This is a genomic window from Pseudomonas sp. GL-B-26, assembly GCF_019947405.1.
In the GTDB taxonomy this organism is placed as follows: Bacteria; Pseudomonadota; Gammaproteobacteria; order Pseudomonadales; family Pseudomonadaceae; genus Aquipseudomonas.
Window position 1 is genome coordinate 1 of the sequence record NZ_JAGYGJ010000005.1, and the last position, 115,343, is coordinate 115,343.

The following is a 115,343-nucleotide window of genomic DNA, read 5'->3' on the forward strand; positions in this document are numbered from 1 at the left end:
TCTGCCCCGTCGGAAGGCCGAGCGCAGGTTCTGCGCAGTGGGCACCGCGGCAAGGATGCCGCGGTAGCCGCCCCCGGCCATGGATGGCCGATGGCGGCGGGCCCACGGAGCAGGACCGGAGCGAGGGTATGCCGAGCCTAGGCGAGGCACCGTACGTCAGGGGCAAGAGCGTTTGGTTACTTGGCGCTTTTCCAAGTGACTCGCTGTAAAAGCGAAACCAATAGAAGCCGTCACCGCAGAAATGGATATGTACTCCAACCAAAAAAACAGCTCGGCTAACCGGCCGCCAACCCCTTCCCCGCCCGCTCCAAATTGCGCCACAACCAAACAGGCAACACATCAGGATCAAGACTGTCGATCAGGTTCTTCAACGCCAACCCCAACTCCGTATCACCCTCAATCACCAAACGCCGGCGAAAGAACAACGTATCCGGATCCTCCTGACGACTCGCCAGCAATAAAAACTCGCGCCAGTTGCCACTGATAGTCACGTGCGCGTTGGCGCGTTCAGCAATTCGCAACCCTTGACGGGTCAGCGTCAAATACCAGGACAACCCCAAATCCGGAATCCGCAAACACAACCAACGCCCGCGCAGCACTTCAAATTCACCATCGCGCAACGGCTCGGCAAGGCAACGATTCAGCGCCTGCTGCAACGCCAGACGCTGCACCGCAAAAGGCACCCGGCGCACCAACGGCAACAACCGGTCAGCACCTTTCAACAACCACTTTTTACGATTCAACACAGTCCAACCTCCTCGACGCGCAACATCCCGGCCTGGCCATGCCAGTAACCGTTGCAACCGTCGACGAACAACGGCGGTGTCTCGCCCAGACGAACCCGTTGATAGGCAGCAATGACCTCGGCCATGCCCTGAGCGCGAGGGCTCAGACGCAACAGGTCGGCGCCACAGGCCACCAACCCGGTGTAATCCGCCAGCAGATTGGTCACCTCCGCCGACATCGTTTGAATGCCGTTAATGGTGAACAGCGCCTGCCCTTCCTGACTGGTCAGTGGCAGGCCGTCGGGGTAGTTGAGGCAGCAAAACCGGCAGTCATCCTTGGGCAAGTTTTCCGCCCGAGCGGTGAAGCAGCGTGCGGAATAGGCCAACGGCAAATGCCCATAAGCAAAGATCTCGACTTCCGGCACCTCACGGCCCAGTTCGCGCACCTGATCGAGCACATCGCCAATCAGCGCCGCCGAGCATTCCACCGGCGGCACCCAACGGGTCATCCCGCAGTCCAGCAGTTGCGCCAGCGTATGACCGTTGTACAAATTCAGCGCCGGGCCGCCCACGAACGGCAACTTGCGCTCGGCCAGAAACTGCACCGCGCCCATGTCGTTGGCCTCAACCAGCAATTGGCCGTTGTCGCAGAGCCGGCGCAGGCTGGACAGTTCGGAGGCCGCTTCGATCAGCGTCAGGCTGGAGATCACCAACTGTGCCGGGCTGCATTCCTGCAACTCGCGCCCCAGACCCAGCCATTGATCCAGTGAAAAGGCCCGGCGTTTCGAACACACGGTTTCCCCCAGATAAATCACATCCAGGGGCAAGGCCGACATCTCGGCGTAAAAGTTGCTGAGTTGCTCTTTGTCCCAATAAAACAGGACCGGTCCAAGGCTGAGCTTCATGTCGCCTCCCTCATTGCCATGATCGATGGTAAGCACCCAGGGTGGTCTGGCTGCCTTCGGACAAACCGGCCAGCACCCGACGCCATTCTTCCTTGACCCGAAAACTGCCCGGCGAGCCACGATGGGCATCCAGTGCCGCGCGCCAGACTCGGGTGACTTGTTCGACATAGGCCGGGCTGCGTTGCCGGCCTTCGATTTTTACTGCTTCAACGCCGATGGCCGTCAATTCCGGTAGCAAATCCAGGGTGTCGAGGCTGGTGGGTTCCTCCAGCGCATGGAAGCGTTTACCGCCGACCAGGAAACGGCCCTTGCACAGGGTCGGATAACCGGCGGGTTCGTCTGGGGTGTAACGGTCGATCAGCACTTCACTGAGCCGTGCGCTCAAGCCTTCGGCGTCTTCGCTCCAGCGCACCGCTTTGGCCGGCGAACAGACGCCACAGAGGTTCGGCGACTCGCCGGTGATGTAGGAAGACAGATGGCAACGCCCTTCGGCCATGATGCACAAGCTGCCGAAGCCAAACACTTCGATGGGCACCGGACTGCTCGCGGCGACCTGGCGCACTTGCGCCAACGACAACACCCGTGGCAGCACCGCGCGACGAATCCCGTAGCGTTGCGCATAAAACTCCAGCGCCGCGGCATGGGTTGCCGAGCCTTGGACCGACAGGTGCAACGCCAGCTGTGGATGCCGCTGGCTGGCGTAGTTGAGTACGCCGGGATCGGCGGCGATCAGCGCATCCACGCCGAAATCGGCGGCGCGATCGACCGCCCGCTGCCAACGTTCCCAGCCCTTGGGTTGCGGGTAGGTGTTGACCGCGACGTAGAGTTTGCGTTGATGCTGACGGATGTGAGCGACCGCCGCGTCGAACTGTTTGTCGTCCATGTTCAGCCCCGCGAAATGCCGGGCATTGGTGTCATCGCGAAAACCGACATAAACGGCATCGGCGCCTTGGCGCACCGCCGCTTTTAGCGCAGGCAGGTTCCCTGCCGGGCAGACCAGTTGCATGGGTAATCCTCATGGAAAAACGCGTCTCGACCCTCAATCGATGCCTGTGGCGCAGCGATCGAAAAAGGCGCTGCCAGTCTAGCGAGACCGGCAGCCAGAGCCTTGACGGCAATCAATTGCCATCAATGCATCAGGTCGGCGAAGGACAGGAACATCACGTTGTCGTGCTTGAGTACTTGCTGCTCGCACTCGATCACCGCCAGCCCGTCGGCCCAACACGCGGCGGTCAACATCGCCGAGCTTTGCTGAGGGTGCAGCTCCACGCTCAACTGGCCGTCAGCACCCGGCGTCAACCGTGCCCGCAGGTACTGCCGACGCTTGTTGCGCTGCAACCAGTCGAATCCGGCGGGCACGGCCATTGGCACCGGCAACACGTCTTTCACGCCTTGGGCCCTGAGCAGGAACGGACGCACCACCACCAACGCGGTAATCAGCGCCGCCGAAGGATTGCCCGGCATGCCGATCCACGGTTTGCCGGCCACTTCGCCGAAGGCCAGCGGTTTACCCGGCTGAATGGCCAGCCGCCAGAAATCCAGGCTGCCGAGTTCCTCGATGGCCTGTTTGAGGTGATCTTCCTCGCCGACCGAGACGCCACCGGAACTCAACAGCAGGTCGCACTCCGAAGACGCCAGGCTCAAGGCATGCCGGCTGGCGGCCAACTCATCGGCCATGACGCCATAGTCGTGCACCTCGACGCCCCAACCGCTCAACAACGCCGCGAGGCAGTAACGATTGCTGTTGTAAATCTGCCCGGGCGCCAATGGATCGCCCGGCTCACGCAGTTCATTGCCGCTGCTGAGCAAACACACCTGCAACGGGCGGTAGACCTCGACCCGCGCAATGCCAGCGCCGGCCAGCAAACCCACTTCTTGCGCACGCAGGCGTTTACCGGCCTGGAGCAAAAGATCTCCCCGGCGAACCTCCTCACCTTCCTTGCGCACGTGATCACCGGCGTTTACGGGCGGAAACCAGACGCGTTCGCCATCGATCCGACAGCGCTCCTGCGGCACCACCGTGTCGGCACCCGGCGGTAATGGCGCACCGGTAAAGATCTGCACCGTTTGCTGCGCGAGCAACGGCGAGCACGCCTGATCCCCCGCCGCAATTCGCCCGCCAATCAACAAACAGCCACCGTCCGGTGGCAGGTCAGCGACCCTGAGGGCGTAACCGTCCATGGCACTGTTGTCCCAGGCCGGCAGGTTGACAGGGGAATGAATGTCCGCCGCCAGCACCCGCCCCAAGGCTTGATCCAGTCCGATCTTTTGCGCCAGGGGCGGCGGCGGTGCCTGGTCCAGCAGACGACTGATGGCCTCGTCCACCGGCATCAGATTGCCGAGGTCGCACACCCGGCCGGTCATGAGCGTGTCTCGCAGGCGTCGATGACCCGCTGTGCTTGCGGTTTCAAATGCGGGGCGAAATTGCACGGGCCGGTGCGGCTGTCCAATTGTTCGAGCAGGATCTGGTTCCAGGCGGTTCGACACGCGCCCGGCGAACCCGGAACGCAGCACACCAGCACGCCGTTGCTCATGCCGGCCAATGCCCGTGACTGCAGACTGGACATGCCGATTTCCGCCAGGGACACCTGACGGAACAATTCACCGAAGCCTTCCACGTGTTTGTCCAGCAATGGCAAAACCGCTTGCGGAGTGTTGTCGCGCGCGGTGAAGCCGGTGCCGCCGGTCATCAGTATCACTTGAACCTGAGGGTCGGCGATCCAGTGGGAGACCTTGGCGCGGATCTGATAGATGTCGTCCTTGACCAGATCACGATCGATCAATACATGCCCGGCCGTTTGCAGCAAATCCGTCAGGGTCTGCCCCGAGGTGTCGGTGTCGAAGGTGCGCGTATCGCTGATGGTCAGCACGGCAATGTTCAAGGGTTCAAACGTGCGTTGCGCCAGATGGGCCATATCCAAGCCTTCCCGTGTATGAGGGTATGGGACAAAGCCTGAACCGGAATTCGCAGTGAGCCTATTCCTCCAAGGAGGTACCTCCACGGGGACATAAGCAGAATGTACAGGCCACACAAAACCTGTGGGAGCGGGCTTGCTCGCGAATGCGGTGTGTCAGGCAATATCAATGGTGACTGACACACCGCATTCGCGAGCAAGCCCGCTCCCACACTGTCCCCGATCGGTCTCAAGGCGCCAGTCGATTTCGCTGCCACACGCCATCGCGCAAACGGTAATCAAGACGATCATGCAAGCGGTCGGCACGCCCCTGCCAGAACTCCAGACGCTCAGGGTGCAGGCAGTAGCCGCCCCAATGCTCGGGCCGCGGCACGGTCTTGCCGGCAAAACGTTGGGTGGTTTGTAGCAACAGCGACTCAAGCTCGGCCCGATTGGCCAGCGGCCGGCTTTGCGGTGAAGCCCAGGCGCCCAGGCGACTGTCTTGTGAGCGGGAATCGAAGTATGCATCCGACAGCGTCGGGTCGAGCCTGGAGACCTGGCCTTCGATACGCACCTGACGCTCCAGCCCCGGCCAGAAAAAGGTCATGGCGGCATGCGGGTTAGCAGCCAGTTGCTGGCCTTTGTCGCTCTGGTAATTGCCGAAAAAGGTGAAGCCTTCATCGCTCAAGCCCTTGAGCAGCAGGACCCGGCAGTGCGGGCGCCCTTCACTGTCGACCGTCGCCAACATCATGCTGTTGGCTTCGACAGGCGCGCGTTCGGTGTCGCGGGCCAGCTGCATCCATTGCCGGAACATCGCCATCGGGTCGTCCAGTGCCGACTCGTCTTGCAGGCCAAACAGGGTGTAGTTGCGGCGCATCTGTGCCAGGGAAAGGGGCATGACGGTGATCTCCAAAAAGGTTCTGCCCAGTGTGCTATGCACTGCGTAAGACCACCTTGATCACCATCAACACTGAGCACACCCAGCCTTATTTGAGGCGCAGACGCCGAGCCAGTTTGTGCAGGTTGCTGGGATCGACTTCCAGAATCCGCGCGGCGCTGGCCCAGTTCTCCCCGGACAGGCTCAAGGCCTGGAGAATTTTCTTGCGCTGGTAATCGTCGACCGCTTCACCCAAGGGCTGGAACGGCTCATCAGCCATCACGTCCAGGGGACTTTCGACGACCGCGCCCTGCCCGCCCATGGCACTGTCGAGGTCCAGAATCTCGGGTTCCAGCGTCATGATCAGGGTGCGACTCGTGCCGCGACTGAGCTGCTTCAACGCGGCTCGGCTGATCACATGCTCCAGCTCGCGCACGTTGCCCGGCCAGCTGTAAGTCAGCAGCGCTCGCTCCGCCGCCGGCGACAGACGCAAGCCACGCAGGCCGAGCCGTGCCCGATTGAGTTCAAGGAAATGCCCGGCCAGCATCAATACATCATTACCCCGCTCGCGCAGCGGCGGGATCGGCACCGGGTACACCGAGAGCCGGTGATACAGATCGGCCCGAAACAGGCCGTCGCGGATGCTGTCCGGCAGGTGCCGGTTGGTCGCGGCGATGATTCGCACATCGACATGCAACGGCTTGTCGGCGCCGAGGCGCTGGATCTCGCCGTTCTGCAGGGTGCGCAGCAACTTCGCTTGCACGGCCAATGGCAATTCACCGACTTCATCGAGAAACAGCGTGCCACCGTTGGCGGCATCGAAACGTCCGGCACGGTCACTGGTGGCGCCGGAAAACGCGCCTTTGACATGGCCGAACAATTCACTCTCTGCCAGAGACTCCGGCAAGGCGGCACAGTTAACGTGTATCAGCGGCTTGTGGTGGCGCCTTGAAAGACGATGCAAGCGCCGGGCGAACAACTCTTTGCCGACGCCAGTCTCGCCCAACAGCAATACCGGCAGATCGGAGTCGGCCAGTACGTCCAGTTCATTGAGCAACTGATGCAGCACCTCGCTCTGCCCGAGGATCTCGCCCTCCTCGACGGGCATTCGCAAATCCTGGGGATCGCTGCGGGACAGACGCAAGCTGCGGTTTTCCTGCTCAAGCCGGGTGACTCGCACGGCGGCTTCGATCTGCAAGGTGCAGCGCTTGAGTTCTTCCCGCGCACGGCTGTCGAAGGTTCCGGCGTGCAGCGCATCGAGGGTGATCGCGCCCCAGATCCGCCCCTCCACATACAGGCTCACGCCCATGCAGTCATGCACCGGCAGCGGTTCGCCGACGTGATTGTCGAGCAAGCCGTCATAAGGATCCGGCAGGCGACTGTCGGGCTCGAACCAGGTGGGTTCGCGCGACGCCATGATCGCCGCCAGCCGCGGATGCTGGGCGATGACGAAGCGACGGCCCAACGCTTCATGCACCAGCCCCACCGTCGCAACCGGCCTCAGACTGTCGTCATCCAGACGCAGCAATCCCACGGCGCCACTGTTGAAGTACTCACGCAGGGTCTGGACCAATCGTTGCAACCGCACAGCATTGGGCAACTCGACAATCAGGTCGGCCGCCAGGCTTTCACGCAGCATGGTAGTTATTACCCTCTATGGTTGGATTCACCCTAAAGCGTCCGGGTGCCTATCACCACAACTAAAAAATAAGTCATATCTTTCAATACGTTAAATATGGCATGCCGGATGCAATGAGCCTGGGGAACCGTTGAAATCCAAACAAGGAACCCCCTGATGAGCCTGACCCTACTGGAACAAAGCCTCGGCCAACTGGCTTGCGACATTCCCGGCGCCACGCGGATTTTTCACACCTTCAAACTGGACTTCTGTTGTGGCGGGCATAAAAGCCTGCGTGAAGCGGCCGCTGGCAAAGACCTCGATCCGGTCCTGATCGCCGATGCACTGCACCAGCTGCAAGACACCGGCGAAACCCAACACGACTGGCGCAACGAACCGTCGGAGCTGTTGATCGCCCATCTTCTGGCGCGCTACCACGCCCGCCATCGCGAGCAACTGCCGGAACTGATCCGCCTGGCCCGTCGCGTCGAGCAGGTCCATGGTGCGCGCAGCAGCTGCCCCAACGGCCTGGCCGATCTGCTGACCGACATGCAACAAGAACTCGAAGGCCACATGCTCAAGGAAGAACAAGTGCTCTTCCCGATGCTGCAACAGGGCATCGGCCCTCAGGCCGCGCCGCCGATCCAGGTGCTGCGCTTTGAACATGATCAACATGGCGAAGCATTGGAGAGGCTGCTCGCGCTGACCAACAACATCACCCCGCCGGCCGATGCCTGTAACACCTGGCGTGCCCTGTATCGTGGGCTGCTGGAGTTTCGTGATGACCTGATGCAACACATCCATCTGGAAAACAACGTGTTGTTTGTTAATGCCTTGAACCGTCGTCATTGATTGATTGCCGCTCACACCCGACCCGCGCCAGCCCACCGGTTGACGCGGGTTTTGTCTGTCAGGGACGGCGGGCGATCAACCGTGCCAATAGAACATCGCCTTGGCCAGGATCACGATCAACACCATGTGCCCGAGGATGCTGCGGCGAATCCAGCTGGCGCGGGTCGTGGTCAGTCGTGCGCTTTTCAGCCAGTACGCCAGCAGGAAGTAATGGCCGATGATGCTCAGCGCCAGGACGATCTTCAGGCTCAGCAACGTGCCAAAACTGCTGGCCAGCGGCTGACTCAATACGCCCCGGTGCTGCCACGCCAGGCTGATGCCGGCGCCATACAACAGCAACACCACGCCATGCAGCACCTTGCGCGAGCGCACTGCAATCGCTTGATCTGCGGTCGTTTGCGCGGTATCCGCCAACTGCTGACGGGCGCGGTGCCAGATCACCACCTCGAAAAACAGCGTGCCGATGAAGGCAATCGCCGCCAGCAAGTGGGTGACCAGTAAAAAGGGATATAACACCGGCAGCCTCCATCAGTTCACGTGGTTAGCCCGGATGACCGTCCACCCGGGCCCGCAGCAGCATCGGCCCATAGCGCCAGGCGTACAGCGCAAACGCCAGCGCCCAACACAGGCCGGCCAGCCACAATGCAGGCAGGGGAAAGAACAGGATCAACACGACCCGGCTCAGACAGGCCAGGTTGAGCAGAATGAACGCCAGGGTCATGCCCGACGGCGGCTCCAGCGCGCGGCCGGTATGACCCAGGCTGACCCGTGCGATCATCGCCAACACCAGGCCACCCATGGCGCCGATCGTCAGGCAATGCACCGCCAGACTCGGGTTGATCGACACACCGAAATGCCACAGTGCCATTGCGAGACAGGCCACCGCCAACCAGGCATACGCCAGGTACAACGACCACAGCAACGGCACGTGCCAGAGGGCGCGATCATGCCAGCGAACCAGGCGTACCAGATGCCCGGCGGCCAACACGGCGAACAACAGGCCCACCACGAGATTGGGCTCAAGCGCAGGTCCGGCGGCATACAACAACGCCACAAGAGGAGAGCCAATCAGCAGCAGCCAATCCAGCCACGGCCAAGGAGTAACGCCTTCAACCTTGCCGAGGCCACGCTGGATGAAGAACGGAATGACGCGCCCGCCGATCAAGCCCATCATCGCCGCCACCAGCCAGAGGCCGGTCAGCACGCCTTGACGCTGCCAGCCTTCATGACTTTCGACCAGGCCGTACAGGGACAACCCGTCGGCCGCCGCTAACAACAGCAACACCACCGCAATCGGGTAGTTACGTTTCTGCCGCACCTTCCACAAGGTGAAACCCATGAGCGCGGCCACCGCCAGCGGGAACGCCAATTCCAGCACCGCAAGCACCGGCAACGGTGCATTGACCAGCCAGGCCACGCGCGCCAATAACCACAGCAACGCCAGCGCTGCCAGGGGTCGCCCGCTGAGGCCGGGGCGTCCGGTCCAGGTCTGCACCGCCGTCAACAGAAAACCCGCGATGATCGCCAAGCCGAATCCGAACAACAATTCGTGTCGATGCCAGCCCAGCCAGCCACCCGCCGGCTGCCAGCCGGAAAGCGCACCACTGAAGGCGGCCAGCCAAACTGGAATGGCCAGCACTGCCAGAAGGCAGCCGGCGAGGAAAAATGGCCGAAAGGCCAAACGTAACAGCGGCGCGATGGCCATCGCTTTACGGCGGTCGAGCACTTGCATAAAGCCACTCCTTTACCTTGCTGCTGACCTGACGCAAACCCGCACGCGTCGAAGTAAGTCCGGGGGCAATGATCGGGTATTGGCGATCAATTGCCTTTGTCGCAGATCAAGTGTGCAAGGGGCGTGCCCTTGCTCATTCGAACCCTGTGGTGAGGGGACTTGCCCCACAGGGGTGTCTGGATCAGGGTACAAATGACCATTTAATGGTTATTTAAACCCTAAACCTTGTGGTCGTTTTTACCCTCCTATCTGACAACCCCAATAAACAAAGGCCTCCAGGCATGGCCCGCGTCTTGCTCAAGCTTTCAGCATCAAAGAAACCTTGATCCTTCTCGATCCCCAGGAGTCGTCATGAAAAAAGTCATCCAGCCACTGGCCTGGTTTGTGGTGTTGACCTCGGTTCTGGCGTTGGCCAGCGGCGTCTCGCTGGGCCTCGTTTGACTTGATCGCCACCCCCTCCTCAATCCTCAGGATGAATTCTTATGGTGCTTCATCGCGTCCATCACCAGATTCTGCGCAGTCATCACTTGTTCGAGCCGTTGAACGAAGAACAGCTGGATGAATTGATGAGTACCAGCCACTTGCTGAGCATCGACAAGGGCGAACCGTTATTCCGCCAGGGCGAGCCGGCAGACTCGTTCTATTTCGTGATTGCCGGGGCGGTGAAAATCTACCGACTGACACCGGATGGGCAGGAGAAAGTGTTTGAGGTGATCGGCGACCGGCAAACCTTCGCCGAGGCGATGATGCTGATGGACACGCCGAACTATGTGGCCTCGGCCGAAGCGATCTGCCCGACTCAGCTCTATCGGTTATCCAACAACACCTACATGCGCCTGCTGCAGAGCAATAGCCGACTGACCTTTGCGCTGCTCGGCAAACTCTGCGTTCGCCTGCACCAACGGGTCAACGAAATCGAAACCCTGTCCCTGAAAAACGCCACCCACCGGGTCGTGCGTTATCTGCTGACGCAGCTGGTGCGCCAGCAAACCGTTGACAGCCAATTCGAACTGCCGATGGCCAAACAACTGATTGCCGGGCATCTGTCGATCCAGCCGGAAACCTTTTCGCGGATCATCCGTCGCCTGATCGATGAAAAAATCATCACCCAGGACGGCCGCCAGATCGCCATTCTCGATCGTCTGCGCCTGGAACAGTTCGAGTGAGTGCCATGCCCGTCTGTTTGTATTGCCAGCACGTAAACCCCGCAGAAGAAACCGAGTGCCGCCAATGCGGCATGCCCCTGCCGGCATTCGCCGCACAGGCGGGGGAACGCCGGCTGCGCCGATTCATGTGGTTCTGCATCGGCCTGACGATCTTCTGCGTGACGATGTTTTTCTGGTTGCCACGCAGCGTCTGATCCCCACACATACCCCCTGTAGCAGCTGCCGAGCCTGCGAGGCTGCGTTCGGCTGCGAAGCAGTCGTAAAACCATTCACCGCGGTGTATCAGTTAAACCGCGGGTTCAGGGTTTACGACTGCTGCGCAGCCGAACGCAGCCTCGCAGGCTCGGCAGCTGCTACAGACCGTGTTCATCACGGCTGGGTCAACTGGCGATACAACTGCGGCAAGCGCAGGGGTAATTGCTCGGGCTGGCGGATCAAGGTGTAGCCGTTGGCGCCGAACATGTAAGGCAGGTAATCCCCGGCCTCGCGATCAATCGTGATACAGAACGGCGTCAACCCCTGGCGCCGCGCCTCCAGCACCGCTTCGCGGGTGTCTTCAACACCGTAGCGCCCCTCATACAGATCCAGATCATTCGGTTTGCCATCCGTCAGCAGCAGCAACAGTTTGCTGCGGCGTTTGCTCTTGCCCAGTAATTGGGTGGCCTGGCGAATTGCGGCACCCATGCGCGTGTAATAACCCGGCTTGAGCCCTTGAATGCGACCGCGGGTGTTGTCGTCATAACGCTGGGTGAAGGACTTGAGTTCCTGCATGCGCACTTGATGACGACGCAGCGAGGAAAATCCATACAGGGCGAAATCATCACCGAGCACCGACAGGGTTTCGCCGAACAGCAACAGGCTGTCGCGGATCACATCAATCACCCGATGCTCATCGTTCAAGTGCGCGTCAGTGGACATCGACACATCGGCCAGCAACAGGCACGCCAGGTCGCGGCGCGTCTGCCGTTGTTCCATGAACAGACCGCGCTCCGCACACTGGCCATGCTCGCGTTCTACGTGAAAATCCAGCCAGGCCTGCATGTCCAGTTCAGACCCTTGGGGTTGCTGGCGCAGCCATTGACGGTCATTGCGCAGGTGCTCGAACTGGCGGCGCAGACGGTGCGCCGAGGCCTTCAGCCGTGGTGGCAGTGGCTGCGCCTCACAGTCGCGGGGCACCATCATTTGCAGATTGACGAAGCTGTCCTGCATCTGCTGTTTGCGGTAATCCCACTCCGGCAACTTGATGCCTTCGCCCAGGGGAATATCGTCGACATCGGCGGGCGGCAAATCCAGGTGCAGCTTGAGGCCGCCACCCTTGCGCAGACGGGTGCGCGACAGGCTCAACTCGTCCAGGTCCTCGGCGACTCTGGCGGCGTCCGGGTCTTCGCTGTCGTCTGACCAGCGATCGAGGTCGACGTGTTCGGTCCAGCTGAACAGGTTCTCCAGGCGCACGATTAACAACCCGCCGTCGCGGCTGCCTTCATCGATCCGCTTGGCACGTTTGCTCCCGCCTTTCTGCTCACCGGGCGGAGTCGTCAGCGACTCTTCCGACTCGTCACCGAGGTCGGCCGCCTGCGGGCTGGCGAGGTTTTGCGGCGGGTACAACCACAGCGGCAGCGGCCACGCCGCGCGTTCGCTGCGAGGGAAATGTTCGACACTGCCCGGCTCGCGTAGCGCCTGGCATAACGCTCGTTCCAAGGCCGCTTCACCGGGATTCAATGTTGCCGGATCCGGGCGTAGTTGCAGATGGGCATCGACCAAACGTTTGTACCGGGCACGCAACGCGGGATAGCGCCGCAACAGCTGTTGCGTCCAGCGTTGATTGTCCCGCCCCCAATGACGCATCTGCCCGGCCTGGGCCGCCAACAACGCGAGCCAACGATAGAGTTCCTCGTTCAGCGCGACTTCAGGAAACACCGCGAGGCTCGACGGTAGACGAAGGTTGGTCTCGTCGCACCACGCCAAGGGCACTTGCTTGCAGGTGCCGGCGATCTGCTGCAGCACGTTGCGCCGCAACAACAGATCGCGGTCGCTGGCGGCTTCCACGCCGACGCCATTGGCGCCACCCATGGCGCGAAACAACAACGCCAGCGGTCGCTGCTGGTGGATCAGTTCGACCCGGGCCTCGGGAAAGTCCGGGCTGGCGCGCCGGGTGATAAAGCGATGCCAGACGCTGCCGACCCACTCTTCCAGTTCGACGGTAAAGGCCATGGTTTTTTTCCTCTGAAAACCAATGTGAAACGGCCCGCTGTACCAGCCGGGCCGTCTTCCTTCAGGTTGTTATTGACTCACGAACGAACAGCGGAGGCGGCAGTCGCAGTGATCCCCACTGGCACCCGCCGCTTGAAGCTGGACAGGTAGCAGAGCAGCCCTGCGAAGAAACCGAGACCGGCGCCCAGACGAGCCCAGAACAGCACTTGCAGATGATCGACAGTGGCCATGAACGGTAACGCGACGCCATCCACTGGCCAGCGTTGCAGGTAGATCTGCACGACACCGGCAGCGGTGAGCAGCAGCGTGATCATTACCATCGACAGGGTCATCAACCAGAAACCCCAGATCTCGAGTTGCTGCGAACGCTCGTCCGCTGCTTCGCCGAGCCCGCGCAGTTTCGGCATGGCGTAGCTGATCAAGGTCATCACGATCATTGCGTAAGCACCGTAGAAGGCCAGGTGACCGTGAGCCGCCGTTAACTGCGAACCATGGGTGTAGTAGTTGACCGGTGCCAGGGTATGCAGGAAACCCCAGACGCCAGCGCCGAAGAAGGCGGTGACCGTGGTGCCCTTGGCCCACAGCGTGGCCGCGCGGTTCGGGTGGTCCCGCCGACGGTTCTTGACCATGCTGAAGGCGAATATCACCATCGCCAGGAAGGGTAGCGGCTCGAGTGCCGAGAAGATTGAACCGACCCACAACCAGACCTCAGGTGCACCGATCCAGAAGAAGTGGTGACCGGTACCGATGATCCCCGTTATCAGCGCCATGGCGATGATCACGTAAAGCCATTTCTCCACGACCTCCCGGTCCACACCGGTGATCTTGATCAGGACGAAGGCCAGCATCGAACCCATGATCAGTTCCCACACGCCTTCTACCCAAAGATGCACCACCCACCACCAGTAGAACTTGTCGCGGGCCAGGTTGCCGGGGTTATAGAAGGAGAACAGGAAGAACACCGCGAGCCCGATCAGCCCGGTCATCATGACCATGCTGACGGTGGTCTTGCGCCCTTTGAGCAAGGTCATGCCGATGTTGTAGAGAAAGCCCAGGCAGACCACCACAATGCCCATCTTGGAGATGGTCGGCTGCTCCAGGAACTCCCGACCCATGGTCGGCAACAGCTCGTTGTGGGTCAGCTTGGCCAGGCCGGCATAAGGCACCAGCAGGTAACCGAGGATCGTCAGCACGCCAGCGGCGGCGAATACCCAGAACAGGATGATCGCCAACTTCGGACTGTGCAGTTCGCGGTCAGCCTCTTCCGGAATCAGGTAGTAGGCAGCCCCCATGAAGCCGAACAATATCCAGACGATCAGCAGGTTGGTGTGCACCATCCGCGCCACGTTGAAGGGGATGATCGGGAACAGAAAGTCTCCGATCACGTATTGCAGGCCCATGATCAAACCGAACAGTATCTGACCGAGAAACAGGATCAGTGCAAACACGAAGTACGGTTTGGCCACGGCTTGCGAGGCGAATTTCAGATGCGGATTAGCAATGCTCATCGCTTAGCCCTCCTTGTTTGGCGGCCAGCCATTGGTGTTGATTTTCGAGCTCCATTTGAGGAACTCGGCGATGTCATCCACCTCCTGGTCACTCAACTTGAACTGAGGCATCGCGCGACGGCCCGGTACGCCCAGTGGCTGCATCTTCATCCAGGCGTGCAGGAAGGGTTTGAAACCCGCCTCTCCGCCGCGACGCTGGAACACGTTGCCCAGTTCAGGCGCGAAGTAGGCGCCCTCGCCCAGCAGCGTGTGGCAGCCGATGCAGTTGTTTTGCTCCCAGACCAACTTGCCGCGCTCGACTGATTCGGTTAACAGCGCTTCATTGCTGCGCTCTGGAAAGGTCTGTTCCGTGTGATAGGTCAAAGCCAGGAATATCAGGAAGAAGAAGATGCTTCCCCCGAAGTAAATATTCCTGGCCATGCCTTTGGTGAAGGTGTCTGACATGATCGCTTCCTCTTTGCTAGGCCCGTCCATCATAGGAAGCGAAGGGTTGAAACCTGCTTGATGGCGATCAAGAAAGTCAGATGGTTATGGTCGGGTATAGATCGTATGGCTGACGGAGATCCAATGTGGGAGCGGGCTTGCTCGCGAAGGCGGAGCGTCAGTCAACAGGGATGTTGAATGTGACGGCCCCTTCGCGAGCAAGCCCGCTCCCACATTGGAATCGCGGTGTTTTACGGGCTGTATTCCTTCAGCGGAATAACACCAATGTCAGGCCTACCACCGCCGCCAACACCAGCGCCCAGCTCAACATCAATCGCCGCCACAGTCTCGGCGCGTGGCGCATCTCCATGAAGCCATCGGTGATCAGCCACGCCTTGCCGACCGCCACCATCAAGATGGCAATCGACAGCAACCACGTCGCACCGGCCTGGGCCAGCACCACGGTGCAGACGCTTAACGTCGCGAGCGCGGCCCAACAGACGAGCAAAACCCTGGAAACAGTCATGAGAACCTCGTCAACTCAGCACATAGACCAGCGGAAACAGCATGACCCAGATCAGATCGACCATGTGCCAATACAACACGCCGGATTCAAACCCGCTGCGCGTGTTGGCGTCGTACAGGCCACGGCGACAGCGCTCGGCCAGCCATCCGAGAATGACCATGCCGAGCACTACGTGGAGAAAATGAAAACCGGTAAGGATCCAGTACAACGTGAAAAACGTGTTGTGCTCCATGCCCAGCCCCGAGGCCAGCAAGTGCCGGTATTCCGTGAGTTTCAGCACCACGTAGACACTGGCGGCGAGCAATGCCATCAGCAGGAAGACCGCGCCGTGGCGGGATCGTGAGCGCCTGACCTGCTCCTGCGCCAGCGCGGCGAACAGGCCCGCGGTGAGCAGGCTCAGGGTCATCGCCAAGCCGGTTGAGGTGTTCAGCAACAGACGGCTTTCACTGAACATCTGCGGCTTGAGCGCCTGGGTCACCGCGAACGCCAGGATCAGGATGGCGAACACCGACAACTCGGCGAGAATGAAAAACCACATCGCCAGATCGCCCGGCAAGTGACGGCGCGAGAAGCCCGTGGACTCAGCCGAAGTGGACATCAACCACGTCCATCAGCGCAGCAACGGTCAGCGGATCATCGCTCAGCGGCTCGGCCAGGCAGGCCATGCAGGCCTCACGCGGGGTCATGCCGGAGCGGATCATCCGCGCCGTGAAAATCAGCAGTCGCGTTGAGGCGACCTCCTCCAGATCATGTTGATCGAGCCGGCGCAGCGCCTGGCCCAGCCGCACCACTTGCGCCGCCAGCGCGTTGTCCACCTGAGCCTCCCGGGCAACGATGCGTTCCTCATCGGCCACCGGCGGATAGCCGAAGCGCATCGCGACGAAGCGTTGGCGGGTGCTGGGTTTCATGCCTTTAAGCAGGTTCTGGTAGCCGGGGTTGTAAGACACCACGAGCATGAATGACGGCGGCGCCTTCAGCACTTCGCCGGTGCGTTCCAGGAATAACTCCCGACGATCATCGGCCAGCGGATGCAGTACGACCACGGTGTCCTGGCGCGCCTCGACCACTTCGTCGAGGTAACAGATGCCGCCTTCACGCACCGCGCGAGTCAGCGGTCCGTCCTGCCACCAGGTGCCCTGGGCACCGATCAGGTGACGGCCGATCAGGTCGGCTGCGCTCAGATCGTCATGGCAAGCCACGGTGTACAGCGGCAGTTTCAGCCGATGGGCCATGTGCTGGACGAAACGGGTCTTGCCGCACCCTGTCGGGCCTTTGATCAGCACCGGCATGCCGTGTCGCCAGGCTTGTTCGAACAGCGCCTCCTCATTATTCAGCGGTTGGTAGAAGGGTTCGATCGGGTGTTCGCAAGACTGGATACGGTCCATGGGCTGCCTGTTCCAAAAGCGGATTCAAGGAACACGCTACGGGCCCCTGCGACAACCTGGCAAGTGAGATGGCCGGCAAACTTGATCGTCGTCAAGCGAACATTGGCCTGCTCGGGCATAGCCTTGCACGGCACTAAGAACCTGCGTTCTGCGCTGCCGTTTCAGCACATCGCAAAGGTCTTGCCTGAGGAGAAATGGAATGCTGATCAGCAATAGAAAAACGTTTGCCCTGACCCTGACCACGCTGTGTTCGGCACTGGCCCTGGCGGTGAGTCATGCCGCCAGCGCTGAAGAGCCCGCCGCCGCTGCGGCCAATCCGCCCATGGTCAAAACCGCCGGCGCTCCCGACATGAGCCAGGCCGAGTTCGACTCATCCAAGGAAATCTACTTCCAGCGCTGCGCCGGCTGCCACGGTGTTTTGCGCAAAGGGGCCACGGGCAAACCGCTGACACCGGACATTACCCAGAGCCGCGGGCAACCGTATCTGGAGGCCTTGATTACCTACGGCTCACCGGCGGGCATGCCGAACTGGGGGACGTCCAATGCGCTGACCAAGGATCAGATCACGGTCATGGCCAAGTTCATCCAGCACACGCCGCCGACGCCACCGGAATGGGGCATGGCCGAGACGCTGAAAACCTGGAAAGTGCTGGTCAAACCCGAGGATCGTCCGAAGAAGCAGCTGAGCAAACTCAACCTGCCGAACCTGTTTTCGGTGACGTTACGCGATGACGGCAAGATCGCCCTGATCGACGGTGACAGCAAGAAAATCGTCAAACTCATCGAGACCGGTTATGCCGTGCACATCTCGCGGATCTCTGCCTCAGGTCGCTACCTGCTGGTGATTGGTCGAGACGCGCGGATCGACATGATCGACCTGTGGCCGGTCGAGCCGACCAAGGTCGCCGAAGTCAAAGTGGGCATCGAGGCGCGCTCGGTCGAGACCTCCAAGTTCAAGGGCTACGAAGACAAATACACCATCGCCGGTTCTTACTGGCCGCCGCAATTCACCATCATGGATGGCGAAACCCTGGAACCGAAACAGATTGTTTCGACCCGCGGCATGACCGTCGACAAGCAGGAATATCACCCGGAACCCCGGGTCGCGGCGATCATCGCCTCCCACGAATGGCCGGAGTTCATCGTCAACGTCAAGGAAACCGGCAAGGTCATGCTGGTCAATTACCAGGACATCAAAAACCTCACCGTCACCTACATCGACGCAGCACCCTTCCTGCATGACGGCGGTTGGGACAGCACGCACCGCTACTTCATGACCGCCGCCAACAACTCCAACAAGGTTGCCGTGATCGACTCCAAGGAGCGCAAGTTGACCGCGCTGGTGGACGTCGGCAAAACCCCTCACCCGGGTCGCGGCGCCAACTTCAATCACCCGACCTACGGCCCGGTCTGGGCCACCAGTCATCTGGGTGATGACGGCATCTCGCTGATCGGCACCGACCCGACCAAACACCCGCAATACGCCTGGAAGCAGGTCGGCTCACTCAAAGGCCAGGGCGGCGGCTCGCTGTTTATCAAAACCCATCCCAAGTCTCGCCACCTGTACGTCGACACCACCCTCAACCCGGACGCCAAGCTCAGCCAATCGGTGGCGGTGTTCAACCTCGACAAACTCGACGCCGGCTACACCGTGCTGCCCATCGCTGAATACGCCGGCATCAAGCAAGGCGCCATGCGTGTCGTGCAACCGGAATACAACAAGGCTGGCGATGAAGTCTGGTTCTCCGTCTGGAGCGGCCAGGCAGACGAGTCGGCGCTGGTGGTGATCGACGACAAAACACTGAAGCTCAAGTCAGTCATCAAGGACAAACGACTGATCACACCCACCGGGAAGTTCAACGTCTACAACACCCAACACGACATCTATTGAGCTCCATCAATGCAAGGAAACACCATGAAAAATACTCTGTTCTCACTGTTCGCCCTGACCGCTGCGCTGAGTGTGCAGCCGGCCATGGCCCAAGACGCGCTGGAGCTGTTCAAGAGCAAACCCTGCGCAGCCTGCCACTCGATCGACACCAAGATTGTCGGCCCGGCGCTCAAGGATGTGGCGGCCAAGAACGCTGGCGTACCCGGGGCCGTGGACACCCTGGCCGGCCACATCAAGAACGGCACACAAGGCAATTGGGGCCCGATGCCCATGCCGGCCAACCCGGTGACTGAAGAAGAAGCAAAAATTCTCGCGACCTGGGTACTGACACTCAAATAACCGCCTGGAGGGCGCCATGATGGTTTATCGATACGCTGTGATTCTGGCGGCCCTCCTCCTCATTTGCGCAACCGCGGTTGCAGCGCCGGACGCCCAGCGTCAGGCGCAACTCGAACACCTGCTGACCCAGGACTGCGGCGCCTGCCATGGGCTGCACCTGACTGGCGGGCTGGGCCCGGAACTGACGCGCGCAGCGCTGGCCAGCAAATCACGGGACAGCCTGATTGCCACCGTCACCCAAGGCCGGCCTGGCACCGCGATGCCCGGTTGGGCCCCGTTGCTCAGCCCCGACGACATCCGTTGGCTGGTCGATCTTCTTCTCCAGGGATATCCCGCACCATGATCCGTTCAATCCTGCTGTCAGCGGCGACCGGGCTGTTGTTGTCCGCTTGCGTTCAGCCACCGTTGCGTGGCACCGGCGACTTGGGCGTGGTCGTGGAGCGCGCCACCGGTAGCGTGCAAATCATTGAAAGCGACACCCACACCGCGCTGGCCCGACTCGAGGGTTTCGGCGACCTTTCCCATGCCTCGGTGGTGTTCTCCCGTGACCAGCGCTACGCCTATGTATTCGGCCGCGACGGCGGGTTGAGCAAAATCGATTTGCTGACCCGGCGTATCGATCATCGCGTCATCCAGGGCGGCAACAGCATTGGCGGCGCCATCAGTCAGGACGGCAAGTTGATCGCGGTGTCCAACTACGTGCCCGGTGGGGTCAAGGTGTTCGATGCCGACACCCTGCAACTGGTGGCCGATATTCCGGCGACGCCCCTGGCCGATGGCAGCAAGCGCTCCCGTGTAGTCGGCCTGGTCGACGCGCCGGGGCAACGTTTCGTGTTCAGCCTGTTCGATACCGGCGAGATCTGGACCGCCGATTTCAGTCAGGGCAGCACACCGCAGATCAGCCGTTTCACCGGCATCGGCCAGCAACCCTACGACGCCCTGATTACTCCCGATGGGCGCTATTACATGGCCGGCCTGTTCGGCGAAGACGGCATGGCCCAACTCGATCTCTGGCATCCGGAGCGCGGGGTGCAACGAGTACTCGGCGACTACGGACGCGGCCAGGCGAAACTCCCGGTCTACAAGATGCCGCACCTGGAGGGCTGGGCCGTCGCCGATAACCAGGCCTTCGTGCCTGCCGTTGGCCGTCATCAGGTGTTGGTGATGGATTCGCGCACCTGGCAGCAGACCGCGGTGATCCCGGTCGCCGGTCAACCGATATTCGTCACCTCGCGCCCGGACGGTCGGCAGCTGTGGGTCAATTTCGCCTACCCGGACAACGATCGGGTTCAGGTCATCGACACCGAAACCCATACCGTGGTCGCGGATCTGAAGCCAGGACCAGCGGTGCTGCACATGGAATTCACCGCACGCGGCGACCAGCTGTGGCTGTCGTTACGCGACGGCAATCAGCTTCAAATCTGGGATCCGTACCGCCTGAAGCTGCTGAGCACCCTGCCCGCCAGTGCGCCGAGCGGCATCTTCTTCAGCAGTCGTGCACAAAAAATGGGGTATTGAAATGGACCTTGAACTGCTCAGTCGCCAACTCATCGACCGCTTCCAGCACGGCATGCCGCTGTGCCCGTCACCGTACAAGGAGATGGCCAGGATTCTCGGTTGCCGCGAATCTCAAGTGATGGCCTGCCTGGAAGAAATGGATCAGGCCGGCACCCTCTCACGCATCGGTCCGGTGTTCGAACACAGCCGCGCCGGGGCCAGCACCCTCGCGGCCCTCGCCGTACCCGCCGAACGCCTGCAACAGGTGGCCGATCGCGTCAGTCAGTACCCGGAGGTCAATCACAACTACGCACGGGAGCATTTCTACAACCTGTGGTTTGTGCTGACCGCCCCTGATCGCCAACACATCGACCGCGTACTCAAAGAACTGGAGAACGACACCGGCCTCATGCCGCTGGACCTGCCGATGTTGACCGCCTACCGCATCGATCTCGGCTTTGCCCTGGGAGAAAAATCATGAAGCCCGGATTGAGCCCCCAACAAGCGCTGGCGCTGCGTCGGCACCTCGAAGGCGGATTGCCGCTGGTAGCACGCCCCTATCAGGAACTCGCCGAACGGATAAACACCGACGAAAACCAGGTGCTCGAGCAAATGCGCCAGTGGAGCGAACAAGGGCTGTTTCGCCGTATCGGCCTGGTGCTGCACCATCGCGCGCTGGGTTTTACCGCCAACGCCATGCTGGTGCTGGATATTCCCGATGCGCTGATCGACGAAGTCGGCCAGCGCCTGGGGCGAGCGCCCGGCATTACCCTCTGCTATCAGCGGCCACGGCGCTTGCCGCAGTGGCGGTACAACCTGTTTTGCATGGTGCACGGGCGTCAACGTGAGCAGGTGGAGGCGCAGATCCAGGCATTGCTGGAAGAGCATCTGCTGAGCGACCTGCCCCATCAATTGCTGTTCAGCACCCAGGTCTTCAAGCAGTGCGGCGGACGCTTTGCGCCCTCGCGCACAGGAGCACCGACCCATGGATGACCTCGACCGTCGCCTGATCAACCGCTTGCAACTGGGCCTGCCGCTGGTGCGCCACCCTTGGCGGGTATTGGCGGCCGAACTGGAGAGCAGCAGCACTGAACTGCTCGATCGACTGCATGCCCTGCTCGATGACGGAATGCTCACCCGCTTCGGCCCAATGTTCGACATCGAACGGCTGGGCGGCGCCTTCACTCTCGCCGCGCTGGCGGTGCCGGAAGAACGTTTTGAAGACGTCGCCGAGCAACTGCAGGGCCTGCCTGAAGTGGCGCACAACTATCGACGCGAGCACGCCTGGAATATGTGGTTCGTGCTCGGCTGCGCGACCGAACAAGGCATCGCCGAGACGCTGCAGCGCATCGAAACCCTGACCGGCCTGCCGCCGCTCAACCTGCCCAAAGAGGAGACCTACCATGTCGGTCTGTATTTCCCGGCCTGAAGACACCCTCGTCCAGCGCCTGATCGTGTTGACCCAGGCCGGTCTGCCGCTGCTGGACGATCCGTGGGCGTGGCTCGCCGAACAGCTGGGGCTGAACATCGAAGCCACCCTGGATCTGCTCAAGCGCTTGCAAGCCGAGGGCGCGATTCGGCGGATTGCCGCCGTGCCCAATCACTACCGACTGGGCTATCGCCACAACGGCATGACGGTCTGGGATGTACGCAACACCGACATGCCGCGCCTCGGCGCGCTGATCGGCGCGCAACCCTTTGTCAGCCACTGCTATCGCCGTCCGCGCCGAACCGACTGGCGTTACAACCTGTTCGCCATGGTTCACGGCCGCAGCAGCGATGAAATCAACAGCTACCGCGAGCACCTGCGCTACTTGCTGGGCGACGCCTGTGCGGCCGACGAGATGCTGGTGAGCAGCCGCATCCTGAAAAAAACCGGCTTGCGTTTAACGCCAGTCAGTTCAACGCAGACCTTGTAGCAGCTGTCGAGCTTGCGAGGCTGCATTCGGCTGCGAAGCAGTCGTAAAACCGGTGTGCGAGGTTTATCTGAAACACCGCACTGCCTGATTTCACGACTGCTGCGCAGCCGAACGCAGCCTCGCAAGCTCGACAGCTGCTACGGGTATCAGGCTTGCGTTTGACTGTTGCTTCACGCTGAACACGTTCCCGACTCAAGGAGAGTTGCATGTTGAGGATCAGCCAATACCTGCGTGCGCTGGCCGGCCAGGCGCCTGCGCCCAGAACCAGTCCACCGGGCAGCATTCGGGCGCCGGTGGTGATCTGGAACCTGCTCAGGCGCTGCAACCTGACTTGCAAACATTGCTACGCCACCTCGGCCGACAGTGTCTTTCGCGACGAACTGGAGACGGCCGCTGCGCTGACCGTGATCGATGACCTGCACGATGCCGGCGTCAAGGTGTTGATTCTTTCCGGTGGCGAACCACTGTTGCGCGAGGATCTGTTTGTGCTCAGTGCCTACGCCCGGACCAAGGGTTTCTTTGTGGCGTTGTCCACCAACGGCACGCTGATCGATGAGCACAACATCGCGCAGATCAGCGCGGCGAATTTCGACTACGTCGGGATCAGCATCGATGGCCTGGAAGCCACCCATGACGCCTTCCGCCAACTCAAGGGCAGCTTTGCACGTTCCATGCAGGCAATCCGGCTCTGTCGCGAACAGGGCATTCGCGTCGGGCTGCGCACCACCCTGACCCAGGAAAACCATCCGCAATTGCCTCAGTTACTGGCGCTGATGCGCGAGTACGACGTGCAGAAGTTTTATCTGTCGCACCTCAACTACAGCGGTCGCGGTAAGCGCAGTCGCAAACTCGACGCGCACCAGCAGATGAGCCGCGAGGCCATGACGCTGATCTTTGAGCGCGCCTGGGAAGACATCCAACAGGGCTGCGACAGCGATTTTGTCAGCGGCAACAACGATGCCGACGCCATTCTGCTGCTGCAATGGGCAGGCCTTCGTCTTCCCGAGCATTACCCACGCCTGGAAAACATGCTCCGCGCCTGGGGTGGCAACGCCTCCGGCAGCGGCATCGCCAACATCGACAACACCGGCGAAGTGCATCCGGACACCTACTGGTGGCAGCACTCGGTGGGCAATGTCCGGCGCACGCCGTTCCGCACGTTGTGGCTGGATCAGCCGGATGCCCTGCTATCGCGCCTGCGTGAGCATCCCCGCGCTGTCGGTGGTCGTTGCGCGCAATGCCGCTGGTTGCCCATCTGCAACGGCAACACCCGAACCCGCGCCTGGGCCGAGGGTGATCTGTGGGGCCAGGACCCCGGTTGCCACCTCAGCGATGACGAAATCGGCATTCCGCCGTCAGTAAACATCCCTTGCATCACCTACTGAATAGCCCGTCCGGCCACCCACCTGACAAAGGCTGGGGCCGGTCAACCTGATGAAGCACCAAGGACGTCCCATGCCTCCATCGATTGCTATACCGGCCACACTTGAGTCCCCGTTCCGGCCGGGCGAAGTTGCCCTGGTCGGCGCCGGCCCCGGCGATCCACGCCTGCTGACCCTGCGCGCCTGGAGCCTGTTGATGCAGGCCGACGCCGTGGTCTATGACCGACTGATCAGCGCCGAACTGCTGAGCTTGATTCCCCTGACCTGCGCCCGCCATTACGTCGGCAAGGCCAGCGGCTGCCACAGCCTGCCCCAGGAACAGATCAACGAACTGCTGGCCGACCTCGCCGATCAAGGGCAGCGCGTGGTCCGCCTCAAGGGCGGCGACCCGTTCATTTTTGGTCGAGGCGCCGAAGAGCTGGAGTACCTGCTGCAACGCGGCATCGACTGCCAGGTGGTCCCGGGCATCACCGCCGCGTCCGGCTGCAGCGCCTACGCAGGCATACCGTTGACCCACCGCGACCTGGTCAATTCCTGCCGGTTCATCACCGGCCATTTGCAACGCGATGGCGAGTTGTCGCTGCCCTGGAGCAGCCTCGCCGACAGTAGCCAGACGTTGGTGTTTTACATGGGCTTGTCGAACCTGGGGATCATCGCTCAACGCTTGATCGAAGCCGGGCTGTCGGCCGATACACCGGCGGCGCTGATCAGCAACGGCACGCGGCCTGACCAGCACGTCGCCCGTGGCAAGCTGCACCAATTGCCAACCCTGGCGCTGGATTGTCCACCGGGCATTCCGACGCTGACGGTGATCGGCACGGTGGTCGATCTGTTTGGCACAGAACAACTGGAATACCCGGCACGGCTTTACCCGGCCCAAGCGCTGCAACGCCACGCCAAGGTGGCGATATGAGGCGCATCGTCCTTGCCCACCTGTTATGGATCAGTGCGGCGCATGCCGGCGCAGCGGTTCCGGCACTGGAACACGCCGCGGAAAACTATCAGCAGCATTGCCAGAGCTGTCACGGGGTCAACCGTCTTGGTGGTGCGGGGCCGGCGTTGTTACCGGAGAGTCTCAGCCGGATCAAACCCGATGAAATTCGCAGCGTGATCCAGAACGGTCGCCCCGCGAGCCAGATGGCCGGCTATGCCAACGTGTTCAGCCCCGCGCAGATCGATGCGCTGGTGGATTACCTTCAGCAACCGCCCGCCACCCCGCCCACCTGGAGCAATGACGACATTCTCGGCAGTCACACGATGCTCGCGGACCTCAGCAAATTGCCGACCACGCCCCAGCATGGCGCCGACCCGCTGAACCTGTTCGTGGTGGTGGAAGCCGGCGACCATCACATCGACATCCTCGACGGTGACCGCTTTGAGGTGCTGGCGCGGTTTGCTTCGCACTTCGCCGTGCATGGCGGGCCGAAGTTCTCGCCGGACGGGCGCTTCGTCTATTTCGCCTCCCGTGACGGCTGGATCAGCCTGTATGACTTGCACAATCTGAAACTGATCGCCGAAGTTCGCGCCGGGCTCAACACCCGTAACCTGGCGGTGAGCAAGGATGGACGCTGGGTGCTGGTGGGCAACTATTTGCCCGGCAATGTGGTGGTGCTCGATGCCCGCGATCTGTCTTTGGTCAAAACCATTCCCACGATTGGTCAGGACGGTACTGCGTCACGGGTCAGCGCGGTCTACTCCGCCCCGCCGCGCGACAGTTTCATCGTGGCGCTCAAGGACGTGAAGGAAGTCTGGGAACTGTCCTGGGCCGGCACACCGGATTTCCAACCACGGCGGATCCCTGCCGGGGACGTTCTCGACGATTTCTCCTTTTCGCCGGACTACAAACAGCTGCTGGCGACGTCGCGCAAGGCCCAGGGCGGTCAGGTGATCGACCTCGACAGCGGCAAGGTGGTCACCGACATCCCGCTGCCGGGCATGCCGCATTTAGGCTCGGGGACCTATTGGAAACGCAACGGTGAGTGGGTGTTCGCCACGCCGAATATCAGCAAGGGGTTGATCTCGGTCATCGACTTCAAGACCTGGAAACTGATCAAGGAAATCCCGACACTGGGGCCGGGTTTCTTCATGCGCAGTCATGTCAACTCGCGGTATGCCTGGAGCGATGTGTTCTTCGGGCCTGACAACGATGCGATCCACCTGATTGACAAACAGACCCTGGAAATTGCCCACACCTTGCGCCCGATGCCCGGGAAAACCGCCGCTCATGTTGAGTTCACCCGGGATGGCCGTTTCCTGCTGTTGAGCATTTGGGCCACCGACGGTGCGCTGATTGTTTACGACAGCAACTCTCTCAAGGAGATCAAACGCATTCCGATGAACAAGCCTTCGGGTAAGTACAACGTGGGGAACAAGATTGAGTTTGCTGAGGGCACGTCCCACTAACCTTTATGCCCCCACCCGAAACACCGAGATCACATTGCACTTGTGGCGAGGGAGCTTGCTCCCGCTGGGGCGCGCAGCGGCCCTAAGATCAGTCACTGGGTAGACTCAGATCAAACGCATGCGCTGGTTTACGACTGCTACGCAGCCGAGCGGGACGGTGCGGCGATCCGACAAGCTCCCTCGCCACAGGTTTGCGTTCTGGTTCAAGGTGTAACCGTTGATGATCGCTTTGCTTTGCTTTGGCTTTTGATCTTGATCCTGATCTGCCCCGTCGGAAGGCCGAGCGCAGGTTCTGCGCAGTGGGCACCGCGGCAAGGATGCCGCGGTAGCCGCCCCCGGCCATGGATGGCCGATGGCGGCGGGCCCACGGAGCAGGACCGGAGCGAGGGCATGCCGAGCCACAGCGAGGCACCGTACGTCAGGGGCAAGAGCGTTTGGTTACTTGGCGCTTTTCCAAGTGACCCGCTGTAAAAGCGGAACCTTAAGCCGCCGTTACCGCAGCAACGGATATGTACTCCGAACGTAAATATTCAGCCCAAGGTATAACCGTTATCAACCTTCCAGTCCTGACCATAAACACCCCGAGCCCCCTGCGACAGCTGAAAAACAATCACATTAGCCACCGCCGCCGCATCAAGAAAGTGCCCCGGCAACAGACGTTTACCAAGCGTGTCGGCAACATCGCCAAGCTCCCCATCGCTCAACCCCAGGTTATCCCACATCGACGTCGCCGTCGGCCCCGGCGAGACCAGATTAATGCGCACATCAAAGCTAGCGAACTCCACCGCCAACGTCCGCGCCTGAGCCGCCAAAGCAGCCTTGCTGGCAATGCACGCAGCCAACCCCGGAAAGCTCGAACCGGTCAGGAAACTCCCGACAAACACCACCGACGCCGGGTTCGCCAATTCACCCCGCAACGCCGCCAGCGTATTCAACGCCCCGGCACCATTAACCGCCCACTGGCGCTGAAAGGCCTGCATATCCAGGCTGTCCGCCATTTCGGCGATGCCCGCGTTGGGCACCAGATAGTCCACGGGGCCAATCGCCGCAGCGCGCTCGGTCAGCTCGCGCAGGTCTTGCTGACTCGTGACGTCCCCGGCAAACCACTGCAACCGTTCACCGTAGATCTGCTGCAACGTCGGCAGTTCACCCGGGGTCCGTGACATCGCCAGCACCTTGACCCCGCGCGGTAACAACGCGGCGCACAGTGCCAGGCCAATCCCGGAGCTGGCACCCGTGACCACCGCCAAACGGTCCTGAAACTCGGTTTTCATCATTTTCTCCTGGGCATCACGGATGCCAAGCACTGGGGACATAGCGAGCCCCTATCTTCGAGCAGGAAGAAAAAAACCGACTTGACGGCGATCAGGCTTTTTCGACGGCGTTAGTGTTGCTGCAGCAGCGCCGGAGTGATCTCGCTGAACCGCAGCAAGCGACCGCCCTGTTCAGCGGCTAGCTTTTCAGCGGCCTCGCGACTGGAGAACGACGCCAGCACCACGCCCATGGCGCCTTTGAGTTGCGTGCCGACCACGTAGAACGCGTCTTTGGCATCGATCAGGTGGGCGTCATCCGGCGCATTCCACGGGCTGCGGCCCATGTCGTGGACATACAGCTTTGCATTGCCATGATGATTTTCCGGCTGCAACCACCAACCGATCATTTCCGCCGTGGAACAGAACTTCTTGACCCCGGCCCGCTCGACCACTTCGCCCTTGGGCCCCGGGAATCCATTGATGATCATCCCGCAGACATGGCATTCATCACTGGGATGAAAGGCTGCGGCGGTGTCGCTGTAAGTGGCTTGCGCTGGATTGTCACAAGCCGTCAGCAACAGACACATCATCAGGCCCGCCACCGCGCGCACCGTCATCAGATAAAAGGTGTTCATCGTCAACTGCTCCAAAACTATCAAAGTGAAAATTCATGTCGCCCGGCGACGAAACAACAGCCAGGCCGAGCCCAATGGCACCACCACCCACAGCGACAGGCACAGCCAGAGCATCGAGCCCGGCATCGGCAAATCGCTGCCCAGCGTCAGCACACCCGCGGTACTGGCGCCAGGCTCAAAACCGGAGAGGTTGATCAGGCGATAGATGTCAGCGGGGTTGAGCAGCAGCAACCAAGGCAGGACTTTGGGGTTGAACTGCCCTTCGCTGAGCACCAACAGCGCCAGCAAAGCCAGATCGAACACCAGCACGAAGAAGAACCAGACACCCAGCGCCAGTCCGGCCGCCGTAGACTTCTCGGCGGACACACTGCTCAGCACATAGGCCAGCCCCAGAAACCCCCAGCCCAGCAACGTCGACGACGCCATGAACCGGCCAAAGGCCCAGAGCAGCAGGCTCAGTTCGACATCGTCCACCAGCACGGCGATGGCCAGCATGGCGCAGCCGAAACCGATCAGTGTCGCCAGCGCCAGGATCAACCCGTGGCCGACGAATTTGCCCAGCAGAATCTGCCCGCGACCCAAGGGGTACGTCAGCAACAACAGCAACGTGCCGCTCTCGTCCTCGCCGACGATGGCGTCATAGGCCAACAGCAACGCAATCAACGGCATCAAAAACGTTGCCAGACTGGCGAGGCTGGCGATGGTGGCCGGCACCGAGGTGAAACCCAACTGCCCGGAAGCTGCGGCGCCCAGCCAGGCGATGCCGATGGCCAGCACCGCGAACAACACACTGATCGCCAGCAACCAGCGATTGCGCAAGCCGTCACTGAATTCCTTGCGGGCCATGTTCCAGACAGCGTTCATACGGCCTCCCCGATCGACGCCGCACCGGCCCGGCTCATGTAGTAGCGGTAAATATCTTCCAGAGACGGCTGATGGATTTCCACGTCGGCCGGTTCGTCTTCATTGAGCAGTTGGCGCAACAGCCCGAGCTTGCTGCCATTGAGCGCGGCCACTTCAAGCCCTTCGACGTCCCAGCGTTCGGTGACGTGCCCGGCGTTGTTCCAGCGTTGCTGCAAGGGTCCGGCGTGCTTGAGGCCGTTGGCGCGAATCAGCGTCGGCAACCCGGCTTCCTCGCGCAAACTGCGAAGACTGCCGAGGGCCAGCAGGCGGCCCTGGGTCAGAATCGCCGCGCGGTTGATATGCGCCTCGACGCCGGGCAACACGTGAGAACAGAGAATGATGCTGGTGCCCTGGCTGCGCAGGCGATCGAGCAACCGATAAAGGTCCTGGGTCGCGATCGGATCGAGGCCAACCGTCGGTTCGTCGAGCAGCAACAAACGCGGCTCGCCGAGCAGCGCTTGCGCCAGCCCCAGACGTTGACGCATGCCTTTGGAGTAGGTCTTGACCCGCCGATGCGCCGCACCGGCCAGGCCGACTTCCTCCAGCAGTACGTCCACCTGAGCGGACGCGGCGCCTTTGAGCCGCGCAAAATGGCGCAAGGTCTCAAGACCGCTCAGCTGCGGGTAAAACGTCACGTTCTCCGGTAGATAACCGAGCATGCGCCGCACATGCGGATCACTGGGCAAACGGCCGAACACCCTGACCTGCCCTTCGCTGGGCTGGAGCAGGCCAAGTACCAGCTTCATGCTGGTGGTCTTGCCCGCGCCGTTGTGCCCGAACAAACCCAGCACTTCACCTTCCGCCAGGCTGAGGTTGAGCTTATGCAACACCGTAGTGAAGCCGTAGCGCTGACTGACGCCTTCGATATCGATGACGTTCATGAGGTGGGCTCCTGGGACAGGGTTTGAGTGGATGACTTCATCAGCGGATGACTGTCGAGTACCCCCGGCGATTTCATCACCGGAAAGGCCCGTTGCACCCAGCGCAGCAACTCGATACCGGGGCTGTTCATCAACAGCCGCACCTGCGGGTACAGCCACAGCAGACGGTCGACGTTGTCGTTGGGTTCGTAGGCGATATCGCCGAGGCCATCGTTGTTGCGGTCCCAGCCCAGGTAATCGCTCCAGTAATTGCCCCGGCCATCCACCGACCATTCCTGCAAGCGGGTGGCGACGTACTTGACCTGCCGCTGATTGCCGACAAAAGCGTTGTCGGCGATGCGGTTGTCCTCCGAGCCGGCGGTGAGATGAATACCCACGGCGCTGTGTTCGAAGTGGTTGTGTTCGATGCTGTTGAACAGCGAGTTGTAGATGAACAGCGCCTTACCCTCGGCACCGCTGATCATGCTGTCGCCGGTCGAGCCGTCGCGCACGTCAGTGACGAAGTTGTCACGCAAGGTTGAATAGGTGATGTAGTTCATCAGGATCCCGTAGTTCTGATCCTGTTCGGAGCGATTGCCGATCACCGTGAGCTTGCGGCTTTGCATCAAGGCGTAGCCGGTGCGGGTGCGGCGGGTGGTGTTGCCGATCAGCTGGTTATCGTTGGCGAACATGTAATGCACGCCGTAGCGCAGGTCTTCCAGGGTATTGCCCTGCAGCAGGTTGCCGTTGGAGGTGTCGATGTAGATGCCATCGCGAGTGTCGCGCACCTGGTTGCCAATGACCTTGGCGCCATGCACGGCATACAGATGAATGCCGTTGCCGCGATCTTGCGAGCGCATCGTCGGATCACCCTGAATGCGGTTGTCGATCAGGCTCACATCCTGCGTACCGTCGACCCAGATACCGAAACCCTTACCCTGCAGGCGATTGCCTTTAATCACTGCGCCATGGGCTTTCGGCTGGATAAACACCGCTGCATTCATGGCGGTGAGGTCGTGCCCCCAGTCCAGGAAGGTGCAGCCCTCGATGCCGACATCCGGCGCATTGATGATCAAACCGTTGCCCTGCCCCTCGCCCTGAAATACCGCGCCCGGCTCGCAGACAATCTGCATCGATTGATCGACGCTGAACGAACCACGGTATTCCCCGGCCGGCAGGTGCCAGCGTTGATCGGCGTCCACCGTTAACGGCAGCGTGGTGATGGGTTGCACCGCCAGCGCGCTGCCGGACATCAACAGGAGCGCAAGCGCAATGACCTTCACCGGGTTTCCCTTGCTATCAGTCATTGCTTCGCTCCTGTCGATGGGCAACGGTCAGGCCTTCTCGACCTTCATGCGGCCGACCATTTCCATGTGCAGCGCATGGCAGAACCAGCTGCAGTAGTACCAATGCAGGCCGGCCTTGTCGGCGATGAAGGTGATCGATGAGGTCTGCTGCGGGCTGATCTCCATGCTCACGCCATGGTTGGTCATCACGAAGCCGTGGGTCACGTCTTCAATCTGGTCGATGTTGGTGATGGTCACCGTGACCTCGTTGCCCTGTTTGACGGTGAATTCCGGCAGGCCGTAGGCCGGAGCCATCGAGGTCATGTAGACGCGGACTTTGTTACCGTCGCGGATGACCTTGTTGTCGGTCTCCAGCTTGATCCCGTCCTTCGCGGCGATGACCACGGTTTCGGCGAAAAACGGGTCGTTGCGGTCCCAGATTTTCTTGGTCTTGATCTGGTCACGACGGGCCATGACGCAGTCGTGGGGTTCGGCGAAGGCCGGGCCGTCGTGCACCAGTTTCATTTCCTCACCGGAGATATCGATCAGCTGATCGTTTTCCGGGTGCAGCGGGCCGGTCGGCAGGAAGCGGTCCTTGGAAAACTTGCTGAGCACCATCAGCCATTGGCCGTCGGCCTCGCTGGTTTCGGTCAGCGACGCATGGTTGTGGCCCGGCTGATACTGCACATCGAGTTTCTGCTTGATGTAGTTGACCTTCTCGCCGGTGTACGCGCGAATCGCCTCCTCCACGTTCCACTTCACCACCTGGCTGTCGATAAACAGCGTGGTGTAGGCATTGCCGCGGCCGTCGTAGGTGGTGTGCAGCGGGCCCAGCCCCAGTTCCGGTTCGCCGACCACCACGTCACGCGGGTCCTTGAATTTGTCGTCGAACAGATCGTCGAGCTTGGCGATGGCAATGATCGTGCAGGTCGGTGAGAGCTTGCCGTTGGCAATGAAGTACTTGCCATCGGGCGAGGTATTGAGGCCGTGGGGGTTCTTCGGCACCGGAATGTAACGGGTGAACGCGCTGTCCTTGCCTTCGGTTTTACGACCGTCGACCACCGGCACTTTCGAGCCGTCGAGGGTGATGAACTTGCCAGCCTTGATCGCCGCTTCGATGCGCGGGATGTTGAACACCACTACCCAATCGCGCTCGTTGCGCATCATGCCGCCCAGGTCGTAGGCCTTCTCCGAGTTGTAGCAGGTCGAAGCGGCATACTTGCCGGTGTAGTCGGCGTCGGTGTTGTCCAGGTTGCCGTCGACGATGACCTGGAAGGACATCTCCATTTTCTCGGCATCGATGGCGTTGAACATGGTGTAGCTATTCTTGTCCTGCAGGTCGAAGGTGCTGCCGTCATTGGGGTGCGGAATCACGAATTCGGCATTGGCGAACACGTACTTGGTGTGCGGCACTTTTTGCAGGCGCAGCCCGTGAACCGCCTGCACATTGGGCACGGTGAGCATCTTGTCGCACTTCATGATGTCCAGACGGATACGCGCAACGCGGCTGTTGGCCTTGTCATTGATGAACAGGTATTTGCCGTCGTACTTGCCATCGGTCATCGACAAATGGGGGTGGTGGCAGTCGCCATTCTGGAAATGCGCGCTGTCGCCCATGATCCGTTTGCTTTCGTTGGTCAGGCCCCAACCCGTGGCGGAATCGACGTTGAACACCGGAACACGCAACAACTCGCGCATCGACGGAATGCCCATGATCCGCACTTCGCCCTGATGGCCGCCGCTCCAGAAACCGTAGTACTGGTCCAGTTCGCCCGGCCCGACGTGGGTTTTCAGTTGCGCGTCCTTGGCCGCTGCCGCCCATGTTTCACGGGTGAACACCGCGCCGCCGATGGCCGTGGCACCGGCCAGTACCGCGCCGGTCACCGCGCTGGTGCCCAGGAAGCCGCGACGACTGAGGCCGGTCGGTTCCGGCACTTCAGCGGTTTTTTTGGATTCTGTGTCGTTCATCAGGTGTTTTCCTTGAAGGGATAAAAACGGTCACTGCGGACAGGCGCTCGCGGGGTTCATTCCAGAGCGGTCACTTCCACGACAGGTATCAGTTGCGCAGCGGTGGGTGCCGGTTTGCCGCGCTTCTTGCGCTTGTTGATCAGCGGCGGGCATTTGTTGTCGTTCTGATACGTCATCTGACAATCGAGGCAGTAGTGGCACTCGTTGGCATTGATCCGGCCATCGGGATGAATCGCCTGAATCTCGCATTCCTTGGCGCACAGTTGGCAGGGCGTGCCGCAGTCTTTACGGCGTTTAAGCCAGTCGAACAGGCGAAATTTGCTCGGAATCGCCAGCGCCGCACCCAACGGGCAGATGTAGCGGCAATAGACTTTGCGCGTGAAAATATTGATGACCAGCAGCGCCACCGCGTAGAGCACGAACCACCACTGGCGGTCGAACCTGAGGGTGATGGCGGTCTTGAACGGTTCCACCTCGGCGAACAGTTCGGCGGTGGACATCGACTCCAGGGAGATGCCGAACAGCAGCAGCAAAATGATGTATTTGATCGCCCACAGCCGCTCATGCACGGCGAAGGGCAATTCGTATTGAGGGATTTTCAGCTTGCGCGCGGCCTCGTTGATCAACTCTTGCAAAGCGCCAAACGGGCACAGCCAGCCGCAGAACACGCCACGGCCCCACAGCAGAATGCTGGCCGCGGCGAAGACCCAGAGCATGAAAATCAGCGGATCGGTGAGAAACAGCTCCCAGCGGAAGTGATCGAACAGCGCATGGGCGAAGGTCAGGACATTGACCACTGACAACTGCCCCAGCGCGTACCAGCCGATAAACACCACGGTAAAGATCAGGTAACCGCGGCGCAGCCAGTGCAGAAAATGCGGCCGGCGGGTGAAGGTGTCCTGCAGGAACAGGATCGCCGTCAGCAGCAACAACGCAGTCCCGAGTACGGCGATCTGGAAGGATTTCTGGTACCAGATGGTCAACCACATCGGCCGGCTGGCTTCCTCGAGCGCGGCCAGTTCTTCGGCGCTGGGCAGTGGCCGCTCAAGGTAGGGCTCGGGCAATTGATAGGCCAGTTCGAAGCTGCTGAACGTGCCGCTGACCGGGCCGGTCTGGCGACGTACCAATAACTCCAGAGACCAGGGCGATCCCGGATCAAACTTCGCCGGTTCGCGCACAACGAAAATCGACATCTCAGTGAACTCGGGCATGCCTTTGGCAAACACATCCGAGAGCCGCTGATGGTCCATGTCGCGAAAGCTGATGACGTTGCCGAACTGGCGCAATTGCACCCGATCGAAAATCCCGCCGCGCACGTACCCCGAGCCCTTATAGGAAAACAGCCCACGACCCAGCACCGCGATGGCTTGCTCGCCCGGCTTGAGGTCTTGCATGAGGAAGCGATATTGACTGTCGCCCAGTAGCGCGCGGCCGATGGTCGGCGGATTCAGGTCGGCGGTGTAGAGCTCGATAAAGGTCTCATCAACTTGATCGGCGCTGGCGTTATCGACGCCTTCGGCATCAGTGCCCTTGAAGGCGGCGTCGACCTGGCCACGGGTCAGGTTCAAGCGGCGGATGGCGCCGTTGCCGGTCAGTTGTTCCCAGGTGGCGGGCTCGAAAAAGTCCTGGCGCACGGTGGCGGGCTTGCGCGCCACACCGGCCGTGTCTTCGATCAACTTCAGCGATACGGCCACCTCGTGGGCGGCGCGCATGATGACCTCGTTGACTACCATCGCTGTGACGGTGGCCCCTGCAATCGCATCGACGGTCACCGCGTTCGGGTCACTGGAATGGCCGACGACGACCCGCTGACTGACCTTGACGCCTTTGTATTTGGCGCTGAAGCCGTGAAGTTTTGCCTCAGGAATGCCAATCAGCAGAATCGGCTCGTGGTGTTCCAGCACATAGGCATCCTGAATCATGCCGGTCGTGTCGAGAATCACTTGAGTGTTGATCGGTTTGCCTGAGTAGGCCGGAATATCCACCACGTCCAGGCTCTGGAACACATAACCGATGACCTTGCCGGCGGCGGACAGCGTGCGCACCTTGAACCGGCCTTCGGGGGCGGAAACGGAATCGGTCTGAGGGAAGGTTTTCTCGATGCGCTGCTGCTCGATGTCGCCGTACTGCTTGGCCTGCGCTCCTTCGAAGGTGGCGAGTATCAACATCAGCAGGACCACCAGCCCGACGCCCCAGGCGCGCAGGTTGCCGTGTATCGAAGGCTGATGGATTGTCATGGGTTCGCTGATTTCAAAAGGGCTTTCGGTCATGTTAGGGAGCGTTGCGCCCCCTGCCCTTGATTGAAATCAACTTAAGAAATTAGCCCAGGAAGACCAGTTAAACCATATCTGCCGCAACGCAAACCTTGTAGCAGCTGGCGAAGCCTGCGTTCGGCTGCGTAGCAGTCGTGAAATTAAACAATGCGGAGCTTTAGGAACACCGTGCCGTCAGTTTTACGACTGCTTCGCAGCCGAACGCAGCCTCGCTGGGGCTCGACAGCTGCTACAAAGAGCGTGTTTTGTCTGCAATTTATTAACTGATCAGCATTAGGCTCCAGTGTCTCAAACCGTGCGTGAAAACTGGCCTTTTTGCTCTCCACCCAGATAGGCGTCAAACGCCATCGCGGCACTGCGCATCATCAAATGCCCTTGCGGCAACAGCACCAGTTCGTCGCGGTGAATCTGCAGCAACCCATCGCGCACATGCTCGCCCAGCTGTGCCAGCGCCTCGGCAAAGTACTCGGTGAAGCGAATGCCATGCCGCGTCTCATACTTGTCGAACGCGATACGGCCATGGCACATCAGGTCGCTGATCACCTCGCGGCGCAGCAGGTCGTCGGCGTTCAAGCGGTAACCGCGATGCACCGGCAACAACCCTTGATCGATACGCGCGTAGTACTGCGAAAGCTCCTTGACGCTTTGGCTGTAGCTGTCGCCGACCTTGCCGATCGACGACACCCCAAGGCCGATCAAATCGCAGTCGGCATGGGTGGAATAGCCCTGAAAGTTACGCTGCAGGGTGCCATTGGCCCGCGCCAGCGCCAGTTCGTCATCCGGCAAGGCGAAATGGTCCATGCCGATATAGACGTAACCGGCCTCGGTCAGACGGCGGATGGTCAGCTCGAGCAGTTCCAGTTTGCGCTCCGGTGGCGGCATGTCGGCGGGGCGAATCAGCCGTTGTGCGCGGACCATCTCCGGCAAATGCGCGTAGCTGTAGGCGGCAATCCGGTCCGGACGCAGCGCGATGATCTTGCTCAGGGTGACGTCGAAACTCTGCACGGTTTGCAGAGGCAGACCGTAGATAAGGTCGACGCTGATCGACTTGAATTGCGCCTCGCGCGCCGCAGCGACCAGCGCATAAATCTGCTCTTCACTTTGCAGTCGATTGACCGCTGCCTGCACGTCGGGGTCGAAATCCTGCACGCCGAAGCTCAGGCGATTGAAGCCCAACTGGCGCAGCGACTGAATCTGCTCGGTGCTGATGGTGCGCGGGTCGACCTCGATGGAGAACTCATGGTCATCGCTGTCATCCATGTTGAACGCCTGGTGCAGACAGTCCATCAGGTCCGCCAGCTGCTCGCTGGTCAAATAGGTCGGCGTGCCGCCCCCCAGGTGCAACTGAGTGAGCTTGCGGGTGCTGTCGAACAAGGCCGCCTGCATCGCGATTTCACGCTTGAGGTACTTCAGGTACTCGACGGCGCGATGGGTTTTCTGGGTAATGATTTTGTTGCAGGCGCAGTAGTAACAAAGGCTTTTGCAGAACGGGATGTGGATATACACCGATAACGGTTTCGGCGCGGCCACCTGATTGCTGTCGCGGGCGGCACGCTGATAGTCGTCAACGGCAAACGCCTGATGAAACTGCGGCGCCGTGGGGTAAGAGGTATAACGCGGCCCTGGGCGGTCGTACTTTTCGACCAGGGCGCGATTGAAATCAAATGTCGTGTTCATGATCGATCAACTCGCAATGGGATTAATGCTTCGCACCGCCCAAATCCTTTTCAAACAGGTTGCAGATGGCATCCACTTCCGGCCGACCGGCGGGAAGGATGCTGATGAAACGGTCTGACAATTCAATCAACCCGTCCCGACTCAATTGCTCCAGCAACGGCCAGACGGCGGAGAAGTACTTGGAAAAAACCAGTCCGTAGCGCCTCTCGATAGCGCGGATATCCAGCTCCTGATCGCAGGCCAGACGCTCCATGACCATTTGCCGGATCTGGTCCCCCGCCTCGAAGCGCCAGCCTCGACACGTCGGCAGTTGCCGCATATCCAGTTGCTGCTGATAGCGTTCAATCCCGTCGGTGTTTTGCGTGTACAAATCGTCGATCTGGCTGATCGCGCCCAAGCCGAACCCGACATGATCGCAATAGCCGTGACGGGAGAAACCCTCACAGGTACGGCGCAACCGGCCTCGCTCCTGGGCGACCGCCAAATCATCATCAGGCCGGACAAACTGCCCCAAGCCGATGTAGTGATAACCCGCACAAAGCAGTTGCTCGAAACAGATCTGGCGCATCGCGCCTTTATCGTTCTGGCTGCACAGTGCTCTGACTTTGTCACCGAGCACCGGCCGATAGCGCCGTGGTGGCCGGGCATAATCGAACACCATCAGCCGGTCCGGCTCCAGCTCGATAATGCTCGCCAGCTTCAGCGCAAAACTGTCTGGCGTCTGCCAGGCATGGCCAAAACCCAGATCGACGTTGATGGATCGAAAACCAAAGGTGCGCGCCGCGTCCATAAGCGATTGGATCGGCGCCGGGTTCTGGTAGCAGGCCACCGACCTGTCACAGTCGGCGTCTATATCCGGCACGCCGATGCTGACGTGATTGAATCCCTGATTGCGCAACAACCCCATGGTCGACCAGTCGGTATGGTGAAGGTCGACCTCGACGCTGTAGTCACCGCCTTCATGTTCGAGAAAATTGAACCGGCCACGCAGATGACTCATCAGCCGCTCCAGATGGGCAGGCGCGGGTGTTCCGCCGCCCAGATGAAACTGCTCGACCCGTTGCTCCGCGCCCAGGTGACAACCGACGAGGTCGATTTCACGCTCCAGGTGCTGAAGGTACTGCTCGATACCGTTGTGCTCGCCGGCGATATCTCGCGGGGAACAGGAAGACGGCTTGAGGCTGGAAGGCAGTTGCACATTCAGGGACAGCGGACGGCACTTCTGGCGGCTGACGCGCAATGCACGAAGCAGGTCCAGAGAGCCAATACCGTCATGAAATTTTTGCGTGTCGGCATGACAGTTAGGGTCAAGCACGCCTTGATCGCACCGGGCGATCTCGCCTGGGTTGTGAAGTAAATCGAGCATGACGGTCTCCGAGACTGGCTACGGATTTACAGTCTCCGGGTTTAACCATCAATGCTCCTTGATTTGCGTCAAGCGCAAGCGAAGTGTCTGCACAACGGACCACCGGTCAGCCCCGATTACCATGTCAGGTAAAACATGCCCTTGGCCAGCAGCACGATAACGACCATGTGGCAAAACAGGCTGCCATGGATGAAGTGCAGGTATCGCGGGCTCATTCGGCCGCTTTTGAACAAAAACATCGCGCCGAGGAAATGCAGCAGCACGCTCACGGCCACCGCAATTTTCAACGCCAGCAATGTGCCGAACGATGAGGCCAGTGGTGAGGCCAGGGCTGGCAAGTAGCGCAACCAGACCATGCCCAGCCCCGCCCCGAACAACACCAGCAGCACCCACGGCATCAGCGAGCGGGCCCGGCGGCCAATCCCCTGCTCCACCAGCAGCATCACCCTGGCGGGTAACTGTTTGCGGATGCTTTCCAGGAACAGGACTTCGAAGAACACCGTGCCGATGAAGATCAGCGCGGCAAACAGGTGCAAGGTCAGAATCAGCGGATAGATCATGGTGTTTTCGCCTTGGGTCAAGGCAACCCGCGCTACGGCGAACATTGGGGTGAGCGCACTGGCTGTCGGTCTCTGGAGACTACAGAGACCGTCGGGCTATGCGGTTGATACCGATCAAGAAAGCCGCAAAACCGTGTGCATATCCGTTTCTGCGGTGATGGCTGCTTAGGGTTCCGCCCTTACGGCGGGTCACTTTCGAAAAGCGCGAAAGTAACCAAAGCGCTTCTGCCCCTGTCGTTCGGTGCCTCGCCTAGGCTCGGCATGCCCTCGCTCCGGTCCTGCTCCGTGGGCCCGCCGCCATCGGCCATCCATGGCCGGGGGCGGCTAACCCGGCATCCATGCCGGGTTGCCCACTGCGCAGAACCTCCACTCGGCCTCTCGAGGGTGCGGTGCATCCAGATCAAAAGCTGCAGGCGAGCTAACGCTCGGCCTGTTGAGTGGTGAGGAGCGAAAGTTGTACGCCGATCTGCTTTATGTGGGAGCGGGCTTGCTCGCGAAGCTGTTGATCTTGCCGTTGCCGTTGCTTTTGATTTTGATCTGTTGCCCCTTTCCCAGAGGCCGAACGCAGGCGTTGCGCAGGGGGCACCGCGGCAAGGATGCCGCGGTAGCCGCCCCCGGAGCAATGCCGGAGTGAGGGCATGCCGAGCCTAGGCGAGGCACCGAATGGAGGGGCAAAGCGTTTTGCTTCCTTTTGGGCGTCTGCAAAAGGGAGTCGCTGTAAAAGCGAAACCGTAATCAGCCAACACCGCAGAAACGGATATGTACTCCAACCTTAGTGGCGCTGACCGGTCTAGTGCCCGCGAATGTAATGCTCCAGTTGCCGAATCAAATCCGCCTGCTCAACAATGGCTTCCTTAACCAAATCCCCAATCGATAACAGCCCCATCAGTTCGCCACCCTCCATCACCGGAAGATGACGCAGATGGCTGTCAGTCATAACCGCCATGCAACGCTCAATACTCTGCTGACTGTCAGCCGTCACCACAGGCGCGCTCATGATGTCGCGCACCGGCGTACCAACCGAAGAGCGCCCCTGCAGAACGACCTTGCGCGCATAGTCGCGCTCGCTGATCACGCCGACCACCTGCCCGGCTTCGATCACCGGAAGCGCGCCCACGTTCTTTTCAGCCATGATCCTCAGCGCTTCAAGGACCATCTCATCCGGCGCGATGCTATGCACCTGGCGGTTTTGCACGACCTTGAGTTTCAGCAATTGTGCGGCTGTTTTCATAAATGCCTCCGATGCGGATACGCGATGCTGTTGAACAGGCTCAAGCCACCCCGACTTCCACCACGCCGCTGTTCAACCGCACGGGCCAGACACGCAGACGCTGTTGCGGGTACTCCAGGCAACTGCCGTCTTCAAGGCGGAAATGCTGTTTGTAGATCGGCGATGCAACCACCAGATCACCCTTGATGCTGCCCACCAACCCGCGACCGATCACGTTCGCCCCGGATTGCGGGTCATGGTTGTCGATGGCGTAGAGGGTCCGACCCTCGGCACCCGGCAGGTAGAACAGCGCCACTTGCGCGCCGTCGAGCCAGACGACGACGCCGGAGTTGCTGACCAGGTCCTGTTGCTCGCACACCGATTGCCAAGCCTCAGTGTTTTCCAGGGAATCGATGCGTTGGGTATTGGACTGGCTCATCAGGCAATCTCCTCGATAACAGGGATAAGGTTGAGTTCGGCCGCCATGATCGGGCGCCGCTGGCCGCGTTCCTGGACAAAGTGGATGTCCGGGTCCGGGCGTTTATCGTTGACGAAGGTACGGAAGCGCTTGAGTTTTTCCGGGTCTTTGAGGGCGTTGGCCCACTCGCATTCATAGCGATTGACCACCAGTTGCATCTGCGATTCGAGCTCTTCACCCAGCCCGAGGCTGTCGTTGATGATCACGTCCTTGAGGTAATCGAGGCCTCCTTCCAGGCTTTCGCGCCACACCGAGGTACGCTGTAATTTGTCGGCGGTGCGGATGTAGAACATCAGGAAGCGGTCGATGTAGCGGATCAGGGTTTCATCGTCGAGGTCGGTAGCGAACAGCTCGGCGTGACGTGGACGCATGCCGCCGTTGCCGGCGATGTAAAGGTTCCAGCCTTTCTCGGTAGCGATCACGCCAACGTCTTTGCTCTGGGCCTCGGCGCACTCGCGGGTGCAACCGGACACCGCGAATTTGAGCTTGTGCGGCGAGCGCAGGCCCTTGTAGCGGTCCTCGATGGTCAAGGCCATTTGCACGCTGTCCTGCACGCCATAACGGCACCAGGTGCTGCCGACGCAAGACTTCACTGTGCGGGTCGATTTGCCATAGGCATGCCCGGTTTCGAAACCGGCTTCGATCAGCTCGGCCCAGATGTCCGGCAATTCATGCAACTGCGCGCCAAACAGGTCGATACGCTGGCCGCCGGTGATTTTGGTGTAGAGGTCGTATTTCTTCGCCACCACACCGATCGCGATCAGTTTGTCGGCGGTGATCTCACCACCGGGGATGCGCGGCACCACCGAATAGGTGCCGTTTTTCTGCATGTTGGCCATGAAGGTGTCGTTGGTGTCCTGCAGCGGCACCAGTGAGGCGTCCATGATCGGCTGGTTCCAGCACGACGCGAGGATCGAGCCCACCGCTGGTTTGCACACGTCGCAACCGGTGTGGCCACGGCCATGCTTGGCCAGCAGTTCTTCGAAAGTGATCACCCCTTCTACCCGCACCAGCGCATAAAGCTCTTGGCGGGTATAGGCGAAGTGTTCGCACAGGCTCTTGTCGACGCTAACGCCACGGGCGATCAACTCATGCTCGAAAACCTGCTTGAGCAGCCCGGCACAACCACCGCAACCGGTGCAGGCCTTGGTCTGCGATTTGAGCAGGCCGAGGTCGGTGCAGCCACCGTCGATGGCCGAGCAAATGGAACCCTTGGTCACGTTGTGGCACGAGCACACCGTGGCCGCTTCGGGCAACGCGCCCGGGCCGAGGGTCGGCGCACCTTCGGACGACGGCAGAATCAGGCTGGCGGGTTCCGCCGGCAGCGCAATCGCGTTCTGCATGTATTGCAGCAGCGTGTCGTAATAGCTGTTGTCACCGACCAACACCGCACCGAGTACGTGCTTGCCCGTCGCGTCCACCACCAGGCGACGATAGCTGGCCGTGGTTTCGTCGATGAACTGATAACTGCGCGCGCCCGGCGTGCTGCCGTGCGCATCACCGATGGAGCCGACATCGACGCCCAGCAGTTTGAGTTTGGTCGACATGTCCGCGCCCATGAACGGCTCGGCGGTTTCGTTGCACAGCAGTGCGGCGACACCGCGCGCCATTTGGTAGCCCGGGGCGACCAGGCCAAAAATGCTGCCATTCCACGCGGCACACTCGCCGATGGCATAGATGTTCGGATCGCTGCTCTGGCATTGGTCGTCGATCACCACACCGCCGCGCGGGCCGACTTCCAGCGAGCATTGACGGGCCAGTGCGTCTTGCGCACGGATACCGGCGGAAAACACGATCAGGTCGGTTTCAAGGAATTCGTCATTGGCGAAGTTCATCCGGTAGCGGTATTCCTCGCCTGCGCTGATCGATTGCGTACCGCGCGACAGGTGCACACCGACGCCGAGCCGCTCGATCTGCGCCTTGAGTGCCAGGCCACCGTACTCGTCCAGTTGCACCGGCATCAGGCGCGGAGCGAATTCCACTACATGCGCTTCCAGTCCCAGGGTTTTCAGGGCGTTGGCCGCTTCCAGACCCAGCAAACCACCGCCGACCACCACACCGCGTCGGGCGTTGCTTGCCGCAGCACGAATGGCATCGAGGTCTTCAAGGGTGCGATACACCAGCCGCGAATCGCCCTCGGCGCCTTCGATCGGTGGCACAAACGGATAGGACCCGGTGGCCAGCACCAATTTGTCGTAAGAAATGCACCCTTGCGCGGTGATCACCTGGCGGCGTGCGCGGTCGATTTCCAGGACCGGCACCCCCAGATGCAGGGTGACGCCCGGGGTCTGGTACAGCGAGGCTTCGCCGAGGGCCAGCGACTCGGCATCACGGCCGGAGAAATACTCGGAAAGATGCACGCGGTCGTAGGCACGCATCGGCTCCTCGCTGAACACGTGCAGCCGATAGTGATCAAGGGCACCGCGTTCGATCAGCTGTTCGACACAATGATGTCCGACCATGCCATTGCCGATCACGATCAGCGTTTGCAGCTTGTTCAAAGTGGCAACATTGGAATTCATAAGAGACACCCGTCGATAGCTGTTCAAAAAGCAAAAAAAAACGCCTGAAACCTTGCGGTTCCAGGCGTCTTTGCCTGTTCATTTACGGTGCTAAGTCAGGCATCTATGCCGGATCCACCGATGTTGCCCGCGACCTGTTCGGCCAATCGATCGTCGTTGACCGAGGGGGCTGCCCACTCGACTGCGTTCACAGTGGGCCTGAACAGTGTCTTGCAGACTTTGTGCCAGTCAGCCATTGGCAGTCCTTGCGCCAGTAAACGTTGACTACGGGCGCCTATGAACGCCCGATATTTGCCTTCGCATAGTGCAGAGGCGTGTTGCGCGGCCTTATAAAAGTGCACACCTCAGAGGTATTTGAGGATCGCGATATCGCGGCGGCGCTGCTTGAGGTTGGCGAACCAGCGCGTCGGGAAGAACAGCAGCACCCCGAGGATCACACTCCACAGCCACACCGTGGGCAGGTTATCGAAGCCATAATAGGCCCCCTGATTGGCGCCCCAAATCGCGACCGCCACCAGGTACATGGCCTTGAGTACGTACAAGTGCAGCAAATAGAAGAACATCGGCGCCCCGCCGTAAATCGCCAGGGTCGCGGTGGACCAGCGATCCTGCAGCTTCTCGAACAGCGCCAGCAACATCAGCGAAAGGCCAATCGTCGGCATCAGGAACATCAGCGACGGCGGGTACTTCTTGGCGCTCATGAAACTCATGAAGGTGCGCAACGAGTCACCGGTCTGCACCCAGGGTTTCTCGCCATAGACATTCAAGTAGCGAATGAACACGAACGCCACCAGCAGGCCGGCGCCCAGTTTGAGCAGGCGGGAAATCCGCTCGGCCGGGTCCATGTCCTTGCCGAACCACGGCCCGATCCCCCACCCCAGCAGGATCACGCCAATCCAGGGCAATACCGGATACGTGGTGCGGGCCCGGGTGAATTCGGTGATGTCGATGAACACCCGCTGATGCAGGATCGACCACGGCACGAAAAACGGCGACTCCGGCCCCACGGTCACGCCATCGAGCAGGTTGTGCCCGGCGACAATGGCCACGCCGAGCACAATCAACCAACTGCGTTTGAAGTGCAGCAACCCGGCGAGCACGATCATGCAGATACCGATGCACCAGATCACCTGCAGCCACAGGGTCTTGGGCGGGAACTCGGCGTTCCAGGCAAAGCACACAAAGGTGACTTCGAGAAACACCAGGAACAACCCGCGCTTGAGCAGGAACACCGAGGTTTCTTTCGCCGTGTGTTTCTGGCTGTAGAGCCAGGCCGACAAACCGGTGAGGAAGATGAACGCCGGCGCGCAGATTTCGCTGAGCATGCGGGTGAAGTACAGGTCCGGCGTGACGCTCAGCGCATCGATCGGGTCGGTGACCTGACGGTGCAGCAGAAAGGTTTCGCGCACATGGTCGATCAGCATCAACAGCATGACGAAACCGCGCAGGGCGTCGATCGCCAGCATGCGGGTGTTGGCCTTGACGGCACTGGTTGCAAGCGCAGGGGAAGCGGTTGTCGCCTGCCCTGCCAATCCTGAAGATGGGGTCATATCAGTCACTCATGTAATGGTCGAGGGATCAGGCCTGTTTATTCCACGGCCACCACGTAGGTGTCCTGCCACGGCAGCTCGAAGCTAATTTTACCTGCGGCATCGGTGCGCTGGGTGAACACTTCACCGGGTATCGATCAGGTGCTGAACCACACCCGGATCCGCCAGGGTGGAGATATCCCCCAACCCCTCATATTCGGCCGTGGCAATCTTGCGCAGAATCCGGCGCATGATTTTGCCCGAACGGGTTTTCGGCAGGCCCGGCGCCCACTGGATCACATCCGGCGAAGCAATCGGACCAATCTCCTTGCGCACCCAGTTTTTCAGTTCCAGGCGCAGCTGCTCGCTCGGCTCTTCGCCACCGATCAACGTGACATAGACATAGATGCCTTGCCCTTTGATGTCGTGCGGCACACCGACCACCGCCGCTTCGGCGACTTTCGGGTGGGCGACCATCGCGCTTTCGATCTCGGCGGTGCCCATGCGGTGGCCGGACACGTTGAGCACGTCATCCACGCGACCGGTGATCCAGTAGTAACCGTCTTCGTCACGACGCGCACCGTCACCGGTGAAGTACATGCCGCGGAACGTCTTGAAGTAGGTATCGACGAAGCGGTCATGGTCGCCATACAGCGTGCGCGCCTGGCCTGGCCACGAATCGAGAATCACCAGGTTGCCCTCGGCCACGCCTTCGAGGATGTTGCCCAGGTTGTCCACCAACGCCGGCACCACGCCGAAGAACGGACGTGCCGCCGAACCCGGCTTGAGACCGTGAGCGCCCGGCAGCGGGCTCATCATGTTACCGCCGGTTTCGGTCTGCCACCAGGTGTCGACGATCGGGCAACGGGATTGGCCGACGTTCTTGTAGTACCAATCCCACGCTTCCGGGTTGATCGGCTCACCGACCGAACCCAACAGTCGCAGGCTGCTGCCATCGGCGCCTTCAACAGCGGCTTTGCCCGACGCCATCATCGCGCGGATCGCGGTGGGCGCGGTGTAGAGGATATTGACCTTGTGCTTGTCGACGATTTTCGCCACCCGGGTGATGTCCGGATAGTTCGGCACGCCTTCGAACAACACGGTGGTCGCGCCGTTGGCCAGAGGGCCATAGACAATATAGGTGTGACCCGTGACCCAACCGACGTCGGCGGTGCACCAGTAGACTTCGCCCGGACGGTAGTCGAACACACGCTCGTGGGTCATCGCCGCGTACAGCAGATAACCGCCGGTGGTGTGTTGCACGCCCTTCGGCTTACCGGTCGAACCGGAGGTATAAAGGATGAACAGCGCTTCTTCAGCGCCCATTTCTTTCGGCGCGCACACAGTGCCCGCCACTTTCATCAGGTCCTCGAACCAGATGTCGCGATGCTGATTCCACTTGATGTTGCCACCGGTGCGCTTGCACACGATGACTTTCTGAATGCTGCTGGTTTCCGGGTTGGTCAGCGCGTCGTCGACGTTGGACTTGAGCGGGATCTTCTTGCCGGCACGAATGCCTTCGTCGGCCGTGATCACCACTTTGGATTTGCAGTCGATGATCCGTCCCGCCAGGGCTTCCGGCGAGAAACCACCGAACACCACCGAGTGAATCGCGCCGATCCGGGTACAGGCCAACATGGCGACCACGGCTTCAGGGATCATCGGCATATAGATAGTCACCACGTCGCCGCGGTGCACATCCTGGCCACGCAGGGCGTTGGCGAACTTGCAGACTTGTTCGTGCAACTCGCGGTAGGTGATGTTGCGGCTTTCGGCCGGGTCATCCCCTTCCCAAATAATCGCGACTTGATCGCCGCGCTCGGCCAGATGACGGTCGAGGCAGTTGTAGGAAACGTTCAGGGTGCCGTCGGCGAACCATTTGATGTCGACATGGTGATCGTCGAAAGAAGTCTGTTTCACCGTGGTGAAAGGCTTGATCCAGTCGAGGCGCTTGGCTTGCTCGCGCCAGAAGCCGTCCGGGTTAACGACCGACTGCTGGTACATGGCCTTGTAGGTCACCTCATCAGTCAGGGTGTTGGCCGCAACCTCGGGACGAACGGGATACAGAGAAGCCGCACTCATCTTTGTTACCTCGGTGGAATAGTTGTTGCTAAGTGTTTGTACTGATTAAACGTGCCCAGTACCTGGTAACCGGGAAACGGCTGCGATGTTTTCCACAGGTTAAGCTTTTGGCGCAATTGTCTAAGCCGAACTTGACCTCTGAGAAATTCGGATCGACTGTTTTCACCCCGGAAACAGCAGAATCCCTCAGCTTTAGTCATCCCCATAGAATCTACCGACATGTGCCAAATAGAACGTAGCGTAACTTCCGTCCAACATTCATGAGCATGGATGGAAATGGGCTTTAGTTACACGACTGGGTTAAATTACCGTGAACTCAACCGTTACTCGAAGATCTGCCAGGCGTTGTTGACCGTCGGATCTTCGAGCTCGGAAATCGGCAAGTACGTATAGACCTGACGATAGAGAAAGCAAACAGAGCGTTCGTAATACTTACGGTCAAAAATGCCTCTCTAGCGCCCCAGGAAGATTCTTCCTACAAGGTGTATGAAATTCCCACCTGCACGGTTCTAGGCGCCCCTGGATAGGCGTAGACATTGCCGAATGCCCCTTCCTCGTAATCTTCGTCCCCCAGATTTTTCACATCCAGATTGAGCCTGATCTTGTCGTTGACCTTGTAGTAACTCAGCAGGTCGACAACGGTGTAGCTGCCCATTGAAAACGACGTATTGGCCGTCTGCCCTGCTCGCTCATCGACGTATTTGAGCCCGGTGCCGAGACCCAGCCCCTTGAGTGCGCCATCCTGGAACTCGTAGACGTTGAGCAGGCTGAAGCTGTTCTGCGGAATATTCATTAGCCGGGTGCCGGATTTGATGACGTTGTCCTTCGTCACTTCGGCATCGACATAGGCGTAGCCGCCAATCACGCGCCATTGCGGGGTCAGGTTGCCGGCGATGTTCAAGTCAAAGCCACGGCTGCGTACCTCGCCTGCCGCCACGCTGTAGGTCGAGTCCACGGGATCGGTGGTGAGCACATTGCGCTTTTCGATCTGGTAGATCGCCGCATCGACACTCAACTGGCTGTCCAGCGCTTGCCACTTGATACCCAGCTCATAGGATTTACCCTTTTCCGGATCAAAACCGCCGCCCTCGCGACTGGCACCGGTATTGGGCTTGAACGAGCGCGCCGTATCGGCATAAATCGCCACTGTGTCGCTGAGGTCGTAGGTCACCCCTATGCGCGGGGTCACGGCATTGTCGCTGGCCTGCCAGCTTCTGCCGCCCGGCACGAAGGTTTCGTAGTCATGCTCGAAGCGTTCGAAACGGGCCCCGGCCAGGACGCGCAAGCGCTCGGTCAAGGCCACCTGATCCTGGATGAACGCGGCGTAGGTCTTGAGGTTTTCCTTGTCGTTGGTCGGGGTGCGGGTCAAGGCTGGACGCGGCTGGCCGTACACCGGGTCGAAGATATCGATCGGGTAGGCACTCACCGCTCCGCTGGAGCGCTGGATTATCGACTGGTAGTCGTAATCTTCGTACTCGACGCCGGTCAGCAAGGTATGTTCGAAACCGCCCGCGGTGAAATGCCCGGTGAGGTTGAGCTGGGTGTCCTTGTCCGTCCACTCCAGCTTGCGATAGTTGAAGTTGCGGCCCAGGGTGCGCCCGTCAGCCGCGACACCGTTGGCCTCGACGGCATTTCCCTGCAGTGTGCCGTCGAGCCATTGGAATCCACCGCCCAGCGTCCAGGTATCGTCGAGCACGTGTTCGAAACGCAGCTGCGCCATGTTGTTGTCGTTGTGCAGTTTGCCAACGTCTTTTTCGCCGAAGAAGGTATCGCGGGAGGCCGTGCCGATCTGGTTTGGATAGCGCGTCAGGCCGCGATCGAGCGGGTGGTTGTTGCGCATGAAGTCGCCTTCGAAAATCACCCTGGTGTCGTCGTTGACCTGCCAGGCAAGCACCGGCGTGACGCCGTAGCGCTCGGTTTCGACATGATCGCGGAAGGTGTCGCCGCCCTCACCCACCACGTTCAAGCGATAGGCCAGGCGGCCTTCTTCGTCGAGCGGGCCGGAAGCATCCAGGGTGCCACGCTGCATGCCCTGGTCATCGAGTTGGCTGCCCAGAGTCACAGTGGGCTCGGCCAGCGGCTGCTTGGAGATCACGTTGAAGGTGCCACCCGGATCGCCGCGGCCATAGAGCATGGTCGCGGGCCCTCGTAGCACTTCGAGCCGTTCGATGGTGTTCGCATCCGGCATGTTCGGATAGCCACGGTTGATCGGGAACCCGTTGCGATAAAACTCGCCGGTGGTAAAGCCACGTACAGTAAAGGTGGTCAGCCCCTGGCCACCAAAATTGTTGGCCCGCCCCACCCCGCCAGCGTAGTCGAGGGCGTCCTGCAATCGAGTGGCACTGATGTCCTCGACGACATCCTTTGTCACCACACTGATGGATTGTGGTGTTTCGTGAATCGAAGTGTCGGTACGCGTCGCACTGGCCGAACGGGTCGCGCGATACCCCTGGACCGGCCCTTGGGCCTGCTCATCGAATACTCCATTGATATCGATCGCTTGTAACTCTAACGAGGCGGGATCAGTGGGTGATTGTTCAGCCCAGGTGGACTGAGAGATAGCTTGAATCACACACAGAGAAACGAGAGTTCGACGCATGAACATAAAACCTTTGAGAAGATACCGGCCACATCAACAGCCGGGAGGAATTGTAACTAATGATATCAATTCCCATTCTCACTGAATAGTCTTTACTTTCAAACAACTGTGTTAATGCACAACTCATTGCAGCAACAGCCGCCCACTGACAATCGAGGTTAAGTAGTCAGGGACATCAGTGACGTAATAGTCTACGTAGCGGGATCCCATCTTTAAGTACAGGAGATTTAATGACGATATAACTGAAGTACTTGGAGATACCGATGTTCTTGTCCAGAAGCCCTTCGATCACTTCCTGATAATGCTGAATGCTGCAGGTCATGAAGCGCACCAGGTAATCGTAACCGCCACTTACTAAATGGCACTCAAGTACCTCATCGACCAAACGAATATTGGATTCGAACTTGGCGAAGTCCTCCCGTTTATGGTCGCTGAGCGTGATTTCAGTAAATACCGTGACCGAGTCAGTGATCTTGGCAAGGTTTAGATGAGCTCTGTACCCGGAAATATAGCCAGCCGATTCAAGCCGCTTGACCCGCTGCAAGCACGGGCTGGATGACAGACCCACCGCATCGGCCAGGCTGACGTTGGTCATTCGACCGTCTTTTTGAAGTTCAACCAGGATACTGATATCAATTCGGTCTAGTTTAATTAAACCTTCCATCGGGTACCTCGTGATTGCCGTTCAGTTAGACAGTGGTTTTAGCAAACTCAACGTCGCAAAGATAGCTGATGCTGAGCGACCAGGTCGGCCATGCTGGTGATGTAAAAATCTGCGGAGTATTCCTGAGTAGAATCTTCATGGCCGCGGCGAATCAGGCACAAACCAGCCGATTTTGGCGGCTGCGCTGGAGGTCTGGATACCTGCAGAATATTTTTGGGCTCCAGGTTATTGGCCAGCAACCATGCGCCGTCCTCCAATGGATTACTGGCTCGGGAATGCAGGTCTTCGGGTAAAATCCCCAAACGCTCACAGAGCTGCTCGCGATCTTCAGCATCACGATCGCAGTACACCAGCAGCCGATAGAATTTGCGCAGGTACAACATGGCACCCGGCGCGTCCTCGAACAGTGACCAGTTGCATGCCGAACGGGCGAAACTCATGCCCTCCTCCCAACTGGCCTTGAGCCCAAGGTGCTCTGCCAGTTGACGATGGGCAAAGCACAATAAACCACTGAAACCCAGCTCGGAAAAACGTGGGTACAGCGTGCGCACCGCCTCGTCAAACTCAGCCAATACCTCTTCCCTGCCCAGCGTGCCCGAATGGTTTTCGAGCAAAGGTTGCAGGGCCGTCCAGATACCGGAATCCCGATCGACCAGGACTTCGTCGCAATCGATCAGCAGTGCACGATAATCAGTCAGGTACATGGTGTGTAGCCTCCCATGATGCATTCATCAATCCATGTGCTCTAAATGCCCTCGGTTGGCGCATTGCTGCAAAGCGCCAACCGAGGCATGAGATCAATTCAACACACGCAACAATGCCGCTTCAAGAATAGTCAGCGCTTCGTCGATCTGCTCCTCTTCGGTTACCAGAGGCGCAAGGAAGCGCAGCACATTACGGTACACCCCACATTTGATCACCAACAGCCCACCCACCCTGGCTTGATCGATCAGTTGTTGGGTGAGTTCGGCATCGGGGCTGCGGGCCTCATCATCCTTGATCAGTTCGATAGCCAACATGAAGCCGGTGCCGCGTACGTCACCAATGCGCGGATGACGTGCCTGCAAACGCAGCAGGCCCTGACGTAACAGCTCGCCCAACAGGTCACCGCGTGCAAGCAACTGCTCTTGTTCATAAGCTTCGATCACCGCCAACGCCGCCGCGCACGCCAGGGCGTTACCGCCATAAGTACCGCCGAGACCACCGGGTAATGGCGCATCCATGATGTCCGCACGACCCACCACGCCCGATATTGGCAAACCACCTGCCAGGCTCTTGGCGACAGTGACCAGATCCGGCTGAATCCCGGCGTGCTGAAAACCGAACCATTTGCCGGTGCGGCCGAAGCCGGTCTGGATTTCATCAAGAATCAGCACAATGCCATGTTGTTCGGTCAGCGCTCGCAGCGCCTGGAGAAACTCCGGTGGCGCACTGAGGAAGCCTCCGTCGCCCTGCACCGGTTCGATGATGATCGCCGCCACTCGATCCGGCGTGACCTGGGTCGCGAGCAATTCGTTCAGGGCTTGCAGCGCCATCTCGCTGCTGAAACCGCGATAAGCGTTAGGGTACGGGGTATGGAAGACCTCGGGAGCGAAAGGCCCGAAATTCTGCTTGTAGGGTTGGCTCATGCCGGTCAAGGTCGTACCGAGCAACGTGCGCCCATGGAAACCGCCTCGAAAGGAGATGACCGCCGGGCGATTGGTATGCGCGCGGGCGATCTTCACCGCGTTTTCCACAGCCTCTGCACCGGAGGTAAACAGCGCCGCCTTGTAGGCTTCGCCACCACCGACCAATTCGCACAAGCGTTGTACCAGGTCGAGATAGGGCTTGTAGGCCACGACCTGGAAGCACGCATGGCTGACCTTTTGCAATTGCGCCTGCACCGCCGCGACCACCTTGGGGTGATTGTGGCCGATGTTCAGCACGCCGATGCCGCCGACGAAATCCAGGAAGCGCTTCCCGTCCACGTCCCACATCTCACAACCCTGGGCCCGATCGATGACCAGCGGGTGTGCGGTGACCAGCCCTCGTGGCACGAATTGATCGCGTTGACGGAGCAAATTCGGGGTTTCTTCGACTTTACTGTTCATTGGCATCTCTCATAGTGAGTCTGGCAACCGGGTAGCGGCTGCGACGTGATTCACAGGGTAAGCTTTCGACGCAATTGTCTAAGCCGAACTTGACCCCTGAGAAATCCGGATCGACTGTTTTCACCCCGGCAAACAGCAGAATCCTTCAGCTGTGGCCCGGCCCCATGGAATCTGCCGATAGGCGCCCCCTACAACGCAGCGTGATGCGTTTACGCAGAATCATTCGACATATCCTGCTCCGCCACTCGGGCATGCTTGAGGCTCCCTATTTAATGCGAGAAATGACCCATGGCCCTGCTCTATAAAGCCGACCCGGTGCGCGGTGAACATTGGAAGCGTCTGTTTGCCGAGCACGCCCCCGATATCGAATGGCGTGCCTGGCCGGACATCGGCGATCCGCAGGATATTCGCTACCTGGCGGCCTGGCAGGCGCCGGACGATGTCGACACCTTGCTGCCAAACCTGCAGGTATTGTTCGCCTTGTCGGCGGGTGTCGACCAGCTTGACCTTGACAGTCTGCCAACGGACCTGCCGGTGGTACGTTTACTCGACCCCGGCATCACCCGCGGCATGTGCGAATACGCCAGTTTTGCGGTGCTGAGCCTGCACCGGGATATGCTCCGCTATCGCCAGCAACAAATGGCCCGGTGCTGGCAGGCTCACCTGCTGCAACCGGCAGCCAAACGTCGAGTAGGTGTCATGGGGCTCGGCACGCAGGCTCAACAGATTCTGGCCACGCTGCAGCCTTTTGGCTTTGCCTTGTCGGGCTGGGCACGTAGCGAACATCAGATTGAAGGAGTGGATTGCTTTGCGGGTGCCGGGCAACTTCCGGCGTTCCTCGGCCAATGCGATATCGTGCTGTGCGTCCTGCCATTGACCGAGCAGACCAAAGGGATTCTCAACCGTCAGTTATTCCAGCACCTGCCAAAGGGCGCTGCCTTGGTCAACATGGGCCGGGGTGGGCACCTGATAGAAGAGGATCTGCTTGAGGCTTTGGCCAGCGGCCAGCTCAGTGCGGCGGTGCTCGACGTACTGCAACAGGAGCCGGCGGCGCCAGACCATCCCTTCTGGCACCATCCGCAAATATTGCTGACACCGCATATCGCTGCGATGACCCAACCGGAAAGTGCGTTTAGCGTGTTGCTGGAGAATATCCGCCGACATCAACGCGGTGAGTCAATGCTTGGCCAGATTGACCGCGAGCGAAGTTACTGACCAACGGCTGTCAACTCACCAGTAACAACCAACCGACGCCAGATTTTTTATCTTCTCTGAGGCAAATCTGGCGTTAAACAACAGACCTGATGTTCATCTCATTTTGCTGTTTCTGCGCATACCTCCCCCCAAGAACCAGCCGACATTTGCTGCTGACCTCGCCCCCCAATTGAGCAGTAATTGCGGCCCCTGAAGCCGCAACTTATGCAATCTACCGAATTGATTGCAGCCCATTGTCAGGCCTCGCCGTAGCTGCGATATAGCCACCCGCTGTGTGCCGCCCGGCCGTGCAGATCAAGTCCACCGCAAGACGGTGCTCGACAAGATGCTCCCGGGTTTGCTTCGCAGTGGTTCACCTGAGCTGCCGTAAGAGCGTTGCCTGCCGCGCAGGCAACGAACACTAATAAGATCAAATGGGGTAAGCGATGAACTTCGCAAAACAAAGCTCTCTCTCCTTGGCTGTCATTGCTGCCACCGCGCAACTGGCAATAGCTGGACAGCAACAAGAATCCAAAGGCTTCATTGAAGACAGTAGCCTTGGACTGCTCAACCGTAACTTCTACATGAACCGCGACTTTCGCGATGGCGGCAGCAACAGCCAGGGCACCAACGGCGCCAAGCCGGCCAGCGAGCGCAATGGCTATCGGGAGGAGTGGGCACAGGGTGCCATGCTCAACTTCGCCTCCGGTTTCACCCAGGGCACCATCGGTTTCGGCACCGATGCCTTCGCCTACGGTGGGGTCAAGCTGGATAGCGGCCGCGGCCGAGCCGGGACCGGCCTGCTGCCGATCAGCAACAACCGCACCGCCGACGCTGAAGTGCCAGACAGCTACGGCGAGATCGGCGGCGCAGTGAAGATGCGCATTTCCTCTACCGTGCTGAAGTACGGCGAACAACGCCCGACCGCTCCGGTATTCGCCACCGGCGACAATCGCTTGCTGCCGGAAACCGCTACCGGCTTCCAACTGACAAGCAAAGAGTTCGACGCTGTTTCTTTCGAGGCTGGCCACTTCACCGCATTCAACAATCGAGCCTCGACCAACTCCGATGACAAACTGCTCACCACTTACGGTGGGACCGAAGCTGACAGTGTCGACTTCATTGGCGGCACCTATAAAGTCAACAACAACCTCAGCCTGATGGCGTACACCAGTGAGGCCGAGAATGTCTGGCGTCAGCACTTCGGCAGTGCCTCCTATACGATCCCTCTGACTGATCAGCAATCGCTGAATTTTGGCTTGACGGCCTATAAGACCCAGGACCAAGGCGAAGCGCGTGCCGGTAAACTGGACACTACGAGCTGGTCGGCAAAGGCGGCCTATTCCTTGGGGGCCCACAAGCTCACCTTGGCTTATCAGAAGATCGATGGCGACGAGTATTTCGACTACATCGGTGTGGACTCGATCTGGCTGGCCAACTCGATTCAGTACTCCGACTTCAACGCCCCCAACGAGCGTTCCATCCAGGCTCGTTATGACCTGAACATGGCCACGTTCGGCATACCGGGGCTGAGCTTCATGGCCCGCTATGTCAAGGGTGATCAAATCGATGGCACCAAGGCCGATCCGCATGGTGCCTATGCCAACAAGGTGGGCGACGACCAGAAGGAGTGGGAGCGTGACCTGGAAGCAAAATACGTGGTCCAGGAAGGGACCGCCAAGGACCTGTCCTTCCGCCTGCGCCAGGCTACGCATCGCGCGACCTCGTTCGAGAGCGATATCGACGAGGTCCGCCTGATCATCGAGTACCCGCTGAGCATTCTGTAACGGTTGATCCTGGCCGGTTTTGCTCGTGGACCGGCCGACTTTCTTGAAGGTCTGCTCCCGCTCCCTTAGCCTTGAGGCGCCCATCCGGGCGCCTTTTTTTTAAGCAATCCCTCCATCAGAAGCGCCTTTTGCGTTGGCCTGCATCCTGAAAACCGACCCGGTATTTGCTGCCGATACTGCTTCTCATTTGAGCAGTAACTGTGGCCTGCAGATCCATCGATGACGGAATCTGCCGAATCAATTGGAGCCTCTTGTCAGGCTTCGCCGCAGGTGAGATACAAATACTTTCAGCGGAGAAATCCGACCGATTACGCCCCCTTCAACTGGAGACCTGACATGTCCGTCTCGCCACGCCCTGCGTATAGCTATCGCCCCATGACTCCGGCCGATGTGCCGTTGGCCCACGCCTTGTCCGTACAGTTGAAATGGCCCCACCGCCTGGAGGAATGGGCCATGTTGCAGCGCATCGCGAAGGGTTTTGTCGCAGAAGACGCAGGCCGCTTGATCGGTACCGCGTTTACCTGTCCGCAGGGAGATTACGCCACTATCGGCCTGGTGATCGTCAGTGATGAGTACCAGGGCCAGGGTATAGGTCGCAAGCTGATGGAACTGGCACTTGAGGCTTGCGGATCACGTACCGCCATACTCAATGCGACGCTGGCCGGTGCCCCACTTTATGCCAGCCAGGGATTCATCGACTTTGGACATATTCAACAACATCAGGGGCACGCGCGGGCTCCTGCACCAAATGATCTGGCAGCCGGTGAGCGCTGCCGCCCGCTGACCGAAGCCGATCGGGCCGTCCAAATCGAACTGGCCAACGCCGGAAGCGGCCTGGACCGAGAAGTCGTGCTCAATGATCTGTTCGATGTCGTTGAACACTCGGTCGGTATCGAGCGCGATGGTCAGCTGCGAGCCTTCGCCATGCTGCGTTCGTTCGGCCGTGGTCGCTGTATCGGCCCGGTCATCGCCGAAAATCCAGAGCAGGCCAAGCACTTGATCGCGGTGTTGTTGGCCCGGGTACCGGACGCCTTCGTGCGCATGGATATACCGTCCGACAGCGGTCTGGCCCCCTGGCTGGAAGAGACCGGGCTAAAGCACGTCGACACCGTTGCGCAAATGGCTCGTGGCACCCCACCTCAGGCTATCGGCACAGTGCGCCAGTTTGCTCTGGTGACTCAGGCCATCGGCTGACAAACCCAGCGTTACATCCAATGCATTTTCCTGGAGAAACACCTTCATGCTCGAACCCACTGCAGTGCTGTTGGCACACGCCGACGGCAGTCCCGCTTCAACAAAATTCACCCCCGGTTCGTTGGGGGGCACCGATCCTTTCGACCGGTACATTGCTTATCTCGGGCCGGATGACATCGCTGCCGGCGTGGTCCAGGCGAGCGGACAGTTCAACGTCGATGACTATCCCTATAGCGAAACGATCGTGGTTCACGCGGGACGCGTCACCCTGCAGAGCCAGGATCACAGGCTCCAACTAAATCCCGGCGACAGCGCCGTGATCGCCCGCGGTACGTCGCTCCAGATCGAGGCGCAACCCGACTCTCTCTGGGCATTCTGCGCGGATACCCAGCTCGTTGAAGAGCGCCATCCCGGGCTCACCGCGCTCCCCCCGCTAACCCTGCTCTCTCCCTCGGCGGCACCGGGGCCAGAAATTCTGCTAAGCCCGGCACCGCAATGTCGCTCACACAATTTGTTTGTCGAAGAGGCGACCAACCTGCGCATCGGCGTCTGGGATTCGACACCCTATACCCGCGGGGCGAGGCCGCACCTGCTGCATGAACTGATGCACCTGATCGAAGGTAGCGTCACCCTCCAGGTGGCGGACGGGACCGATCTGACGGTCAACACCGGCGATACGGTATTTGTGTCCCGAGGTGCCCCATGCGCCTGGCATAGCAGCGTCTACGTACGCAAGTTCTACGTCGTCAAATAACTCGAATCGCGTTAGCGCCGGCAGATGAGTTTTCCTCCGCCGGCCCCCCCAGCAAACCGATCAATCACTTGCGGAGCTCAGACAATGGGATTAGGTGGCTTCAGTACCGGAAAACTCCTGATCATCCTGTTGATCGTGATCATGCTGTTCGGAACCAGGCGCCTGAAAGGCTTGGGGTCGGACCTCGGCGACACGATCAGGGGGTTCCGCAAATCCATGGGCGACGATAAGCCAGTTACCGAGGAACCCAGGGATCGCTAATCGTGGTGTTGAAGATCGTGGGTGTGGCGAGCACCCAAGCCCCAGTCACAATTCAAACAGAGGTGAGAAGCGGAAATGGAAGTGCAACTGATGTCAGACAATTCTGTCGCCGGGGAAGCATTCTGGGAGCGTGTGCGCGCAGCCTATCCAGAGCAGCGCCCCCTATTGAACCTGAACAACGCGGCCGTGAGTCCGCCGCCGCTGGTGGTAGAGCAGGCTATGATCGATGCCTATCGGCTGATCAGCCAAAACCCGGACGTCAATATGTGGAGCAAGCTCGACGCCGAGCTCCCTACGATCAAGCAACAGCTGGCTGACATGGCCGATTGCGATCCCGATGAGATCGCCCTGAACCGCAACTCATCCGAAGGCTTGTCGACAGCCATCTTCGGCATTCCATTGAAGGCCGGCGACCAGGTGCTGGTCTCACTGTGGGACTACCCGAGTGTAATAGCCGGATGGCTGCAGCGTCAGCAGCGCGAAGGCATCGAAGTAGTGACCGTCGACTTCGACCTGATGGACGATGAGAATGTCATCGTGCAAGCGTATGCGCAGGCAATTACCCCGCGCACCCGGGTGATCCAGTTGACCCACATGCTGCACTGGACCGGGCGGGTCCTTCCGGTCAAACGTATCTGTGCGCTGGCCCGGGCGCAGGCGATTATCACGGTGGTGGACGGTGCCCAGACGTTTGCGCAGATGCCGCTCAGCTTCCGCGAACTGGATTGCGACTACTTCGTCACCAGCCTCCACAAATGGCTGGGCGCGCCGGTCGGCAATGGCATGCTCATTGTCAGGCGCGACCGAATCGACAGCACCTGGCCGTTGCTGGGGCCTTTCGACCCTCCGCCGCTACAGATCGACAAGTTCGACCACTGGAATCTCGGCACCTATAACTCGGCGATACAGGCGGGCATTGCCCCGGCTATCCGTTTCCATACGGAAATCGGCACGCAAGCCATTCACACGCGTCTACAGGAGCTGACCCGCTACTGGGTTGACCTCGCCAAAGACATTCCCGGTTTCAGGCTTCACACGCCACTTGATACCGTCGAGCTGGGCGCAGTAAGCCTGTTCTCTATCGATCAATGCGATGCTCGATGGGTTGAGCAGGAGCTTCGAAACACCCACGGAGTGCATGTCAAGTTCCGCCAGATCAGACACATCAGCGGACTTCGGGTATCGCCGAGCATCTACACGCAGAAGAGCGATCTGTGCCGCTTTGTCGAGGCGCTAAAGCAGGTGGTTGCAAGCAGATAGCCTGGCTGGTCAGGGGATACACTTGAGACCCGCGGAAGCGGTGGCCCCCTGAAGGAGGCTTGAGTGTGTTCCCCCCACCGCAGCTAGATGCCATCACCTGGGGAGTACAAGGGACTAACCAAATCGTAACTTTTTGCCAGGCGTTCGATGCTGCCATCACGTTCCAACTCCGCCAGGATCTTATCGAGACGCTGCATGAATTTGGGCTTGTAAGGGTAAGCCGTAGCATTGAGCCGGGTATAACCAAGGTACCCCGCCTCACCGGAGAGCCAAGGTCCTTCGACTAGCCAGTTGAGATCACTCTGGACAAAGACGCCCTCGCGCTGCATCTGCTCAAGTTCCCATTGGACCGAAAGGCGGTCATTGATATAGACATCTATTCGCCCATGGTAGAGCCTGGCCAGGTTGGTACGATTGTCGTTGGCATAACTCTGCTTCAAGGCACCTGTAGCGAGCATGCTTTGGTAATCCTGGTCGTCAATGCTCATGAACCCTCTGTTCACGCCAATACGTAGACCGCTATAGGCAAACGGGAAACGTTCGACCGGCTGTTTTCGCGCCAACTCTGCGCGCACAAAGACGACTACCTTCTCCTTCAATATAGGCCGCGAGTAGTCCATCCAGGGCCGTGCGCTGGGGCGATAGTAGGGCGGATAGAGAGCAAAGGCACGGCCGCTGGCCACTTCCGCCAGACCGCGCGCCCAGGGCACGGGACGAATGTGCACGTTGTATTCCGGCATGCGGCTAAAAGCTGTGCGCAGAATATCGGTGTAAAGCCCTTTGACCTCATCCCCCTCGGCGTAGCTGTATGGCGGGTAGCCGGCGTCACAGAGAATGACCACGTCTATGGGAGAGCTCGCCCAACTCTTGGCGTGCATGGCGCAGCCCACCAAAACCATCAATAACAACCGCATACTCGACTTCCTTCACATTCCTTTGATCCCTCTTCGCTGGCCCTTCGCAACACTGAAGGAAAGAGCCGTTAGAAGCGATTCCACTGCGCAGGCGGGGGCCGCCTTGAGAAGAGACTGTCAGAGGGGTATTTGCGCGTGATAAAAAAAGCCCGCAGTGAGACGGGCTAAAAGGGTGAAACACAAGAATGAATAGAGCGGTCAAGCCGACCTGGTGTTTCCTCAGCTCACAGCGCCGAGGCGATTGCCATGCCGACATCCTGGGTCGAGCCCTGTCCACCCAGATCAGGGGTGATCGGTCCCTCGGAGATAACCTGCTCGATGGCCTTGAGAATACCGTCATGGGCCGCCCGGTAGCGCTCATCGCCATTGCCCAGGAAGTCCAGCATCAAGGCACCGGACCAGATCATCGCAATCGGGTTGGCGATGTTCTGCCCATAGATATCCGGCGCCGAGCCATGGACCGGTTCGAACAGCGAGGGGAAACGTCGCTCCGGATCGAGGTTGGCCGAAGGAGCGATGCCGATGGTACCGGCGCAGGCAGGTCCCAGGTCGGACAGAATGTCGCCGAACAAATTCGACGCCACCACCACATCAAAACGGTCCGGTTGCAGCACGAAACGCGCGCACAGAATGTCGATGTGCTGCTTGTCCCAAGTGACGTCCGGGTACTGCGCAGCCATCAATGCAGTGCGCTCGTCCCAGTACGGCATGCTGATGGAAATGCCGTTGGACTTGGTGGCCGCCGTCAGGCGTTTGCGCGGTCGGGTCTGGGCCAGATCGAAGGCGAACTTGAGAATCCGGTCCACGCCGCGTCGGGTGAACACCGACTCCTGCAGCACGAATTCATGCTCGGTGCCTTCGAACATCTTGCCGCCGACCGAGGAATACTCGCCTTCGGTGTTTTCGCGGATCACCACGAAGTCGATGTCCCCCGCTTCGCGTCCGGCCAGCGGACACGGCACGCCAGGAAACAGTCGTACCGGACGGATGTTCACGTATTGGTCGAAGTCACGGCGAAACTTCAGCAGTGAGCCCCACAGGGAAATGTGATCCGGCACTTTGTCCGGCCAGCCCACGGCGCCAAAATAGATCGCGTCGAAACCCTTGAGTTGTTCGAACCAGTCGGCGGGCATCATCTGCCCGTGTTCCAGGTAGTAATCGCAGTGAGCCCAGTCGAGTACTTCGATGCTCAAATCCAGCTGCCATTTTTTCGCGGCCTGCTCCAGTACCCGCAGCCCTTCCGGCAAGACTTCCTTGCCAATGCCATCGCCGGCAATCGCGGCGATTCTGAATGGTTTGCTCATCAATCGTGGCTCCTCAAATATCTGTTCAAAGGGTGACCGGATCACAGCCCACCGATGTGGAAGGCTTTGACTTCAAGGTATTCATCCAGGCCGTACTTGCTGCCTTCACGGCCCAGACCCGATTGCTTGATACCGCCGAAGGGGGCGACTTCCATGGAAATGATCCCGGTGTTGAGACCGATCATGCCGAACTCCAGCGCCTCGCCGAAGCGCCATGAACGGCGCAAGTCCTGGGTGAAGAAATAGGCGCCCAAGCCATAAGGTGTGGCATTGGCCAGAGCCAACGCCTCTTCTTCACTGGTAAAGCGCATCAGCGGTGCAACGGGGCCGAAGGTTTCTTCGCTGGCCAGCAACATCCCGGCATGAGCCTCACCGAGTACCGTGGGCTGGACGAACTGGCTGTCGCCCTCGGGGATGCCGCCACAGAGCAGATGGGCTCCCTGACTCAACGCATCGTCGACATGTCGAGCGACCTTGCTCACCGCCGCCGCATTGATCAATGGGCCGATGGTCACGTCGGCGTCCAGGCCATTGCCGACTTTGAGCTTGCCCACCTCCTCCACCAGACGCTGGGCGAAGCGCTCGTAGATTCCATCCTGTACCAGAATCCGGTTGGCGCAGACGCATGTTTGTCCGGCGTTGCGGAACTTGCTGAGCATAATGCCGGCCACTGCCTGTTCCAGATCAGCGTCGTCGAACACAATGAACGGCGCGTTACCGCCCAGTTCCAGGCTCAAGCGCTTGATGTGTTCGGCACTCTGACGCATCAGCAGCCGACCGACAGCGGTGGAACCAGTGAACGAGATTTTGCGCACCGTCGGGTTGACGGTCAGTTCTTCGCCGATGCCGGCGGGCATGCCGGTCACTACGTTGAAAACTCCCGCCGGAATACCAACCCGCTCGGCCAGTACCGCCAGCGCCAAGGCCGACAACGGGGTCAGATCCGAGGGTTTGACGATGATCGGGCAGCCCGCCGCCAGGGCTGGTGCGCATTTGCGGGTGATCATCGCGTTAGGAAAGTTCCACGGGGTGATCGCGGCGCAAACCCCGACCGGCTGCTTAAGCGTGAGCAAGCGGCGGTCGCCGCTGGGTGCCGGTATGGTCTCGCCGTAAATCCGGCGGGCTTCTTCGGCGAACCATTTGACGAAACTGGCACCATAGCGAATCTCGCCCTTGGCTTCATTCAGCGGCTTGCCCTGTTCGCTGGTCATGATCAGCGCCAGGTCGTCGAGGTTGTCGATCATCGCCTGATACCAGCGTTCCAGCAGCGCTGCCCGTTCTGCCGCCGGGCGTGCGCGCCAGGCCGGCCATACGCGTTCGGCGGCTTCGATGGCGCGTCGGGTTTCGCTGCCTTGCATCGCGGGTACGCGGGCGAGCAACTGGCCGCTGGCCGGGTCGATGACGTCGAGGGTGGCGGCGTTGTCGGCGCTGATCCACTGACCGTCGATGTAAGCGAGTTCTACCAGCAGGCTGGGGTCTTTCAGGCGATTCTTGAGCATGGTCGAGTCCTGTTCCGAGACAGCCTTCAGTCTATTGATTCGCCACAGGCAAGGATGCTGAAAGCGCCGCCTCTGCAGCCTCGAATGCTGAAAATCAGCATTCGACAGCAACCTCTACTGTAGGTGAGTGCAACGAGTCTCAATCAGACGATGAAGTGCTTGACCATGCCATTCAGCTCGCTGGCCAAGCCGGCGAGTTCCCGACTTGAGGCCTGGCTCTGATTGGCCCCGGCCGAGGCTTGTTGGGAAACGTCACGAATATTGAGCAGGTTGCGATCCACCTCACGGGCAACCTGGGATTGCTCTTCGGTGGCACTGGCGATACACAGATTGCGTTCATTGATCTGGGCGATGTCGTCGACGATGGCATTCAGTACCGCACCTGCCGCACGGGCAACCTCCAGGGTTTCCCGGGTTTTACCATTGCTGCTGTGCATGGCTCGCAGAGTGCCGTGACTGCTTTTTTGCACCGAGCCGATGATGGTCTCAATCTGTTTGGTCGACTCCTGGGTTCGTTGCGCCAAGGCCCGGACCTCGTCAGCCACCACGGCGAAACCCCGTCCGCTTTCGCCCGCGCGAGCCGCCTCGATCGCCGCATTCAAGGCGAGCAGATTCGTTTGCTCGGCAATGCCGCGAATCACATCCAACACCGAGCCGATATCACCTATCTGGCCTGCCAGGGTTTGCAGGGCGTTTGCGGTGTCCTCGATATCCCCGGTCAACGATTCGATGGCGCCGACTGTACGGCTGACGCTCTCCTGCCCCTGACGCGAGCGCTGGTCTGCTGCCTGGGAAACCTCCGAGGCCCAGGCGGCATTCCGCGCCACGTCTTCGATTGCACCCGTCATTTCTGTGACCGCAGTGGCCGCGTGGTCGAGTTCAGCGCTCTGCCGTTGCACACCACGGGTGGCGTCATCGGTCACTGCACTTAACTGAGCGGACGTCATGGCCAGTCGTTCGGAAGAACTCAAAATCTGCCTGACCGTACTGCGCAGGTTCATTTGCATACGCCCAAGCGCCTGCAACAGGCGCGCCGCTTCATCCATGCCGACGATATCCAGGGGTTGGGTCAGGTCACCCTTGGCGATACGCTCGGCCGCCGCCATGGCAATAGCCAACTGTTTGAGCAGACGCAGCACGATCAAGGTCGCCAAGGTACCGCCGGCTAGCAGAAGCGCCAGCAGACCTGTGGACATCAGGATGAAGCTCTGCCGGGCACTGTCGCGGCGTTTCACCAGCGCCTCATCGAGTGCCGTCAGCGCAGAACGGCCAACGGCATACAAGGCGTCAACAGGTTTGTTGTAAGCCGTCAGATAGTCGCCAACCGGGTAATTCAGCTTAAGCGCGTACAAGGCATCGGTAGACTCGTTATTCCCGGCGGTGTTTGCACTGGGAGCAAAATCCATGTCCATTTCGACGGCCGATACCAATCGCGCATTGCTCAGTTCAAGCGCCTGATGGATTTGCGGACCTAGTGCCGTTAGCGGCGCGTCCAGCAGAGTCTTGAGTTCGGGCTCGGCGGCACTCGCCTTGGTCAAGGCACGTGCCGTCTTGTCAACGCTGCTCAGCGCCTGAGTGGCCAAGCCACGCAGTGCACCTTGTTGCTCAGGCAGGATCCGGCCCTGCGCCAAATACAGACCGCCAGCACCACGCAACTGACCTAACAACTCGGTGGCTTGCGGCAATTCGATCAAGGCACCCGCCATCAACGAGTAAGTCCCTAAAACTGGATCCAGGGACAGTTTGAAGTGATCGAGCATTGCGTCTTCGATCAGCAGATAGGCTGCGATCAACTGGCTGTGCCGGGCCAGACTTTGCGAGCCCTTGATGGCGGCCTGATCGACCTGGCCGGCCAGCGCTTGCCATTGCTGCCGGGCCTGTCGCCAGGCAGCCAGAAGGCTGGGGGCGACTTGTGCCTCCTGCAAAACCTGCTCGGTTGCCTCGACAGCGCGATCCACTTCAGCCTGTTTGTCCGAACGGGCTTTGTTGAAATCTCGATTGCCGGTCAGCACGACGGATGCCAAGTCGCGATGCTGCTGCGTCAAGTGGACCAGCTCGAGCAATGCCTGTACCGGACGTATACCCCGCAGCTCCTGATTGGTCTGCAGGCTATTGTGATACGCGCCCAGTACGTAGAGGCCGGTCGGGATGGTGATCAGCGTCACGGCCAGCGAGCCGAGCAAGGCGAACTTGCCGGCGAATGACAGGCGCTCAAGCGCTTTCATGGGAGGTAGCTCCAGAAGGGTTGCGGATGGCTGACGGTGAACGGGCGGAACACTAAAGCCGCATCGAGCCCAACAACCCTTGCAGGAAGTGCTCGCCGGCTTCCATCTGGCTGATCTCGATAAACTCGTCAGGCTTGTGTGCCTGTTCTATCGAGCCTGGACCGCAGACCACCACCGGCACATCCAGGCGTTGTTTGAACAACCCGCCCTCGGTGCCAAAGGAGACTTTGGCAGTGCCGGTGTCCGGGGCGGCGAAGTTTTTCAGAAAACGCACCGCTTCGACGCTCGGGTGTGTTTCGAGGCCCGGATAGACATTCAGGGTCTCAATTTCGATATCCGCCACGCTAGACAGTTTTTTGGCTTCGCGCACGATCACTTCGGCCCGCGCACGCATCTGCTCCAGAAACTGATCCAGGTCGTCCGCCGGCAAGTTACGCACTTCGAAATCCAGGGTGCACAAGTTCGGCACGATGTTCAGCGCCTTGCCGCCGACAATTTGCCCGACATGCACGGTGCTGTAGGGCACGTCGTATTCGGCATCCTGGGCACCCTGCTCTTGCAGTTGCTGCTGGCCCTGACGTAGCGCAGCGATAAAATCGCAAGCCACGTGAATCGCATTGACCGAGCGCGGTGCCAGGGAGGAATGAGCTTCCAGGCCGCGACAGTAAGAACGGTAAGAACCCTTGCCCTTGTGCCCAAGCACAAACTGCATGTTGGTCGGCTCACCGATCACGCACAGAAACGGCCGCACCGGTGCCAGATGCAACACATCCAGTAAGCGTCGAACACCCACGCAGCCGATTTCTTCGTCATGGGACAGCGCCAGTTGCAACGGCCGACTCAACGAATGATCGGCGGCATCGAGCATGGCGTCGATAGCCAGTGCGACGAAACCCTTCATATCGCAACTGCCACGGCCATAAATCCGCCCGTCCCGCACCGTCGCCTGAAACGCGGGAAAGGTCCAGGCCTGCCCTGCTGCCGGCACCACGTCGGTATGGCCGGACAGCAGAATCCCCGGCACCTCCCGTGGACCGGTGCTGGCAAACAGATTGGCTTTTTTGCCGCTTTCATCCTTGACGATCAACGACTCGATGCCCTTGCTCAGCAACAGCTCGCGCACGTACTCGATCAAGGCCATATTCGACTCCGAAGAGACGGTGTCGAAAGCCATCAACCGTTTGAGAATCTCCAGTACGCGGGGCTTCATGAGGCCTTGCTCCGTTGCTCGACTGAAGAGGCGAACCGGTTGATGGAGAACGGCAAAATCGAAGTGCTGGTGCTGCCGGTGCTGATCAGCTCGGCCATCACGTCGCCGACGCCCGGGCCGAGCTGAAAGCCGTGACCGCAGAAACCAAACGCATAGAACAAACCATCAACGGTGCCGCTTGGTCCCATAACGGGCAGGGAATCAGGCAGGTAACCTTCGATACCACTCCAGACCCGAATGATGTTCAGGTTGCCGACACCCGGCAGCAGGCGGCGCATCTGCTCCATCTGATTGAGGATGCTGCGCGGTTCGACATAGGCCCGGCGGTTGAGCATGTCCGGTTCGCTGCGATAGCCGCCACCGATGATGATGTTTCCACGGGGTATTTGGCGGAAATAAATTACTTCCTCGGGAATCTTGGTATAGACACCGATGACTGTCGGCAAGGCGTAAGGCACTGGCTCGGTGACGGCCATTTGCGGGCCATGGGTGTCCAGCGGCACCGGTTCGCCGAACTGCGCCGAGAGTTTTTGGCCCCAGGCGCCAGCGGTGATCAACAGCTGGGCGGCGCTGAACTGACGACCGTCGGTGGTACTGATGCTGAACTCGCCGCCGACCTTTTGCACCTCGGCCACTTCAGTGCGCTCTTCGATCCGCGCACCGAGGCGTCGTGCCGCACGGGCAAATGCCGGGGCCGCCAGACGCGGGTTGGCGTGCCCGTCGTGGGGAGCATAAGAGCCGCCCTTCACATCCGGGCCGAGAAATGGAAAGCGCTTGTGCAACTCGTCGCCACGAAAGATCTTCAAGTCCAGCTGCTCCGCTTCGGGCGCATCGGCATAGGCTTGCAGTTCGGCGATCTCGTCTTCGCGGTAACACACCCGCATATGCCCGCTGGCGATAAACTCGAGGTCATCGTCGATCAGCTCTGGCAGACGCTTCCATAACGCCCAGGAACGATTGGCCAATTCCAGCTGGCCGAGGAATCGGCCTTGACGCCGCACGTTGCCGAAATTCACGCCGCTGGCGTACTGACCGATCTGGTCGCGTTCCAGCAAAATCACCGACTGCCCACGCTGGCGCAGGAAAAACGCCGCCGCCGAGCCCATGAGGCCGCCGCCAACAATCACGACATCGGCTTTCTGTACCGTCATGGCGCCACCTCCTCGGTGAGTATCGAAAGGGGTTTGACCGGCGCCTGACCCCGTTGTCGGCCGACCTGTTGCACGCTGACGCCCGCGGCGGCAGCAATCACCTCAGCCCCGGCCTGGGAGCAGTAACGTCCCTGGCAGCGACCCATGCCAACCCGGCTGAACGCCTTGGCCCGATTGACTTCGCAGGCACCTTTTTCGCTGACGGTGCGGCGCAATTCGCCGGCCGTGATCATTTCGCAACGGCAGACAATCGCCTCGTCCGGCAGCGCTTTGGCCTGGGCGCTTGGCCAGGGAAAGGCCTGCGCGAGACCGAGACGAAATTCATCCATCACCGCCAACGCGTGCCGTTGTTCGTCGCGCAACCCTACATTCACTGGTTGCTGCAGATCCTCCAGCAACGCCATTGCCACCAGGCGCCCGGCGTGTTCGGCCGCATCGGCACCGCGAATCTTCGAACCGTCGCCGGCGGCATACACGCCGCTGACCGAGGTCCGGCCGTCTTCATCTGTGGCCAGCCACCATTGGCTCGACGCTTCATCGAAGCGCATACGGCAACCGGCCAGGTCGGCCAACTGGGTTTCCGGGCGCAGGTGATAACCCAGCGCCACGGCATCGCAATCCACCGTCAAGGTCTCACCGCGCGCCGTGCGCACGCGCACGCCACTGACACCGCTGGCTGCATCGCCCTGCACTTGAAGCGGCGAAATGCCCAGGTGCACCGGGATCTTCGCGCGATACAACTGCGCCAACAGCTTCATTCCGGTGAACAGCAATCCCGGACGCGCCAGCAGTTTCGGCAATGCGCCAATCCGTTTGCTCAACGGCGAGGTATCGAGCACTGCCGCGACTTTTGCCCCGGCTTTCACATACTGACTGGCGACCAGATACAGCAGCGGTCCGCTGCCCATGAACACCACGCGGTGGCCGATGGACACAGCCTGAGATTTCAGGGCGATCTGCGCACCGCCGAGGCTATACGTGCCTGCCAACTGCCAGCCTTCGATCGGCATCAAGCGGTCGGTGGCGCCGGTGCAGAGGATCAGCGCGTCGTAATCCACCGTCGAGTGCTTGCCTTGGCTGACGCAGCACAGTTGCCCCGGTGTCAGGTTCCACACCAGCGTGTCCGGACGATAGTCAATCTGCCCGCGCAAGCGGTCGAAGCTCTGGTGCAGGTCATTGGCCTTGGCGGCCTCGGTGCCATACAGGGTGGCATAACCGCGGGTAAAACCTTCGGGTTGGCGACGGTAGATCTGCCCGCCATCCCGGCGATTCTCGTCGATCAGGATGGGCTTGAATCCAGCGGCTACCAGGGTTTCGGCACAACGTGTGCCGGCTGGCCCGGCGCCGACGATAACGACTCGATGAGTGCTCAACCGCGCAGTGGCCATATCGCCTCCGGTTGCATAGTGACAATATCCAGCCCTTCACGGACCTCATTGGAGCAGGCGCGTAGGCGTTCGCCGCTGCGGGTCCAGACCCAACAGTCCTGGCAAGCGCCCATCAGGCAGAAACCGGCGCGGCGGCCCGAATCGAACTCCGATTGGCGCAAGGCCGAACCCTGAGTCAGCAAGGCGACCATCAGCGTATCGCCCTGCAGCGCCTCGATGGGCATGCCGTCTACCTGCAGTTTGACAGTGGGCCGGCCCTGTTCGGCCAGTCTTACGAAACGCCCGTTCATGCATAGGCTCCCATGGTCATGCTGTTGGAATCCTGCTGAGTTTTCAGCAACTCGGCACTGTCGTGATGGCAAAGGATTTCACTGCCGCCCACAATCATCCGACGGTCCGGCGGAACACAATTGCACAGGCCATCGACCCGCACCGGGCAACGATTGAGGAACGTGCACAGCCCAGGCACATTGGCTTTTTCACCAATGGGCGGCAGCGTGCCACAGGTCGTTGTTCCGCAGGTTTCCAACCAGCCCTGGCGCAATTCCGGCACTGAATGGATCAACAGATCGGTATAGGGATGGAATGGTGCCTGTGCGTACGATTGCCGAGTACCCGCCTGAATCTTGTGGCCGCTGTACATCACCACAATGTCGTCGCACAGGGCTCGCACGGTTGAGATGTCATGGCTGATGAACAGATAGGACACCCCCAATTGCTGACGCAGGTCGCGCAATAGTTCGAGGATTGCTGCACCGACCACGGTATCCAGCGCCGAGGTCACCTCGTCGCAGAGAATCAGATCCGGCTTGGCTGCCAGGGCGCGGGCCAGGTTGACCCGCTGCTTTTGCCCGCCGGACAGTTCGTTCGGGCGGCGTTCGGCCATGGTTCGCGGCAAGCGCACCAGGTCCAGCAGCTCGCCGATGCGCTCGCGCAGCGCGGCGCCCTTGAGGCCAAAATACATCTTCAGTGGACGACTCAGAATGGTGCTGACACTGTGCATCGGGTTGAGTGCAGTGTCGGCGTTCTGGAACACCATTTGAATGCGTCGGAACTGTTCATCGGTGCGCTCGGACAGGCTGCCGCCCAGCGGTTGACCATCGAAGGTCAGCCCGCCGAGGGCCGGCGCCAACAATCCAGCCACCACCCGCGCCAAGGTCGATTTTCCGGAACCGGACTCACCGATCACCCCTATGGCCTGACCTCTGCGAACCGTCAGGTCGATGTCTTCCAGCACGCGAATAGCCGGCATGCCTTGCGAGTTCTTGTTGCCGTAACCGGCGGTCAGGCCCTGGATGGTCAGCAGCGGCGTCTCTTCCGCGATACCGCAAGGCGGACGGATCGTAGTGTCCGGCCGTGCTGCCGCCAACAAGCTGCGGGTGTATTCGTGGGCCGGGCCTTTGAGCAAGGGTGCCGTGGCACTCTGTTCGAAGATCTCGCCGCCATTGAGCACCACGATCTGATCGGCCATCTGCGCGACCACGGCCAAATCGTGGGATACGTAGACCGCCGTCGCACCACGTTCACGGACCACCCGTTTGAAGGCGCGCAGCACATCGATCTGGGTCGTCACATCAAGCGCCGTCGTCGGCTCGTCGAGCACCACCAGCAATGGATCGCTGATCAGCGCCATGGCCGCCATGACACGTTGCAGTTGCCCGCCGGAAACCTGATGGGGGTAACGCTGGCCAATGTGATCGGGGTCTGGCAGGGCCAGGTCGCGGAACAACTCGATGGCCTTGGCCTCAAGCACAGCCTGGCTGCCCAAGCCATGAATCAACGCGCCCTCAATCACTTGATCGATGAGTCTTTTAGCCGGATTGAACGCCGCTGCGGCGCTCTGGGCGATATACGAAACCCGGTTACCTCTCAACTTTTGCAACTGGCTATCATTCAACGCCAGCATGTCGTGTTCGCCGATTTGCACCACGCCGCCCGACAGCCGACAACCGCGCCGGGCATAACCGAGCAACGCCAGGGCGATGGTGGTCTTGCCGGAGCCAGACTCACCGATCAACGCCAGTACTTCACCTTTTTGCAGGGAGAAGCTCACGCCCTTGACGATTTCCACCTCACCAAGCTCGCCGCAGGCGACCACTCGCAGGTCCTGAACCCGAATTAATTCACTCATTTCAATGACCTCCCGAACGTCGACTACGTCGCGACGACAGCCGGTCGATAAACAGATTCACACCGATGGTCAGCGTGCCGATGGCCAGGGCCGGAATCACGATGGCCGGTGCGCCCTGATTGAGGCCGCCGATGTTCTCTCGCACCAGCGAGCCAAGGTCGGCATCCGGTGGTTGTACACCCAGCCCCAGGAAACTCATGCCACTGAGCAGCAGCACGATGAAGCCAAAGCGCAGGCCCAGGTCCGTCAGCACCGGGTTGAGCATGTTCGGCAGGATTTCCACGCAGGCGATGTACAACCGACGCTCGCCGCGAGTACGGGCCACTTGCACGTACTCCAGTGCTTCGATGTTCACCGCCATGCTGCGGGCGATGCGGAATGCGCCGGGGGTGAAGCTCAATACCGCCGTGCAGATCAGCAAGGTGACCGAGGAGCCGAAGGCCGAGACCATGATCAGCGCCAGCATCTTGCTGGGGATCGAAATGAAAGCGTCCATCAGGCGACTGATCAGTTCATCCAGCCACTTTGGTGACACCACCGACAACAATGCACAACTGGTGCCCAGACTGCTGGCCAACACCGCGGCCACCAACGCCAGGCCGACGGTGAAGCGTGCGCCGACGAGGATCCGGCTGAGCATGTCGCGGCCCAGGTAATCGGTGCCGAACGGGTAAGCAGCGCTCAGGTTGCCGAAGACATTATCAGAGACCACTTGCCCCACCGGATGCGGTGCCAGCCATGGGCCGAAGATGGCCACCAGCAACCAGATCACACACATCGCAGCGCCGATCAGGCCGAGCCAGGACGATCCGTGGGAAACCTTGCCCAGCGCCAATTTGGTAGTAACCGGCGATTTCACAATGAGATTGTTCATTGATTTCTCAGCCTCGGATTGGAAAGAATCGCGCACAGGTCGGCAATCAGCACCAACGTCAGATACGCCGTACAAAACAACATGGTGCAGGCCTGAACCAACGCCATGTCGCGGTTCGTCACGGCATCGACCATCAGGCTGGCGATGCCGGGGTAGTTGAAGATCGTTTCAACGATCACCACCCCGCCCAACAGGTAGGACAGGCTCAGGGCGATGGCATTGGCGATGGGACCGATGGCATTGGGCAAGGCATGGCGCAGGACGATCCGAATCTTGCTTACACCTTTGAGCCGGGCCATTTCCACGTAAGGGCTGTCGAGCTGGTCGATTACCGCCGCCCGGGTCATGCGCGCCATTTGCGCGACAATCACGCAGCACAGCGTCATCACCGGCAACGCGTAAGTGCGCATGAATTGCCAGGGTGAAGTGATGTCACTGGCGTAGGACAGCGCAGACAACCAGCCCAGGTTCACTGCGAAAATCAGCACCGCCAGGGTCGCGACCAGAAACTCCGGCACCGCCACCATGGTCAAGGTGAAAAAACTGAGGACACTGTCGATGCGCCCGCCCCGGCCCATCGCCGAACCGATGCCAAGAGTCAACGCCACCGGCACTGACACCAGCGCCGTAGCGGCCGCCAGCATCAGGGTGTTGGGCAGACGCCCGGCCATCAAGTCGCTGACCGGCATGGCGTTGGACACCGAGAGCCCCATGTCACCGCTGAGCAGGCTCATCAACCAGTGCAGGTAACGCAACACACCGGGCTGATCCAGCCCCATTTTCAGGCGCAAGGCTGCCACCTGTTCCGGCGTGGCGAACTGCCCCAGAGACTGTTGCGCCGCGTCCCCCGGCAGCACCGCCGTGATGGCGAAAACCACCATGGACACAATCAACAAGGTCACGATCGCCGCGCCCAGGCGCCGGCCGATCAACCACAGTGTGTTGCTATTCATTACCCAATCCTCATGCAATGTCGCTGCAGCAAAAACCCGATTTCATCAAGCGTCCAGCCAGACCTGCTCGGAGAACATGTACCCCATGAAACCGCCCAGGGGGTTGGTGCCATAGCCTTTGACCCGTTGGTCGACACCATCGATGTTGCTGATGAACACCGGCACGCCGATACCGCTGTGGTCATGCACCAGGGTCTGCATGTCGGCGTACATCTTGCCGCGCTTGGCCTCGTCGGTTTCACCGCGGGCTTGTACCAACAGCTGGTCGAACTGTTCGTTTTTCCAGCCCGATTCGTTCCAGGGTGCTGTCGATTGAAAGAACTGCGAGAAAATCATGTCGGCATTGGGCCGCGGGTTGATGTTGCCGAAGCTCAGCGGATGCTTCGCCCAGTGATTGGACCAGTAGCCATCGGCCGGCAGGCGGTTGACGTCGAGCTTGAGCCCGGCCTCTTTGGCCGACTGCTGCAGCAACACAGCGATGTCCACCGAACCGGTTGCGGCCGGCGAGCACATCAGCGGCATGGTGATGCTTTCCATGCCGGCCTTTTTGAGCAGGAATTTGGCTTTTTCCGGATCGTAGGCACGTTGTGGCAGGTCGGCGTTGAAGAAGCGCGCACCGGGTGCGATCGGGTGATCGTTGCCGACCCTGGCGTAGCCACGGAATATCGCCGACTTGATCTGTTCCCGGTCCAGCAAGTATTTCATGGCCTCGGTGAATTCCGGGCTTTGGCCCGGCAGCTGGTCCTGACGGATGATCAGGTCGGTGTAGTTACCCGACGGAGAGTCCACGACCCGATGCTTGGTGCTGGCCTTGATGCGGATCGTTGAGCGCGGGTTAACCTCGTTGACGATGTGTACGTCGCCCGATAACAGGGCGTTAATCCGCGACGGCTCGTCGGCAATGGCGATGAATTCGATCTCGTCCAGATACGGCAAGCCGGGTTTCCAGTAATTGGTATTGCGCACACCAATCGAACGCACCCCGGGCTTGAACTCCTTGGCCTTGAACGGGCCGGTACCGATGCCCTGGCTGAAATCGCTCGTCCCCTCGGGAACGATCAACATGTGAGAGATGGCTAGAACCGACGGCAATTCAGCATTCGGGCCGCTCAATTGTATCTGCACTTCGTGGGTGCCGACGGCCTTGACCTCGGCGAACTGCGACGCCAGCGGCAGGACCTTGGAACCGGTGATTGGATCCTTGTGCCGTAACAGAGAAAACACCACGTCGGCGGCTGTCAGCGCCTTGCCGTTGTGGAAGGTCACTTCCTTGCGCAGGGTGATCACCCAGAGCATGGCGTCAGTGGTGTCGATACGCTCGGCCAACTCCAGCTGCGGCACCATATGGCTGTCGAAACGCGTCAGGCCGTTGTAGAACATGTAATGGCGCACGTAATCGGTGGACGATGAGCCTTTGGCCGGATCGAGGGTGTCAGCGGTGGAGGAGGTCTGACCGGCAACGCGAATCCGTCCGCCCGGTTTGCCTTTGCCAGGGGTGGCGGCTTCATCATCGGCAAACAGCTTGCCGGCGGCGCCGAACAGACTACCGGCGCCCGCGACAGCCACCCCTGCCAACCCCAGCATTTGCAATGCATTGCGGCGTGACATGCCGCGATTGAGCCCTTCAAAAACACGCAGACTTTCTTCACCAGTGATCAACTGGGAGTCGATATCTTTTTTATTGTCAGTCATGTCAGTTCTACCTTTCGAAAAAGTGATAAGGCTCGAGTGCTCGCGATTAACGTTGTGTGATTGAAACGTAAAGCAACACCATGAACTCAGTGCAGGTAGTCCTGCAGGCGGTAATACGCCCCCACCAGAGGCAGGAACCAGGGTTTGCCGAAATGCCCGGGAATAGCTGGCCACTCGAGTTCGCGCCACGGGTTGGCCTCGACCTTGCCGGCCATTACCTCGGCCATGACCTGCCCCATGTGCACCGACATTTGCACCCCATGACCGCTGTAACCCATGGAGTAATAAACCCCTCCATGCTGCCCGGCCCGGGGCAACCGATCGGAGGTCATATCCACCAGGCCACCCCAGCAATAGTCGATCTTCACGTTAGCCAGTTGTGGGAACATCTGGACCATCGCCGCCTGCAACACTTTGCCGCTCTTGGCGTCTGAAATGCTGTCGGACATGGCAAACCGGGCACGACCGCCAAACAGCAAGCGGTTGTCCGGCGTCAGGCGGAAGTAGTTACCGATCATGCGGCTGGTGACATAGGAACGCCGTGCCGGTAGCAAGCTGTCGATCAGGGCCTGCGGTAGCACCTCGGTGACTATCACGAAACTGCCCACCGGCACGATCCGCCGCCGATACCAGCCCAATCCGCCCTGCTGGCTGGTGCCTGTGGCCAGCAGAATCTGAGTGGCGTGTAGCGAGCCTTTGGTGGTGTTGACCTGATAGCCGCCGGCACTGGCTTTCCAGTCCGTCACCGACACGCCCTGAAAGATCAACGCGCCGTGACGTGCTGCCGCCTCGGCCAGCCCGACACCGAAGCGCCCGACGTGCATCTGCACGCCGTTGCGCTGCAGCAAGCCTCCATGGAACTGGACCGAGTTGGCTTCAGCACGGGCCTCTTGCGCAGAGAGCAACTCGACCTCGGCGTCGACCTCTCGCCGAATCAATTCGCAGGTGCGCGCCAAACCTTCGTAATGCATCGGCTTGGCAGCCAGCTTGAGCTTGCCGTTGCGCTTGAGGTCGCAGGCAATCTGCTCCTGCTCCACCAATGAGACGACGCTCTGTACGGCGCTTTCATAGGCCTGGTAATAAGCACGCGCCTTATCAGCGCCGAGGCTGGCGCTGAGTGCCGCGTAGTCCTGGGCAACGCCGGTGTTGCACTGACCGCCATTGCGTCCTGACGCCTCGCCAATTACCCGCCCTCCTTCCAGCACCACCACACTGGCCCCCTTCAAGGCCAGGGCCCGGGCCGCCGCCAGGCCGGTGAGACCACCACCGACGATGGCCACATCGACCTGCCCGGGCAATGCGCCGAGCTGAGCACCGGTGAATTGCGGTGCGGTATCGAGCCAATAGGACTCACTGCCCATGTCTAACCCCTTTTGCCTTGAAGAGTGCCGTGAGACTTAGAGACCGACCAACCCGGCCAAACCGCCGATATCCGGGATCTGGTGGTAGCCATAGACCGCATTCGCCGGCTGTTCGTGACCACGGGCGACGAAGGCCTTGTTCTTGATCTTCATGTCGTGGGCCGGCATCAAGTCATAACGGAAGCTCGAGGACACATGCAGAACATCCTCTGGGCCGCAGCCGAGGTTATCGAGCATGAACTCGAAGGCGGCCAGGCGCGGCTTATAGGCTTGGGCTTGTTGTGCGGTGAAGACTTTATGGAAAGGTGCGCCGAGCTTGTCGACGTTGGACATGATCTGCTCGTCCATCGCGTTGGAGAAAATCACCAGCGGAATCTTGTCGGCGATTTTCGCCAGGCCAGCCGGCACGTCAGCATGCGGACCCCAAGTCGGGACGGCGTCGTAGTAGAGCTGGCCTTCGCCTTTGTACTCGACACCCCAACGCTTGCAGACCCGCGCCAGGGAGGTCTTGATAATCTCATCATATGGCCGCCAGTCACCCATCACCTGATCCAGGCGATAGGCGGAGAAGTCCTTGACGAACTGATCCATTTGCTCGGCAGGGACACGATCGGCGAACAGTTCGCGCGTCATGTTTCCCATTTGAAAGTTGGTCAACGTGCCGTAGCAGTCAAAGGTAATAAACTTGGGTCGAAGAAAGCTCATGAGTGCGGTCCTTAATGATTGTTGAGGTCATGACGGGTCAAGCAGTTACTCCGTTCGGGAAGCACCGGTGCAACGCTGCATCACGGATTTATTACAACACCAAGAGACCACGCATAAACTGTTAAAAGTATAGGCTGCTTGGTACAAACCACCGTTTTGCAGGCCTTGCTCAGCAGACTTTGCGGGACGCTCCAGACCCGGGCGTTCTACCCCGTGTTTTCAAGCCTTTGCGAGCTGTTTTGGTGCGCTGGCAAGCCATGCACACCGCAATGTGCGGCGGCATTTATGCCTGGTTGAAGGAGAACGAGAGTGTTCGCTGAGCACGCGCCCGCTGATTGTGCTGCGAGGTGAGGCGGAGCTAGTCAAGGCTTCAATGCGCCTTGGGACAACCTTGCTTCTATTAGCGATAGGTGTGACATACCGGTCAAAGCAACATCTGTACGCGTCGTGACAGCTCTACAAAGGCGGCGCATTGCACGACGCAGCACCACGTCCCTTCCTGCTTATCTATATGGCCCACCACCGCCACCGATGAGCCTGCGACCGCACTGACCAGTAATGGTCTCATTGAGCTGTCTATCAGATAGGTTACTGACGAAATCGGGTCAACTTGCTCTCATACAAAGTCAGCCTGACAGATACAGCAGATTCTCCCTTGCGAACTCGAAGAACAGCACATTTCATCTGGCACGCTTTGTTAGCTTATTGAGCAGACCCGGCATAGCGATGTCCTAATCGTCACGGCCCTTGCAAGTTCGCGAGCCAGACCGCCCTCTGCTGCTTACGGTGCCTATTACCGCTCTAGGGAGCCAGTTATATGACAACTAAATCTTCGAATAGCTACAGCGTTGATCAGCAAACGTCTCACAAATTTTATATCAATGGCTGTTGGTCTTCCCCGGCAACTCCCGCAAGTTTGCCGGTGGTCAATCCGGCAACTGAAGAGGTCGTTGCGCAGGTCGCGCAAGGCTCTGCCGAGGATGTTAATCGGGCAGTAGCGGCGGCACGCGCAGCGTTTCCTGGTTGGTCTGCTACCTGCGCAGAGTCGCGCGCGCTTGTCCTTGGAAAGATCCATGAGCTCATCCTTGAGCGTAAAGAAGTGCTCGCGCAGGCCCTCTCTCTCGAAATGGGCGCTGCCATCAGTTCCGCCCGGGCAATGCAAGTGCCTCTCGCAGCCGAACACGTTCGGGTCGCCCGCGATCTGCTGTCCACTTACCGTTTCCAGACAGTTGAAGGTGGAACCGCGATCGAACGCGAACCCATAGGCGTCTGCGGTCTCATCACTCCGTGGAACTGGCCGCTTTATCAAATCACCGCGAAAGTCGCCCCGGCTATTGCTGCAGGATGCACTGTGGTCCTCAAACCAAGCGAACTGTCGCCTCTAAGCGCCCTTCTTTTTGCACAACTGGTCCACGACGCGGGCCTTCCACCTGGCGTCTTCAACCTCGTGAATGGTAGTGGTCACGAGGTCGGCGCAGCGATGGCTGCGCATCCTGATATCGATATGATTTCGATTACCGGCTCCAACCGTGCGGGCGCGCTGGTCGCACAGGCGGCCGCCCATACGGTGAAGCGCGTCACACAAGAACTGGGAGGCAAATCCCCGAACATTCTGCTTCCCGACGCCGACTTCGCCAAAGCCGTCCCACTGGGCGTGATGTCGGCATTCCGCAACGTCGGACAATCGTGCAGCGCCCCGACAAGAATGATCGTACCTAAGGACAGGCTGGCGGAGGTCGAATCACTGGCTGCCGCGACCGCCAATGCGATCATCGTCGGTGATCCGCGATCGGAAGATACGGTGCTCGGTCCCATTGCCAACGAGGCCCAGTTCAATCGCGTGCAAGCCATGATCGAGGCTGGCCTGGATGAGGGTGCAAAACTCATTTGCGGCGGACCTGGACGTGTGCCGGGTTTTGAAAAGGGCTTCTACACTCGACCGACAGTATTCTCCGACGTAGACACCGCAATGCGGATCGCCCAGGAAGAAATTTTCGGGCCGGTGCTGTGTATCATTCCGTATGAAACGATCGATGAGGCGGTCGTTATCGCGAACGATACGGTATACGGCCTAGGCGCCCATGTTCAGTCTCAGAACCTTGATCTGGCGCGTGCAGTGGCCTCTCGTATCCGCGCGGGACAAGTGCTTCTGAATTACCCCGCCTGGAATCCAATGGCTCCATTCGGTGGCTACAAAAGATCCGGCAATGGTCGTGAATATGGTGTCTATGGCTTGGAGGAATACCTGGAAACCAAGGCAATCATTGGATTTGGCGGATCACTTGATAGTACTTCCCGCACGTAGAACTCATTCAAATGTTCGGTGCCGTCCAATTCGGCTATCCGGAAGTTGGCTTAGGGAGCGCAGCTCGACCCTATGTTCCTGCCGGCAATGTCTGGCGCCGTTCGTCCATTGAGGGAGTAGTGGTATGGCAAACGAGGACAGATTTTTTATGGGTGCGACGCACCAGCCAAAAAAATAAACCCGTCCTCACTGCCCAAGCTGTTTAAACCTCTGCAATGGCCTCGCGAACGAAGTCTTCATAGGTGCGCAGTGGGTGCCCGATGATGGTCTGAAGCTGTTCTACGGTTCCTTCAGTTGCTTGCATGCCGAACGTCTGGATACCCGCCATCATCAGGCGCATGTCATAAGCCAACCAGGTGGGACCGTACGAAGCCAGCTGTCCTTCGAAGGCTGCTACATCGTCACCGCCGTAGGCAATGTCGCGACCCAGGGCGGAGCTCCAGATCTTCGCCACAGAGGCACCGGTAAGTGCCTGCGGCCCGACCAACTCCAGCGTTACACGATCCAGGGCAGAAGATGCTTTGTCGCGTCGCAGCAACTCTGCAACGGCAACATCGGCGATGTCACGCGCATCTATCATCGAGACGCCCGCCGAGCCAATTGGCATCGGGTATACCGAGTAGTTCTGAATCGTCTGCTGGACCATGAGTTCGTTTTGCATGAAGTAAGCCGGACGCAGAATGGTTGCGGGGATGTCGAGGCTTTCGATCATGCGTTCAACCGTATGCTTGCCGGTGAAGTGCGGAACATTGGTGAACTTGTCGGCATGAATCACCGACAGATAGACGATGCGCTCGATGCCTGCCTCTTGGGCGAGGTTCAGCGTGATGAGCGCTTGCGTCACCTCATCGGGCGTAACGGCGTTGAGCAGGAACAGCGTCCGCACCGACGACAGCGCGACGCGCATCGAAGGTACATCGGTGAGGTCTGCGACAACTTCAGTGACGCCGGCCGGGAAGTCCCGCTTACCCGATTGGCGCACTAGCGTTTTAACCTCGGCGCCCGCGCTGGCAAGGCCCTGAGTGATGAGTGAACCAATAGTGCCCGTGGCACCAATAACGAGAATGCTCATTTTTGAATCTCCTACAGTGGATATTTAGGGTGGCTCAGCGAGAGAAGTCCGCAACGACCTTGCCAGTCCGTGAAGCGCTACGATTGCGTTCGATGGCCTCAGGGATGTCGGCGAAGCCAACGACCTTGCCGATCCTGGACTGCAGTGTGCCGCTGACGATTTCTTGGGCCAGCGTCTCCAGCAATTCGGGGGCGGGCTTGTTCATGAACCAGAGGCCTCGGCGATTCGCCGGCGTGCGCGCCAGAATGTCGGGTGATGACGTGCCGACAATGACGCCGTTTTCCGCCAACACCTGCCACGAGCGATCCAGTACCTCACCCCCGACGTAGTCGAGCACCAGGTCAATGTCCTGGACGACGTCCTCGAAACGTTGGGATTGATAATCGATGACATGATCGGCGCCGAGGCTGCGCACATAATCCAGGTCAGCCGTGCCCGCAGTTGCGAAGACCTCGGCGGCGGCCCGCTTGGCGTACTGCACGGCATATCCGCCCAGCCCACCGGCAGCGCCGTGAATAAGGATTCGCTGGCCTGGATGAATCGGCCCTGCGTGATGAAGACTCTTCCAGGCCGCCACGGCTGCGACGGGTACAGCGGCAGCATGGACGTCATCAAGATCTTCAGGCGTAAGGGAGAGGCTCGCTTCACTGACGCTCACGAATTCGGCGTACGCGCCCAGTCCTCCCACCGCGCCCATGACGCGATCGCCAACACGAAAGCGAGAGGCACCGGGACCGACAGCCTCGACAACACCCGCCATTTCGGCGCCCAGTACTATTGGTAGTGGAAGCGGGAAAGCATTTCGCACATGGCCTTCACGGACCTTCCAATCGATGCCGTTCACCCCAGCGGCTCGAACTCGAATCAGAACCTGGCCTTGCCCTGGTTCCGGCTTTTCGATCTCGGCCACTACCGCGGCGTCAGCGCCGCCGTATGCCCGGATCAGTACAGCGCGTTGCATGGTACTCATTGCAGTTCCTCGTATCGAGTTCCGATGACGAGAAGATAGGCTGTTGCGCAGTTAAAGCGGAGACACCAAAATGCAGACACTTCGTTTCAAAAATGGAACACCATGAATCTGAACGCTCTGATCGATTTCACGCTCGTCGCAACGAATGAGGGGCTCGGAAAGGCGAGCCGTGCGAGCGGCATATCCAAAGCAACCTTATCGCGCCGAATCTCCGACCTTGAGGAACAACTGGGCGTGAGGCTGATCGAGCGCAGCGCTCGCGGACTGAAGCTCACCGAAGCTGGTGAGATGCTGATGGCTCGAACAGAAGGTCCGTTGGGCGAGGTGGCTGAAGCCATGACGGCGGCCCGTGAGGGCGTATCGACGCCTCGCGGACGCTTGCGTGTCGCTGCCCCGGCCCTGTTCTCGCAGCTTGCAATGGGCCGCATTGGCGCTGAATTCTGTGCCGCCTACCCGGAGGTCGAAATCGAAGTGGTGGCGGAGGATCGCCTGGTTGACCTTGTGGAGGAACAATTTGACGTCGCCATCCGGATCAACCCGAGCCCAGACAGCAGTCTGGTCGGCCGCTGCTTCGCCAAGGACCGGCTGGTTGTAGTGGCTGCGCCCGAAGTACCTAAGCCAATGCCCGGCGCGACCAGACCAGTTTCTAGCATCGTGGCTTCGAATTTCCAGCCCACCCACTGGAAACTCGATGGAGGACACTTGGTCCTGGAGCCCATCCCCAAGCTGCGGTTCTCTTCGTTGTTGATGATCCGCGATGCGGCTATCGCTGGCGGTGGTGCAGCCCTCATTCCACAGTCCATCGCATGGAACCAGCTTGCCCGTGGCGAGTTGGTCCAGTGGGGCACGGTATCGGGTGTAGAACCCGAGCTCTGGGTCTTGCACACGTCCAGGCGCCTTGCTGCTCCGAAGGTTCGCGCATTCGTCGATTTCATGTGCGCGAAATATCCGGACATGTCTCTGGTACTAAAGGGATAGAAGACCTTCACTAGTCTCAGGTATTGATTCGGCCGCACCGGAACCGCGCGGTAATGAGCGCGCGCCTATTTTTCTCTATCCTTTTACGCACACCACCTGACGCAAGGTGTGCAGCACTTCCACCAAATCTCGCTGGGCGTGCATGACGTGGTCGATGTCCTTGTAGGCCATCGGAATTTCATCGATGACGGCGGCATCCTTGCGGCACTCCACGTGGGCGGTGGCGCGGATCTGGTCTTCGACGGTAAACAGGCTTTTCGCTTTGGTACGACTCATGGTGCGGCCGGCGCCGTGGCTGCAGGAGCAGAACGATTCCTCGTTACCCAGCCCGCGGACGATGAAACTTTTGGCGCCCATCGATCCCGGAATAATCCCCAGTTCGCCCTTCTTGGCCGATACCGCGCCTTTGCGGGTGACCAGAATATCCTCACCAAAATGTCGCTCTTTCTGCACGTAGTTGTGGTGGCAGTTCACCGCTTCCAGCGCAACCTCAAAAGGCTTGCTGATCACTTTTCGGGTCGCCTGAATCACCGCTTGCATCATCAATACACGGTTCTGCCTGGCGAAGTCCTGAGCCCAGCCGACTGCTTCGACGTAGTCATTGAAGTGCCGGCTGCCCTCTTTAAAGTAAGCCAGGTCACGGTCCGGCAGATTGGCGAGGTGCTGACGCATGTCCGTCTGAGCCATTTGAATGAACAGGTTACCAATGGCGTTGCCAACGCCACGGGAACCGCTGTGCAGCATGAACCAGACCCGGTTGGTTTCATCCAGGCACACCTCGATGAAGTGGTTCCCGCTGCCCAGCGTGCCCAAGTGCCCACGGTTGTTGGTGTTGGCGAGTTTCGGGTACTTGCCGGTGATCGCCTTGAACCGCGGGTCCAGTGCCGCCCAGGCCCGGTCCGCCTGATGCGGAACGCTGTCCCAGGCGCCCTTGTCCCGACCGCCGCGCCCCCCGGTGCGGCCATGGGGCACCGCTTTCTCGATCGCGCAACGCAAGCCATGCAGGTTGTCTGGTAAATCACTGGCGGTCAGCGACGTGCATGCGGCGATCATGCCGCAACCGATATCCACCCCGACGGCGGCTGGAATGATCGCGCCGACCGTTGGAATCACACTGCCGATGGTCGAGCCCTTGCCCAGGTGTACATCGGGCATCACCGCCAGATGCTTGAAGATGAACGGCATCCTGGCGGTGTTCATCAATTGCTGTCTGGCTTCGTTTTCTACCGGGACGCCTTCGGTCCAGAGCTTGATCGGTTTACCGTTGGCGACTTCCAGCAGTTGGTAGGTATGTTCTTGCATGACTTCGATTCTTTTCGATTGGTCGACTGTTCGACGTTGGGCAGGCGCCTGGGGTGAAAAAGGCATAGCAGCCGACGCGCCAGCTTTGATTCTCCTACTTCGCGGAAAAAAGGGGACAAATTTGTTTACTCACCGATAACAGAAACGCCGCTCAGTGAGCGGCGTTTTTTGTGGAATAGGCACCCTTTGAGCTGTTGGCGATGGAACCTAGTGATCCATAGCTGCAAACCCGCGTTCCAGGTCCTCAATCAACGCTTCGACATCCTCAAGCCCGATATGCAACCGCAGCACCGGATTCAATGAACGGTCTGCAGCACTGTCGCGATCCGTGGTATCGGCAACAGCAATCAGACTTTCATAACCACCCCATGAAGCGCCAAGCCCAAACAACTGCAGCGAATCAATAAAGCGTTCGACGTAGGTCGGGTCCGCATCACCCAGCTCGTAGGACAGCAAACCGTTGCTGCCATTGAAATCGCGCTGCCACAGGGCGTGACCGGGATGATCGGGTAACGCTGGATGGAACACCCGTTTCACCTGCGGTTGCGCTTGCAGCCAATGAGCGATTTCCAGCGCCTGGCGTTCGTGCACTTCCAGTCGCGGCGCCAGGGTTCGTGCGCCGCGCAGCACCAGGTAGGCATCGTCGGGGCTGACCGTGGCGCCAAAGGTGTCGGCCATGGACGCCAGTGGCTGCCACACGTCTTGTCGGGTGCAGACGCTGCCCATGACCACGTCGCTGTGGCCGCACAGGTACTTGGTCAACGCCATGATTGAGATGTCCGCGCCGAGGGCCAGCGGTCGGTACAGGTAACCCGAGCCCCAGGTGTTGTCGACGGCCAGGAGAATGCCTCGCGGTTTGCACAGGGCGGCGATGGCCGGCAAGTCGCAGAGCTCATACAGCAAGGAGCCCGGCACTTCGGTATAGACCATTTTGGTGTTGGCTTGCAGTTGCGCATGCAGGCTGCTGCCATCAGGGGCGAAGTAGCTGACCTGAATGCCGAACGGCTGAAGAAACTCACGGGCCAGCCGTCGCACAGGCGCGTACACCGCGTCGCTGATCAGTACGTGATCGCCGGGCCGCAGGTAGGCCAGGAAGGTCTGCGCGATCGCCGCCAGCCCGGTGCCGAACAAGCGCGTGCGGTAACCACCCTCCAACTCCGTCACCAGATCTTCCAGGGCGAAGGCCGTCGGATTGCCTCGAGCGCCATAGCTCAGGACCCGCTCGCTATCACGGCGAGCACGGGCGTCGCGCATTTGCGCCAGGTTATCGAACAGCACCGTGCTCAACCGCGTGACCGGCACGTTGACTGCCCGACCGCCATTGCCCTGTTCGGTACGCGCCGAATGGACCAGACGTGTACGCACCCGGGCATCGCGGGGCACTGTGTCGCGCAGCGGCTTGAGACTGGCGATTTCGTCGTTGCTCATCTGCGCCAGCAAACCGATTTCCCAGGCCAGGTACTGACGCGCCGCGTCCTTGTTGCCGGCGTGACGGTCGTGGGTGAAGAACAGAAAATCGATGCACTGTTGATTGGAAGGCGTGGTCGGATTTTCCTGCACCGCGAACCCCTCTGCGCGCCAGGCATCGATCCCGCCGTCCAGCAGCCGGACTTGAAGGCGCTGATTTTCCGGCAGCTCCTGCGCCGCGAAAGCAGCCAGCAAAGGATCATCGGCGACCAACACCAGTGGCCGTTGCTCACCGGCCACTTCAGACGCCAACAACGAGCGAATCGACCAGCGCGACCCGACGATATTGCCCTTGCGATAAGTCATGCTCGGTCGCAGGTCAATCAACACAACGGCGTCGTCCTTCAGTGCATCAGCCAGCGCCAATACTGTAATCGAAGGCAACGCCTTGTGAGCGGCAACCTCGACAGCAGCCAACGTCAGACCGCTGCTCACGCCACCCTCCAGGACATACGCTTCATGCCCCAACTGCCGCAACCAACTGGCAACGATCGGTGCGCGCACGCCATCACTGTCGAGCAGCACCAACCGCGCCTGACGCACACCGATATACAGATCGGTGGATTGAATCAACTGCCCGCCCGGTGTGTGTTGTGCACCGGCCAGACTGCCCGCAGCAAACTCCTCGGCGGTGCGCACATCACACAAAAACAGACTGCGACCGCCCTCCCTGGCCCATTGCTCGACCTGCGCCGCCTCAACGGTCTTCACACCGGCCCGCTCCGCCAGTTGCGCAGCAGCGAGTCGCCGGCCCGGTAACGTGCCAGATGACACCGCCTCGCCATAACGTCGGGTGCTGCCATGCTCCAGCTGAAAATCTTCCAGATACCAACCCTGGGTTCCGTTTTCCAACGCGTAGACCGGGTTTTTCAACCCCAGATTGATCAACGTCTGGGCGCCGATAATGCTGCGGGTCCGACCGGCACAATTGACCACGATTGGCGTGCTTTCGTCCGGCACCAGATCGTGGACGCGATAACCTAGCTCACCATTCGGGCAGCACACCGAACCGGGAATGGTCATCTTGCGGTACTCATCGAACGGCCTACCGTCGAGCACCACCAGCGGCTCGCCCCGCTCTTGCCATTCGGCCAGTTGCTGCGCGGTGACATGTGGCGTATGGCTGGCCTCTTCGACCAATTCACCGAAGGCCTTGGAAGGCACATGCACCCCGGCAAACAGCTGAAAACCGGCAGCCTGCCAGCCATCGGCACCGCCCTCGAGCACATGCACCTGGCTATATCCGAGCGCCTGCAGACGTTGAGCGGAACGCACCGCGACATCCACGCCGTCCTGGTCATAGATCACCAGCCGAACCTGAGGATTCGGCGCCAGACGCCGGACCTCCAGCTCCAGACGGCTGTAGGGCAAATTCACCCCGAAAAACAGGTGGGCTTCGCCATATTGGCCGTGCTCGCGCACGTCAAACAGGGCAATTTCCTGCCCGTCGAACAGCCACTGCTGCAGTTGCCCTGGAGTTACGGTCTGGCTCATGGGGTTCCCGTTTGAAAAAAGAGTTATTGAAGCGCCAGAGAGCGCTCATTGGCCGCGACTTCCCGGCCCTTTGCGTACGCACGCTGAATGGTTCGGCATTGCCGGCCGCCGGCAGGAAACGCCCGGCCTTGTCGGCCAGGTATTTGAGGATGGCACCGGACTCGAACAGGCTCAGCGGCTCGATCAAGCCCTGCGGCGCATGGTCGACAATCGCCGGAATCCGCCCATTGGCGCTGATGCGCTGGAACGCTGCCTGCTTCTGCTCGCCTTCACGGATATTGACCGGCAGCAGGCGGTACTCAAGCTCCAGCTCTTCAAGCAGGATGCCGATCTTCAAGCCATTGCCAGTCGGCCAGTAATACAGATCGATCATGCGTAGGCCTTGATCGACGGCGCCATTTGCGAGGCGTTGTAATTGAGGATGCGCCCGTCGGCCTCGACGCCGTAACGGCCATTGAGGGACTCCAGCGGCAAACCGTACAGGTGGAAATGCAGGGTCGCCTGCTCGCCTTCGACACGAATGCCGTGCAGGTCTTCGCCGAGAAACGAGATGGAGGTGCCGGGTTGCACGATCACTTCCTTTTCCAGGTGCAAGGTGGTGAAACCGGGCTCGCGGCCTTCGTCATCACGACGGTAGACGTAGTTGATTTCCTGGCCTTCGACCGCGCTGATGATCGCCCAGGTTTCATGGTTATGCGGGATCGTGCTTTTGCCCGGCAACAGCGAATTCAGGTACAGCGTCGGCGTGTCGCCGTCGTCATTGAGACGGTAGCGGAATGCGGTGCTGCCCTGCCCCGGCACCGGCGCGGGGAACTGGTCGAAATTGAACAGATCACGGCGCTCGGCCAGGACTTCAAGCAAGGAAACGATTTCCACCAGCGCGGCGCGGTCGACGCCCCGTTGATGGATGACGCGGATTTTCTTCAGGAAATCCTCGATGACGGCGGCACGGTTAACGGTACTCATGAACAGGCTCCTCGGTATTAGACGGACAGGCTGTAACGACCCAGGTTGGTCAACAGATACGGATCATTGGCGATGGGCGGCCGACGGCACGGATCACCCAGGGCGTGACGCAAAAACTCCTGGGTGCGCTCGCTGGTCGGGTGCTGAAAAATTTGCGCGGCACTGCCGTGCTCGACGATCACGCCGTTCTCGGTGAAGTAGACAATGTCGCTGATCTCTTCGGCGAAACGCATTTCGTGGGTGACCAGCACGCAGGTCATGCCCTCTTCGGTCAGCTCGCGAATCACCGTCAGCACCTCACCGACGGTCTCCGGATCGAGGGCCGAGGTCACCTCATCAAACAGAATCAGTTCCGGACGCATCGCCAGGGCGCGGGCAATCGCCACCCGTTGTTGCTGACCGCCCGAGAGCTGGCCCGGATAGGCATCGGCCTTGTGTTCCATCCGCACCTTGGCCAACAAGGCGCGGGCGTCTTTCTCGGCGTCGATCCGGTTGCGTCCCAGCACCTTGCGCGGGGCAATCACCAGGTTTTCCAGTACCGACAAATGCGGGAACAGGTTGTATTGCTGGAATACAAACCCCACACGCTTGCGCAACTCGATGCGCTGGGATTCCTGGGCCAGGGTGTGAACCTCGGTCGTACCGACGCGGATGCTGCCGCGCTGGGGCTGCAACAGGCCGGTAATGCAGCGCAGAATGGTCGATTTGCCGGAGCCGGACGGGCCGATGATCGACACGGCCTGGCCGCGATGCACGTCGAGGTCGATGCCTTTGAGCACCGGGTTGTTGCCAAACGACAGGTGCAGGTCGCGCAGGCTGACCAGGGGCTCGGCGACGGTTTCAGTAGAAGGCATAACGTCGCTCCAGGCGTTGGGTGAGTCGGGAAATCGGGTAGCAATAGGCAAAGAACAGCACCAACAGGCTCAGGTAAATCACCACGGTGAAGCCGGTCATGTTCACGGTGTTGCTGGCGATTTGCGCGGTGTCGATCACGTCATGCACGCCCACCAGGGACGCCAGCGCGGTGCCCATGGTGATCACCGCGTAAAGGTTCATCCACGGCGGCAACATGCGTTTGAAGCACTGCGGCAGGATGATCGAACGGAAAATCTGCCCTCGAGTGAATGCCAGGGAACGTGCGGCTTCCCATTGGGTGCTGGGGATCGAGGCAATGGCGCCACGGAAGATTTCCGCCACGTTGGCGCTCGCCGGCAAGGCCAGGCCGAGGGTGACCTTGACCCAGTCCGGGAACGAGACATAGGCGCTGCCGATGTGGATCTCGAACGGGAACACGTAGGTAGTGAAATAGATCAGCACCAGCCAGGGCGCGTTACGGAAAATCTGCACCCAGATCCGTGCCGGCAAGCGCAGCAGTCGCAGTGGCGATAGCGCCAACGCGCCGACCAACAGCCCCAGCAACGACCCCAGACCGATAGCGACGAGGCTGATCAGAATGTTCTGGCCAAAGCCTACGGCCAGCGCCGGCGACCATTGCAGCAAGGCCTTGAACACCGGGCTGTGCGGGGCGACATACACCAGCCACAGCACGACGCACATCAACAACAGCAGCTTGCCGACATGCCGCCGAGGCCAGGCCATCGGGGCGGTGACGGACGATTCAATGGCCATAGCCGGGCATCCTCAGGCGCGCTTCAAGGTAGCGCCCTACGCAATTGACGATAAAACTCAGCAGGCCGAAAAAGCTCAGGATCAGAATCATCAGCTCCAGCACGTTGTCGCTTTGGGTCCAGATCATGATCGCCGCGTAAGTGATGTCCCCCACGGCAATGGCCGAAGCCACGGCCGTCATTTTCACCAGGTCGATCAGGTTGTTGATCAGTGACGGCAAAGCAAAGCGCAGGGCCAATGGCAGCTGCACATTCCACAGCAACTGACGGCTGCTGAACGCCAGTGAACTGGCGGCTTCCAGCGTCACGGTCGGCACCGCCTCGATGCCGGCGCGCAAGGCTTCGGCATGGAACGCGCCCTTGTGCAACGAGATCACGATCACCACCCAGGCGAACGGCGTCAGCGGGTTGGCCGCGCCGACGGCTTGAGTCAGCAGCATGTTCAGCACCAGGAAGGCGCAATACAGCTGCACCAACGTCGGTGTGTTGCGGGTGACCTCGACAAATAGGCGTGCCGGTTTCGCCAGCCAGGGTTTTCCAGAGGTCAGCATTGCCGCCAACCCGACACCGGCCAGCAGGCTGCCGACAATGGTGAACAGGCAAAGCAGCACCGTGGTCAGCGCACCCTGCTCCAGGGTTCCGCGCTGGTAGGCGTCCAGCAGAAAACCGTAGTTCAGGCCCAACCCGGCAGCCCAATGGACGAAAAGCTCCAGCCAATGGCTCATGGTTCGCCCCGCAATTGCGCGCAAGCGTGAGCGATGCGACGTCCGGCTTCGGCAACGCTTTCCGTCGCCGTGGCGATGGACAGGCGAAACCACGGCGACAAGCCATAAGCGCTGCCCGCCACACCGGCCACGCCCTCCTCCAGCAGATACGCCACGACATCGGCGTCGCTGTTGAGGCATACGCCGTCCGGACGATAACGCCCCAGCAACCCGGCGCAGCGGACAAACACGAAGAAGCCACCTCGAGGTTCGAGCACCTCGAGACCTTCCACTTTGCGTAAGGCGCTCACCAGTAAATCCCGGCGTTGCTGATAGGCCGCCACCTGCTCTGGCAAGAAATCCAGTCCGCCTTCGAAGGCCGCCAACGCAGCAGCTTGCCCCACCGAAGAAGCCCCCGACGTGGATTGCGATTGCACGACCGCCATGGCGTTGGTCAGCACTTGCGGCCCGGCACCGAAACCGATGCGCCAGCCAGTCATGGCGTACGTCTTGGACACACCGCCCACCAGCAGGCAGCGCGGCTGCAGATCCGGCGCGACATTGAGCAGGCTCTGCGCTGGCTGACCGTCAAAGCGAATATGTTCGTAGAGTTCATCCAGCAGAATCAGCACCTGCGGATGGCGACGCAGCACCTCGGCCAAGGCTTGCAATTCGGCCGCGCTATACACCGCGCCGCTGGGATTGCCGGGGCCGTTGAGGATCAGCCAGCGAGTCCGCTCGCCAATGTGTTGGGCCAGCTGTTGTGCCGTGATCTTGCATCCCTGCGCCAGTGCGCACTCGATGAACACCGGCTCGCCGCCATTGAAGCGCACGCTGTCCGGGAAGGACGGCCAGTACGGCGTCGGCACCAGCACTTCATCGCCGTCATCGAGGGTCGCGGCGAAGGCATTGAAAATGATCTGCTTCGCTCCGTTGGCAATCACGATCGATTCCAGCGGATAGTCCAGACGGTTTTCCTGCCGGAGTTTGCGTTGCACCGCGACACGCAAGGCTGTTACGCCCGGTGTCGGGGTGTACTTGGTGGCACCGGCGGCGATGGCGGCATAAGCGGCCTGCTTGATGTGTTCGGGGGTGTCGAAATCCGGCTCGCCGGTGGTCAGGTCGAGAATGTCGCGACCGGCATCACGCAGTGCGGTGGCTTGGGATTTGGCGGCGGCATTGGCCGACAGAGAGATGCGCTGCACGCGCTTGGACAGGCGAAGAGTCATGGCTGAACCACCTCCAATACCTTGCCCGGATTGAGCAGGTTTTTCGGGTCCAGCGCCTGCTTGATCCGGCGCATCAGGTCGAGTTCCACCGGGCTTTTGTAGCGCCCGAGCATGTCCCGTTTGCGCTGGCCGATGCCGTGTTCGGCGCTGATCGAACCGCCGTGGGCGTGGGCGCTGTCGTGCACCAGCAGACTCAACGCTGCGTAATGGGCCATGTGCGCCTCGACCGTTGAATCAAGCGGATGAGCAATGTTGTAGTGCAGGTTGCCGTCGCCCAAATGGCCGAAGGTGAAGTGACGGACACCGGGAAAATGCGCCTGCAACAACGCATCGGTGTGGGTGACAAACGCCGCGACCTGGGAAATCGGTACTGAAATGTCGTGCTTCATGTTGCGACCGGCGCGCTTCTGCGCCTCGCTCATGCTCTCCCGCAACAGCCACAGGGCTTCGCTCTGGGCCAGGCTTTCGGCGATCAACGCATCGGCCAGCAACTCGCGTTCGAAGGCCTCCCCCAGCACGTCTTCAAACGCTTCGCGGGCATGGGCTTCGCTGTGGTTGTCGGACAGTTCCAACAGCGCAAACCAAGGCTGCCTGGCGCCGAGAAAAGGTTGCGGACCTTGCGGAAATTGCTCGCGCAGCAGCGCGAGGCAGTCGGCACTGAGCAGTTCGAACGCGGTGAGACTGGCACCGAAACCGGCGCGGGCATGGGACAGCAATTGCACCGCTTGGTCCAGGGAGCTGAAAGCCAAGAGTGCCGTCGCCTGCGCCTTGGGCAGCGGGAAGAGTTTCAGGGTTGCGGCGGTGATGATGCCGAGGGTGCCTTCGCTGCCGATATACAGGTCACGCAAGTCGTAGCCGGTGTTGTCCTTACGCAAGCCGCGCAGGCCATTCCAGATTTCGCCCTCGGCGGTGACCACTTCCAGGCCCAGGGTCAGCTCGCGGGTATTGCCATAACGCAGCACCGCGGTGCCGCCGGCATTGGTGCCCAGATTGCCGCCGATGGTGCAACTGCCTTCGGCGCCCAGACTCAGGGGAAATAGCCGGCCGGCGTCACGCGCAACGTCCTGGACGGTTTGCAGAATGCAGCCCGCTTCGACGGTCAGGGTGTCGTTGTCTGTGTCCACTACCCGCACACGATTCAGCCGATCGAGCAACAGCAACACTGCTCGGCCGCTGGCATCCGGGGTCGCGCCGCCCATCAGCCCGGTGTTGCCGCCCTGCACCACCACCGGCGTATCACTGGCCACGCACGCGCGAACCACGGCCGCGACTTCCTCGGTATTCGCCGGATGCACCGCAGCGATGACCTGCCCGACGTAACGGCCCTGTTTGTCCGTCAGGTAGTGCGCGGCCTCTTCGCTGCTCTGCACATGGCTGGCGCCGAGCAATTGCTGCAAGGCCACGAACAACGTCTGACTCATGGCTGCACCGCCAGCGGAGCGGCGTTGCGGTACTGCTCATGCAGATCACGCAACGCCTGGGACGGCGTCATCCCCGTGCGCTCGCCCAATTCGATCAGCCAGCCGCTGCGGTGCCAGTCGCGCACGATGGCATCCAGTTTTGCCTGGGTATCGTGCTCGCCTTTGCGCAGCCAGATCACCGAGTTCGACGGGATCAAATCACCCGGCAGCGGGATCTCATAATCAGCCCACTCGGCATCGTTCAACAGCGCGTGCATGGTCGGACTGACATGCACCGCCGCCACGCAACCATTGCCGCGTAGCGACAACAACGATTCGGATTGGCTGCGGAACGCCTTGATCTCTGCGCCGTAGTTTTCCTGCAACGGCTTGATGAAGTTGCTGCCCTGGGACACGCACACCGGCTTGCCCTTCAGATCGGCCCATTGAGTCACGCCAGCGCCTTTGCGAATCAACGCGGCGCCGCCGACTTCTTCATAAGGCGTGGGCACGTAATCGAGAATCTCGCCGCGCTCTTCGGTGAACTGCATATTGGCGATCAGGATGTCGACCTTGCCCTGCTGCAGGAACTGCACGCGGTTGGGCGCCAGTACCGAAACGGTCTTCGCTTCGACGCCCAAGGCCTTGGCGATGCCCTTGGCCAGTTCGACGTTGTAGCCCAGGTGTTCGCCGCTCTTCGGGTCGATGGTGCCGAATGGCGGACCACTGAGAATCACCCCGACGGTGATGGCGTGGCGTTGCTCGATCTTGTCCAGCGTGGCATCGGCCTGGGCAAGGCTGGCACCTAACGCGGCGGACCAGGCGAGGCAAAGCGTGGCCAGGGTTCTGGCAGAAAAAAATCGGTTCATGCACGACTACCTTGAACGACCGCCCGGCAAAAGGACGGTCTGTTGAAAACGATGAGGTGGAGAACCGGGAGTCAGGCGCCGTTGGCCTGGAACTGTTTCTGCAGTTCCACCAGGGCGGGTGATGCGGGCGTGATGTGGTTGCGGGTCTGGGCCTCAATCAACCAGCCGCTGCGGTGCAGTTCCTTGACGATCGGATCGAGCTTGGCCTGGGTATCGCTTTCTCCAGGGCGGGTCCAGATCACCGACGGCGCGGGATTGAGTTCCGGCGTAAGCGCGCGATAGCCCTGCCATTCGGCGGTGCCGGCGAGCAGCGGATTGATCAGCGTGGCGTCATGAACCGCCGCGACGCAGTTGTTGCCACGCAACGCCAGCAGGGATTCCGACGAACTCTTGAAAGCTTTGATCTCGACGCCCAACTCGGTCAGCGGCTTGATGTAACTGCTGCCCTGGGAGGTGCAGACCGGTTGGTTTTTCAGGTCTTCCCAACGGGTGATCTTGCTGTCCCTGAGCACCGCTGCGGTACCACCAACACGGTAGAACGGCGTCGGCACAAACCCGAGGATCTCGCCGCGTTCGGCGGTCCACTCCATGTTGGCAATCAGCAAATCGACTTTGCCCTGCTGCAAGAACTGCACGCGGTTGGCGGGCAATACCGGCACCAGCTGCACCTCGGCACCCATTTGCCGTCCCAGCTCCTGAGCGAGATCGACATTCAAACCGCGCGGCTTTTGGCTCGTCGGATCAATCCCGCCAAACGGGCCGCCGGACAGCAACACACCGACCACCAGCACATGCCGTTGTTCGATCTTGTCCAGGGTTGCATCAGCCCGGACACTATTGCTGGCAACCAGCGAGATCAAGGCGCCCAGCATCACAGGCAACAATTGTTTAACGGCTGAGCACTTTTTCGACATGGATCTTCCCCTGATGATTGATCGGCGTACCCCCGACCTGATGTGGAGGCATCCTAGGTACAGCGTTGAAGTAACGGAAATTCAAATATCTAATATCGTTATAACTTCCCGTGTTCGCACCGAGAGCGCATTTCCATAAAACCCGTATTTACTGACACCAAATATCCTTCAAAGAAAAAATCAGCAAAAATACATAAACAAACGTAATGTTTATGTTTTCAGCCTTGATATAAAAACAGCCCCGGAAATGGCCATGCCGACCTCACTCACTCTCGATCTCGAATTACTGCGCACCTTCATTGCCGTAGTTGATCACCACAGTTTTGCCGAGGCAGGTGCGCAACTGGCCCGCACGCAATCGTCGGTCACCCAACACATGCAACGCCTGGAACAGCAAGTGGGGGTGAGCCTGTTCGAAAAGCGCGGGCGGCAAAAACAACTCACCGAACCCGGCTTGCAGTTACTGCGTCATGCCCGGCAGATGCTGTCGCTCAACGACGAGGCGCTGAACTCCCTGCGTGAAAGCAGCTTGAGTGGCGTGTTGCGCATCGGTTCGCCCCACGACATTGCCGACACCATCCTGCCGCCGATCCTCAGCCACATCGCCCGCTCGGCACCGCGCTTGCGTCTGGAGATCGATGTCGGGCGCAGCCCGTTTCTGATGGACGACTTGCACCGGGGCAAGGTCGACATGGTGATCTCCACCCGCCAGGACCCAAGCCTGGAAGGCTTCGCCTTACGCACTTCGCCGGTGTGGTGGATCTGCTCGGCGCAGTACATTCACAACCCCGGCGAACCATTGCCACTGATCCTCGTGGATGAACCGAGCATCTACCGGCGCTATGCCCTGGAGGCGCTGGAACGCGCCAATATCAGTTGGCGCCAGGCGTATCTGGCGTCGAATCTGATTGGCATCAAGGCCGCGACCCGCGCAGGCCTGGGGGTCACCCCCCGAAGCATGGAGATGCTCGGACCAGACATGCGCGTGCTGGGTGAAAATGACGGGTTGCCGCGGCTGCCGGACGTGACCTACTACCTGTGGATCAGGCCCAACACCGCGAACTTGATTGCCCGAAAGGCCTATGACTTGATTCGCGCGAGCCAGGGGCTGTCCTTTTCTTGACGTGAGCGGCTCCGCGGATTCAAGCCCTGGCCCTTTCAGAGCTTGGCGATCGAGACTTCGGTGGATTTAACGAAGGCAATCACCTCGCTCCCCACTTTCAATTCAAGATCGCGCACTGAACGGGTGGTGATCACCGAGGTGACGATGCCGGAGGCGGTTTGCACATCGATTTCGGAGACCACTTCGCCTGTCACAATTTCCTTGATGACACCCTTGAACTGGTTGCGGACGTTGATCGCTTTGATGGTCATGATGAGGCTTCCTGTCTGATGTCGAATACATCCGCACGGATGTGCAGGCCTTCAAAATGCACGCCCCAGACCAATATTAAAAGGAATAAATATAGATTTACTTATTCCTTTATAGAATATAAAGCCCACCAAGCATCTACCACAACGCCACGGTATAGCTGACGATCAGGCGATTCTCATCCAGGTCATTACCGAAGTTCGAGCGCACTGATGCGTTGCGCCATTTAAGGCCGAGCCCTTTCAACTTACCGTCCTGTACCACGTAAGCGATATCGGTGTTGCGCTCCCATTCCTTGCCTTCACCCGGCGCAGTGCGTTGCACATTGTCGCCAGAGATGTAGCGCGTCATGAAGGTCAGCCCCGGCACACCGAGTGCGGCAAAGTTGTAGTCGTAGCGCGCTTGCCAGGAATGCTCGTCGACGTTGGCGAAGTCACCGATCTGCACGAAGTTGACCAGGTACGGATCGCTGCGCCCGATATACGGAAACGGATCGTCGCCGCTCATGCGCTGATAGCCAAAGCCCAGCGCATGGCCGCCCAGGCTATAGGTGAACAACGCACCGAAGGCCTGGTTGTCGATATCACGAAAGTTGCCGTCCTCGGTACTGCGCGCATAGCGCACGTCGCTCTTGAGCGACTGGCCGGCGCCCAGGTCCAGCGAGTGCACAAGGCCGAGATAATTTTGCTGGTAGATGTTTTCAAGCTTGCCGTAGCGGTATTGGGTCGTGAGGTTCGGCAACCATTGATAGTCAGCCCCGGCAAACTGAAACCTGTCGCTCTGCCCGCCGATACGGTTGGCGGTCATGTCTTGATAGTCGGTGGAGTCGACAAAATTGATCTGTGTGAGTTGACCGCCCGTGAGCTTCAAACGATCGATTTCCTGCACATTCACCAGGCCGCCCTTGAACGTACTCGGCAACAGGCGGGTATCGTTGGAACTCACCACCGGGTCCTTGATCTGCAACGTTCCAAACTTCAGGGTGCTGTTGGATACGCGCATTTTGCCTGTCAGGCCTAACTCGCCATAGCGATCCTGCGAGCCGCCGGAGCCATTCGGCGGCAACAGATTAGTCCCCGCCGTCCCTCCACCAGAGTCCAGTTTGAAACCGGCCATGCCCAACACATCCAGGCCAAACCCAAACGTGCCAGCGGTGTAACCGGACTCCATTCGCAACAGAAAACCCTGCGCCCATTCCTCGGCCTTGTCGCGTGAACCGTCCTGGCGAAAATCACGGTTGAAGTAGAAGTTGCGCGCTTCCAGGCTGCCTTTACTGTCCGCGACGAAATCCGCCTGAGCGGTCGGTGCACAGAGCAGACTCAGGCCGAGCAATGTGCCAACCGGGGCGCACCTATTGAATGGGCGGGTGCGACCCGCTTTTGAAGGCACGTGGACAGTCATGATTTTTCCCATGGAAGAGGTTCCTGCGGCAGCAAGCGAAGATGACGGACACGCCTCATTGTTTTTTTGTTAAGGCGTTGTCGTGGGGGGCGGACGCAGCGACCTGCGTCGTGGAGCGGATTCTTCGTGCCGGGGCAGAACGGCGTCAAACGGGAAAAAGACGAGGTTATGCATAAGAAAATTTGATGCCCGCGATGGCGGACTCTGGAGTAACAATTGCAACTCGCCCCTTCATTACAAGAGCCATAAGCGCCAAGGGAACCGCCATGAACCTCAAATTCCTCGAAACCTTCGTCTGGGTCGCCCGCCTGCAAAGCTTCAGCCTGACTGCCGAGAAAATGTTCAGCACTCAGGCCGCGATCTCCAGCCGGATCGCCGCGCTGGAAGATGAGTTGGGCCTGCGCCTGTTCGTGCGCGATTCACGCGGGGTGTCGCTGACGCCCGAAGGTCTCAAGGTGCTCGACTATGCCGAGCAGATGCTCGAGGTTCAGCGCGCACTGAAACACTCGCTGGACAACACCAGCCCGCAGCAGGGGCTGGTGCGCATCGGCGTGATGGATACGGTGATTCACACCTGGCTCAGCCCGTTTATGTCGACCCTGATGCAGACCTTCCCCGCCGTCGAAATCGAGATCACTGCCGACGCCGCACGCAATCTCTGCGAGCAGTTGAAAAAGGGCTATCTGGACATCGTTTTCCAGACTGACCTGATCCGCCACGAAAGCGTGCGCAACCTTGAGCTGGCGCACTATCCCATGCACTGGATCGCCGCCAGCAACTCGATCTATGCCCGGCCTTATGCCTCGCTCACCGAGATGGCCGGCGAGCGCATCATCACCTTCGTCAAACACTCACGACCGCATCAGGATGTACTCAACTTGTTGCACGCCCATGGCATCAGCACACCGCGCGTCAGTTGCGTCAACTCGGTGTCAGCCATGACCCGGCTGATTCGTGACGGCTTCGGTATCGGCGCCTTGCCGGCGGCACTGGTGGCCAAACCCCTGGCCAGCGGCGAGCTGATCCAGCTGGATCCCGGCACCCGCTTGCCGCAACTGGATGTCGTGGCCTCGTGGCGTGCGGGGGTTGGGCTGGAACTGATCGAGAACATCATCGAGATGAGCCGCCAGGTGGTCTGCCAATACGCTGCGGATGTCGGTCCGTTACTTATGGTGGCGGCTCCGGGCCTCGACAGCCGACTGGCCCCTGAATAACTTTTAGTTGTCTGGGGGCAACAACATTCCTTGTTGGACGGCATCACTGCGGTTTTCTAAAAAGGGTCAACGAACCTGCTGAGACGCCATGATGAATCAACCCGCCCCGTCCTTCGAACAACTGCAGTGCAACACACCTCTCGCCCTGCGCCAAAGCATCGCCGCCGGGCACTATCAGGGTCACACCAGCGGCCTGGGCCAAGGCCGGGTGCAAGCCAATATCGTGATTCTGCCCAGTGATTGGGCCAACGAGTTCCTCAGGTATTGCACCCTCAATCGTCAAGCCTGCCCGTTGCTCGACATTACCGAACCGGGCGATCCGTACTTCCGCAATCTCGGGACAGCCATTGATATTCGCCACGATGTGCCCCGATACAGGGTTTATCGCAATGGCGAACTGAGCGAAGAACCGCTGGATATCGAGCACCTTTGGCAGGATGACCTGGTGGCCTTCGCCATCGGCTGCTCGTTCTCCTTCGAACAACCGCTGCTGGATGCCGGTATCCCCCTCAAGCACATCGACCTGGGGCGCAATGTCGCCATGTACCAGACCAACATCGACACGCGCCCCACCGCTCGCCTCGGTGGCAAGCTGGTGGTGAGCATGCGGCCGATGAAAGCCGCTGCCGCCATCCAGGCCATTCAAATCACCGCGCGCATGCCCAACGTCCACGGCGCCCCCGTGCACATCGGTGATCCGTCGCTGATCGGCATCCCCGCGCTCAACACCCCGGACTATGGTGATGCCGTCCCCATTGAAGCTGACGAAATACCGGTGTTCTGGGCGTGCGGTGTGACGCCTCAATCGGTGGTGCAGGCCTCACGCCCGCCACTGTGCATCACCCATGCGCCCGGCTGCATGCTGGTGACGGATTTGTTCAACAGTGCTTTGTAAAGACGTGGGTGTGCTTGAGTTCAGTGGATTGTGCCGAAACATCAGTTAAGAAACGACACCATCCGTAGCAGCTGTCGAGCTTGCGAGGCTGCGTTCGGCTGCGAAGCAGTCGTGAAATCAGGCAGTGCGGTGTTTCAGTTAAACCTCGCACACAGGTTTTACGACTGCTTCGCAGCCGAACGCAGCCTCGCAAGCTCGACAGCTGCTACGGATCGCGTTTTGGCTTAACTGATCGGCATTAGGGCGAAGCCGCTCTTTTCAACGCAAAGTCGAAGCCTTGTAAAACCACTCAATGTAGTCAACGATGCAATCGGCCTTCGTCCCTTGTTTTGTGCCATGGACCCTGCCCCATTTCCTGAATGTTCAGGACTAAAGTTCGCGCACTTTACCCACAAAAGACCTGGTGACAGCAGAACCGACTATCCTTTCGGACAGTGAACGCTGCACTCTTGGCAAAAAGGGACGCCATGCCAGACTATGATCGCGCCATCGGCTCCAGACCCGGGCCACTCTGGATGGCTTCAGTTACGGTTTTCTGTCTTTTCACGGCAACTCCCGGAGTCGGCCAGAACCTGCCAACCACAGCGGGTGTCGAAAACGCCACGGTTACGGTGATTCAAGCGCAGGAAATCGTTTCCAGGGCCACCCTCGAAGCCGTTCGCTGGAGCGGCCCTGAATCCGGCCCGCAAGCCCTGCGGGGCAAGAGCATCGCCTTTGTCGCAGAAGATTTGCGTAACGGAGGCATTGTCGGTGTCGCGCAGGGCGCTCGCGAGGCAGCCAAGGCGATGGACTGGACGCTGAAGATATTCGATGGCGCTGGATCATCGGCCGGGCGCGCGAAGGCCTTTTCCGATGCCCTGGCAGCGAAACCCGACGGCCTCATTTTGTGCGGCTCCGATGCCCTTGAGAACAATGCAGCGCTGATCCTCTTCGCCAACCGGGATGTGCCGGTGGTTGGCTGGCACGCCGGGGCACGACCCGGGCCGATTGCCGGCACGCCGGTGGCCATGAACGTCACGACCGACCCGCTCGAAGTGGCTCGCCTCACGGCCATGGCGGCAGTGGCACAGTCAAACGGACAGGCCGGCGTGGTCATCCTGACCGACTCCAAGTACAGCATCGCCATGGCGAAAGCCAAGGCCATGGAAAACGTCATTCGGGCCTGTCGGGAATGTACGTTACTGGAAGTGCGCGATGTCGCGATCTCCGAAAGTGGCGAGAAGATGCCGGCGATTACCAAGGAGCTGCTTCAGCGCTATGGCAAGCGCTGGACCCACACGCTGGCCATCAACGACATCTATTTCGACTACTCGATCGCCTCATTGACCAACGCCGCAATACCCAGCGACGGCATCAGTCTGTTGTCTGCCGGTGATGGCAGCGCTTCGGCTTTCTTGCGTATACAGGCAAAAACCTACCAGACCGTCACCGTGGCCGAGCCGCTCAACCTGCATGGCTGGCAAGTGATGGATGAATTGAACCGGCTGTTTGCAGGTCAGCCGGTGAGCGGCTTCGTCGCGCCGATTCATCTGGTCAGTGCCGACAATATCGCCTTCGACGGCGGGAAGAAATTCCAGTACGACCCTGACAATGGCTATCGAGACATCTATCGCCAACAATGGAACCCCTGACATTGGACGTTACTTCCCGGCTCGGACGCCAGCTATTGCCGCAATCGCTACGCGCACAGTTCACACTGGCGTTTCTGACGCTGGCGCTGCTGATCCTGGCGAGTGGTGCAACAGCGGTCTACGCGTTGCGCACGTCAAACAACGCCACCCGCCAGCTGACGGATGAACGACTGGTCCGCATGCAAGATGGGCAAGACATGCTGCAGCGTACCTTGCTGATCGAACGCCAGACCGATCAGCTTCTGACAACCCGCTCCCCCGACACCCTGCGTTCAAGCTATGCGGCGACCGTCGAACAGCTTGAAGCCCTCGATCAACTGGTACAGCAGCTGACTGCTGCGAACAATGGCGTGGCGATACTCGACATGCATCAGTCGAGTCAGATGTTCCGCAATACTGCCAACATCGTTGCGCAGTTGCGAGAAAGCCTGCTGCAAACCGAGGTCACCTTCGAGCAGACCATGGAGGATCACACCGCCCGGTTAATCGCGACACAGTCCCGGGCCAGCCTGGAACTGGCGGTGTTACTTTTCGATCTGCCGCAGGCTGCTGACAGTGATGCCGTGCAACGGCTGCGGATCAGTTATGAGCGCCTGTCACGCACCGCTGGCAAGTTACCCGACGCTGAAGTGGAGACGCCCGATCTCTTCTCCCTGCGCCTGAAGCTCATCAATCAGCACAACGTCATACAGCGCTTCAATGAGGAACTGAAGAATGAGGCCGGGGTTCTGGTCGCGGTGGCCCGTGCGCAATCCAGTGCTTACACCGAAGACTATCGCGAAGCCCTGCAGCGCCTGGTCGAGGCCTCAAATCGTAGCCAGCAATGGGTGCTGATCATGTTGGGCGCCAGCCTGGTATTCGCCTGGTTCGTGACCCGGGTCTTCATGGGCCGTCATGTGCTCGTGCGTCTGAATGAAATAAGCCGGCAATTACGTCAGGAACACACTGACAAAACGCACTTGATGATGGCGGAACATGGAAAGGACGAGATCGGCAACATGGCTCGCGCGGTTAATCAATTCCTCAAAGACCGACTTCAGCTGGAAAAAAGAACGGTCCAATTGAGTATTGCCACAGAGCGGCTCGCCCTGCAAAACAGCCGATTAGAGAAAGAAGCGGTCATCCGTGCCGGACAACGTCATGTCCTGGAGCTGATCGCCAGGAGCACCGAGCTTGCAGAAGTCCTCGACAGCCTGGCTCACCTGGTGGAGTCCCAGTTGGAGGGGATGATGGTGTCCATTCTGGTGCTGGATGAGGATGGCAAACACCTGCTGCACGGGGCTGCCCCCAGTTTGCCGAAAGCCTATAACCAGCTCATTGACGGGATTGCGATCGGGCCGAACGTCGGTTCATGCGGCACCGCGGTGTATCGACGAGAGCCGGTCATCGTCACGGATATCGAGCTGGATCCGCTGTGGGAGGCGTACCGTTCAGCCGCTGCGCCCTATGGATTTCGCGCCTGCTGGTCCACGCCGATTCTGTCCCATGAGCGAAAAGTATTGGGTACGTTTGCCTTGTATTCCAACACCGTACGCAGCCCTAGCGCGACCGAGACGCGACTGATCGACATGGCGACACCGCTTGCCGGCATTGCGATAGAACGCCAACTTACCGAAAAGCGCATTCGCTATATGGGCGACCATGACGCACTGACCGGGCTGCCGAATCGCACACTGCTCGAAGACCGTCTCAAGCAGGCAATACTTTATGCTCAGCGCTACGACCGCCTGGTGACGGTGGTGTTTCTCGATCTGGACAAATTCAAACTGGTGAATGACAGCCTTGGGCACAGTGCTGGAGACGAACTGCTGAAAACCGTCGCCCAGCGCATGCTGGAGTGTGTACGCCGCACCGACACCGTCGTGCGACTGGGTGGCGACGAGTTTGTGATCATCCTGTTCGACCAGCCCTCAGACCTTGACTGCGTGACTCCAGCCCTGCACAAAATCCAGGAAGCCATCCTGCGGCCGATTCAGCTCAGCGGACACACACTCCACGTCACCTGCAGCATGGGCCTGGCCACCTACCCTGCCGACGGCAGCGATACCGACACGTTGCTCAGCAACGCGGACGCCGCCATGTACCGGGCCAAGGAACTGGGTCGCAACAGTTACCAGTTCTATACGAGCGAGATGAAAAACACGGTTCAGGGCAAGCTCGCCATGCAAGACGGGCTTCGAAACGCACTCAACCATGACGAGTTCCTGCTGCTGTACCAGCCACAGGTGGATTTGCAGTCAGGTCAGATTATCGGCGTAGAAGCACTGATCCGCTGGCAGCACCCCGAGCTCGGCATCGTGTCTCCAATCAAATTCATTCCGCAAGCCGAAGAGACCGGATTGATCGTGCCCATCGGCGACTGGGTGATTCATACCGCGTGCAGACAGAACAAAGAGTGGCAGAATGCGGGCTGGCCGCCGATCACCATGTCGGTGAATATTTCAGCACGCCAGTTCATCGAAAGGGACCTGATCGACCGGGTGATGCATGCCTTGCAAGAAACCGGACTGGAGCCGATGTACCTTGAGCTGGAGCTGACCGAAAGTCTGATCATGCAAGACCTTCAGCAAGCCATCAGCAAAATGAAGGAACTGCAATCAATGGGGATCAGTCTCTCGATCGACGACTTCGGCACCGGCTACTCCAGCCTCGCAGCATTGAAAAGCTTCCCGATCGCGAGACTCAAGATCGACCAGTCTTTCGTGCGCGATCTGCCCGACAACGAGAACGACAAAGCCATCGCCACCGCAGTGATTTCGTTGGGGCACAAACTGAACCTCAAGGTCATTGCCGAAGGCGTCGAAACCGAAGAGCAGCAAACCTTCCTGCGTGAAAACGGCTGCGATGAAATTCAGGGCCACTTTTTCAGCAGAGCGGTCAGCGCAGAGGAAATCAGTCTGTTACTGCGTACGCCCCGGTTACCTCAACCGAGCCGCATTGCGAGCCCTGACCCGGCAAGGCGAAAACGCGATGTAAAACGCCCAAGCAGTCCAATGCCCGGGCATTAATGACTCAGCGTACGGTAAAGCGCTGTTGTGTCAGAAGCCGATCGCCCTGGAACACTATGAAAGACCCGACCGTGTTGATGTCGGGCCTGAGGATTCCACCGGTCTCGACAGGCATCAATCGGCCATTTCCGGTCGCTCGTGACTGATCACAGTCGACCCGTTGCAAGCAGGCGGCCAGCTTAGAACGAAGCTGCGCCTTTCCTCGCGGGTGGGGATTATCCGTGCTGCGTCGAAGCAGATCCGGCTCATCCCCCACCGGGAGAACCCAATCTTTCTTGTGAGTAAAGTCGAAGTACCGAGCAACACGCTGCCTGTACAGTGACAGCACAGAACAAGGCAATTACAATTTGATTAACATCCAGCGACTTGAGCGATTGAATACCCCATGGAAAGCAAGACTGCGCGCCTCACGGTGCTCATTGATCCCGTCAAGAAAAAAGCTTTCGAGGAACTCTGTGCAGCACAAGACCTGACGTCTTCGCAGGTTGTCCGCCAACTGATTCGTGACTATCTGGACACTCACGGCGCCAGCTATTCGACCAAGAGCAAGCATGCCGTCAGTACCAAGTCATAACCCAACACTGGCAGTTAGTCTCTAGAGGGTCGACGTACCCTCTACGTGCTTGACAGCTTTAGCCAGCGCGGTGTTGAAGTCGGCGTGGTAATGCTCCGGGCCAATTTCTTGCAGGATACCCACCCTATCGAGCTTGCTGAGCACCTTGGTGTTCGCTTCGCAGAGTTTCACCACGATATTGCGATTGTGCAGCTGCTGAATAACCTCCTCCAACACTTGCAAGCCCGTGATATCCATAAACGGCACGCGCTTCAGACGGATAATCAACAGACGTGGGTCGGTATGGGTCTGCGCTAACACACGCTCGAAGGTCTCAGCCGCACCAAAGAACAGTGGCCCTTCAATCGTGTAAATCAGTATCCCTGGCGGCAAGTGAGAATGGCCATTGGCCCTCAACTCTCCTTCAAGTTCGTGCTCGACTATCTGCTGCACCTCCACGGATGAGGCCATGCGGCGCATGAAGTGCAGCATCGCGAGAATGACGCCGATATTCACGGCGATCACCAAGTCACTGAACACTGTGAGGCTGAAGGTGATGAGCAGAATAGACACGTCTGCGCGCGGGGCTCGCTGGACCATGCGCTTGAAGTGTTTCAACTCGCTCATGTTGTACGCGACCACGAAAAGAATGGCAGCCAGGGCGCACAGTGGGATGTTTGAGGCTAGAGGTGCCAGAAACAGAATAATAAGCACCAAGGTGACCGCGTGCGTAATGCCAGCCAGCGGGCTTGTGCCGCCATTACGGATATTGGTTGCAGTACGGGCAATGGCTCCGGTAGCCGCGAAGCCGCCAAACAATGGCGTGACCAGATTAGCCACCCCCTGACCGATCAGCTCCTGATTGGAATCATGCTTAGTGCCCGCCATGCCATCGGCCACCATTGCGGACAAAAGCGATTCGATTGCTCCAAGCATGGCGATCGTGAAAGCCGGACCAATCAAATCGATGACGCGAGACAGCGTGATTTCAGGCAGGCTAAACGCTGGAAGACCTTGAGGTATGCCACCAAATGCGCTGCCAATCGTGGCTACCCCCTCGAAATGAAAGGTTGACTGTATTGCCATAGCTACCGCCATTGCGACCAACGGACCAGGCACCCGTTTGAGACCGGGAATTTTGGAAGCGGTGATTACCAACAAAAGACTGAGTGCAGCCAGCAGGGTGGTGGCCACATGAAGATCCGGGAGCGCCTGTAGCAAATGCCAGAGCTTTTCGTGGAAGTGCTCTCCACTGATCGCCGGTAAACCGAAAAAGTCTTTCCACTGTCCGACCCAGATGATCACGCCGATGCCGGCGGTGAATCCGACGATCACCGGATCGGGGATAAACTTAATGATTGCACCAAGCCGGGCAATCCCGAGCAATAACAACATGGCGCCCGCCATCATCGTGGCGATTTGCAGACCGTCTACGCCATGCTTGGCCGTAACTCCCGCCAGAATCACGATGAACGCACCTGTTGGCCCGGCAATCTGTAAGCGGCTCCCCCCAAAGAGCGAAACCAGCAGGCCACCGATGATTGCAGTGTAGATGCCTTGCTCAGGTTTGACGCCAGATGCAATGGCAAAAGCCATTGCCAGGGGGAGCGCCACGACCCCGACTATCACGCCAGACACCAGATTGCGGAGCCAGTGTTTACGCCCCATCAGTCCCGCCTTCCAGGCCTCACCAACCGCAATCATGGCTAGCTCCAAAATAGATGTATGCGCATACTATTAACATGCCGTGATAATTTAAATACCCTTGATCCACTGCCTCGTGCCGCAGGGAATGCTGATAGCGAAGACTCAGATGGGCTGAACAGGCGTGCACTGTAAATAGAAATTTCCGAGAGCGCGTGTAGCGTGGTGACTGACATGAATCGCAAAGCTGTGAAAAGCAAACATGCCGAAGGCGTAACCTTTGACACCCACTTGATCGCAAACCCGACCAATCCCAAGGAGTGGATCGTGTTCTTCAAGAAGGACGCGGGGAGGAGTTATTTTTTGGTTGATGACAACGAAGAGGTCGAGTCTTTCGGACATCTGGATGACTTGATCGCCGAGCTTCGAGACTTGGGCCTCAAGACCGCTGAAATCCATTTCTAACCATTGGATTACGCCTTGGAGACATGATCATGTCAGTGAAAATCGAGTATCTATCCAATCAAAACGAAGCTCTTTGGTCTGTATGCTTCCTGATATGACAGGCAGCTTTGGGTCCAGAGTGTGTAAAAACGCTTCGCCAAAATTGCAGTGTGCGCGTCTACGTTAAATCTGAAATTTATCGGCACATCAGCAGATTTGGATTTTGCGTAGACGCGCGATTTCCAGCCCGGTTTTGAGTACCTGTCGCGCTGAAAAATGTTTTTACACAGCCTCGATCGGTTTCAGCCAGTCGTGGCAGGCAGCAATCGGCCAGTTTTACGCCGGTCTGAGCGGCTGCTTTGGGTTGTGGATTCAACCGGTCGCGATGAGCTCTGCCACCGCTGTCAGATTTTACGTAGCGACGCAGACTTCAAAACTGGACCTGCGTTTTTACACAATCTGGGCCAAAAGCTACCTGTCGGCTTTGCCTAAGCAATCACAGACGCTCCACCTGTTGCAGCTGGGCCTCATGTGCCTACGAAACCCGGGGCGATTCAAAACAGCGCGATCGGCACCGGCATGCAACGAAAGCAACGATCCCGTGCCACTTGCCCCTCCAGTTGTGCTCAGGACACCAGCTGTTCAATGTCAGCTAGGAAGCGATCTTGGTGAGTCTGCTTTTTCTTGCCGGTGTATTTGAGTTCGGAGAAGGTCTTCTACATGGCGCGTAACAAGGCACACGGATAGGGTGGCTGGTTGACAGTGCTCGGTGTGCCAAGGGGGCAGCTAGCTATTTTTTTAGCGTCGCCTTAAGTAAATCAAATAGCGTATATAAACATTCACTTGATATTTCAAATTCATCCAAAGGCGGCAAATTTAGTGGGGCAAGAGTTTTGTGCCAGACTATAATAAAAACGTTAAATACGCGTGGGTTAGTGTTTTGGTATGGAAGTATTAGAAGTTATGGAAACTGATATGTGTGGCTATCCTTGGAGGATGGTGGTTAATAATATTTTTCTGTGATGGTTTGGTGTAGCGGTGAGGATTTTATATGAACATCTTATTGAAAGAGCTGCACACCTATCATCATGAGGTGGCTATCAAAATTACTCAAATCAAAGGATTGCTGGGTAGGTTAAGGCATGAATCCGCTAGTGCCGATGACTGCAAGCTGTTGTTTAAGCTGCTGGAAGCCTTGCATGGTGATGCAGAGCGATACCACCATGAAAATGAAGAGCTTATTCGGCGGGCCTTGCTAGCGACTGAGGCACCGATCCACCAACGGGTCAAGGATATCGAGCGAGATCATCAAGCATTTGGGCGCATTGCCGGACAGCTCAAGATGCTGGAGGACTCAACTCAGGAGGCGAGAGTAATCGCTGACACTATCGATGACTTTATCAAGAAATACTACGATCATATGGATGCTGAGGAGAATATTTTCTTTCCGGTAGCAGACAAGTGGTTGTCAGACATCCAGTGGCAGGAAATAAAGCGTCAGTGGCATTAATCGAAGCTTTAACCGTCTTACTTAACCAGGCTGCTACTTAATACTCGATCTGACATATTTATTGCGTGGGTGCCAAATTTTACACCGCTGGCTTGTAGGATTACTTAGATAGAATTACAAACGAGATGAATTGTGAGCCTTACACCCACACATTCGCCAGACATGGAATAAGCGTTGGGGCTAATCGCATTATTTCGATTACAGATATCTAGCCGCCTACGGCGAATCAGGCCACGGGGTTATTGGGGGAACTGCGGGTGATGATGCAAATCTCTAGTGACCTCTAGTGACCATGCTTTAAGCAGGTGAGCCGCCCTGGTTTCGTTGGCTGATCTGAGGGCGCGCACACGGCTCAACAGGTAGCAGCGGTCCACCGGCAACTCTGGGTCGCCAGGTATCCTTCTCCAGCGGCAGAAATCGGCCAAAAGCGGACCTTCAGCCTTCTCGCCAAGACCACGAATAGGTTAAGGATGAAAGTTCTGCGCGGCGGTTCGAATGTGGTCTTTAATGTCCGTGCGTATAGGCGGCCACATTAACTTCGACTCCGTACGAAGGTAGATGCGCCTGACGGCGGGTTCAAGTTGCCATGCACTTATCTGATCAAGGAAGAAACGACATTGAAAATAGCCTTTGGCGCCCTGTTGTTGACCTGGCTGACTACGATCGCACTCGCTGACGAGCCCCCTGTCGGCTTCCGCTCTTCCACACTGGCGGACTCGCACAATGACCGCGCACTGGAGATGGTCGTCTGGTACCCCAGTGCAACCACCGCAGCCACGCAAATGATTGGCGATGATGCGGTGTTCGTCGGGGCTTCTGCCGTTCGTGACGCGCCGCCCGCTGCTGGCAAGCATCCATTGTTGGTGCTCTCCCACGGGTACAGAGGTAACTGGAGCAACCAGATCTGGCTTGCCAGTGCGCTGGCTCATAGGGGTTACATCGTCGCCGCAATCAATCACCCCGGCACCACCACTCATGACCGTAGCCCTCAAGCAGCGGCGCAGTTATGGCAGCGGCCCGTTGATGTGCGCCGAGCCATTGATAGGGTCACGACTCAACCTGAAAAATTCGGCCTGGTCGCCAATGACCGAATTGCCGTGGTGGGCCATTCACTCGGCGGCTGGACCGCCCTGGAGATCGCCGGTGCTCGTTTCGATCCAGACCGCTTCGCCCATGACTGCAATGCCCACCCGCAGTTATCAAGTTGCACCGTCTATGGAAAGATAAACCCCGCAAGCACCTCAACATCAAAGGCCGCGTTGGCCGCCGATTTGCGCGATAAACGCGTCACTGCCGTGGTTACCTTGGACCTGGGCCTTTCACGGGGCATGACCGATGAAAGCCTGGCCTCGCTGCCGGTACCAGCGCTGGTGATCGCTGCCGGCGTACCGTCGCGCGAGCTTCCCGCCGAGTTGGAGTCTGCCAACCTGACCAAACGCCTGCCTGCGGCGTCAAGCCGTTACGTCGAAATCAACGACGCAAGCCATTTCAGCTTCTTGTCGGTGTGCAAACCTGGCGCAGAGGTAATGCTCGAAGAAGAAGTACCTGGCGATGGCATCATTTGTCGGGATGGCGACAGCGCTCGCCCGCGTGGAGTGATTCAACAGCAGATTACATCGCTGATAGCAGAGTTTCTTCAGTCATCTATCTACAAAGAAGGCAGTTTGTAAAATCGTGGTACGAGAGCATGTCGTCTAATTAGTAGTTAAACCTCAGGAGAGATCCCCGATGCCCAGAGAATTCGAGCTCATTAAGTCCGTGCCAGTCCCCTCGAGGTCTGGTGTCACCCACCTTTACAAGTCGATGAACCTGGCGGACGCTTTTGCGATTCGGCTCCCTGCGGGTACATCCAGCAATCCGGATTTGCTAGCTCGATTCATCTTTTCCCACCAGCCATCCTGGATCGGATGGCTCATGAAAGTCCGAGACACTATCGTTGCCTGTTTCGGTCTCAAGACAGCCAAACACTTGGCATCACTTGCTAATCGGATTGGAATCTTCAAGGTCTACAGCACGAACCAGACTGAAATCGTGTTGGGAGAGGACGACAAGCACCTCAACTTCCGGATATCGGTTCTGTGTTCTGGAGAGGCAGAGCCAGAAGGCAGTCACCAACTCGTTTTATCAACCGTGGTCCAGTGCCACAACCGTCTAGGCCGGGCCTACATCTTCGTCATTGCCCCATTTCACCGCTTGGTTGTTAAGGCCAGTCTCCTGCGTGCAGCGCGCATCGGTTGGCCTCTGGCTACCTGCCCCTAAGGCTGGGAACGCTGTGTGCCCCACTGAAATCTAACCCTTCCATCGAGAGGCTTGTTCCGGCAAGCCCGGGCAAGCCTCTCAAGTCAAACGTCATGTCTCCAGGATTCATTCGCTCCATCTGCCGTTCATCACTAAAGGAATGGAAAACATGTCCAGGTCTGCGTTCAGTGCCAAGGTCTTCGCCATCTATTTGTTCGTCGTGGGTGCCGTGTTAGTCGTCGCGCCGAACTTCTTGCTGGCGATCTTTCGGATTCCACCAACCTCCGAGGTCTGGATTCACGTGGTTGGCGTTATCGCGTTCAATATCGGCATCTACGCATGGATCGCAGCCAAGCACGAAAACAAGCCATTTTTGGAAGCGTCGGTGTACACGCGCTTCGTCGTCTTCGTGGCCTTCACTACCTTCGCTGTCGTTGGCCTCGCCAGTCCAATGATCGTTCTCTTCGCAGTAGCGGATCTTTTTGGAGGCATATGGACCTACTTCGCACTGAAAGCCGATGCTCAGTCGATCAGGCCTGTCCTGGCGGGCCAGCACTGAGGCCTGACTCTTCCATCTTCCGGTTGAATCCACAGTCGATTGCTGCCCTTCGCCAAAGACGGCAATCGGCCCAGAAGCGGACCATCAGTGCCCCGGTATCGCTTGGGGACTCTTCAAAATGATGCCGTAACAATGGCACCCCTCGCTAATAGCCAGCGTAGACACCTACTCGCCCATAAAATCCTTCTTGAAAAGCGCGATAAATAGCTAGCTATTTGTTGATGAAAGTCTGAAGTATTCATTTGAATTTTCAGATTCTTTCACCTCGCCGCCTATGCCTAACATCGGCTCCACAGCGAACTAGCCTCGGCAGCGCTTAGCCGTAGGCCTGAGGATTTTTGAGGATCACCGATGAAGCTGGAAATTTTCCGCACGCTGTGGGGTTACACCGCCAGCAAGGCCCAGGCGCTTGAAGAGTTGCTGCAGGCGGGCTTTGATGGGATGGAAGCACGTCTGCCACTGGACGCCCGTGAACGGGCTGAGTTCGCCGCCTTTCTCCAGGCCAATCGCCTGGGTTATATCAGCACAGTCTTCACGGCGTACGATGTGCTGCCGGAGCAGTCGGCGACCCCTGCCGTTCACCTCAATGACCTCGATCAGAAACTCGCCTGGGCCGCCGAACTCGGCCCACGTTTCGTCAACGTGCTGGCGGGCAATGATCGCTGGTCCCTGCCACAACAAGTGGAGTTCTTCGGTCAGGCACTGGAACTGGCGCGCAAGCACGGTCAGGTCTGCAGTTTCGAAACCCACCGCTCGCGTTCGCTGTTCAACCCCTGGGTGACCCTGGAGTTGATCCGGCAACTGCCCGATCTGTTGTTCACCAGTGACATCAGCCATTGGGTCGTGACCTGCGAGCGTCTGTTGAATGACCCGGCCGATGACCTGAGCGCTTTTATCGAGCGGGTTCACCATATCCAGGCCCGGGTCGGTTATGACCAGGGCCCGCAAGTTCCGCACCCGGCGGCTCCCGAATATGCAAAAGAACTGGCTTTCCATCAGCAGCACTGGGAAAGCATCTGGCGCTCGCAGCAAGCCCGCGGTTATCAGGTCAGCACCCTGACCCCGGAATTCGGCGCCGACGGCTACCTGCATCATTTGCCCTTCACCAATGTCCCGGTCGCCGACCTTTGGTCATTGAACGTGTGGATGGGCCAGACCGAGCGCGAACACTTCGAGCGTTTCCACCACTCAAGCAATCCTTAGGGAGCCGATGCGTCATGCCTGACAATAAAAACAACAGCGCCAGCACTGACACACACAAAGCCAACTTCAATAGCATCCCGGTGGTCAACATCGCCGGTCTGTTCAGCGTCGAACTGGAACACCGCCTGGCCGTGGCCGAACATTTGGGGCGCGCCGCCAGCGAAGTCGGGTTCCTCTATATCACCAATCACGGTATCGACCCGCAACTGATCGCCAATCTGCGCAAGGCCGCCAAGGACTTTTTCGATCAGCCCTTCGACACCAAGATGCGGCACTACATCGGCACCTCGCAAACCCACAAGGGCTTTGTACCCGAAGGCGAAGAGGTCTATTCCAAAGGCAAGCCGGACCACAAGGAAGCCTTCGATGTCGGCTTCGAAGTCCCGGCCGATGACCCGCTGGTGCTGGCCAACACGCCATTGCTGGGGCCTAACGACTGGCCGCAGCTGGAAGGTTTCAAGGCGTCGGTACAGGCCTACTATGAAGCGATCTTCGCTTTGGGCCGGCGCCTGTTCGGCGGCTTCGCCCTGACCCTGGGCCTGGAAGAAAACTATTTCGACAGCCTGGTCACCCGCCCGCCGTCCAAGCTGCGCCTGATCCACTACCCCTTCGACGGTGCCGCCCATGACGCACCGGGCCTTGGCGCCCATACTGATTATGAGTGCTTCACCATCCTCCTGGCCGACAAACCAGGCCTTGAGGTGATGAACAATCTTGGCCAATGGATCGATGCACCACCGATTGCCGATGCCTTTGTAGTCAACATCGGCGACATGCTGGAAGTGATGACGGCAGGCGCATTCGTTGCCACTGCGCACCGGGTGCGGAGCGTGAAGGAGGAGCGTTATTCCTTTCCACTGTTTTATGCCTGCGACTTTCACACCCAGATCAAACCGCTGCCCGGGTTCGCCCAGGGAGGTAACGACTACGAAGAAATCACGATCGGCGAACACATGTATGGCCAGGCACTGCAGACCTATCAGTATCTGCGCCAGAGGGTGGCCAATGGGGACGTTCAACTGCCAGGCAAGGCACGCAAGCCCGCCAGTTTCGGACATTTGAAAAATCAGGCTCAACCGTCCTGATTGAAGTTTTCAGTTACCCCTACCTACGCCGGAGTCAGTAAAAAATGAAAAACAATAAAAAAAACCTGTTGAGCTTGGCTGTATTGGCCGCCGGCATGCTCGGTTGCTCGTTGAGCATGGCCGCATCAGACACGTTCAAGGTCGGCATGGAAGTCACCTACCCGCCCTTCGAGTCCTATGACAAGGACAAAAACGTGGTGGGCTCGGACCCGGAACTGGCAACGGCCCTGGCCAAGCACATGAACGCCAAGGTGGAGTTCGTCGACACCAAGTTCCCGAGCCTGATCCTGGGCCTGAACTCCGCCAAATACGACGCGGTCATTTCCGGCATGTACATCACACCGGAGCGCCAGACTCAGGCCCAAACCATCGCCTATGCCAACACCGGTGCCGCGGTCATGGTGCCCAAGGGCAGCGAGATCAATGCGAAAAAACCTGAAGACCTGTGCGGCTTGAAACTGGGCCTGGAACAGGGCACCACCTGGGTCAAGGAATTCAAGAAGCTCTCCGATGAGTACTGCGTGCCGAACAACAAAGGCGCGATCACCGTCAGCGAGTACCCATCAGCGCCCGAAGTGACCCAGGCCCTGTTGTCCAAGAACATTCAGGCCCAGGTTGAAATCGCTGGCGCTGCAAAAATGATCGCGGAAAAAACCAATGGCCGGGTAGTGATCACCACCGAACACCCGATCTATCAGCAAACCCTGGGTATCTTCGTCAAGAAAGGTAACGACGAAACATTCCAGGCCGTGCAAAAAGCCTTCGAGGAGACCAAAAAGAGCCGTGAGTACGCCGCTATTCTCAAGAAATATGGCTTGGAAGAACCGACTGCCAATTAAGAACGTGTCCTTGTAGTCTGGTCATCTGCCGCCCCTGCACCGGGGCGGCAGATCGAGGTGCCCTATGCAATTCGATTGGTCGTATTTCATCTCCCTGTTCTCCCTGCCGGACTTCTGGAAGGCCTGCGTCACGGTGGTCCAGCTCAGTGCCCTGGCCTGGTTCCTCGGCATGCTGCTGGGCTTTGGCCTGGCCACGGCCAAGTTGTCCGAGTCGCCCTTATTGCGCATTCCCGCGGCGGTCTACATCTGGTTCTTCCGCAGCATCCCGTTGCTGGTGCTGGTGGTCTTCGTCTACAACTTGCCACAATTGTTTCCCGGTAGCGGACCGATACTGTCAAACCCTTTCTACGCAGGCCTGCTTGCCCTGGTGGTCACGGAAGCGGCTTACATGGCGGAGATCCACCGTGGTGGCCTGATCTCCGTGGCCAAGGGCCAGAAGGAAGCAGGCCGCGCGCTGGGTGTCGGCCTGTTCGGCATGCAGCGCTTGATCGTGATCCCCCAGGCTTTCCGTATCTCGCTGCCTACGTTGATCAATGAATACATCACGGTGGTCAAGCTGACGTCGCTGGTCTCGGTCATCTCCCTGACCGAAATCCTCACGGTTGGCCAACGCCTCTATGCCACTAACTTCCTGGTCATGGAAACCTTGGCTGCGGTGGGCGTGTACTACGTGCTGATCGTCACCGTGTTCGGCTATTTCCTGCAGCGTCTGGAGCGCTACCTGGACCTGAACTTCCGCAAGCCGCATACACTCGATGCCGCCGCCGTGGCCAAGCTCAAGGCCTGCGCCGAAGCCTTGCCCGACATTGCGCGTAAAGCCGCGGGCAGCAACGCAACACCAATCCTGCAACTGAAGAACATCCAGAAGAGCTATGGCACGCACCAAGTGCTGATGGGTATCGATCTGAATGTCGAATACGGCCAGGTGATCTCGATCATTGGCCCATCCGGTTCCGGCAAAACTTCACTGATCCGCACGGTCAACGGCCTGGAAAGTATCGATACAGGCGACATTCTGTTGTTCGGTGAAAAATTCATCGAAGCGTCGGACAAACCCAACAGCGCCCGTCTGCGCAAAGGCGTGCGGCACATTGGCATGGTGTTCCAGAACTTCAACCTGTTCCCGCACCGCACCATTCTCGACAACGTCACGCTGGCGCCGCGTTACCACGGCATCCCGGGCGAGCTGAGCGAACACCGTGCTTATGCGCTGCTGGACAAGGTCGGCCTGCTCGCCCACGCCCACAAGTACCCGCACCAGCTCTCCGGAGGACAGCAACAGCGCGTGGCGATCGCTCGTGCTTTGGCCATGGAGCCGGACATCATGCTGTTCGACGAACCGACGTCAGCGCTCGATCCAGAGCTGGTGGGCGATGTGCTGAACGTCATACGCGACCTTGCCAGTGAAGGCATGACCATGATTATCGTCACCCACGAAATGGACTTTGCCATGTCGATATCCGACAGGGTCGTCTTCATGGAGAACGGCAATATCCAACTGGATGCCGCACCTGAAACCATACGCTGCGATGCCGAAGGAGAACGAGTGCGGCGCTTTATGGGAATCAGTGTTCGATCGCCAAACCTGCCTATAACTGCGAATCATGCGTGAGCAGGGTGCTGCAGTAGGCAACCACTTTCTTTGAACTTCCTTCTTTCAGGAAAACACGCATGAATCTTGGAATAGCAGGACGCTGGGCACTGGTGTGCGCGGCCAGCAAAGGCCTGGGTAAAGCCTGCGCACAGACACTCGTCAGCGAAGGCGTGAACGTGGTGATCACCGCCCGAGGCGAACAGACGCTGAATGAAACAGCCCGTCAGCTCAGAGCGATAAATCCTGAAGTGACTGTCATCGCCGTAGCCGGAGACATTTCGACGCCTGAGGGTCGCGCGGCAGCTCTCGTGGCCCATGAGCATTTCGATATTTTGATCAACAACGCTGGAGGCCCTCCTCCCGGGGATTTCCGCGAATGGAACCGCGACGCCTGGCTCAAGGCGCTGGATACCAACATGCTCACCCCTATCGAGTTGATCAAGGCAACGGTAGACGGTATGGCGGCACGTGGATTTGGCCGAATCATCAACATCACGTCGAGTGCCGTGAAGTCCCCTATCGAAAGCCTGGGTCTGTCCAATGGCGCGCGCAGTGGTCTGACGGGATTTATCGCAGGGCTTGCCCGCCAAGAAAACATTGCCAGTCGGAATGTGACGATCAACAACCTGCAACCGGGCTCATTCGACACCGATCGACTGCGTGACAACCTGGTCGCTGCTGCCGAGGAGTCGGGGCAAGACAGTGAGGCATTCCTCGGCGAATGCCGTAGCGAAATTCCTGCTAAACGCTTCGGTTCACCCGAGGAGTTCGGCGCTCTGTGCGCTTTCGT

General features: G+C 59.4%; 101 protein-coding genes and 3 pseudogenes (1 of these 104 running past the window's edge). 38 read left to right on the forward strand and 66 right to left on the reverse strand.

Annotation, left to right across the window (positions count from 1 at the left end; translation table 11 throughout):
• Positions 1-275: 275 nt before the first annotated feature.
• The 7 genes from KGB23_RS04680 to norR all read right to left on the reverse strand — a co-directional run bounded on the left by KGB23_RS04680 (position 276) and on the right by norR (position 7,040).
• Positions 276-746 carry an SCP2 domain-containing protein gene (locus KGB23_RS04680; protein ID WP_223430094.1) on the reverse strand — a complete coding sequence of 157 codons (471 nt, stop codon included), beginning with the start codon at positions 744-746 and terminating at the stop codon, positions 276-278.
• Entirely contained in the window at positions 740-1,630 is an 891-nt protein-coding gene (locus KGB23_RS04685) for a U32 family peptidase (RefSeq protein WP_223430095.1), read from the reverse strand. Before KGB23_RS04685 ends, KGB23_RS04680 begins: the two co-directional genes overlap by 7 nt.
• Positions 1,631-1,640: 10 nt before the next feature.
• Positions 1,641-2,636, reverse strand: a complete 996-nt coding sequence (locus KGB23_RS04690) for a peptidase U32 family protein (protein WP_150655791.1) — start codon at positions 2,634-2,636, stop codon at positions 1,641-1,643.
• A 122-nt stretch (positions 2,637-2,758) separates the two neighbouring features.
• A complete protein-coding gene (gene glp, locus KGB23_RS04695; RefSeq protein WP_223430096.1) occupies positions 2,759-3,994 on the reverse strand; it encodes a gephyrin-like molybdotransferase Glp in 1,236 nt (411 codons plus the stop codon).
• Positions 3,991-4,545 (reverse strand): molybdenum cofactor biosynthesis protein B, encoded by a 555-nt coding sequence (gene moaB / locus KGB23_RS04700; RefSeq protein WP_046052662.1) that lies wholly within the window; start codon positions 4,543-4,545, stop codon positions 3,991-3,993. The genes glp and moaB overlap by 4 nt, the downstream gene beginning before the upstream one ends.
• Positions 4,546-4,774: 229 nt before the next feature.
• On the reverse strand, positions 4,775-5,422 hold the full coding sequence (gene pdxH, locus KGB23_RS04705; protein ID WP_223430097.1) for a pyridoxamine 5'-phosphate oxidase: 648 nt from the start codon (positions 5,420-5,422) through the stop codon (positions 4,775-4,777).
• Positions 5,423-5,510: 88 nt separating this feature from the next.
• The gene (gene norR, locus KGB23_RS04710; RefSeq protein ID WP_223430098.1) at positions 5,511-7,040 is read right to left on the reverse strand and encodes a nitric oxide reductase transcriptional regulator NorR; all 1,530 of its coding nucleotides are present in this window, start codon (positions 7,038-7,040) and stop codon (positions 5,511-5,513) included.
• A gap of 156 nt (positions 7,041-7,196) precedes the next feature.
• Here norR and ytfE point away from each other — a divergent pair, with 156 nt between their 5' ends.
• Entirely contained in the window at positions 7,197-7,871 is a 675-nt protein-coding gene (gene ytfE, locus KGB23_RS04715) for an iron-sulfur cluster repair protein YtfE (protein ID WP_046046535.1), read from the forward strand.
• A gap of 75 nt (positions 7,872-7,946) precedes the next feature.
• Here the strand turns inward: ytfE and KGB23_RS04720 are convergent, their stop codons facing one another.
• On the reverse strand, positions 7,947-8,387 hold the full coding sequence (locus KGB23_RS04720) for a CopD family copper resistance protein (RefSeq protein WP_033059055.1): 441 nt from the start codon (positions 8,385-8,387) through the stop codon (positions 7,947-7,949).
• Between the two features lie 25 nt (positions 8,388-8,412).
• Positions 8,413-9,603, reverse strand: coding sequence for an NnrS family protein (locus KGB23_RS04725; RefSeq protein WP_223430099.1), 1,191 nt, complete (start codon positions 9,601-9,603; stop codon positions 8,413-8,415).
• Positions 9,604-10,085: 482 nt separating this feature from the next.
• Here KGB23_RS04725 and KGB23_RS04730 point away from each other — a divergent pair, with 482 nt between their 5' ends.
• Positions 10,086-10,769 (forward strand): Crp/Fnr family transcriptional regulator, encoded by a 684-nt coding sequence (locus KGB23_RS04730; protein WP_046046537.1) that lies wholly within the window; start codon positions 10,086-10,088, stop codon positions 10,767-10,769.
• Between the two features lie 5 nt (positions 10,770-10,774).
• Positions 10,775-10,963: a protein DnrP gene (locus KGB23_RS04735; protein ID WP_263288539.1), complete on the forward strand. Its 189-nt coding sequence runs from the start codon at positions 10,775-10,777 to the stop codon at positions 10,961-10,963.
• A gap of 175 nt (positions 10,964-11,138) precedes the next feature.
• Here KGB23_RS04735 and KGB23_RS04740 read toward each other — a convergent pair whose 3' ends face one another.
• The 6 genes from KGB23_RS04740 to KGB23_RS04765 all read right to left on the reverse strand — a co-directional run bounded on the left by KGB23_RS04740 (position 11,139) and on the right by KGB23_RS04765 (position 16,822).
• A complete protein-coding gene (locus KGB23_RS04740) occupies positions 11,139-12,980 on the reverse strand; it encodes a nitric oxide reductase activation protein NorD (RefSeq protein WP_223430101.1) in 1,842 nt (613 codons plus the stop codon).
• A 77-nt stretch (positions 12,981-13,057) separates the two neighbouring features.
• On the reverse strand, positions 13,058-14,488 hold the full coding sequence (locus tag KGB23_RS04745; protein ID WP_223430102.1) for a cbb3-type cytochrome c oxidase subunit I: 1,431 nt from the start codon (positions 14,486-14,488) through the stop codon (positions 13,058-13,060).
• Positions 14,489-14,491: 3 nt separating this feature from the next.
• Positions 14,492-14,932: a c-type cytochrome gene (locus KGB23_RS04750; protein ID WP_008156283.1), complete on the reverse strand. Its 441-nt coding sequence runs from the start codon at positions 14,930-14,932 to the stop codon at positions 14,492-14,494.
• 247 nt (positions 14,933-15,179) lie between these two features.
• On the reverse strand, positions 15,180-15,437 hold the full coding sequence (locus KGB23_RS04755; RefSeq protein ID WP_223430103.1) for a cytochrome C oxidase subunit IV family protein: 258 nt from the start codon (positions 15,435-15,437) through the stop codon (positions 15,180-15,182).
• 10 nt (positions 15,438-15,447) lie between these two features.
• Entirely contained in the window at positions 15,448-16,035 is a 588-nt protein-coding gene (locus KGB23_RS04760) for a cytochrome c oxidase subunit 3 family protein (protein ID WP_056739450.1), read from the reverse strand.
• Positions 16,019-16,822 (reverse strand): CbbQ/NirQ/NorQ/GpvN family protein, encoded by an 804-nt coding sequence (locus KGB23_RS04765; protein ID WP_223430104.1) that lies wholly within the window; start codon positions 16,820-16,822, stop codon positions 16,019-16,021. The genes KGB23_RS04760 and KGB23_RS04765 overlap by 17 nt, the downstream gene beginning before the upstream one ends.
• A gap of 199 nt (positions 16,823-17,021) precedes the next feature.
• Here KGB23_RS04765 and KGB23_RS04770 point away from each other — a divergent pair, with 199 nt between their 5' ends.
• From KGB23_RS04770 to KGB23_RS04820, 11 genes are all read left to right on the forward strand, one after another.
• Positions 17,022-18,713: a cytochrome D1 domain-containing protein gene (locus tag KGB23_RS04770; RefSeq protein ID WP_411741484.1), complete on the forward strand. Its 1,692-nt coding sequence runs from the start codon at positions 17,022-17,024 to the stop codon at positions 18,711-18,713.
• Between the two features lie 24 nt (positions 18,714-18,737).
• Positions 18,738-19,052: a c-type cytochrome gene (locus KGB23_RS04775; protein WP_056739447.1), complete on the forward strand. Its 315-nt coding sequence runs from the start codon at positions 18,738-18,740 to the stop codon at positions 19,050-19,052.
• Between the two features lie 16 nt (positions 19,053-19,068).
• On the forward strand, positions 19,069-19,395 hold the full coding sequence (locus KGB23_RS04780; RefSeq protein WP_223430105.1) for a c-type cytochrome: 327 nt from the start codon (positions 19,069-19,071) through the stop codon (positions 19,393-19,395).
• A complete protein-coding gene (locus tag KGB23_RS04785) occupies positions 19,392-20,570 on the forward strand; it encodes a cytochrome D1 domain-containing protein (RefSeq protein WP_223430106.1) in 1,179 nt (392 codons plus the stop codon). The genes KGB23_RS04780 and KGB23_RS04785 overlap by 4 nt, the downstream gene beginning before the upstream one ends.
• 1 nt (position 20,571) lies before the next feature.
• Positions 20,572-21,030 carry an Lrp/AsnC family transcriptional regulator gene (locus KGB23_RS04790; protein ID WP_223430107.1) on the forward strand — a complete coding sequence of 153 codons (459 nt, stop codon included), beginning with the start codon at positions 20,572-20,574 and terminating at the stop codon, positions 21,028-21,030.
• Positions 21,027-21,542, forward strand: coding sequence for an Lrp/AsnC family transcriptional regulator (locus KGB23_RS04795; RefSeq protein WP_223430108.1), 516 nt, complete (start codon positions 21,027-21,029; stop codon positions 21,540-21,542). Before KGB23_RS04790 ends, KGB23_RS04795 begins: the two co-directional genes overlap by 4 nt.
• Positions 21,535-21,978, forward strand: a complete 444-nt coding sequence (locus tag KGB23_RS04800) for an Lrp/AsnC family transcriptional regulator (protein ID WP_223430109.1) — start codon at positions 21,535-21,537, stop codon at positions 21,976-21,978. Before KGB23_RS04795 ends, KGB23_RS04800 begins: the two co-directional genes overlap by 8 nt.
• Positions 21,953-22,468, forward strand: coding sequence for an Lrp/AsnC family transcriptional regulator (locus KGB23_RS04805; protein ID WP_223430110.1), 516 nt, complete (start codon positions 21,953-21,955; stop codon positions 22,466-22,468). Before KGB23_RS04800 ends, KGB23_RS04805 begins: the two co-directional genes overlap by 26 nt.
• 206 nt (positions 22,469-22,674) lie before the next feature.
• Entirely contained in the window at positions 22,675-23,853 is a 1,179-nt protein-coding gene (gene nirJ, locus KGB23_RS04810; protein WP_223430111.1) for a heme d1 biosynthesis radical SAM protein NirJ, read from the forward strand.
• 70 nt (positions 23,854-23,923) lie between these two features.
• Positions 23,924-24,763: a uroporphyrinogen-III C-methyltransferase gene (cobA, locus tag KGB23_RS04815; protein WP_223430112.1), complete on the forward strand. Its 840-nt coding sequence runs from the start codon at positions 23,924-23,926 to the stop codon at positions 24,761-24,763.
• Positions 24,760-26,253, forward strand: a complete 1,494-nt coding sequence (locus tag KGB23_RS04820; RefSeq protein ID WP_223430113.1) for a nitrite reductase — start codon at positions 24,760-24,762, stop codon at positions 26,251-26,253. Before cobA ends, KGB23_RS04820 begins: the two co-directional genes overlap by 4 nt.
• A gap of 530 nt (positions 26,254-26,783) precedes the next feature.
• On the opposite strand, the gene KGB23_RS04825 is transcribed toward KGB23_RS04820, so the two are convergent.
• The 20 genes from KGB23_RS04825 to gabT all read right to left on the reverse strand — a co-directional run bounded on the left by KGB23_RS04825 (position 26,784) and on the right by gabT (position 52,208).
• Positions 26,784-27,527 (reverse strand): SDR family NAD(P)-dependent oxidoreductase, encoded by a 744-nt coding sequence (locus KGB23_RS04825; protein WP_223430225.1) that lies wholly within the window; start codon positions 27,525-27,527, stop codon positions 26,784-26,786.
• Positions 27,528-27,637: 110 nt separating this feature from the next.
• Positions 27,638-28,141 carry a nitrous oxide reductase accessory protein NosL gene (locus KGB23_RS04830; RefSeq protein ID WP_223430114.1) on the reverse strand — a complete coding sequence of 168 codons (504 nt, stop codon included), beginning with the start codon at positions 28,139-28,141 and terminating at the stop codon, positions 27,638-27,640.
• Positions 28,142-28,174: 33 nt separating this feature from the next.
• Complete coding sequence (locus KGB23_RS04835; RefSeq protein WP_223430115.1) at positions 28,175-29,005, reverse strand: ABC transporter permease; 831 nt, start codon at positions 29,003-29,005, stop codon at positions 28,175-28,177.
• The gene (locus KGB23_RS04840) at positions 29,002-29,925 is read right to left on the reverse strand and encodes an ABC transporter ATP-binding protein (RefSeq protein WP_223430116.1); all 924 of its coding nucleotides are present in this window, start codon (positions 29,923-29,925) and stop codon (positions 29,002-29,004) included. Before KGB23_RS04840 ends, KGB23_RS04835 begins: the two co-directional genes overlap by 4 nt.
• Positions 29,922-31,211 carry a nitrous oxide reductase family maturation protein NosD gene (locus tag KGB23_RS04845; RefSeq protein ID WP_223430117.1) on the reverse strand — a complete coding sequence of 430 codons (1,290 nt, stop codon included), beginning with the start codon at positions 31,209-31,211 and terminating at the stop codon, positions 29,922-29,924. The genes KGB23_RS04840 and KGB23_RS04845 overlap by 4 nt, the downstream gene beginning before the upstream one ends.
• A gap of 27 nt (positions 31,212-31,238) precedes the next feature.
• A complete protein-coding gene (gene nosZ, locus KGB23_RS04850; protein WP_411741486.1) occupies positions 31,239-33,161 on the reverse strand; it encodes a TAT-dependent nitrous-oxide reductase in 1,923 nt (640 codons plus the stop codon).
• A 53-nt stretch (positions 33,162-33,214) separates the two neighbouring features.
• Positions 33,215-35,428 carry a transcriptional regulator NosR gene (gene nosR, locus KGB23_RS04855; protein ID WP_223430119.1) on the reverse strand — a complete coding sequence of 738 codons (2,214 nt, stop codon included), beginning with the start codon at positions 35,426-35,428 and terminating at the stop codon, positions 33,215-33,217.
• Positions 35,429-35,719: 291 nt separating this feature from the next.
• Positions 35,720-37,108, reverse strand: a complete 1,389-nt coding sequence (hemN, locus tag KGB23_RS04860) for an oxygen-independent coproporphyrinogen III oxidase (RefSeq protein ID WP_223430120.1) — start codon at positions 37,106-37,108, stop codon at positions 35,720-35,722.
• Positions 37,109-37,130: 22 nt separating this feature from the next.
• Positions 37,131-38,474 (reverse strand): coproporphyrinogen III oxidase, encoded by a 1,344-nt coding sequence (locus KGB23_RS04865; RefSeq protein WP_223430121.1) that lies wholly within the window; start codon positions 38,472-38,474, stop codon positions 37,131-37,133.
• A 116-nt stretch (positions 38,475-38,590) separates the two neighbouring features.
• Positions 38,591-39,034 carry a CopD family copper resistance protein gene (locus KGB23_RS04870; RefSeq protein ID WP_046046915.1) on the reverse strand — a complete coding sequence of 148 codons (444 nt, stop codon included), beginning with the start codon at positions 39,032-39,034 and terminating at the stop codon, positions 38,591-38,593.
• 790 nt (positions 39,035-39,824) lie between these two features.
• A complete protein-coding gene (locus tag KGB23_RS04875) occupies positions 39,825-40,265 on the reverse strand; it encodes a CBS domain-containing protein (protein ID WP_046046902.1) in 441 nt (146 codons plus the stop codon).
• 40 nt (positions 40,266-40,305) lie between these two features.
• Positions 40,306-40,683, reverse strand: a complete 378-nt coding sequence (gene nirD, locus KGB23_RS04880; protein ID WP_223430122.1) for a nitrite reductase small subunit NirD — start codon at positions 40,681-40,683, stop codon at positions 40,306-40,308.
• Positions 40,683-43,244 carry a nitrite reductase large subunit NirB gene (nirB, locus tag KGB23_RS04885; RefSeq protein ID WP_223430123.1) on the reverse strand — a complete coding sequence of 854 codons (2,562 nt, stop codon included), beginning with the start codon at positions 43,242-43,244 and terminating at the stop codon, positions 40,683-40,685. The genes nirD and nirB overlap by 1 nt, the downstream gene beginning before the upstream one ends.
• 95 nt (positions 43,245-43,339) lie before the next feature.
• Positions 43,340-43,480, reverse strand: coding sequence for a hypothetical protein (locus tag KGB23_RS04890; RefSeq protein WP_156400838.1), 141 nt, complete (start codon positions 43,478-43,480; stop codon positions 43,340-43,342).
• Between the two features lie 108 nt (positions 43,481-43,588).
• Positions 43,589-44,794, reverse strand: a complete 1,206-nt coding sequence (locus KGB23_RS04895; RefSeq protein ID WP_223430124.1) for a DUF1624 domain-containing protein — start codon at positions 44,792-44,794, stop codon at positions 43,589-43,591.
• A gap of 123 nt (positions 44,795-44,917) precedes the next feature.
• The gene (gene acs, locus KGB23_RS04900) at positions 44,918-46,855 is read right to left on the reverse strand and encodes an acetate--CoA ligase (protein ID WP_223430125.1); all 1,938 of its coding nucleotides are present in this window, start codon (positions 46,853-46,855) and stop codon (positions 44,918-44,920) included.
• Positions 46,856-47,330: 475 nt separating this feature from the next.
• On the reverse strand, positions 47,331-49,454 hold the full coding sequence (locus KGB23_RS04905) for a TonB-dependent siderophore receptor (protein WP_223430126.1): 2,124 nt from the start codon (positions 49,452-49,454) through the stop codon (positions 47,331-47,333).
• Between the two features lie 175 nt (positions 49,455-49,629).
• Positions 49,630-50,118, reverse strand: coding sequence for an Lrp/AsnC family transcriptional regulator (locus KGB23_RS04910; protein WP_223430127.1), 489 nt, complete (start codon positions 50,116-50,118; stop codon positions 49,630-49,632).
• Between the two features lie 47 nt (positions 50,119-50,165).
• Positions 50,166-50,822 carry an HAD family hydrolase gene (locus KGB23_RS04915; protein ID WP_223430128.1) on the reverse strand — a complete coding sequence of 219 codons (657 nt, stop codon included), beginning with the start codon at positions 50,820-50,822 and terminating at the stop codon, positions 50,166-50,168.
• Positions 50,823-50,915: 93 nt separating this feature from the next.
• A complete protein-coding gene (gabT, locus tag KGB23_RS04920) occupies positions 50,916-52,208 on the reverse strand; it encodes a 4-aminobutyrate--2-oxoglutarate transaminase (protein ID WP_223430129.1) in 1,293 nt (430 codons plus the stop codon).
• Positions 52,209-52,496: 288 nt separating this feature from the next.
• On the opposite strand from gabT, the gene KGB23_RS04925 reads away from it, so the two are divergent.
• The 6 genes from KGB23_RS04925 to KGB23_RS04950 all read left to right on the forward strand — a co-directional run bounded on the left by KGB23_RS04925 (position 52,497) and on the right by KGB23_RS04950 (position 58,658).
• Entirely contained in the window at positions 52,497-53,423 is a 927-nt protein-coding gene (locus KGB23_RS04925) for a 2-hydroxyacid dehydrogenase (protein WP_223430130.1), read from the forward strand.
• Between the two features lie 425 nt (positions 53,424-53,848).
• Positions 53,849-55,189 (forward strand): OprD family porin, encoded by a 1,341-nt coding sequence (locus KGB23_RS04930; RefSeq protein ID WP_223430131.1) that lies wholly within the window; start codon positions 53,849-53,851, stop codon positions 55,187-55,189.
• Positions 55,190-55,525: 336 nt separating this feature from the next.
• Entirely contained in the window at positions 55,526-56,383 is an 858-nt protein-coding gene (locus KGB23_RS04935) for a GNAT family N-acetyltransferase (protein ID WP_223430132.1), read from the forward strand.
• Between the two features lie 46 nt (positions 56,384-56,429).
• Positions 56,430-57,137, forward strand: a complete 708-nt coding sequence (locus KGB23_RS04940) for a cupin domain-containing protein (protein WP_223430133.1) — start codon at positions 56,430-56,432, stop codon at positions 57,135-57,137.
• Between the two features lie 84 nt (positions 57,138-57,221).
• Positions 57,222-57,398 carry a twin-arginine translocase TatA/TatE family subunit gene (tatA, locus tag KGB23_RS04945; protein WP_223430134.1) on the forward strand — a complete coding sequence of 59 codons (177 nt, stop codon included), beginning with the start codon at positions 57,222-57,224 and terminating at the stop codon, positions 57,396-57,398.
• A gap of 75 nt (positions 57,399-57,473) precedes the next feature.
• Positions 57,474-58,658 (forward strand): aminotransferase class V-fold PLP-dependent enzyme, encoded by a 1,185-nt coding sequence (locus KGB23_RS04950; protein WP_223430135.1) that lies wholly within the window; start codon positions 57,474-57,476, stop codon positions 58,656-58,658.
• A gap of 83 nt (positions 58,659-58,741) precedes the next feature.
• On the opposite strand, the gene KGB23_RS04955 is transcribed toward KGB23_RS04950, so the two are convergent.
• From KGB23_RS04955 to KGB23_RS05020, 15 genes and pseudogenes are all read right to left on the reverse strand, one after another.
• Positions 58,742-59,572 carry a substrate-binding periplasmic protein gene (locus KGB23_RS04955; RefSeq protein WP_223430136.1) on the reverse strand — a complete coding sequence of 277 codons (831 nt, stop codon included), beginning with the start codon at positions 59,570-59,572 and terminating at the stop codon, positions 58,742-58,744.
• Positions 59,573-59,796: 224 nt separating this feature from the next.
• The gene (locus tag KGB23_RS04960) at positions 59,797-60,876 is read right to left on the reverse strand and encodes a tartrate dehydrogenase (RefSeq protein ID WP_223430137.1); all 1,080 of its coding nucleotides are present in this window, start codon (positions 60,874-60,876) and stop codon (positions 59,797-59,799) included.
• A gap of 41 nt (positions 60,877-60,917) precedes the next feature.
• Positions 60,918-62,375 (reverse strand): NAD-dependent succinate-semialdehyde dehydrogenase, encoded by a 1,458-nt coding sequence (locus KGB23_RS04965; protein WP_223430138.1) that lies wholly within the window; start codon positions 62,373-62,375, stop codon positions 60,918-60,920.
• A 143-nt stretch (positions 62,376-62,518) separates the two neighbouring features.
• Positions 62,519-63,280, reverse strand: a pseudogene (locus tag KGB23_RS30345) (methyl-accepting chemotaxis protein); the annotation flags it as partial.
• A gap of 96 nt (positions 63,281-63,376) precedes the next feature.
• Positions 63,377-64,600: pseudogene (locus KGB23_RS30350) on the reverse strand (nitrate- and nitrite sensing domain-containing protein); the annotation flags it as partial.
• 52 nt (positions 64,601-64,652) lie between these two features.
• Complete coding sequence (gene argE, locus KGB23_RS04975; protein ID WP_223430140.1) at positions 64,653-65,810, reverse strand: acetylornithine deacetylase; 1,158 nt, start codon at positions 65,808-65,810, stop codon at positions 64,653-64,655.
• Positions 65,807-66,961 carry an NAD(P)/FAD-dependent oxidoreductase gene (locus KGB23_RS04980; RefSeq protein ID WP_223430141.1) on the reverse strand — a complete coding sequence of 385 codons (1,155 nt, stop codon included), beginning with the start codon at positions 66,959-66,961 and terminating at the stop codon, positions 65,807-65,809. Before KGB23_RS04980 ends, argE begins: the two co-directional genes overlap by 4 nt.
• Positions 66,958-68,349 (reverse strand): NAD(P)/FAD-dependent oxidoreductase, encoded by a 1,392-nt coding sequence (locus KGB23_RS04985; protein ID WP_223430142.1) that lies wholly within the window; start codon positions 68,347-68,349, stop codon positions 66,958-66,960. Before KGB23_RS04985 ends, KGB23_RS04980 begins: the two co-directional genes overlap by 4 nt.
• A complete protein-coding gene (locus tag KGB23_RS04990; RefSeq protein WP_223430143.1) occupies positions 68,331-68,639 on the reverse strand; it encodes a (2Fe-2S)-binding protein in 309 nt (102 codons plus the stop codon). Before KGB23_RS04990 ends, KGB23_RS04985 begins: the two co-directional genes overlap by 19 nt.
• Positions 68,636-70,480, reverse strand: a complete 1,845-nt coding sequence (locus tag KGB23_RS04995) for an ABC transporter ATP-binding protein (protein WP_223430144.1) — start codon at positions 70,478-70,480, stop codon at positions 68,636-68,638. The genes KGB23_RS04990 and KGB23_RS04995 overlap by 4 nt, the downstream gene beginning before the upstream one ends.
• Before the next feature lies 1 nt (position 70,481).
• Positions 70,482-71,354 (reverse strand): ABC transporter permease, encoded by an 873-nt coding sequence (locus KGB23_RS05000; RefSeq protein WP_223430145.1) that lies wholly within the window; start codon positions 71,352-71,354, stop codon positions 70,482-70,484.
• Positions 71,351-72,307 (reverse strand): ABC transporter permease, encoded by a 957-nt coding sequence (locus KGB23_RS05005; RefSeq protein WP_223430146.1) that lies wholly within the window; start codon positions 72,305-72,307, stop codon positions 71,351-71,353. Before KGB23_RS05005 ends, KGB23_RS05000 begins: the two co-directional genes overlap by 4 nt.
• Before the next feature lie 45 nt (positions 72,308-72,352).
• Positions 72,353-73,999 (reverse strand): ABC transporter substrate-binding protein, encoded by a 1,647-nt coding sequence (locus tag KGB23_RS05010; RefSeq protein ID WP_223430147.1) that lies wholly within the window; start codon positions 73,997-73,999, stop codon positions 72,353-72,355.
• 86 nt (positions 74,000-74,085) lie between these two features.
• Positions 74,086-75,360: an NAD(P)/FAD-dependent oxidoreductase gene (locus tag KGB23_RS05015; RefSeq protein ID WP_223430148.1), complete on the reverse strand. Its 1,275-nt coding sequence runs from the start codon at positions 75,358-75,360 to the stop codon at positions 74,086-74,088.
• Positions 75,361-75,396: 36 nt separating this feature from the next.
• The gene (locus KGB23_RS05020) at positions 75,397-76,065 is read right to left on the reverse strand and encodes a haloacid dehalogenase type II (protein WP_008146451.1); all 669 of its coding nucleotides are present in this window, start codon (positions 76,063-76,065) and stop codon (positions 75,397-75,399) included.
• Between the two features lie 817 nt (positions 76,066-76,882).
• Here KGB23_RS05020 and KGB23_RS05025 point away from each other — a divergent pair.
• The gene (locus tag KGB23_RS05025; RefSeq protein ID WP_223430149.1) at positions 76,883-78,370 is read left to right on the forward strand and encodes an aldehyde dehydrogenase family protein; all 1,488 of its coding nucleotides are present in this window, start codon (positions 76,883-76,885) and stop codon (positions 78,368-78,370) included.
• A gap of 202 nt (positions 78,371-78,572) precedes the next feature.
• Here KGB23_RS05025 and KGB23_RS05030 read toward each other — a convergent pair whose 3' ends face one another.
• Together KGB23_RS05030 and KGB23_RS05035 are read right to left on the reverse strand one after the other, a co-directional pair.
• Positions 78,573-79,442, reverse strand: a complete 870-nt coding sequence (locus KGB23_RS05030; protein ID WP_223430150.1) for an NmrA/HSCARG family protein — start codon at positions 79,440-79,442, stop codon at positions 78,573-78,575.
• 34 nt (positions 79,443-79,476) lie between these two features.
• On the reverse strand, positions 79,477-80,412 hold the full coding sequence (locus KGB23_RS05035) for an NADP-dependent oxidoreductase (protein WP_223430151.1): 936 nt from the start codon (positions 80,410-80,412) through the stop codon (positions 79,477-79,479).
• A 102-nt stretch (positions 80,413-80,514) separates the two neighbouring features.
• On the opposite strand from KGB23_RS05035, the gene KGB23_RS05040 reads away from it, so the two are divergent.
• Complete coding sequence (locus KGB23_RS05040; protein ID WP_223430152.1) at positions 80,515-81,390, forward strand: LysR family transcriptional regulator; 876 nt, start codon at positions 80,515-80,517, stop codon at positions 81,388-81,390.
• 75 nt (positions 81,391-81,465) lie between these two features.
• Here KGB23_RS05040 and KGB23_RS05045 read toward each other — a convergent pair whose 3' ends face one another.
• The 11 genes and pseudogenes from KGB23_RS05045 to KGB23_RS05095 form a co-directional block, all read right to left on the reverse strand.
• Positions 81,466-82,692: an RtcB family protein gene (locus KGB23_RS05045; RefSeq protein ID WP_223430153.1), complete on the reverse strand. Its 1,227-nt coding sequence runs from the start codon at positions 82,690-82,692 to the stop codon at positions 81,466-81,468.
• A gap of 207 nt (positions 82,693-82,899) precedes the next feature.
• Positions 82,900-85,653 (reverse strand): cystathionine beta-lyase, encoded by a 2,754-nt coding sequence (gene metC / locus KGB23_RS05050; RefSeq protein WP_223430154.1) that lies wholly within the window; start codon positions 85,651-85,653, stop codon positions 82,900-82,902.
• Between the two features lie 109 nt (positions 85,654-85,762).
• Positions 85,763-86,026 (reverse strand): annotated as a pseudogene (locus tag KGB23_RS05055) (glutathione S-transferase N-terminal domain-containing protein); the annotation flags it as partial.
• Positions 86,023-86,619, reverse strand: a complete 597-nt coding sequence (locus tag KGB23_RS05060; RefSeq protein ID WP_223430155.1) for a cysteine dioxygenase — start codon at positions 86,617-86,619, stop codon at positions 86,023-86,025. The gene KGB23_RS05060 and the pseudogene KGB23_RS05055, both read right to left, overlap by 4 nt.
• 17 nt (positions 86,620-86,636) lie before the next feature.
• Positions 86,637-87,473, reverse strand: coding sequence for an amino acid ABC transporter ATP-binding protein (locus KGB23_RS05065; protein ID WP_223430156.1), 837 nt, complete (start codon positions 87,471-87,473; stop codon positions 86,637-86,639).
• Positions 87,460-88,248 (reverse strand): amino acid ABC transporter permease, encoded by a 789-nt coding sequence (locus tag KGB23_RS05070; protein WP_223430157.1) that lies wholly within the window; start codon positions 88,246-88,248, stop codon positions 87,460-87,462. The genes KGB23_RS05065 and KGB23_RS05070 overlap by 14 nt, the downstream gene beginning before the upstream one ends.
• Entirely contained in the window at positions 88,238-88,972 is a 735-nt protein-coding gene (locus tag KGB23_RS05075; protein ID WP_223430158.1) for an amino acid ABC transporter permease, read from the reverse strand. The genes KGB23_RS05070 and KGB23_RS05075 overlap by 11 nt, the downstream gene beginning before the upstream one ends.
• Positions 88,969-90,180 carry an aminotransferase class I/II-fold pyridoxal phosphate-dependent enzyme gene (locus KGB23_RS05080; protein WP_223430159.1) on the reverse strand — a complete coding sequence of 404 codons (1,212 nt, stop codon included), beginning with the start codon at positions 90,178-90,180 and terminating at the stop codon, positions 88,969-88,971. Before KGB23_RS05080 ends, KGB23_RS05075 begins: the two co-directional genes overlap by 4 nt.
• Positions 90,177-91,601 (reverse strand): FAD-binding oxidoreductase, encoded by a 1,425-nt coding sequence (locus KGB23_RS05085; RefSeq protein ID WP_223430160.1) that lies wholly within the window; start codon positions 91,599-91,601, stop codon positions 90,177-90,179. Before KGB23_RS05085 ends, KGB23_RS05080 begins: the two co-directional genes overlap by 4 nt.
• Positions 91,598-92,449 carry a transporter substrate-binding domain-containing protein gene (locus KGB23_RS05090; RefSeq protein ID WP_223430161.1) on the reverse strand — a complete coding sequence of 284 codons (852 nt, stop codon included), beginning with the start codon at positions 92,447-92,449 and terminating at the stop codon, positions 91,598-91,600. The genes KGB23_RS05085 and KGB23_RS05090 overlap by 4 nt, the downstream gene beginning before the upstream one ends.
• Before the next feature lie 71 nt (positions 92,450-92,520).
• Positions 92,521-93,363, reverse strand: coding sequence for a transporter substrate-binding domain-containing protein (locus KGB23_RS05095; protein WP_223430162.1), 843 nt, complete (start codon positions 93,361-93,363; stop codon positions 92,521-92,523).
• 253 nt (positions 93,364-93,616) lie between these two features.
• Here KGB23_RS05095 and KGB23_RS05100 point away from each other — a divergent pair, with 253 nt between their 5' ends.
• Entirely contained in the window at positions 93,617-94,486 is an 870-nt protein-coding gene (locus KGB23_RS05100; RefSeq protein ID WP_223430163.1) for a LysR substrate-binding domain-containing protein, read from the forward strand.
• A 35-nt stretch (positions 94,487-94,521) separates the two neighbouring features.
• Here the strand turns inward: KGB23_RS05100 and KGB23_RS05105 are convergent, their stop codons facing one another.
• Together KGB23_RS05105 and KGB23_RS05110 are read right to left on the reverse strand one after the other, a co-directional pair.
• Positions 94,522-94,737 carry a molybdopterin-binding protein gene (locus KGB23_RS05105; RefSeq protein WP_008145745.1) on the reverse strand — a complete coding sequence of 72 codons (216 nt, stop codon included), beginning with the start codon at positions 94,735-94,737 and terminating at the stop codon, positions 94,522-94,524.
• A 136-nt stretch (positions 94,738-94,873) separates the two neighbouring features.
• Entirely contained in the window at positions 94,874-96,136 is a 1,263-nt protein-coding gene (locus KGB23_RS05110) for an OprD family porin (protein WP_223430164.1), read from the reverse strand.
• A gap of 266 nt (positions 96,137-96,402) precedes the next feature.
• Here KGB23_RS05110 and KGB23_RS05115 point away from each other — a divergent pair, with 266 nt between their 5' ends.
• The 5 genes from KGB23_RS05115 to KGB23_RS05135 all read left to right on the forward strand — a co-directional run bounded on the left by KGB23_RS05115 (position 96,403) and on the right by KGB23_RS05135 (position 103,458).
• Positions 96,403-97,350 carry a LysR family transcriptional regulator gene (locus KGB23_RS05115; protein ID WP_223430165.1) on the forward strand — a complete coding sequence of 316 codons (948 nt, stop codon included), beginning with the start codon at positions 96,403-96,405 and terminating at the stop codon, positions 97,348-97,350.
• 91 nt (positions 97,351-97,441) lie between these two features.
• The gene (locus tag KGB23_RS05120; RefSeq protein ID WP_223430226.1) at positions 97,442-98,245 is read left to right on the forward strand and encodes a putative hydro-lyase; all 804 of its coding nucleotides are present in this window, start codon (positions 97,442-97,444) and stop codon (positions 98,243-98,245) included.
• A 467-nt stretch (positions 98,246-98,712) separates the two neighbouring features.
• Complete coding sequence (locus KGB23_RS05125; protein ID WP_223430166.1) at positions 98,713-99,876, forward strand: substrate-binding domain-containing protein; 1,164 nt, start codon at positions 98,713-98,715, stop codon at positions 99,874-99,876.
• Entirely contained in the window at positions 99,864-102,884 is a 3,021-nt protein-coding gene (locus tag KGB23_RS05130) for an EAL domain-containing protein (RefSeq protein ID WP_223430167.1), read from the forward strand. Before KGB23_RS05125 ends, KGB23_RS05130 begins: the two co-directional genes overlap by 13 nt.
• Before the next feature lie 385 nt (positions 102,885-103,269).
• Positions 103,270-103,458, forward strand: a complete 189-nt coding sequence (locus KGB23_RS05135; protein WP_223430168.1) for a ribbon-helix-helix protein, CopG family — start codon at positions 103,270-103,272, stop codon at positions 103,456-103,458.
• 21 nt (positions 103,459-103,479) lie between these two features.
• Here the strand turns inward: KGB23_RS05135 and KGB23_RS05140 are convergent, their stop codons facing one another.
• Complete coding sequence (locus tag KGB23_RS05140) at positions 103,480-105,141, reverse strand: SulP family inorganic anion transporter (protein WP_223430169.1); 1,662 nt, start codon at positions 105,139-105,141, stop codon at positions 103,480-103,482.
• A 174-nt stretch (positions 105,142-105,315) separates the two neighbouring features.
• Here KGB23_RS05140 and KGB23_RS05145 point away from each other — a divergent pair, with 174 nt between their 5' ends.
• The 10 genes from KGB23_RS05145 to KGB23_RS05190 all read left to right on the forward strand — a co-directional run.
• Entirely contained in the window at positions 105,316-105,546 is a 231-nt protein-coding gene (locus KGB23_RS05145; RefSeq protein WP_223430170.1) for a hypothetical protein, read from the forward strand.
• Between the two features lie 1,030 nt (positions 105,547-106,576).
• Entirely contained in the window at positions 106,577-107,035 is a 459-nt protein-coding gene (locus KGB23_RS05150) for a hemerythrin domain-containing protein (RefSeq protein WP_223430171.1), read from the forward strand.
• A 617-nt stretch (positions 107,036-107,652) separates the two neighbouring features.
• Positions 107,653-108,705, forward strand: a complete 1,053-nt coding sequence (locus tag KGB23_RS05155; RefSeq protein ID WP_223430172.1) for an alpha/beta hydrolase family protein — start codon at positions 107,653-107,655, stop codon at positions 108,703-108,705.
• 58 nt (positions 108,706-108,763) lie between these two features.
• Positions 108,764-109,294, forward strand: coding sequence for a DUF2867 domain-containing protein (locus tag KGB23_RS05160; RefSeq protein WP_317851607.1), 531 nt, complete (start codon positions 108,764-108,766; stop codon positions 109,292-109,294).
• A 148-nt stretch (positions 109,295-109,442) separates the two neighbouring features.
• Complete coding sequence (locus KGB23_RS05165; protein WP_223430173.1) at positions 109,443-109,832, forward strand: hypothetical protein; 390 nt, start codon at positions 109,443-109,445, stop codon at positions 109,830-109,832.
• A 351-nt stretch (positions 109,833-110,183) separates the two neighbouring features.
• A complete protein-coding gene (locus KGB23_RS05170; RefSeq protein WP_046056025.1) occupies positions 110,184-111,035 on the forward strand; it encodes a sugar phosphate isomerase/epimerase family protein in 852 nt (283 codons plus the stop codon).
• Between the two features lie 14 nt (positions 111,036-111,049).
• Positions 111,050-112,120, forward strand: coding sequence for an isopenicillin N synthase family dioxygenase (locus KGB23_RS05175; protein WP_223430174.1), 1,071 nt, complete (start codon positions 111,050-111,052; stop codon positions 112,118-112,120).
• A gap of 44 nt (positions 112,121-112,164) precedes the next feature.
• On the forward strand, positions 112,165-112,959 hold the full coding sequence (locus tag KGB23_RS05180) for an ABC transporter substrate-binding protein (protein WP_223430175.1): 795 nt from the start codon (positions 112,165-112,167) through the stop codon (positions 112,957-112,959).
• A 64-nt stretch (positions 112,960-113,023) separates the two neighbouring features.
• A complete protein-coding gene (locus tag KGB23_RS05185; RefSeq protein ID WP_223430176.1) occupies positions 113,024-114,571 on the forward strand; it encodes an amino acid ABC transporter permease/ATP-binding protein in 1,548 nt (515 codons plus the stop codon).
• A 59-nt stretch (positions 114,572-114,630) separates the two neighbouring features.
• Positions 114,631-115,343: the 5' portion of an SDR family oxidoreductase gene (locus tag KGB23_RS05190; protein WP_223430177.1), read on the forward strand. 76 nt of this gene lie beyond the right edge of the window; only the first 713 of its 789 coding nucleotides appear in the window; it begins with the start codon at positions 114,631-114,633; its stop codon lies beyond the right edge, outside the window.

Excerpts from the sequence above, each read along its gene's own strand:
- hemN (WP_223430120.1), bottom strand. The coding sequence starts at position 37,108 with ATGAACACGACATTTGATTTCAATCGCGCCCTGGTCGAAAAGTACGAC.
- nosR (WP_223430119.1), bottom strand. The coding sequence starts at position 35,428 with ATGACCGAAAGCCCTTTTGAAATCAGCGAACCCATGACAATCCATCAG.
- KGB23_RS04965 (WP_223430138.1), bottom strand. The coding sequence starts at position 62,375 with ATGCTCAAGAATCGCCTGAAAGACCCCAGCCTGCTGGTAGAACTCGCT.
- KGB23_RS05090 (WP_223430161.1), bottom strand. The coding sequence starts at position 92,449 with ATGAACCGATTTTTTTCTGCCAGAACCCTGGCCACGCTTTGCCTCGCC.
- KGB23_RS04985 (WP_223430142.1), bottom strand. The coding sequence starts at position 68,349 with ATGGCCACTGCGCGGTTGAGCACTCATCGAGTCGTTATCGTCGGCGCC.
- KGB23_RS05035 (WP_223430151.1), bottom strand. The coding sequence starts at position 80,412 with ATGAGTACCATGCAACGCGCTGTACTGATCCGGGCATACGGCGGCGCT.
- nirB (WP_223430123.1), bottom strand. The coding sequence starts at position 43,244 with ATGAATTCCAATGTTGCCACTTTGAACAAGCTGCAAACGCTGATCGTG.
- KGB23_RS04760 (WP_056739450.1), bottom strand. The coding sequence starts at position 16,035 with ATGTCCACTTCGGCTGAGTCCACGGGCTTCTCGCGCCGTCACTTGCCG.
- KGB23_RS05095 (WP_223430162.1), bottom strand. The coding sequence starts at position 93,363 with ATGTCGAAAAAGTGCTCAGCCGTTAAACAATTGTTGCCTGTGATGCTG.
- KGB23_RS05145 (WP_223430170.1), top strand. The coding sequence starts at position 105,316 with ATGAATCGCAAAGCTGTGAAAAGCAAACATGCCGAAGGCGTAACCTTT.
- tatA (WP_223430134.1), top strand. The coding sequence starts at position 57,222 with ATGGGATTAGGTGGCTTCAGTACCGGAAAACTCCTGATCATCCTGTTG.
- KGB23_RS04905 (WP_223430126.1), bottom strand. The coding sequence starts at position 49,454 with ATGCGTCGAACTCTCGTTTCTCTGTGTGTGATTCAAGCTATCTCTCAG.
- KGB23_RS04910 (WP_223430127.1), bottom strand. The coding sequence starts at position 50,118 with ATGGAAGGTTTAATTAAACTAGACCGAATTGATATCAGTATCCTGGTT.
- KGB23_RS05120 (WP_223430226.1), top strand. The coding sequence starts at position 97,442 with ATGAATCAACCCGCCCCGTCCTTCGAACAACTGCAGTGCAACACACCT.
- KGB23_RS05070 (WP_223430157.1), bottom strand. The coding sequence starts at position 88,248 with ATGGCCATTGAATCGTCCGTCACCGCCCCGATGGCCTGGCCTCGGCGG.
- KGB23_RS04935 (WP_223430132.1), top strand. The coding sequence starts at position 55,526 with ATGTCCGTCTCGCCACGCCCTGCGTATAGCTATCGCCCCATGACTCCG.
- KGB23_RS05045 (WP_223430153.1), bottom strand. The coding sequence starts at position 82,692 with ATGCAAGAACATACCTACCAACTGCTGGAAGTCGCCAACGGTAAACCG.
- gabT (WP_223430129.1), bottom strand. The coding sequence starts at position 52,208 with ATGAACAGTAAAGTCGAAGAAACCCCGAATTTGCTCCGTCAACGCGAT.
- KGB23_RS05010 (WP_223430147.1), bottom strand. The coding sequence starts at position 73,999 with ATGACTGACAATAAAAAAGATATCGACTCCCAGTTGATCACTGGTGAA.
- KGB23_RS05040 (WP_223430152.1), top strand. The coding sequence starts at position 80,515 with ATGAATCTGAACGCTCTGATCGATTTCACGCTCGTCGCAACGAATGAG.
- KGB23_RS04725 (WP_223430099.1), bottom strand. The coding sequence starts at position 9,603 with ATGCAAGTGCTCGACCGCCGTAAAGCGATGGCCATCGCGCCGCTGTTA.
- KGB23_RS04895 (WP_223430124.1), bottom strand. The coding sequence starts at position 44,794 with ATGACCCCATCTTCAGGATTGGCAGGGCAGGCGACAACCGCTTCCCCT.
- KGB23_RS04765 (WP_223430104.1), bottom strand. The coding sequence starts at position 16,822 with ATGGACCGTATCCAGTCTTGCGAACACCCGATCGAACCCTTCTACCAA.
- KGB23_RS05085 (WP_223430160.1), bottom strand. The coding sequence starts at position 91,601 with ATGAGTCAGACGTTGTTCGTGGCCTTGCAGCAATTGCTCGGCGCCAGC.
- KGB23_RS04915 (WP_223430128.1), bottom strand. The coding sequence starts at position 50,822 with ATGTACCTGACTGATTATCGTGCACTGCTGATCGATTGCGACGAAGTC.
- KGB23_RS04930 (WP_223430131.1), top strand. The coding sequence starts at position 53,849 with ATGAACTTCGCAAAACAAAGCTCTCTCTCCTTGGCTGTCATTGCTGCC.
- KGB23_RS04955 (WP_223430136.1), bottom strand. The coding sequence starts at position 59,572 with ATGCGGTTGTTATTGATGGTTTTGGTGGGCTGCGCCATGCACGCCAAG.
- KGB23_RS04875 (WP_046046902.1), bottom strand. The coding sequence starts at position 40,265 with ATGAAAACAGCCGCACAATTGCTGAAACTCAAGGTCGTGCAAAACCGC.
- KGB23_RS05135 (WP_223430168.1), top strand. The coding sequence starts at position 103,270 with ATGGAAAGCAAGACTGCGCGCCTCACGGTGCTCATTGATCCCGTCAAG.
- KGB23_RS04995 (WP_223430144.1), bottom strand. The coding sequence starts at position 70,480 with ATGAGTGAATTAATTCGGGTTCAGGACCTGCGAGTGGTCGCCTGCGGC.
- KGB23_RS04890 (WP_156400838.1), bottom strand. The coding sequence starts at position 43,480 with ATGGCTGACTGGCACAAAGTCTGCAAGACACTGTTCAGGCCCACTGTG.
- KGB23_RS04960 (WP_223430137.1), bottom strand. The coding sequence starts at position 60,876 with ATGAGCAAACCATTCAGAATCGCCGCGATTGCCGGCGATGGCATTGGC.
- KGB23_RS04825 (WP_223430225.1), bottom strand. The coding sequence starts at position 27,527 with ATGAAAACCGAGTTTCAGGACCGTTTGGCGGTGGTCACGGGTGCCAGC.
- KGB23_RS05030 (WP_223430150.1), bottom strand. The coding sequence starts at position 79,442 with ATGAGCATTCTCGTTATTGGTGCCACGGGCACTATTGGTTCACTCATC.
- KGB23_RS04865 (WP_223430121.1), bottom strand. The coding sequence starts at position 38,474 with ATGCTCGATTTACTTCACAACCCAGGCGAGATCGCCCGGTGCGATCAA.
- KGB23_RS04750 (WP_008156283.1), bottom strand. The coding sequence starts at position 14,932 with ATGTCAGACACCTTCACCAAAGGCATGGCCAGGAATATTTACTTCGGG.
- KGB23_RS05130 (WP_223430167.1), top strand. The coding sequence starts at position 99,864 with ATGGAACCCCTGACATTGGACGTTACTTCCCGGCTCGGACGCCAGCTA.
- KGB23_RS04870 (WP_046046915.1), bottom strand. The coding sequence starts at position 39,034 with ATGATCTATCCGCTGATTCTGACCTTGCACCTGTTTGCCGCGCTGATC.
- KGB23_RS05180 (WP_223430175.1), top strand. The coding sequence starts at position 112,165 with ATGAAAAACAATAAAAAAAACCTGTTGAGCTTGGCTGTATTGGCCGCC.
- norR (WP_223430098.1), bottom strand. The coding sequence starts at position 7,040 with ATGCTGCGTGAAAGCCTGGCGGCCGACCTGATTGTCGAGTTGCCCAAT.
- acs (WP_223430125.1), bottom strand. The coding sequence starts at position 46,855 with ATGAGTGCGGCTTCTCTGTATCCCGTTCGTCCCGAGGTTGCGGCCAAC.
- moaB (WP_046052662.1), bottom strand. The coding sequence starts at position 4,545 with ATGGCCCATCTGGCGCAACGCACGTTTGAACCCTTGAACATTGCCGTG.
- KGB23_RS05115 (WP_223430165.1), top strand. The coding sequence starts at position 96,403 with ATGAACCTCAAATTCCTCGAAACCTTCGTCTGGGTCGCCCGCCTGCAA.
- KGB23_RS04990 (WP_223430143.1), bottom strand. The coding sequence starts at position 68,639 with ATGAACGGGCGTTTCGTAAGACTGGCCGAACAGGGCCGGCCCACTGTC.
- KGB23_RS04820 (WP_223430113.1), top strand. The coding sequence starts at position 24,760 with ATGAGGCGCATCGTCCTTGCCCACCTGTTATGGATCAGTGCGGCGCAT.
- KGB23_RS04790 (WP_223430107.1), top strand. The coding sequence starts at position 20,572 with ATGGACCTTGAACTGCTCAGTCGCCAACTCATCGACCGCTTCCAGCAC.
- cobA (WP_223430112.1), top strand. The coding sequence starts at position 23,924 with ATGCCTCCATCGATTGCTATACCGGCCACACTTGAGTCCCCGTTCCGG.
- KGB23_RS04785 (WP_223430106.1), top strand. The coding sequence starts at position 19,392 with ATGATCCGTTCAATCCTGCTGTCAGCGGCGACCGGGCTGTTGTTGTCC.
- KGB23_RS05075 (WP_223430158.1), bottom strand. The coding sequence starts at position 88,972 with ATGAGCCATTGGCTGGAGCTTTTCGTCCATTGGGCTGCCGGGTTGGGC.
- KGB23_RS04770 (WP_411741484.1), top strand. The coding sequence starts at position 17,022 with ATGCTGATCAGCAATAGAAAAACGTTTGCCCTGACCCTGACCACGCTG.
- KGB23_RS05165 (WP_223430173.1), top strand. The coding sequence starts at position 109,443 with ATGTCCAGGTCTGCGTTCAGTGCCAAGGTCTTCGCCATCTATTTGTTC.
- KGB23_RS04740 (WP_223430101.1), bottom strand. The coding sequence starts at position 12,980 with ATGGCCTTTACCGTCGAACTGGAAGAGTGGGTCGGCAGCGTCTGGCAT.
- KGB23_RS05020 (WP_008146451.1), bottom strand. The coding sequence starts at position 76,065 with ATGAGCTTTCTTCGACCCAAGTTTATTACCTTTGACTGCTACGGCACG.
- KGB23_RS04835 (WP_223430115.1), bottom strand. The coding sequence starts at position 29,005 with ATGAACGCTGTCTGGAACATGGCCCGCAAGGAATTCAGTGACGGCTTG.
- KGB23_RS05175 (WP_223430174.1), top strand. The coding sequence starts at position 111,050 with ATGCCTGACAATAAAAACAACAGCGCCAGCACTGACACACACAAAGCC.
- KGB23_RS05160 (WP_317851607.1), top strand. The coding sequence starts at position 108,764 with ATGCCCAGAGAATTCGAGCTCATTAAGTCCGTGCCAGTCCCCTCGAGG.
- KGB23_RS04755 (WP_223430103.1), bottom strand. The coding sequence starts at position 15,437 with ATGACTGTTTCCAGGGTTTTGCTCGTCTGTTGGGCCGCGCTCGCGACG.
- KGB23_RS05140 (WP_223430169.1), bottom strand. The coding sequence starts at position 105,141 with ATGATTGCGGTTGGTGAGGCCTGGAAGGCGGGACTGATGGGGCGTAAA.
- KGB23_RS05170 (WP_046056025.1), top strand. The coding sequence starts at position 110,184 with ATGAAGCTGGAAATTTTCCGCACGCTGTGGGGTTACACCGCCAGCAAG.
- glp (WP_223430096.1), bottom strand. The coding sequence starts at position 3,994 with ATGACCGGCCGGGTGTGCGACCTCGGCAATCTGATGCCGGTGGACGAG.
- KGB23_RS05150 (WP_223430171.1), top strand. The coding sequence starts at position 106,577 with ATGAACATCTTATTGAAAGAGCTGCACACCTATCATCATGAGGTGGCT.
- KGB23_RS05015 (WP_223430148.1), bottom strand. The coding sequence starts at position 75,360 with ATGGGCAGTGAGTCCTATTGGCTCGATACCGCACCGCAATTCACCGGT.
- metC (WP_223430154.1), bottom strand. The coding sequence starts at position 85,653 with ATGAGCCAGACCGTAACTCCAGGGCAACTGCAGCAGTGGCTGTTCGAC.
- KGB23_RS04800 (WP_223430109.1), top strand. The coding sequence starts at position 21,535 with ATGGATGACCTCGACCGTCGCCTGATCAACCGCTTGCAACTGGGCCTG.
- KGB23_RS05105 (WP_008145745.1), bottom strand. The coding sequence starts at position 94,737 with ATGACCATCAAAGCGATCAACGTCCGCAACCAGTTCAAGGGTGTCATC.
- KGB23_RS05065 (WP_223430156.1), bottom strand. The coding sequence starts at position 87,473 with ATGCCTTCTACTGAAACCGTCGCCGAGCCCCTGGTCAGCCTGCGCGAC.
- KGB23_RS04845 (WP_223430117.1), bottom strand. The coding sequence starts at position 31,211 with ATGACTGATAGCAAGGGAAACCCGGTGAAGGTCATTGCGCTTGCGCTC.
- argE (WP_223430140.1), bottom strand. The coding sequence starts at position 65,810 with ATGAAGCCCCGCGTACTGGAGATTCTCAAACGGTTGATGGCTTTCGAC.
- KGB23_RS04745 (WP_223430102.1), bottom strand. The coding sequence starts at position 14,488 with ATGAGCATTGCTAATCCGCATCTGAAATTCGCCTCGCAAGCCGTGGCC.
- KGB23_RS04780 (WP_223430105.1), top strand. The coding sequence starts at position 19,069 with ATGATGGTTTATCGATACGCTGTGATTCTGGCGGCCCTCCTCCTCATT.
- KGB23_RS05060 (WP_223430155.1), bottom strand. The coding sequence starts at position 86,619 with ATGAGTACCGTTAACCGTGCCGCCGTCATCGAGGATTTCCTGAAGAAA.
- KGB23_RS04840 (WP_223430116.1), bottom strand. The coding sequence starts at position 29,925 with ATGAACGTCATCGATATCGAAGGCGTCAGTCAGCGCTACGGCTTCACT.
- KGB23_RS04950 (WP_223430135.1), top strand. The coding sequence starts at position 57,474 with ATGGAAGTGCAACTGATGTCAGACAATTCTGTCGCCGGGGAAGCATTC.
- KGB23_RS04805 (WP_223430110.1), top strand. The coding sequence starts at position 21,953 with ATGTCGGTCTGTATTTCCCGGCCTGAAGACACCCTCGTCCAGCGCCTG.
- KGB23_RS05100 (WP_223430163.1), top strand. The coding sequence starts at position 93,617 with ATGCCGACCTCACTCACTCTCGATCTCGAATTACTGCGCACCTTCATT.
- KGB23_RS05185 (WP_223430176.1), top strand. The coding sequence starts at position 113,024 with ATGCAATTCGATTGGTCGTATTTCATCTCCCTGTTCTCCCTGCCGGAC.
- KGB23_RS04730 (WP_046046537.1), top strand. The coding sequence starts at position 10,086 with ATGGTGCTTCATCGCGTCCATCACCAGATTCTGCGCAGTCATCACTTG.
- KGB23_RS05005 (WP_223430146.1), bottom strand. The coding sequence starts at position 72,307 with ATGAATAGCAACACACTGTGGTTGATCGGCCGGCGCCTGGGCGCGGCG.
- KGB23_RS04735 (WP_263288539.1), top strand. The coding sequence starts at position 10,775 with ATGCCCGTCTGTTTGTATTGCCAGCACGTAAACCCCGCAGAAGAAACC.
- KGB23_RS05080 (WP_223430159.1), bottom strand. The coding sequence starts at position 90,180 with ATGACTCTTCGCCTGTCCAAGCGCGTGCAGCGCATCTCTCTGTCGGCC.
- KGB23_RS05110 (WP_223430164.1), bottom strand. The coding sequence starts at position 96,136 with ATGACTGTCCACGTGCCTTCAAAAGCGGGTCGCACCCGCCCATTCAAT.
- KGB23_RS04980 (WP_223430141.1), bottom strand. The coding sequence starts at position 66,961 with ATGACGGTACAGAAAGCCGATGTCGTGATTGTTGGCGGCGGCCTCATG.
- KGB23_RS04940 (WP_223430133.1), top strand. The coding sequence starts at position 56,430 with ATGCTCGAACCCACTGCAGTGCTGTTGGCACACGCCGACGGCAGTCCC.
- KGB23_RS04830 (WP_223430114.1), bottom strand. The coding sequence starts at position 28,141 with ATGAACACCTTTTATCTGATGACGGTGCGCGCGGTGGCGGGCCTGATG.
- KGB23_RS05000 (WP_223430145.1), bottom strand. The coding sequence starts at position 71,354 with ATGAACAATCTCATTGTGAAATCGCCGGTTACTACCAAATTGGCGCTG.
- KGB23_RS04775 (WP_056739447.1), top strand. The coding sequence starts at position 18,738 with ATGAAAAATACTCTGTTCTCACTGTTCGCCCTGACCGCTGCGCTGAGT.
- nirD (WP_223430122.1), bottom strand. The coding sequence starts at position 40,683 with ATGAGCCAGTCCAATACCCAACGCATCGATTCCCTGGAAAACACTGAG.
- KGB23_RS04795 (WP_223430108.1), top strand. The coding sequence starts at position 21,027 with ATGAAGCCCGGATTGAGCCCCCAACAAGCGCTGGCGCTGCGTCGGCAC.
- pdxH (WP_223430097.1), bottom strand. The coding sequence starts at position 5,422 with ATGCCCCTTTCCCTGGCACAGATGCGCCGCAACTACACCCTGTTTGGC.
- KGB23_RS04685 (WP_223430095.1), bottom strand. The coding sequence starts at position 1,630 with ATGAAGCTCAGCCTTGGACCGGTCCTGTTTTATTGGGACAAAGAGCAA.
- KGB23_RS05125 (WP_223430166.1), top strand. The coding sequence starts at position 98,713 with ATGCCAGACTATGATCGCGCCATCGGCTCCAGACCCGGGCCACTCTGG.
- KGB23_RS05025 (WP_223430149.1), top strand. The coding sequence starts at position 76,883 with ATGACAACTAAATCTTCGAATAGCTACAGCGTTGATCAGCAAACGTCT.
- ytfE (WP_046046535.1), top strand. The coding sequence starts at position 7,197 with ATGAGCCTGACCCTACTGGAACAAAGCCTCGGCCAACTGGCTTGCGAC.
- KGB23_RS04925 (WP_223430130.1), top strand. The coding sequence starts at position 52,497 with ATGGCCCTGCTCTATAAAGCCGACCCGGTGCGCGGTGAACATTGGAAG.
- KGB23_RS04690 (WP_150655791.1), bottom strand. The coding sequence starts at position 2,636 with ATGCAACTGGTCTGCCCGGCAGGGAACCTGCCTGCGCTAAAAGCGGCG.
- nirJ (WP_223430111.1), top strand. The coding sequence starts at position 22,675 with ATGTTGAGGATCAGCCAATACCTGCGTGCGCTGGCCGGCCAGGCGCCT.